Source organism: Streptococcus sanguinis (assembly GCF_050222175.1).
GTDB classification, from domain to species: Bacteria; Bacillota; Bacilli; order Lactobacillales; family Streptococcaceae; genus Streptococcus; species Streptococcus sanguinis_M.
The window spans coordinates 1,614,680-1,730,022 of record NZ_CP071420.1 but is presented as its reverse complement, the minus strand read 5'-3'; the positions used below and the strand labels follow the sequence as shown (position 1 = coordinate 1,730,022).

The following is a 115,343-nucleotide window of genomic DNA, read 5'->3' as shown; positions in this document are numbered from 1 at the left end:
ATTCGCTTAGAAATGCGTGGTCTTCTCTATACTGGACCACGGACTATTCTCCACAACCTCCGCAAGACAGTGGAGCGCGCGGGAGTTCAGCTTGAGAACGTAATTATCTCCCCATTGGCTATGACTAAGTCAATCTTGAACGAAGGGGAACGTGAGTTTGGTGCAACTGTTATTGATATGGGTGGCGGTCAAACTACAGTGGCTTCTGTTAAAGGTCAAGAGCTTCAATATACGAATATATACCAAGAAGGCGGTGACTACGTAACCAAGGACATCTCCAAGGTTTTGAAGACTTCACAAAAGTTGGCTGAAAGTCTCAAGTTTAACTATGGATCTGCTTATGTTCCAGAAGCTGGGACAGAGTCTTTCCAAGTAGAAGTGATTGGCGAGATTGAGCCGGTTGAAGTAACTGAAAAGTATCTGGCTGAAATTATTTCTGCTCGTATCCAACACATTTTTGAGCAAATCAAACGCGATTTGGATAGAAGGCATCTTCTCGAGTTGCCAGGCGGCATTGTGATTATTGGTGGAGCAGCTATTCTTCCAGGAGTGGTTGAGCTGGCTCAAGAAGTGTTTGGTGTGAATGTCAAGCTTTATGTGCCAAATCAAATCGGCATTCGCAATCCAGCCTTTGCACATGTTATCAGCCTGTCAGAGTATGCTGGAAACTTAACAGATGTGGATATGCTGGCTCAGGTTGCTGTTCATGGTGATGAGCAACTGCGCCATCGACCTGTATCCTTTGAGCGTCCTGCTCAGTCAGTACCACGTTTTGAACCTCAACCAGCTGATGAGATTCCTGAGGAGCCGGTCCAAGAAGTTCCAGTTGCCAGTGCTGATGTGCCAAACCAAGAACCAAAAACTGGTATTACAGATCGGATGCGCAACCTAATTGGCAAAATGTTTGATTAAGGAGAATACAGAGAATATGACATTTTCATTTGACGCTGCTGCTGCACAAGGCGCAGTAATTAAAGTTATTGGTGTCGGTGGAGGTGGCGGTAACGCCATCAACCGAATGATTGATGAAGGTGTTGCTGGTGTTGAATTCATCGCAGCAAATACAGATGTTCAAGCTCTTAGCAGTGCCAAAGCTGAAACAGTTATTCAGCTTGGTCCTAAGCTGACTCGCGGACTTGGTGCCGGAGGTCAGCCTGAAGTAGGTCGTAAGGCTGCTGAAGAAAGCGAAGAAGTCCTGACCGAAGCTCTGCAAGGAGCAGATATGGTCTTCATCACTGCTGGTATGGGTGGTGGATCTGGGACAGGTGCTGCTCCAGTGATTGCTCGTATTGCAAAAAATGTTGGTGCTCTGACTGTTGCTGTAGTTACACGTCCTTTCGGTTTCGAAGGAAGCAAGCGTGGAACCTTTGCAGTAGAAGGAATCAATGAACTTCGCGAGCATGTAGACACACTCTTGATTATCTCAAATAACAACTTGCTTGAAATTGTAGATAAGAAGACTCCGCTTCTTGAAGCACTCAGTGAAGCAGATAATGTTCTTCGCCAAGGTGTCCAAGGGATTACTGACTTGATTACCAGCCCAGGACTAATTAACCTTGACTTTGCCGACGTGAAAACAGTTATGGCAGACAAGGGTAATGCTTTGATGGGAATTGGTGTTGGTAGCGGTGAAGAACGTGTCATCGAAGCTGCTCGCAAAGCTATCTACTCACCTCTTTTGGAAACAACCATTGATGGCGCAGAGGACGTAATTGTCAACGTTACTGGTGGCCTAGATATGACTCTGATTGAAGCTGAAGAGGCTTCAGAAATTGTCAACCAAGCAGCAGGTCATGGTGTGAACATCTGGCTCGGTACTGCGATTGATGAGTCCATGAAGGATGAAATCCGCGTGACGGTTGTAGCTACTGGTGTCCGTCAGGACAAGGTTGAAAAGGTCAGCGGCATTCGTCAGACACCACAACCTACTAGTCCAAGCCGTCCGCAGCAAGTTGAGCCAAATCGCGAAGTTCGCTCAGGACAGTTTGAACGAAACTTTGATATGACCGAAACGGTTGATATTCCTGCTCCAAGCCGTCAAAGAACGGATGCGCCTAAAGGTTCAGCCTTTGGTGATTGGGATCTTCGCCGCGAAGCGATTGTTCGTCAGGCTGAACCAAGTTCGTCAGCCCGCGTGGAACGCTATGCAGAAACTAATGAAGATGATGATGAATTGGAAACACCTCCATTCTTCAGAAATCGTTAATCTAAATCATGAATTTGCAGAATAATAAAGAGTTGGTCTTTCAATCCGTCGCTCAAGCGGCGGAGCAAGCCCAGCGTTTGAAAGATTCAGTAAATATCATTGCAGTTACCAAATATGTTGACTGCGAAACAACTCAGGAGCTTGTTCGTACAGGTATTCAGCATATCGGAGAAAATCGGGTAGATAAATTTCTAGATAAATACCATGCTCTGAAAGATGAGAATCTGACATGGCACCTGATCGGCAGTTTGCAGAGGAGAAAAGTCAAGGATGTGATTAACTATGTTGATTACTTTCACGCTTTAGATTCTGTAAAATTGGCCAAGGAGATTGACAAACGGGCTGAACATGTGATTAAATGTTTCCTGCAGGTGAATATTTCTAAAGAAGAGAGCAAGCATGGCTTTTTGATTGAAGAACTTGAAGTTGTCCTGCCTGAACTTGAAAAATTAGAAAATGTTCAAATTGTGGGATTGATGACAATGGCTCCGTTTGAAGCTAGTGATGAGGAGCTGAACCAAATTTTTGAAAAGGCTCATCAACTACAAAAAGAATTAAAAAAGAAACAGTTAAATAATATGCCCTTTTCTGAATTAAGCATGGGAATGAGCCGTGATTATCCAGAAGCAATTGCCCATGGCTCGACTTATGTCAGAATTGGTACAGCATTTTTTAAATAGGAAAGAAATATGTCATTAAAAGATAGATTTGATAAATTTATAGATTATTTTACAGAAGATGGAGATGAGACTGAGCTTCAGGAGCAGACAGTCAGCAGACCTGCAGCGCCTGTTAAGCAGAAGCCTGAATTGGTTCAGCCTAAGCCAGTCAGAGAGAGCAAGCCAGCTCCTCGTCCGGCTGCTGCGGCCAAGCCACAGCCTAAACCTCAGCCCCAACAGAAATCTTCGACTGAGAATATTACCAGACTGCATGCACGTCAGCAGGAATTGGCTCAGCACCGTGCAAATGCGGATGAGAAAATTACGATTGATGTTCGTTATCCGAGGCGATATGAGGAAGCGACTGAAATTGTTGATCTGCTTTTGGCCAATGAAAGCATCCTGATTGACTTCCAGTATATGACTGAGGTACAGGCTCGACGTTGTTTAGACTACCTAGACGGTGCCCGTTATGTCTTGGCTGGAAGTTTGAAAAAAGTTGCAAGCACTATGTATTTGCTGACTCCGATTAATGTAGTGGTAAATGTGGAAGACATCCGCCTGCCAAACGATGTTGAAATCAGCGAATTCGACTTTGATATGAAGCGCAGTAGATAAGAGATATGTTATATTTTGTAATTCGTGCCATCTCTAATCTTTTCGATCTTTATAGCATTGCCTTGATTGTCTATGCACTTCTGTCTTGGTTTCCAGGAGCCTATCAAACCAAATTCGGAGAGTTTCTAACACGAATTGTAGAACCGTATTTAAAACTTTTCCGCCGTCTTCCCTTGCAGTTTGCAGGGCTGGACTTTACCGTTTGGGTTGCAATTCTGGCTTTAAACCTTTTAAATCGTGTGGTCTTTTATTTAATAAGCGTCTTACTAATGTTATTATGATGAAAGATTTATATCAACATTTTTCGCATGAGGATCGAGAGTTTATTGATAGGAGTCTGAAGCTGCTTCAGCGGGTTCAAGATACCTATGCGTTTGAAACAACGTCTTTTCTGAATCCCCATCAGGTCTCAATCCTGAAGAATATTGGCAAGCAATATGATGTGCAAGTCTTTGCTAGTACGGATTTTTTTCCAAGTGAACTAGCAAGAGTTCTTGTGGCGCCTTCTTATTACCAACTGAATATGGATGATTTTGAATTGAGCTTGCTGGAAATTTCCTATGCAAGCAAATTTTATAAAATCAGTCATTCGCAGATTATGGGGACCTTGCTCAATCAATTAGGGATTGAAAGACGAACATTTGGTGATATTCTTGTGGTTGGAGACCGCGCTCAGCTCTTTGTAGATAAGAGACTGGCCCAGTATTTTATAGATCATGTCTCTAAAATTGCAAAGATGCCTGTCAAACTAAAGGAAGTTTCCTTTGCAGAGCAGCTGAAAGAGCAAAAGCAGGCTGTCACCAGAGAAATTTTAGCATCTAGCCTTCGCTTGGACAAGTTGGTAGCCAGCACCTTTAAGTTGTCAAGGAGTCAGGCTGCTCAGCTGATTTCTGGCAAGCATGTGAAAGTAAACTATGCTGTTAATGACAATCCCAGCCTGCAGGTTGGGCTAGAAGACTTGATTAGCGTTAGACGATTTGGAAGATTTAAGGTTTTAAGAGAAAATGGCCTTTCCAAGAATGGAAAACATAAGTTAACTGTTGAATTATTAGCTAGTAAATGAGGAGGAACTATGACACTTACAGCATTAGAAATTAAAGATAAATCCTTTGGAACCAAGTTTAGAGGCTATGATGTTGAAGAGGTAGATGAATTCCTGGACATCGTTGTCCGTGATTATGAGGACTTGGTTCGTGAAAATCACGAAAAAGAAGCAAAAATTCGCAATCTGGAAGAACGTCTGACATATTTTGATGAGATGAAAGACTCTCTCAGCCAGTCTGTTTTGATTGCTCAGGATACGGCTGAGCGCGTTAAAGTTGCTGCCAATGAGCGATCTACAAATATTGTCCGTCAGGCAGAGCAGGATGCGCAGCATTTGTTGGATGGAGCTAAGTACAAGGCTGATGAAATTTTGCGTCAGGCAGCGGACAATGCTAAGAAAGTAGCCATTGAAACAGAAGAACTGAAAAACAAAACACGTGTCTTCCACCAACGCTTGAAATCAACCATTGAGAGCCAACTCAGCATTGTGGATTCGTCTGAATGGGAAGAAATCCTGCGTCCGACAGCTACTTACCTGCAAACCAGCGATGAAGCCTTCAAGGAAGTTGTATCTGAGGTTCTAGGAGAAGAGGCAGTTGTCCGCGAGGAAGAAGTGGATGTGACACGTCAATTTTCTCCAGAGGAAATGGCTGAGCTGCAAGAGCGCATTGAAGCTGCAAACCGTGAATTAGCTGCGACACAAGCTTTTTCTCCGCTCAGTGATGAAGACATAGAAGCTCACGCAGCTGAGGAAAACTCAGAAGCTTACCATCACGATGATGATACAAATGGGGAACAAAAAGTTCCAGTAAATATTTTATAATTTTTAAAGAAGCTAAGATTGTAAAAACACAGACCAAGCAAAATACTTTCAGCGAGCAGATGATGGTGAGAGATCTGCAGTCCATCTTGCTTGGGCTATCATTTTACAGAACTTTCGTCTGAAATCAGTAGGATGAGACGGCAGTCCACGTTACGGACAAAGAGGGGCAAGAGGAGCATCATGCTATTGTCTTGCCTAAACAAAGGTGGTACCGCGAATTTTCGTCCTTTTTGGAGAAGTTTGCGGTTTTTAATTTGTAATTTTAAAAATAAAGAGGAATAGAATGAAACTGAAAGAAACACTCAATCTTGGGAAAACTGCTTTTCCTATGCGGGCTGGCCTGCCAAATAAAGAACCAATCTGGCAGAAAGAATGGGATCAAGCTAAGCTTTATCAACGCCGTCAGGAACTGAATGAAGGCAAGCCGCACTTTATCTTGCATGATGGCCCTCCTTACGCTAACGGCAATATTCACGTCGGCCATGCTATGAATAAGATTTCCAAAGATATTATTGTTCGCTCAAAATCTATGGCTGGCTACTATGCGCCTTACATTCCAGGCTGGGATACGCATGGTCTCCCAATCGAGCAGGTATTGGCAAAGCAAGGCGTTAAGCGTAAAGAACTGGACTTGGTTGAGTACCTCAACATGTGTCGGGACTATGCCCTGAGCCAAGTCGAAAAGCAAAAAGAAGACTTCAAGCGTTTGGGTGTTTCTGGTGACTGGGATAATCCTTATGTGACTTTGACTCCTGACTATGAAGCGGCTCAAATCCGTGTCTTTGGTGAAATGGCTAAGAAAGGCTACATCTACCGTGGTGCTAAGCCAGTTTACTGGTCATGGTCATCTGAGTCAGCTTTGGCTGAAGCGGAAATTGAATACCATGATTTGGTTTCCACATCTCTCTACTATGCTAACCGCGTCAAAGATGGCAAAGAGGTCTTGGACACAGATACTTACATCGTCGTATGGACAACAACTCCATTTACCATTACAGCCTCTCGCGGTTTGACAGTTGGAGCAGATATTGATTACGTAGTCGTTCAACCAGCTGGTGAATCTCGTAAGTTTGTGGTTGCTTCAGAATTGTTGAATAGTCTGTCTGAGAAATTTGGATGGGCTGATGTTCAAGTTTTGGCTACCTACCGTGGTCAAGAATTAAACCACATCGTGACAGTTCACCCATGGGATACTGCTGTAGATGAACTTGTTATCCTGGGTGACCACGTTACGACTGACTCTGGTACCGGTATCGTTCATACAGCGCCTGGTTTTGGTGAGGACGACTACCATGTCGGTGTAGCCAATGGACTGGAAGTTGCTGTGACAGTCAATGAGCGCGGTATCATGATGGAAAATGCTGGTCCTGACTTTGAAGGCCAGTTCTATGATAAGGTTGTGCCGACGGTTATTGAAAAGCTTGGTGATTTGCTCCTTGCTCAGGAAGAAATTTCTCACTCTTATCCATTTGACTGGCGTACTAAGAAGCCAATCATCTGGCGGGCAGTACCTCAGTGGTTTGCATCTGTTTCTAAATTCCGTCAAGAAATTTTAGATGAAATTGACAAGATTAAATTCCATTCTGAATGGGGGAAAGTACGCCTCTACAATATGATTCGTGACCGTGGTGACTGGGTTATCTCTCGTCAGCGGGCTTGGGGAGTTCCACTTCCAATCTTCTATGCCGAAGACGGAACACCAATCATGACGGCTGAAACCATTGAACACGTAGCTCAGCTTTTTGAGGAGCACGGCTCTATCGTCTGGTGGAAGCGTGAAGCCAAAGACCTCTTACCAGAAGGATTTACTCATCCAGGTTCTCCAAACGGTGAATTTACCAAGGAAACAGACATCATGGACGTTTGGTTTGACTCAGGTTCATCATGGAATGGGGTAGTGGTCAACTGTCCTGAGTTAACTTACCCAGCTGATCTTTATCTAGAAGGTTCAGACCAATACCGTGGTTGGTTCAACTCCTCCCTCATCACTTCAGTTGCCAACCATGGCGTAGCTCCTTACAAACAAATCTTGTCACAAGGATTTGCCTTAGATGGTAAGGGCGAAAAGATGTCTAAATCCCTTGGAAATACAATTGCTCCAAGTGACGTGGAAAAACAATTTGGTGCGGAAATCTTGCGTCTCTGGGTAACCAGTGTTGACTCTAGCAACGACGTTCGCATCTCTATGGATATCTTGGGTCAAGTTTCTGAAACCTACCGTAAGATTCGGAATACACTTCGTTTCTTGATTGCTAATACCTCTGACTTTAATCCAGTTGAGGATGCTGTAGCTTACGAAGAGCTTCGCTCCGTTGATAAGTACATGACTATCCGCTTCAATCAATTAGTAGAGACTATTCGCAAGGCTTATGCGGATTTTGAGTTTCTGACTATTTATAAAGCGATTGTCAACTTTGTGACTGTTGACTTGTCCGCTTTCTATCTGGACTTTGCCAAAGATGTCGTCTATATCGAAGCAGCTAAGTCATTGGAACGTCGTCAGATGCAGACTGTTTTCTATGATGTTTTGGTCAAGATTACCAAGCTGTTGACGCCGATTCTGCCACACACAGCAGAAGAAATCTGGTCTTACCTAGAGCACGAAGAGGAAGAATTTGTTCAGTTATCTGAATTGCCAGAAGCTCAGACTTTCCCAAATCAAGAAGAAATCTTGGACACTTGGTCTGCCTTTATGGACTTCCGCAGTCAGGCTCAGAAAGCCTTGGAAGAAGCCCGCAATGAAAAGGTTATCGGAAAATCGCTGGAAGCGCACCTGACTGTCTATCCGAATGAAGTCATCAAGACCTTGCTGGAAGCAGTTAACAGCGATGTGGCCCAGCTCCTCATCGTTTCTCAATTAACGATTGCTGAAGGACCTGCTCCAGAAGGCGCTCTACTCTTTGAAGATGTAGCTTTTGTCGTAGAGCATGCGAAGGGGCAAGTCTGTGATCGCTGCCGTCGCATTGATACAACAGTTAAAGAGCGCAGCTATCAAGCCCTTGTCTGTGACCACTGTGCAAAAATTTTAGAAGAAAACTTTGCTCAGGCTGTCGCAGAAGGCTTTGAGGTCAAGTAAGTTTTAAAATAAAAAATGGCTTTGCCCTTTAGAGGTAAGCCATTTTTTAGATAGATCGATTTGAAAATTTGTTAATTTAAAACCAAATTAGCAAAAACACACAGTTGCATTTGCAACTATTTTCTGTTATACTACTTATAACTTAGGAGTGCTTATTTTAGCCAAAATGTTTTGGAGCTGAAAGAGCTCAGAGGAAGTCAGTTGCTGCAGAGCCTGACTGGCGTAGGTATTTTCAAAACCAATCAGTTGGTCGTAGAGTTTGAGAGCCTGACTGCTAGGATAGAGCTCTTTGAACTTCTTATTTTGAGCTTTGGTCTTTTTGATAATCAAGCCTCTATCTTCCAGCTTTCCTAGAGAACGGCTGAGAGTAGTCTTGTCAATCTGCACCAGTTCTGCCAGTTGTGACTGGCTGATACCTTCATTTTCGACGATACGAATGAGTAGTAGAAATAAATTATTGTCTAGGCAGTAGTTACTGGCTTTCTGATTCATTTTCATCATGGCTTGTCTGGAAATAAATCCCATTTGACGGAAAAGTTGACGATAATCCATAGGAACTCCTTGATAGTTGCATTTGCACTTATTATACATTAAAAAGTTAGAGGAAACAAGTATGTGGTCTAGGAAAAAATTAACAGAGCTGAACTCGATAGAATTTTATCAAATCTTAAAACTTCGCATTGACACCTTTGTGGTGGAGCAGGAGCGCATTTATCATGAGCTGGATGAGAAGGACCTAGAAGCAGTGCATGTTTACCATGCTAATAAACAAGGGGAAATTGATGCTTATGCCCGTGTCTTTGAAGAGGGAGAGCATTTGGTCTTTGGTCGAGTAGTCACAGCTCAGTCTGCACGAGGACAGGGCTTAGGAGGACAGCTTATCAGAGAAATCTTGCAATTATGTGCTGAGAAATGGCCAGGAAAGGAAATTGAAATAGAGGCTCAGGTTCAGGTGGCTGCTCTCTATGAAAAGTATGGCTTCAAATCAGTTGGCCAACCCTTTATTTTTGAATCGACACCTCACATTACCATGATCTATAAACAATAAAAAAACTAAGGCGATTGCCTTAGTTTTTACTGTTTCACAGGAATGGAAATTTCGATTAGATTATTAGCGTAAATCGTGCGGATAGCAGCTCTATCAATAGCATTTGCATCAATTTTTCTCTTCAAGAAAAATTCTCTGATTTTTTCGATTTCCTGTTCGCGTACAGCACGGTGCATGTTTGAAATCAAGATTTCATAGTGAAGAGGAGCTTGTGTAAAAACAACATCGCTGTTTCCAGCAGAATAAACTTCGACTAATATCGCATCGGTGCTTTCCAATTGGCTTTTGACAAGGTCAGCATGACTGTTTGTTGTATTAATAAGCTTCATACGATTTCCTCCTGCTTTATACCTGCTATTATTATAACATGTTTGCTATAAATTGTGAATGATTTCTTTAAGCTTTAAGCGCATTTTTCCAAGCTTGGATACCCCATTTATGGCTGCCGCGTTTTAGTGTTTCAATAGCTTCTTCGACTGGGAACCAGGCAAGCTGGTTGAAATCTTCCAGCGGTTTTTGGACTTCTTGGAAAGAGGTGACCTCATACAGGTAGGCCGGGTTGTAGAAATGGGTGTCGCGATGGCGGGAGTAAAAATATTCATCAGCTTGTCCAAGATAGCGTCCAAGCTGGGCCGTGAATCCAAGTTCTTCCATCAGCTCGCGTTCAAGCGCAGTCTGATGGTTTTCCCCCTCTTCAATCTCTCCACCGGGCAGAAACCAAGCCCCGTTAGGTGCCTGAACCAAAATAATCTTTTCTTTCTTTTCGTCTGGGATAACGGCATAGACTCCGTAGCGGGTCACATATTCTACATTTGCTTCCTTTTCACCAAAGGTTGGATTTGTCATTCTAATATCCTCAATCTCTAGTCAGTTTACTATCTATCATAATGGACTAAGGACCAGCTGTCAAGAATTTACTCGGTTTATTGGACAGAAAAAGAATGATAGTCCTTGAAAGAAATCCCCTTCAAATAATAAATTCCTTCCTCCGACCGTTTAGAAAACTCTTCTTTATAGGAATGGTAAAACATTTTTAGAAGAAATTGTTATAATAGGAGCGAGGTGGTTTTATGACAGAAAGCAGACTTTTTAAAATCTTATATCTTCTTTTAGAGCAGGGCCGCACAACAGCTCCCGAATTGGCCTCACTATTTGAAGTATCTATTCGGACCATCTATCGGGATGTGGACAAGCTGAGTTTGGCAGGAATCCCCATCTATTGCAGCCCAGGCAAGGGCGGGGGTATTTTTCTGATGAAGGATTTTGTCTTAGACAAGGCCTTATTTTCAGAGTCTGAGAGGGATGAGCTATTAGCTGCTCTTCAAGGCTTGCAGATTTTAACAGATGGCGAGCAAGTAGAGACCCTGTCTAAGTTGCAGTCTTTGTTTCAAGTTCAGGCAACATCCTGGCTAGAGGTGGATTTCACTGACTGGCGCAAAAAAGCAGATCAGAAAGAACTGTTTGATACCATTAAGCAAGCAATCTTGCAAAGAAGAGTCTTGTCATTTTCTTACTTGAATGGGCGTGGAGAAAGAGAACAGCGCAGGATAGAGGCGTTGAAGTTAGTATTTAAAAGTCAAGATTGGTATGTTGCTGGCTTTTGTCGTTTAAGACAAGCTCCCCGCTTTTTTAAACTCAACAGAATGAGAGACTGTCAGATGTTAGAGGAAAGATTTAAGCAGAGAGTCTTGGATGAGAAATTTAGTCCTGAGGAGCGGCTAGGAGATACTGTAAAAGTCCTCTTGAAATTTGACCGGAAGCATGCCTTTCGAGTGTACGAGGAGTTTTCAGAAGCAGAGATAGAGGAGAGTGATGCGAGCCTTTATGTAGAAACGCATTTGCCGAGTCACGATAGTCTTTATGCCTACTTGCTATCCTTTTTGGATGGAGTTGAAATCTTGGAGCCGCCTCGGTTACGGGAAGAATTCAAAGAAAAGTTAAAAGCTATTGCCGATATTTATAAAAGCTGACAGAGGTTGTCAGCTTTTCTTTGCTATACTGTTTGTAGTAAAGAAAGGAGGGCTCTCTCATGAAATATGAATGGAGAAAAGCCAATCGAGAAATATATCAAATCAAGTCTGAACCCTGTCTCATAGATGTTCCTGCCCAGTCTTTTATCATGATTGACGGCAAGGGCAATCCTAATGCTGCTGACTTTTCGGAACGAGTTGGTGCTCTGTACAGTTTAGCCTATGCTATCAAGATGAACTACAAAAAGACAGCGGCCGAGAAAGAATTTACTGATTTTACAGTCTATCCCTTGGAAGGACTTTGGCAGCAAGAGCGAGTAGGAGAACTCATTAAAGAAGAATTGATCTATACTATTATGATTGGGCAGCCAGACTTTATCACTGGAGAGATGGTGAAAAAGGCTCTGGAACAAGTCCGTGTCAAAAAGCCTAATCCTCTCTATGATGAGATTCGCTTTGAAGAAATGACGGAAGGAGCGTGTATCGCCATGCTGCACCTAGGACCTTTTGATGAAGAACCTCAATCCTTCGCTAAAATGGATGCCTTTTGCCAGAATCACCAGCTGACACGGATTTCACACACTCATAGGGAAATCTATCTCAATAATCTGAATCGGACAGACCCTAGCAAGCTGAAAACAATTCTGCGCTATAGGGTTCAGAAAAATCAATAAAGAAATAGAGCAGAAAACTAACTGTTTTCTGCTCTATTTTGTCGACATTTATTTTTCTTCTTGAGATGAATGAACGGACTCTGTGCTTTCAGTTTTCTTGGCTGACTTGATGAGAATCTTGCCATTGCTGGTCATAATAGCTTTGAGATCTTTTTCGCTTGGATTTTCTAGATAGAAGTCAGTAATAGCATCTTCGATATGGTCCTGAATGGTACGGCGTAGTGGGCGAGCCCCCATTTTTGGATTGTAGCCCAGGTCAACCAATTTTTCTTTGACCTTCTCTGTAACATCCAGATGAATGTCGTTGGTTGCCAAACGTTGATTGACATCGTCCAGCATCAGGTTGACGATTTGCAGCAGATCGTCCTTGCTGAGCGCCTGGAATTCGATAATGCCGTCAAAGCGGTTCATAAACTCAGGACTGAAGAAGTTCCCCAATTCACCCAAAACGGAGTTAGTGCGGCCTTCACGCGCTGCTCCAAAGCCAACGCTGGCTTCAGCTTTGCCAGTTCCGGCATTGGATGTCATGATGATAATGGTGTCCTTGAAGCTGACGGTCCGGCCTTGACCATCGGTCAGGCGGCCATCATCTAGAACCTGCAGGAACATGTGCATAACATCGGGATGGGCCTTTTCCACCTCATCCAGTAGAATGAGTGAGTAAGGATTGCGGCGAACGCGCTCAGTCAATTGACCAGCTTCATCATAGCCGACATAGCCCGGAGGTGCACCGACCAGCTTGGCCACGCTGTGTTTCTCCATGTATTCACTCATATCAAAGCGAATCATGCTGTCAGCCGAGCCAAAGAGCTCAATGGCTAGTTGCTTAGACAGCTCAGTCTTACCGACACCAGTTGGTCCGACAAAGAGGAAGCTGCCGATTGGGCGATTAGGACTTCCTAGTCCGACCCGGTTGCGACGGATGGCCTTGGCAATCTTATCCACAGCATCGTCTTGGCCGATGACATGGGCCTTTAGGTCACTAGAGAGATTAACTAGTTGAGACTGTTCTTTTTCTTTGAGGTCGCCAACTGGGATATTGGTCTTTTGCTCTACGATGTGCTCAATCGTTTTCTCGCTAATAATCGGAGTATCCTTATCCAGTACACTTGTCTGCTGGAGTTCCTTGTACTTGGCAATCTGGTCCCGGAAGTAAGCTGCTTTCTCGAAATCTTCGTCACGGGTTGCTTGAGCCTTGAGGTTTTCGGCCTCAATCAGACGTTGGTCAATGACCTTGGGGTCAACGAAGTTGAGGGTCAGATTCATCTTAGAACCGGCCTCATCCAAGAGGTCAATAGCCTTGTCTGGCAGGAAGCGGTCTTGGATGTAGCGGTTGGAGAGAAGCGCAGCAGCTTCAATAGCCGCATCTGTGTACTTGACGTGATGGTAGTCTTCGTATTTTTTCTGAATTCCTTTGAGGATGGTAATCGTTTCCTCTACCGTCGGCTCGTCTACCTTAACGGGCTGCATGCGGCGCTCCAGTGCAGCATCCTTCTCAATGATACGGTATTCATTGAGAGTGGTTGCTCCGACCATCTGGAGCTCACCGCGAGCCAGAGCTGGTTTGAGGATGTTCCCAGCGTCCATATTGCCATCGCCAGCAGAGCCTGCTCCGACAATTTCATGGATTTCATCAATAAAGAGAATGACATCCTGACGAGAACGAATCTCATCAATGAGCTTCTGCATTCTCTCCTCAAATTGGCCACGGATACCAGTTCCCTGTACTAAGCTGACAACGTCTAGGCGGATAACTTCCTTGCCTTGGAGTTTATGAGGCACATCGCCATCAACAATTTTCTGGGCCAGGCCTTCCACCACGGCTGTTTTTCCGACTCCGGGCTCCCCTATGAGAACAGGATTATTTTTGGTGCGGCGGTTGAGGATTTCAATGACACGGACGATTTCTTCATCACGGCCAATAACAGGATCAATCTCGCCTCGGCGAGCCAACTCAGTCACGTTGATACCAAACTCTTCCAGCAGGCCTTTTGGCTTTTGCGGACTTGGCTGAGGCTGACCACCCTTGCTTGGATTGGAGCCGTAGCCGCCACCGCCTCCATAGGCTCCGCCAGATTGGGTAGGAGGAGTAGCTGGTTCCTGAGACTGTTGAAAATTGCTGAGGCCGTTGAAGAAGTCATCGATAGGATCTGTTCCGTGATTGTTGGCATTAGTAATTCCGCCGAACAAGGAATGTTCAGGGTCTGTTTTCATGATTTGGTAGCAGTTTTGGCACAAATCCACCTGCTGTTTGTGGCCATTTACGTTGGTATAAAGGTGAATCGTAGATTCATTGATTTTACAATTTTGGCAAAGCATGCAGATACCTCTTTTCTTTTAGTGTGCAAGCTATTTAATAGAAATAATTAAAGGTCAAAAATAGTCAAAGTTTTATAGTTTCATTATATCAGTATTCTCGAACTTTGCAAGAATTTACTACAAAATCCTCCCTTAGACCGAGCAGAATGAAAACAAATTCTTGAAAAATTGCAAAAAATTGGCTTTTAGTGGTATTTCAGCAGCTATTTATGGTAAAATAAGAGGGAACTAAGTAAATAGGAGAAACAAAATGGAATCACATTTAGTTAGAATTATTAACCGCTTAGAAGCTATGGCTAAGGATGGCGGAAATTTGAAACGTAATTTTGAGCGTGAAGGAGTGGTTGTAGCAGAAGTAGCTTACAGTTATGACGAAGAAAACGGCTCTGTCTTCACCTTGCGTGACGTTGCAGCGCGTGAGACCTATACTTTCGACAGCATCGATTTGATTGCAATGGAAATTTATGAATTACTCTACTAAAAAGCACTTAGCTGCTTTTTATTTTTGCACTTTTTATCTTGTTTTGAAAATGATTTAGTAGGTCTGAAAATTTTACCACTAGCTGCCAATGAATCCTCGTCTTATAACTTTGTATAAGAAAAAGTTATAGGCTGGGCACAGATTTTTTTGGTATAATGAAAAAAATAATGAAAAAGAAATGAGAATGACATGGCCCAGATTATTGATGGTAGAGGTTTAGCAGAGAAGCTTCAGAAAAAATTAGCTGAAAAAACGGCTCGCCTCAAAGAAAAGACAGGTCAGGTACCGGGCTTGGTAGTGATTGTGGTGGGAAATAATCCAGCCAGTCAAATCTACGTACGTAATAAAGAGCGCTCAGCCTTGGCTGCTGGCTTTCGGAGTAAGGTAGAACGTCTGCCAGAAGAGACCAGCCAGGAAGAGCTCTTGAGCTTGATTGAAACTTATAATCAAAATCCTGACTGGCATGGCATTTTGGTCCAGCTGCCCTTGCCTGAGCATATTGATGATGAAGCTGTGCTGCTGGCCATTGATCCAGACAAGGATGTTGATGGCTTTCATCCGCTTAATATGGGCAAGCTATGGAGCGGCCATCCGGTTATGATTCCGGCTACTCCTGCAGGCATTATGGCAATGTTCCATGAATATGGCGTTGAACTGGAAGGCAAGCGAGCGGTCGTCATCGGGCGGAGTAATATTGTTGGTAAGCCCATGGCTCAGCTGCTTTTGGCTAAGAATGCGACGGTTACTCTAACACATTCGCGGACCCACAATCTAGCCAAGACTGCTAAGCGGGCAGATATTTTGGTGGTCGCTATCGGACGTGGACATTTTGTGACCAAGGACTTTGTCAAGGAGGGGGCCGTTGTCATTGATGTCGGTATGAACCGAGATGAAAATGGCAAGCTGATTGGCGACGTTAAGTTTGATGAAGTGTCTGAACTTGCCAGTCTGATTACCCCTGTACCTGGAGGTGTTGGGCCTATGACCATTACCATGCTGATGGAGCAGACTTACCAAGCCTTTAAACGGAGTCTTGAATCATGAAATTTGTTTTTGATTTGGATGGGACCTTGTCCTTTGATTATATGACGATTGATGAGGAGATTAAGCAGGTTCTGCTGACGGCTCCTCAGTTTGATCATGAAGTTCTGTTTGCTTCGGCGCGCTCCTATCGAGATTGTCTGGGATTATTGGGTCCGGAATTGAGCCAGCAGATAGTGATTGGCCTGAACGGCGGAGTAGCTTATCAGAAGGGACAGCTGATGTTTGAGCGCCAGCTGCATCAGTCGAGTTATCAAGCCATTCTAGATACTTGTTTGACCTATAATTTGCCTTTTTTCGTTGATAATACTTTTGACTACAGCGGTCAGATTTTAGAAAAAATCCCTTTTATTGCCAGTGTAGATCCTCTCAAGCGTGCAAGACAGCTGGAACTGACTGAACTCCAGCATCCTATTAAGCTTGTTATTTACATGGGGAATCATGAGCAGCTCTTAGACGATTTACAGGCTCGTTTTGCAAACTTGCCCAATCTGAGTCTAGACTATCATGAACATGAGAAATGTTTTTATATCAATCCGGCTGAAACCAATAAAGCTTCAACTGTAAAGGAACTCTGCGGTTCGGATTATGTGGCTTTTGGTAATGATCAAAATGATATCCAGCTCTTTAAGAATTCTCTCTATGCTGTGCAGGTTGGGGATTTCTCAGGCTTGAGAGATTATGCGGATGAGCAGGTTGCCTTTCAGGAAAATTTACCCAAGGCAGTCGCAGCAAGAATCTTACAAAAATTTGCAGATTTCCGAGAAAAATAACTTTTCTGCGATACGAGGCACCTGTTTAGGTGCCTTTTGGTGTATAATGAAGATAGGTTTGGTCATCTTGAGACAAGTGCAGGATGAAGTTGGTCTAGGAGAATATCATGTCAAAAAATGCTGAAAATATTTTAAAAAGAGTCATTAGGGAACGTCCCTTGGATAGTCATAAGGGCGATTACGGTCGTCTTTTACTGATTGGAGGGACCTATCCTTATGGGGGCGCCATTATCATGACAGCTTTGGCTGCGGTCAATAGCGGAGCAGGTCTGGTGACTGTTGCTACAAATAGAGAAAATATCGCCCCTCTGCACAGTCATTTGCCGGAGGCCATGGCCTTTGACCTAGAGGAGCAAGGCCGATTGACAGAGCAGATGGTTAAATCAGATCTAGTCTTGATTGGTCCAGGCCTAGCAGAGAATCAACTAGGTCTAGATATCCTACAAAAGGTAATCCAGACTGTGGCAGAACAGCAGATACTCATCATGGATGGCGGCGCCATCTCACTCTTTAGTAAAGCAGCTTTGCCATTTCCAAAAGCCCAAACAGTTTTTACCCCTCACCAGAAGGAGTGGGAAGGCTTATCGGGTTTAAGTTTGTCAGATCAGACAGCGGCAGCCAATCAGGCAGCGGTCAACCAGCTGCCTCTGGGCAGTATCGTCGTACAGAAAAAGCATAGAACGAAAATCTATCAAAGCGGGCAAGAGCAGGCCTTTGAGCTGACAGCAGGCGGACCTTATCAGGCAACTGGCGGAATGGGGGATACGCTGGCAGGTATGATTGCTGCTTTTGCAGGACAGTTCAAGTCAAGCAGTCTCTTTGAGCGAGTGGCGGCTGCAACCCTTCTTCACTCGCTTATCGCAGATGAACTGAGTCAGGAAGCCTATGTCGTCCTGCCAACGGCAATCAGCAGGGTCATTCCAAAGTGGATGAAGGAGATGAGTCGGTAGACTTTTTCTTGGGTTTTAAGTCAGCTGGGTTTCTTTTGTGTAAGCCCAGTTTTTTCTTGCTTTTCAGGGAATTTTTAGACTTTGTAATCGGTTTTTTATGCAGTTTTTTGTTATAATAAAAGTTACGGAAAAACTAGAAAAGAAAGGAAAAGGGCATGCCAGAGTATTTGTCGGTTTCGACCTTGACCAAGTATCTGAAGATGAAGTTTGAGCGGGATCCTTATTTGGAGCGGGTCTATCTGACTGGCCAGGTGTCCAATTTCCGCCGCCGTCCCAATCACCAGTATTTCTCATTGAAGGATGAGAAGGCCGTCATTCAGGTTACGATTTGGTCTGGTGTCTACCAGAAGCTGGGCTTTGAGCTGGAAGAAGGCATGAAAATCAATGTGATTGGCCGGGTGCAGCTCTATGAGCCGAGCGGTTCCTATTCTATTATCATTGAAAAGGCAGAACCGGATGGTATAGGAGCCTTGGCTATCCAGTTTGAACAGCTCAAGAAAAAACTGGGAGAAGAAGGGCTTTTTCAAGATAAATTCAAGCAAGCCTTGCCCCAATTTCCTAAGAAAATCGGTGTCGTAACCAGTCCCAGCGGAGCGGTCATCCGGGATATTATCACGACGGTCAGCCGTCGCTTTCCGGGAGTGGAGATTGTCCTTTATCCGACAAAAGTGCAGGGAGATGGTGCTGCAGCTCAGGTTGCTGACCACATCAGACTGGCCAATGAGCGGTCGGATTTGGATGTACTGATTATTGGTCGAGGTGGCGGTTCTATCGAAGATCTCTGGGCTTTCAACGAAGAGGAAACAGTTCGGGCTATTTTTGAGTCTCGGATTCCTATTATTTCTAGTGTCGGCCATGAGACTGATACGACCTTGGCGGACTTTGTAGCAGATCGCAGGGCTGCCACTCCAACGGCTGCGGCTGAACTAGCCACACCAGTCACCAAGCTAGACCTGCTGGGACATTTGCAGCAGCAGGAAAACCGCATGTCACGAGCGATTTCCAATCGTCTGAGCTATTATCGAGAGCGCTTGAATAAACTGACCCAGTCGGTTATCTTCCGACAGCCAGAGCGTCTTTACGATGGCCATCTGCAGAAATTAGACCAGCTCAACCTGCGACTGAAGCAAAAAATTCGCGAATATTATAGTGAAGAGCAACAGCGGGTCAAAATCTTGCAGCATCGTTTGGAAGCATTGAATCCGCTCAGTCGCGTTCAGCGTTTTCAAGAGCAGACTGACCAGCTGGAGCGTTTGCTGCGCAGCAATATGGCGGTCATTTATGATAACAAGGTGGCTCAAGTCAGGAGATTGTCTGAGGCCTTACTTATGCTGGATACCAGTCGAATCGTGGCGCGTGGCTATGCTATTGTCCAAAAGAATCAAAAGGTTGTCGAGTCAAGTGCAGGCATTGAAGAAAAAGATGAGCTGACCCTGCTTATGCGGGATGGGCAACTGGAAGTAGAGGTAAAACATGTCCAAAGAAAAGAAATTTGAAGAAAACTTAGCAGACTTGGAAGTCATTGTCCAAAAGCTGGAAAATGGTGATGTAGCGCTGGAAGAGGCGATTGCGGAATTTCAAAAGGGAATGAAGCTTTCAAAGGAACTCCAGGCTAGTCTGGACAAGGCAGAAAAGACCTTAGTTAAGGTCATGCAGGCAGACGGCACAGAAACGGAAATGGAATGACAAGAAACGAGAAACTCGAAAAGATTGGTCTGACGATTGAGGATTTTTATAAGTCTCAGCAAGTTTCGCCGGATTTGACTGAAGTTATTTTGTACTCGGTGAAGGCTGGCGGCAAGCGAATTCGTCCCTTACTGCTATTGGGGTTGATTCAAGCTTTTGGCCTAGAGCTGACTGAGGCCCACTATCAGGTTGCGGCGGCTCTTGAGATGATTCACACTGGCAGCCTTATCCATGATGATTTGCCGGCTATGGATGATGACGACTATCGCCGAGGCCGCTTGACTAGCCATAAGAAGTTTGGAGAGGATATGGCTATTTTGGCAGGTGATTCTCTCTTTTTGGACCCCTATGGACTATTGGCAAGGGCCGAGCTGCCTAGTCAGGTCAAGGTGGACTTGATTTCTGAGTTGTCTCTGGCAGCAGGGAGCTTTGGTATGGTTGCTGGTCAAGTTCTGGACATGCAAGGCGAAGGCCAAGTAATTAGGCTGGAAGACTTAAAAACCATTCATGCCAATAAGACTGGAAAACTTCTGACGTATCCTTTTGTCGCAGCTGGTTTGATTGCTGAGGTCGAGCAGTCCGTTCAAGACAAGCTTCGTAGGATTGGAGAGCTCTTAGGGTTGGCTTTTCAAGTGCGGGATGATATTTTGGATGTGACAGCCAGCTTTGAAGAGCTGGGTAAAACCCCGCAGAAAGATTTAGCTGCGGACAAGTCGACTTATCCAGCCTTTCTGGGACTGGATGGAGCTAAGAACTTTTTCAATCAGACCCTTGATGAAGCTGTGGATATTCTGAAAGACTTGGAAGAAAAGACAGAGTTTTCAAGCGAAGAAATTCAAAAGATAATAGAAAGTTTGAGATTGAATGGCTAAGGAAAGAGTAGATGTGCTGGCCTACAGACAAGGGCTCTTTGAGACCAGAGAGCAGGCTAAGCGTGGTGTAATGGCTGGACTGGTTATTGCTGCAGCCAATGGCCAGCGCTTTGACAAGCCTGGTGAAAAGATTGACGCAGTCACAGAGCTGCGCTTAAAAGGCGAGAAACTCAGATATGTCAGCCGAGGCGGCCTCAAGCTAGAAAAGGCTTTGCAAGTGTTTGATATTTCGGTCACTGACCGAGTGACCTTGGATATCGGAGCTTCGACTGGCGGTTTTACAGATGTCATGCTGCAGCACGGAGCTAAGCTGGTCTATGCAGTAGATGTCGGTACTAATCAGCTGGCTTGGAAGCTCAGACAGGATGAGCGGGTTGTCAGCATGGAGCAGTTCAATTTTCGCTATGCCCAAAGGACTGACTTTGAACAGGAGCCTAGCTTTGCCTGTATTGACGTCAGCTTTATATCGCTGAGTTTGATTTTGCCAGCTCTGCATGAGATTTTGGCTCAGGATGGGCAAGTTGTTGCCTTAATCAAGCCCCAGTTTGAAGCAGGCCGCGAGCAGATTGGTAAAAAAGGGATTGTCAAGGATAAAAAGGTCCATCTGGCAGTTCTGGATAAGGTCACAGCATTTATGATAGAAGCTGGCTTTTCTGTCAGGGGACTGGATTTTTCGCCTATTCAGGGCGGTCAGGGCAATGTAGAATTTCTGGCCTATTTAGAAAAGAGCACAGAGCCGCAACCTCTTGATTCAGCTATGATGACAGCTGTCGTAGAGGCAGCACACAAGGAATTTAAGGATGAATAAGAAGGATAGATTAGAAAAGATTAGACGGTTTGTCAGTGACTATGACATTGGCACACAGGAGGAAATTGTAGAACATCTCAGGGAGTCTGGGATTACAGCGACGCAGGCTACGGTCTCTAGGGATATCAAAGAGCTGGGCATTGTCAAGATACCGCTCAAGGATAACACCTATATCTACGAGCTGCCTAAGACCATGACCAGCAGTCTGGGCTTGGCCGAAAATAACATCCTGTCCTGTCAGGTTTTGGGAAATATGATCAATCTCGGCCTGGTACCGGGGAGCACAGCACTGGTCAAGCGTCATCTTAGAAATGAATTTGCTGAGGATATTTTCAGTATCTTGGCAGACAACGACAGCATTTTGATGGTTATGATGACAGAGGAAGCAGCTGCAAGGATTGCAACCATCATTCACCATTGGTAGGAAAGCCTATGTTATTAGAAATTTCGATTAAAAATTTTGCCATTATTGAGGAGATTTCCCTTAATTTTGAGCAAGGTATGACGGTTTTGACCGGGGAAACCGGAGCCGGCAAGTCTATTATTATTGATGCGATGAACATGATGCTGGGCAGCCGTGCTACAACGGATGTTATTCGTCATGGGGCACCCAAAGCTGAGATAGAGGGACTTTTTTCGCTGGAAAATAGCAGAGCTTTGCGAGAGATTTTTGAGGAGCAGGGCTGGGAGCTGACCGATGAGCTAATTATCCGTCGGGAAATTCTGCAAAATGGCCGCAGTGTCAGCCGTATCAATGGTCAGATGGTTAATCTGTCTGTTCTAAAGGCTGTTGGCCAGCACTTGGTGGATATCCATGGTCAGCATGATCAGGAAGAACTGATGAGACCTCAGCTTCATATTGCTATGTTAGACGAGTTTGGAACAGCAGACTTTTTAAATCTCAAAGGCCGCTATCAGGAAACCTTTGACCGCTATCGAAGTCTGCGCAAGCAAGTCCTGACTTTGCAGAAAAATCAGCAGGAGCATAAGTCCAGGATTGAGATGCTGGAGTTTCAGATGGCGGAGATTGAAAGTGCCGCCCTCAAAAGCGGTGAAGATACTGCCCTGCACCAGGAGCGAGACCGTTTGCTCAACCACAAGCTTATTGCCGATACGCTGATGAACGCCTATACTATGCTGGATAATGAAGATTTTTCCAGTCTGACTAATGTCCGCTCAGCTATGAATGACCTTGAGTCTATCGAGGATTACGATCCAGCCTACAAGGAGCTTTCCGGCAGCTTGTCAGAGACTTATTATGTCTTAGAAGATGTCAGCAAGCGCCTAGAGGATATTTTAGATGGACTGGACTTTGACGGAGATCGGCTGCTGCAGGTGGAGAGTCGCTTAGACTTGATTAACAGCATCACGCGTAAATACGGCGGCCAAGCAGATGATGTGCTGGATTACTTTGCTCAGATTTCCAAAGAATACAGCCTTTTAACTGGAAGTAACTTGTCCTCAGAGGATATGGATCGAGAGCTGAAGGTCTTGGAGAGAGAGCTGGTAGAGCTGGCCCAGGAGCTGAGTCAGGCTCGTCACGGGCTAGCAACCCAGCTGGAAGCAGAAATCAAGCAAGAGCTGCAAGACCTCTATATGGAAAAGGCGCGCTTTAAAGTGCAGTTCAGTAAGGGCAAGTTCAACCGTGAAGGCAATGAACAAGTAGAGTTTTACATCTCAGCAAATCCGGGCGAGGATTTCAAACCTTTGGTGAAGGTTGCGTCTGGCGGGGAGCTCTCCCGTCTCATGTTGGCTATCAAGTCTGCCTTTTCTCGTAAGGAAGGCAAGACCAGCATTGTCTTTGACGAAGTGGATACGGGCGTTTCTGGCCGAGTGGCCCAAGCTATTGCTCAGAAGATTCACAAGATTGGCTCCAACGGCCAAGTCTTGGCTATTTCCCATTTGCCGCAGGTTATTGCGATTGCCGATTATCAGTTCTTTATTGAGAAGATTTCGGATGAGAATTCAACCGTCTCAACGGTTCGCTTGCTGACGGCTGACGAGCGTGTTCAGGAAGTTGCTAAGATGCTGGCTGGCGAAGATGTGACGGAGGCTGCTTTGACTCAAGCCAGAGAATTATTAAAGAAATAAACAATCGAGACTGAGACACTAGTGTTTCGGTCTCCTTTAGGAGGTGACGAGTATGACAGAACATTTTGCAATCGGTGATGTCCATGGCAAGGCTGGTATGCTGGATGAGCTGATCCAGCATTGGGACGGTCGCAGCCAACTAGTCTTTCTAGGGGACTTGATAGATCGTGGCGAGGACAGCCGAGCGGTTTTGGAGCGGGTCAAGGATTTAGTGGATCAGAAAGGAGCTATCTGTCTTTCTGGCAATCATGAGTATATGTTTCTGACCTGGCTGGATAATCCTGAAAAGTCTTATGACCACTACCGACGCAATGGCGGAGATACGACGATTAATTCGCTTTTAGGCCGACCTCTTAATGCTCCTGTAGATGGAGTAGCAGACGCGGAACGTGTCAAGACGGAGACGGCCAATTTAGTAGATTTTATTCGCCAGATGCCTTTCCTATTGGAGACGGAACAGTACATTTTTGTTCATGCTGGTCTAGATTTGGAGCTGAAAGACTGGCGAGAAACCAGTGATTATCAAAAGGTTTGGATTCGTGCTCCTTTTCACGAAGGCAGCAATCAGACTGGCAAAACGATTGTCTTTGGCCATACACCGACATTTTACCTCTTGCATAAGGCACCGGGAACTGATCAGCTATGGATGACTGACGATGGTAAGATTGGCATGGATGGCGGAGCTGTTTATGGCGGAGTCCTCCACGGAGTTTTCTTTGGTCATAATGGCATCATAGAGCGGTATGCCATAAAAAATGATGGTTTGGTAGCCGAAGACTGAAAAAGATTGGGAAAATCCAATCTTTTTTTGTTGAGATTCTCTCTGAAAATCAGCTTTTTTCCCAAATTTCCTCCCATAAAGCTAAAAAAGCAGCATGTAAACACTTTTTCATCTAATTTTAAAGAAGCGCAAAAAGATTAAAAAACTAAAACAAGCAGATTAAATTTAGGAAACGCTTGGCCTGAGCTGTGATTTTAGCGAATATTCCCCCACAAAACCATAAAAATTTGGTATAATGTAGTGTAATAACAAGTTAAATTTTAGATACAGAGTAGGAAATCTATGACAAAAATAAAAATCGTAACTGACTCATCCGTAACCATTGAACCGGAGGTTGCTAAGGAATTAGACATTACAATTGTGCCTCTCTCTGTTATGGTGGACGGGGTGGTCTATTCGGATGCAGACCTAGAGGAAGGTGAGTTTCTTCGTCTTATGCAGTCTAGTCGCAATCTTCCTAAAACCAGCCAGCCGCCTGTCGGAGTCTTTGCTGATGTTTATGAGCGTTTGGCAGAGGATGGAGCACAGATTATTTCCATTCACATGTCTCATGCCTTGTCAGGAACTGTTGAAGCGGCCCGTCAGGGAGCGACTCTGGCTAATGCTGATGTAACGGTTGTTGATAGTTCTTTCACTGATCAGGCTATGAAGTTTCAGGTCACTGAAGCAGCTAAACTGGCCAAAGAAGGAGCTAGCCTAGAGGAGATTCTGACTAAAATTGAGGAAGTGAAAGAAAAGACAGAACTCTACATCGGTCTTTCTACCTTAGAAAATCTGGTTAAAGGAGGCCGCATAGGTCGAGTTTCCGGTCTGATTAGCTCCTTGCTTAATATCCGGGTTATCATGCAAATGAAGGACCATCAGCTAGAGCCCATTGTCAAGGGGAGGGGTGCTAAGACCTTTAAGAAATGGCTGGATGATTTGATAGTAAGTCTGCAAAACAAGCAAATGGCTGAGATTGGAATTTCCTATGCAGGCAGTCCAGAATTGGCGCTAGAAATGAAGGAAAGTTTACAGCCGTATGTCAAGAAACCTATTTCAGTGCTGGAAACGGGGTCTATTATTCAGACACATACAGGGGAAAATGCTTGGGCTGTGCTGATTCGTTACGAATAAAACCATAATAATTTAGAAAATAGCGGTTTAGTACTTGACCTGAATGCTTTTTTTAGATATGATAATATTTGTTAGGGTTATTAACCCAGAAAAAATTTGGAGGATTTGTTAAATGGCTAACAAACAAGATTTGATCGCAAAAGTAGCAGAAGCTACAGAATTGACTAAAAAAGATTCAGCAGCAGCAGTTGACGCTGTATTCGCAGCTGTAACTGAGTACCTTTCAAAAGGTGAAAAAGTTCAACTTATCGGTTTTGGTAACTTTGAAGTTCGTGAGCGTGCAGCACGTAAAGGCCGCAACCCACAAACTGGTAAAGAAATCAAAATCGCAGCTTCTAAAGTACCAGCTTTCAAAGCAGGTAAAGCTCTTAAAGACGCTGTAAAATAATTTTGGTTAATAAAGCCTGATACACTTGCCTCTGGCGAGTATGTCAGGTTTTTCTTTTTGCTCTCATTTCTTGAGCTCAATAAAAGATTTAGGTGATTCGAGAAAGTTGATTTATGAACTTTCTTGGAGTTTTTACTTTGCATTAAAGTGAAGGAATTTGTCTCTAAACAAAAGAAAATGATAAGAGACAAACTTTTTTAAAGACTTAAAATAAAAAGTTTAAAATTTTAGCAAAAGTGCTTTTAAATCATAGGTGTTTATGATAAAATGAAGAGAGCATTTCTTTTTGTGTAATGATTGCGAGATCATTGAAAAAGTTTAGGAGGTAAGAAATGAAATGGAAACCACTTCAGGGCTCATTGCGTCCTGTTAATCCTTATGGCAGCAAATTTCGCTTGCTGATGGGATTATTTGTTGTGCTTTTTTCAATCTTTCTGCTCCCCATTCAGACCTTGTCTGCCTTGGAGGAGCTGAAGGATGGCACGGATTTGTCCAAGTTGAATATTCATAAGTTTGACTTGAATGTTAACAATGTCAGTGTTCTTTCTAAGTCAGAGGCGATTGAACAGGTTCATTTGACTAATCCAAACTATGAGTATCTGGGAGCAGTTTATCCTGGAGAAATGGAAAATTTCACCATCAAAGTAGACAAGTCTCAAAAAGCAGATCAGGTCTTTAATAAGCCGCTTTCTCTTAAGTTCTCTAATGTTGGAACGGCTTATGGAAAACAAGTAGATGCCTATCTGACTTTTAATAAGGTAACACTCCACTATCTGAACTCATCTACAGCAGAAGCTCAGATGAATGATGCTCAAAAAAATGCAGTTGAATTTTTCTCTATTTCAGAGTTGTGGGAGAGAAGCGCTTTTGAGATTGGGAATATCCCATATGTGGATGCGGCCCATAATAACATTATGAACAAAGCTTTCTGGGTGGAGGCTGATGTTACAGCAGAGCTACGCTATGCGGATGGTTCGGATACAGATTTGAAGTTGGTTATGAAACCGACTGACATTGATGTAGTTGACGGCTTTGGTCTAAAAGAGTCTTTCTATATTAATGATTATAAAAATGCTGTTGATAAGCGCTTGATGAACAATGCCAATGCTTTGAATCAAACAGATCAGAGCGGTCGGACAATTTGGGAAGCAACGACTTCAACTAGCGGTGCTGCTAATGAAAACAACATCTCTGGTTTGGCCGTTCGTTCTGCAGATAACACGTTGAATTTCGGTTATTTATCAACAGAAGCTTGCTCGGCAGTCTTTGGTCTTTATATTGAAAAAGTTGATCCCAAGCCAGTCTTAGAAGTGGATCCAGTTAAGATTCCAGCTAAGGAAGGTCAAGAGGTGACTTATAAGGGAACCTTCAAGATTCCAGTTCCTGGTAAGGATATTTTGGCTACCCCGACTACTATTGAGATGACTGAAACCTTTGACGAGCGTCTGGATTACAAGGAGCTCAAGGTTGAGGCTGGCGGTAATGCCTGGCAGGAAGGTCGTGATTACACGATTGAAAAGAAAGGCCAGACCGTTACGGTCAAGATGACACCGGAGTATGTTAAAGCAAATTCTTCTCAGGATATAGTCATTACCTACAAGACTGCAACCAATCAAAAAGTAGCAGAAAAGGGTGCTGCAACGATTGAAAATACAGTGACTTTGAAAGTAGATAATCTTTCAGAACCATCTAATCAAGTTACTACTGACTTGCTCTATGAAAAGAAACATGAATTTGTCAGTGGCACTGCTGGTAAGGAACTCCCGCAGGAAATCAAAGACCTAACACCAGAAACAGAAAAGAATCTGGAGAATGGTACTAAGACCACTCCAACCCAGCCGATGAAGACAGAAGTGAAAACCGCTGATGGCACTTGGACCTTTAAGTCATACGATAAGAACGAAGAGACCATTAATGGAGCAGATGCGCATTTTGTTGGTACCTGGGACTTTACTCCAGCTCCAACCTATAAGGCAACTCACGAGTTCGTTAGTGGAACAGCAGGTAAGGAACTTCCACAAGAAGTGAAAGCTTTGCTTCCAAGCGACAAGCCTGATTTGGCAGATGGTACTAAGACCACTCCAACACAGCCAACTAAGACGGAAGTGCAGACCGCCGACGGTACTTGGACCTTCAAGTCATACGATAAGAACGAAGAGACCATCAATGGGTCAGATGTGAAGTTCGTCGGCACTTGGGACTTTACTCCAGCGCCAACTTATAAGGCTACTCATGAGTTCGTCAGTGGTACAGCAGGTAAAGAACTGCCACAAGCAGTGAAATCCATGCTTCCAGCCGACAAGCCTGATTTGGCAGATGGCACTAAGACAACTCCAACCCAGCCATCGAAGACAGAAGTGAAGACAACCGAAGGCACCTGGACCTTTAAGTCATACGATAAGACGGAAGAGATTATTAACGGAGCAGATGTGAAGTTCGTCGGCACTTGGGACTTTACTCCAGCGCCAACTTATAAGGCTACTCATGAGTTCGTTAGTGGTACAGCAGGTAAGGAATTGCCACAAGAAGTGAAATCCTTGCTTCCATCCGACAAGCCTGATTTAGCAGATGGCACTAAGGCCACTCCAACCCAGCCGATGAAGACAGAAGTGAAAACAACCGAAGGTACATGGACCTTTAAGTCTTACGATAAGGCAGAAGAGACTATCAATGGAGCGGACGCTCGCTTTGTTGGAACATGGGACTTTACTCCAGCGCCAACTTATAAGGCTACTCACGAGTTCGTTAGTGGAACAGCAGGTAAAGAATTGCCGCAAGCAGTGAAAGATATACTTCCATCCGACAAGCCTAACTTGGCAGATGGCACTAAGGCCACTCCAACCCAGCCGGTGAAGACAGAAGTTGAAACATCTGATGGCGCTTGGAGCTTCCAGTCATATAACAAGAACGAAACAACCATTAATGGTGCAGATGTTCACTTTGTCGGTACTTGGACTTTCGCAGCTGACTCAACTACGCTTACTGGCAGTGTGATCTGGATTGACAATGATAACGCTGCAGGTCGCCGACCACAGAGTGTCCTTGTTCACTTACTTGCAGATGGACAGGATACAGGCATCAGCGTAACTGTTGATGAGGCGATGGGCTGGAAATACAGCTTTGAAAATCTGCCACGCTTCAAGGATGGAAAAGAAATCATCTATAGTGTCCGCGAGGACGAAGTTGAAGGCTACAGCAATCAAGCTGAAGGTATGAATGTAACCAACCGCTTGCTTGTAGATGCTAAAGTTAAAGAGATTGGCAAGAAACGAATTCTGCCTAAGACCGGCCAAGATACATCTATCTGGATGCTGATTCTTGGATTCTTGACTTTTGGAGGAGCAGTTGGCTTGACCAAACGTCAGCGTGACTAAGATTAAGCTTCAGTAAAAAGCTTTGAAAATCTAGAATATATGAAAAGTCTGTTATCTCAACTTTTGTTGGGAATAGCAGGCTTTTTATTTTTCAAGGAAAGATAAGCATTATAAGCAGTCAAATGCTTGAATTTTTCATAAAATTAAAAATAAGCTTGTATTTTTCTAGTAAGTATGGTAAACTATTTTAGTAAAAAATTATACAAAGGAGACTGTTGATGAAGACAAAAACATTAGCACTCGTAAATGGACTTGTTGGGCTTATTGGTGGTATTATTCTACTTTTGTGGCCTTTCTTCATTTGGGTTATTTATTTTATGCTAGGTGTATTTGACATCCTGAAAATTGCAATCCTAGCTTTGGGAATTGCTGGTATTGTCTACTATAAGGATGACAATCGTGTGGGACCAGCAGGCTCTATCTTGATGATTGTAGGTGGAATTTTTACCTTTAATGACTTCTTGGGCTGGATTGGTGCTATTCTTTCTATCATAGGCGGTTCTCTTTATTTAGCAAGCTTGAAGAGATTCCAAGCATAGAGCGAGGATTGAAAAAAATACTAGTTTAAAGCTTGCATTGCCTTAAATGGATAAGCAATCATGCAGAAGCAGGATGGTGAACTTTGGTTAGTTCTGTCCTGCTTTTTTCTTTTTAGCTTATTTACAATCATTCTTAATAGCCAAATAAGCCTAGTCATGGTATAATGGTAACGACTTAGATGAGAGGCTATAACGGAGCAAATAATGAAACAAGAACATCAGCATGACTTTGACCAAGTAATTGGCCATTTGCGCGCCAAGGGCGTGCGTATTACAGAAACACGGAAGGCGGTAATTGACTATATTATCCAAAGTCATGACCATCCTAGCGCTGAAATGATATATCAGGACTTGAAGCCCAATTTTCCTAATATGAGTCTGGCAACAGTCTATAATAATCTCAAGGTTCTGATTGATGAGGGCTTTGTCGCTGAGCTCAAGGTTCGCAATGATACGACGACCTACTTTGACTTTATGGGCCATCAGCACCTCAATGTCATCTGTGAAAAATGTGGCCGTATCGCTGATATGGAGCTGGAACTTCCTGATGTGAAGCATGAGGCTGAAGTGCAGACTGGCTACCACATCACCCAAAGCCAGACGACTGTCTATGGCCTATGCCCCCAATGCCAGCAAGAGGCGGTGTGACTGCGAGAATGATTAGGAGTTTTTGGAGTCTCAAAGACGAACAAAGTTGTGACTTGCTTCGCAAATTCAATCTGCAACTTCAAAGCAGTACTTTGAGCTATCGGCTACTGCGCCAATATTCTATTACTAATAAAAGGTAAGGCTAGAACTTATGTCTCTTAGCCTTTTTCTATGTGTTTTAGCAAGGCATGTTCGCAGGATATCATCTGAGCTTAGAGACGTTGGTACCTAGTCAAGTACAGCACTTAGCAAGATCAGATATTTTAAGCACAACCCCTTATATACTTATGCTATTATTTTACAGTCAAATTCTCTTTTGATATAATGGAAGCAGAATAAATCCTTGTACAAAGAGATTCGAAGAGTTCTGAAGGATTTACAATATAGGTAAATTCGTCATAAGTCTGTAGTATCGAAATCTTTAAGGGGTATTACTTTGTGGGTAGGGTAGATTTTTAGGAGGTCTTATGTTCTGGTGGAGAAAGAAATGGCTGGATGAGTTGTCAGACAGTGATGAATCGCCTCTTTTGGAATGCCGTCATCTTCTCTTTGAGGATGAGGCGGGTTATCCTATTTGTCCTTCCTGCGGTGGACTCATAAAAGAGAATTTTCCTAAGAAAGGCGCGGACAAAGCACGTCTGCACCTGATACGGGAGAAGATGCAGCGAGTATGGAGTGTAAGATTTGGAAGGGAATTTTCAGCAGCTTTGTTTGTGATACCAGCTATTTTTCTTCCAGAATTTTTAAGCCGTTGGATTTTAACCACTGGAGATTACGGCTTTTCTAGCTTTTTCATTGCTAGCCGTCATACGCCTACAATGATTAGCTTTACTTATGAAGGCTATATTCCTTTATTTATCTTTTTTATGGGCAAAGAACGCTTTAAACGTTTCTCTACTTTTTCTTTAGGATTTGAGCGTTTTCATAAAATCCTTTATTCTTGGCCTGTTCGGCTTGTTACTTTTATCGCTGTTATTTGCTTCATTAATATTATTATGCCAAAGATTTATGGGGTTGAAGGAGATGTCTTTATAGGTAAACATAGCCAGCTAACTCCCGCCCAGCATGCTAAAGGTGTAGAACTTTTCATCTTTGTCAATATGCTCTCCATATGGATTGTATCTGGCTTGCTGCTTATTTATCAGTTGATAGACAGGCAGCGGACTTGGTGGATCAAGGAAGCTAATGAGGCTTATCTGTCTGGCGGGTGTTGATATGAAGAGAAATTTTGATTTTTAGGAGGTCTTATGTTCTGGAGAAAGAAATGGTTGGATGAATTGCCAGACGGCGAAGAATCTCCTTTTTTTGAATGCCGACATCTTCTCTTTGAGGATGAGGCTGGCTATCCCATTTGTCCTTCTTGCGGCAAGCTAATAAAGAAAAATCTTCCTCAAAACAGTGTGGATCGCTCACGTCTTTTTCTGATTTATCAAAAAGTGAAGCGACTCTGGATTATGAAATGGAAACTTATTATAATCACTCTAATTGCATTTATATCTTATAGTTTTCCAATAGATTTTAGTAATTGGCTTTTGAGGAATGGAGACTATGGTTTTAGAGACTTTTTTCCTATTACACCTCATACACCGCTAGTATCTGACTTTACCTACATTGCTTATCTTCCTCTTTTTATCTTCTTTTTTATTGGAGAGCGTTCTAGGCGTTTCACTAGCTTTTCTTTGGGCTTCGTTCGTTTTCATAAAATCATCTATTCCTTACCTGTGCAGCTAGCTTTTTTCTTGGCAGTATTTGCTGGGATTAATCAAGTAATGCCAGGTGTCTACAAGGTGATTGGAGATAATTACATATCAAAGTATGATTACCTAACTCCGGCCCAGCATGCTAAAGGTGTAGAACTTTTCATCTTTGTCAATATGCTCTCCATCTGGATTGTATCTGTCTTACTGCTTATTTATCAGTTGATAGACAGGAGACGGACTTGGTGGCTCAAGGAAGCTAATGAGGCTTATCTGTCTGGCGGGTGTTGATATGAAGAGAAATTTTGATTTTTAGGAGGTCTTATGTTTTGGAGAAGAGATTGGGAGGAAGAGATATCAGGAAGCAGAGAATCGCCTTTTTTGGAATGCCGTCATCTTCTTTTTGAAGGGGAATCGGACTATCCTATTTGTCCTTCCTGTGGCAAGCTAATAAAGGAAAATCTTCCTCAAAACAGTGTGGATCGCTCACGTCTTTTTCTGATTTATCAAAAAGTGAAGCGAGTATGGAGTGTCAAAATTGGGATTACTTCAACACTGCTCATTATCATTCTATCTTATTGGTTGCCACAGGTTATAGGTGGCTGGTTTCTATGGACAGGCGACTATGGATTTAGTAGATTTATTCCTTCTAGTTCTCATAATCCCACCTTATTTAGTGTGACACTTTTTGGCTACATTCCCTTATTTATCCTTTTTGTAGCAAGAGAGCGTGTTAAGCGATTTTTTACCTTCTCATTGAGGATTGAGCATTTTCATAAAATTCTTTATTCTTGGCCAGTTCAGCTTACTCTCTTTATCTTTGTTATCATCTTATTAAGTGCTTATATGCCTAAGTTTTACGAAATGGAAGGAGAATCTTTGATTGTCAAGCAAATTCAGCTAACTCCCGCCCAGCAGATTAAGGGAGTAGAGCTCTTTGTCTTTGTCAATATGCTTTGTAACTGGATAGTAGCAGGCTTGTTGGCCATTCATCAACTGATAGACAGGAGACGGACTTGGTGGTTCAAGGAAGCTAATGAGGCTTATCTGTCTGGTGGGTGCTAAGGTAAAGGTTTCTGCTCGGAAATACAAAAGCGCTTTCTTGCTGAAAAAGGTCTGATTTGACGAAATAGGCTAGCTTTTTAGGCGAAAATTTTGTAAAATAGAATAGATAAACGGGGACTGCCTCGGAAAATAAAAGGAGAATCCATCTAATGGTAAAATTAGTTTTTGCTCGCCACGGTGAGTCTGAATGGAACAAAGCGAACCTTTTCACTGGTTGGGCTGATGTTGACTTGTCTGAAAAAGGTACACAGCAAGCAATCGACGCTGGTAAACTGATTAAAGAAGCTGGTATCGAGTTTGACCAAGCTTACACTTCAGTATTGAAGCGTGCGATTAAGACAACTAACCTTGCTTTGGAAGCAGCTGATCAGCTTTGGGTACCAGTTGAAAAATCATGGCGTTTGAACGAGCGTCACTATGGTGGCCTGACTGGTAAAAACAAGGCAGAAGCAGCTGAGCAATTTGGTGATGAGCAAGTGCATATCTGGCGTCGTTCATACGATGTATTGCCTCCAGCAATGCCACGTGATGATGAGTACTCAGCACACACTGACCGTCGTTATGCTTCACTTGACGACTCAGTTATTCCAGATGCTGAAAACTTGAAAGTGACTTTGGAACGTGCTCTTCCATTCTGGGAAGACAAGATTGCTCCAGCTTTGAAAGATGGCAAAAATGTCTTTGTAGGTGCACACGGTAACTCAATCCGTGCCCTTGTGAAGCACATCAAACAATTGTCTGACGATGAAATCATGGATGTGGAAATTCCAAACTTCCCACCATTGGTATTCGAATTTGACGAAAAATTGAACGTAGTAAAAGAATACTACCTTGGAAAATAAGCTTAAAAGAATCTGAGAATAATCTCAGATTCTTTGCTTTTCCGGAGAGGAAGGACAAGGATTACTAGAAGCCTAGCTAGCAAGTCTTTTAGGTTCTGAGGTTTAGCGGATTTCTTCTTAGCTCGTCCATATTTTCAGATTTTCTATCAGTTTTGAAACATTCATCGAGCTGGATTTATGGTAAAATAAAGGTCAGAACTTTTACTAGAATGAGAGAGAAAATGGCAAGGAAGAAGAGAAAATTTGACAGTCATTCCATCACCAGAAGGCTTTATCTGCTGTTTGGAATCGTGATGTTTTTGTTTTTAGCCTTGATTGCTCGTCTGGGCTATATGCAGGTGGTCAATCAGGACTTTTACACGGATAAGTTAGCTAAGGCCAGCAAGACCAAGATTACCACTAGCTCAGTACGTGGGCAGATTTATGATGCTACTGGCAAGCCCTTGGTGGAAAATACGACCAAGCAGGTGGTGACCTATACGCGAGATAACCGGCTGACGGCTGGAGAGATTCGAGCGACAGCTCAAAAGCTCCTGACCTATGTCAGTATCAGCGATACAGAGGTGACAGACCGCCAAGAGGTGGATTATTATTTGGCGGACAGCGCAGTCTATCAGGAAGTGGTGGAAAAGCTACCCAAGGACAAGAAATTTGATACAGATGGCAACCGCCTGCCTGAGTCCAAAATCTATAAGGCGGCAGCTGAGAGCATTGACCCTAAGCAGCTGGGCTATACGGATGAGGAAAAGAAGGCCATCGTTCTCTTTAGTCAGATGAATGCGATTTCCAACTTTGCGACGGGGACCATCCAGACAGATGCGCTAACAACAGAGCAGGTAGCTGTACTGGCTTCCAGCAGCAAAGAGCTGCCAGGTATCAGTGTCTCAACGGGCTGGGACCGCAAGGTCTTGGATACCTCGCTGGCTTCTATCGTGGGTAATATCTCGACAGAAAAGACTGGACTTCCGGCTGAGGAAGTGGATGATTATCTGAAAAAAGGCTACTCTCTCAATGACCGGGTGGGGACCTCCTATCTGGAAAAGCAGTATGAGTCAGTTCTGCAAGGCAAGCGAGCTGAGAAGGAGATTCATCTAGATAAAAATGGTAATATGGAGAGTGTGGAAAATATCTCTGACGGTAGTAAGGGTGACAATCTCAAGCTGACGGTGGACTTAAGCTTCCAGCAGGGAGTGGAGGACATTCTAAAAAATGCCTTTAATGCGGAGTTGGCGAGTGGCAATGCGACCTACTCTGAGGGTGTCTATGCTGTAGCTATGGATCCAAATACCGGCGCCGTCTTGGCCATGGCAGGCGTCCGGCACGACCTGGAAACGGGAGAAAATTCGGTCGATGCTTTGGGAACCATGACTAATGTCTTCGTTCCGGGATCTGTGGTCAAGGCTGCAACTCTGACCTCAGGCTGGGAGAATAACGCCATTAGCGGAAACCAAGTCCTGACAGACCAGCCGATTAGCTTTGGCGGTACGGACAGTATCACTTCTTGGTTCACCCAGTATGGTTCACGTGCCATCACAGCCCAAGAGGCCTTGGAATACTCTTCCAATACCTATATGGTGCAGGTAGCGCTGAAGATGATGGGGACGCCTTACTCAGCTGATATGAAGCTAGATTTTGATGAGCTGGATCCGTCCATGAAAAAGTTGAGGTCGACTTTTGCAGAATATGGTCTAGGCACTTCGACAGGGATTGACCTGCCAAATGAGTCCACAGGCTATCTTCCAGACAAGTTTACGTTTGCCAACTATCTGACCAATTCGTTCGGCCAGTTTGACAACTATACAACGCTTCAGCTGGCCCAGTATGCCTCAACAGTAGCTAATAATGGCAAGCGTGTGGCTCCGCATATCGTTGAAGGCATTTACGGCAACAGCGACCAAGGAGGACTGGGTGATTTGGTGCAGAAAATTGACACCAAAGAGCTGAACCAGGTCAATATCTCTGACGAGGATATGAGCATTATCAAGCAAGGCTTCTATCAAGTGGTTCATGGCAGCAGCGGCTTTACGACTGGTCGGACCATTTCTCAGGGAGAGAGTGTGCCAATCAGTGCCAAGACTGGTACGGCTGAGACCTTTGTGGACAAGGGTAAGAAAGAAGCCATCAATACCAATGTTGTGTCTTATGCACCGAGTGAGAAGCCGCAGATTGCGGTGGCGGTGGTGTTCCCTCACAATACGAACCTATCTTCTACTGTCAGCCACAGTATCACTCGCGATATTATCAATCTTTACAACCAACAACACCCTATGAATTAGTGCTCAATGAAAATCATCAGCAAACGGAGAAAGCTTAAGTTGTCAGTGCTCAAGTAGAGCAATCTGGTTTGAGGAGATTTTTTGAGAATAGAGAAAGGATTTTATGCTTTACCCAACCCCTATTGCCAAGCTGATTGACAGTTTCTCTAAGCTGCCCGGCATTGGCATCAAAACAGCCACTCGACTGGCTTTTTACACTATTGGCATGAGCGATGACGATGTCAATGAATTTGCCAAGAATCTGCTGGCTGCTAAGCGTGAGCTGAGCTACTGCTCTGTCTGCGGCAACCTGACGGACGAAGACCCTTGTGCAATCTGCCAAGACCAGTCGCGCGATCAATCAACTATTTTGATCGTTGAGGACAGCCGAGATGTGTCAGCCATGGAAAATATCCAGGAATACCACGGACTCTATCATGTCCTGCACGGTTTGATTTCACCTATGAATGGCATTGGACCGGACGACATCAATCTCAAGAGTCTGATTACTCGTTTGATGGATAGTGAAGTGACGGAGGTTATCGTCGCAACCAATGCGACTGCGGATGGCGAAGCGACCTCCATGTACATCTCCCGGGTCTTGAAGCCCGCTGGGATTAAGGTGACTCGCCTAGCGCGTGGTTTGGCGGTTGGCTCCGACATTGAGTATGCGGACGAGGTCACATTGATTCGCGCTATCGAAAATCGGACGGAATTATAAACATAAAGGATTTTTCTGGCTCTAGCTGGCTGGAAGAGTCCTTTTTTCTGTTCAAAAATGCTGGGAATTGTGATATACTAAAACGGACTGATACAGAAGCTCCTGCTTAGAAGAATCGACTAGCTAGGTAGATGCAAAACCAAGCTTTTTAGGTTGTTTTATTTCGAGCTGGCAGCTTTTGTAAATCGTACTATTTTTAGAAAATGATAGGAAAAATCATGGCAAAACAAAGATTGATTTTATTGTATGGCGGACGCAGTGCAGAGCGGGAAGTTTCGGTTTTATCAGCTGAGAGCGTCATGCGGGCTGTCAATTATGATAGATTCTCGGTGAAGACTTACTTCATCACCAAGGATGGAGATTTTATCCAAACTCAGGAATTTGAAGCAAATCCGGCGGCTGATGAGAAGTTGATGACTAATGCCACAGTGGACATGTCTCGGAAGATTAAGCCCAGCGATATTTACGAAGATGGAGCAGTGGTCTTTCCAGTCTTGCATGGTCCTATGGGCGAAGATGGCTCTATCCAAGGCTTCCTAGAAGTGCTCAAAATGCCTTATGTCGGCTGTAATATTTTATCTTCTAGCCTAGCTATGGATAAAATCACGACCAAGCGAGTGCTGGAATCAGCAGGCATCGCCCAAGTGCCTTATGTGGCGCTGGTCGATGGTGAGGATCTAGAGCAAAAAATCCAGGAAATCGAGGAGAAATTGACCTATCCCGTCTTCACCAAACCTTCCAATATGGGCTCCAGTGTAGGCATTTCTAAATCGGAGAACCAAGCAGAACTGCGTGCTTCTCTGGACCTGGCTTTCAAATACGACAGCCGGGTACTGGTCGAGCAAGGAGTGACGGCTCGCGAGATTGAGGTTGGGCTTCTGGGCAATGTTGATGTCAAGAGTACCCTGCCTGGAGAAGTGGTCAAGGATGTAGCATTCTATGACTACGAAGCCAAATACATTGATAATAAAATTACTATGGATATTCCGGCCAAGATTCCAGACGAAGTGGTGAGTCTGATGCGTCAAAATGCAGAAGTAGCTTTCCGAGCTCTGGGCGGTCTAGGACTGTCCCGCTGTGATTTCTTCTATGTAGAAGATGGTCAGGTCTTCCTTAATGAGCTCAATACCATGCCAGGTTTTACCCAGTGGTCTATGTATCCATTGCTCTGGGAAAATATGGGGCTGGCCTATCCTGACTTGATTGAGAAACTAGTTGGCCTAGCTGAAGAGGCATTTGCTAAGAGAGAGGCGCATCTTCTCTAAAATATGATATAATAGAGGGGCTGAAAATTTTCGGTCCTTTCTTTTTGCGAGCAAACCGAAAAACGAGGAAGAAGTATGAAATTATATTTATATGAAATCGCAGAAGTCCTATCTGCGAAAAATGATGTGACTCAGTTTGAAAACGTCCCTCTTAGAAATGCTGAGTTTGACAGCCGCTTGATTGAGCCGGGTGGCCTTTTTGTGCCGCTTAAGGGAGCGCGTGATGGCCATGACTTTATTGCGACAGCCTTTACTCAGGGAGCTGCTGCCACCCTATCTGAGCGTCCAGTGGCAGAGGGAGCTTATATCTTGGTCGATGATGTCCTGACGGCCTTCCAGCGCTTGGCCAAATATTATCTGGAAAAGATGCAGGTGGATGTGCTGGCGGTGACAGGTTCCAACGGTAAAACGACGACCAAGGATATGTTGGCCCAGCTACTAGCAACCAGCTACAAGACCTATAAGACACAAGGCAATTACAATAACGAAATCGGTCTGCCTTACACGGTTCTGCACATGCCTGAGGATACAGAGAAACTTGTCTTAGAAATGGGGCAGGATCACTTGGGCGATATCCATCTCCTGTCGGAACTTGCCAAACCTAAGACGGGCATTGTAACTCTGGTAGGAGAAGCCCATCTGGAATTTTTCGGCAGCCGAGCTGAGATTGCTCAAGGCAAGATGCAGATTGCAGACGGTTTGAGAAAAGATGGTCTCTTGATTGTTCCGGCAGATAAGATTGTCAATGAATTTCTGCCAGCAGACTGCAAACTGGTTCGCTTTGGTCCTGATGCGGATATCTTCCTGACGCGTCTGGAAGAGCGCAAGAACAGCTTGAGCTTTGAATGCAACTTTTTAGAGCAGAGGATTGACCTGCCTGTGACCGGTAAGTATAATGCAACCAACGCCATGATTGCAGCCTATGCAGCTCTGCAGGAGGGTGTATCTGAGGCGGCAATTGCTCAAGCCTTTTCTGAGCTGAAGCTGACCCGTAATCGAACGGAGTGGAAGAAAGCTGGTAATGGCGCAGATATCCTATCGGATGTCTACAATGCCAATCCAACAGCCATGCGCTTGATTCTGGAGACTTTCTCGACCATTCCGGCCAATCCAGGCGGACGAAAATTGGCGGTACTGGCGGATATGAAAGAGCTGGGAGCTGACTCTAAGTCCATGCATGGCTCGATGATTACCAGTCTCAATCCAGAAATTGTGACCGACCTTTTCCTCTATGGACAGGACATGGAAGCCCTCTATGACTATGCCAAGGAAATCTACCCGCCAGGCAAGGTGCATTACTTTATCAAAAATGACGAGAAAGACCAGTTTGAACAGCTGACCAAAGCTGTCAGAGAGAAGCTGACTCCTACCGACCAAATTCTTCTCAAAGGCAGCAATTCTATGAATCTGGCTAAGCTGGTAGAGGACTTGGAAGATGGAAACTAAAGAAATTGCAAAAACCATTCAACGTCTCCTTTCTATTACAGAGACAGGTCTAGCATTTAGTCGTGATGAATTTGATCGAGAACGTTACTTAGAACTCCGTCAGCTTTTGGGACACCTCCTGGCTGATTGGTCAGATTTGGATGGGAAAGAATTGGCAGAGCTGTTGCGCCCAACGGATTTTTATGCTACTCCTTTGATTGATGTCCGAGCTGTACTGGTTCGAGACGGAAAAGTCTGTTTAGTCAAGGGTAAAAATGAGAAAACTTGGGCTTTACCAGGCGGCTTTTGTGAAGTCGGCCTATCTCCTAAGGAAAATATCATCAAGGAAGTCCAAGAAGAAACGGGATTTAATGTTTCAGTTTCGCGTCTGCTTGCAATTTTTGATACTAATAAATTTCAATTTCAGAGTAAGCAATATGCTAAACTGGTCTTCGAGTGTCAGATAGAGGATGGAGATTTTCAGCCTAATACAGAAATAGAAGAGTTAGCTTTCTTTGCTATCCAATCTTTACCAGAATTATCTTCTAAGCGGACTACAAAAGAACAGTTGGAAATCCTTTGGGAGATTTATCAAGGAGACAGAGAACAGTATTTGGATTAGTGAAGTAAGTTTCTGGGATACTCTTTGTCTGAAAAAGCTAGAAATTATTGCAACAACAGGTAAAATCAACCTCGTTCAAACCTTATATTAGAATGGGAACCTAGGAGATGGGAATAAGAGATATGTTTACAACCTATAAAACCGAACCGCCTCAACTGGGACTTTGGTATTTTGTTCTTTTGGGGCTGGTCTTTGCGATTATCTGGCTTTCCTATCTCTACTACAATCGGAAAGCTTACCAGCAGCTATTTGTCGGGATGCAAGCTTGCCAGCTGATAGGCCTCTATTCTTGGTATATGCTGACTGCTGCCCCACTGTCTGAGAGTCTGCCCTTTTATCATTGCAGAATGGCTATGTTTGCCTTGATGTTTCTGCCTAATCGCTCAGTGTATAAATTTTACTTTGCACTTTTGGGGACTTTTGGCTCGATTGTAGCCTTTATCTATCCGATTTTTGATCCTTACCCTTTCCCCCATATCACTATTTTGTCCTTTATCATTGGCCATCTAGCGCTCTTGGGAAATTGTTTGATTTATCTTTTCAGATATTATCATACTTTCTCTATGAGCTGGCAGCGAGTGGTGTGGACGACCTTTATGATGAATGCTTTTTTGCTTGTTATCAATATGTTGACAAAGGGTTCTTATGGATTTCTTACAGATCCGCCGCTTGTTGGCAATCACGGACTCCTGCTCAATTATCTGCTTGTCTCAATTGTCTTAAGTGCAGCAGTTTGCTTGGTTTCTGAAATTTTTAAGCGCGTGGAGCAGACCAAGACAGTTTCCCTAACTTAATTATCTCATGGAGGATTTATGAAAGATTTTTTAACTACGACAAAAACGGTGGCACCGCCTATCTCGATTTTATGGTATGCTGTGATGATTGCTCTGGTCTTGCTGTCTATTTGGAGCTCGCTCAAATACCATGATAATCCGCGTTTTGTTAAAGCTTTTAAGTGGATTCAGATTGCTCAGCTGCTGATGCTTTATAGCTGGTATTTTGGTTTTCGAATTCCCTTTTCCAATAGTCTGCCCTTCTATCATTGCCGCCTGGCTATGTTTGCGGTGGTCTTTCTGCCAGACAAATGGCGCAGCAAGCAGTATTTTGCTCTTTTAGGAGCTAGCGGAGCGGTCTTTGCCTTGGGCTATCCAGTCTTTGACCCCTATGATTTCCCGCACATTACCAGCTTTTCTTTCCTGATTGGCCACTATGCACTCTTGGTTAATTCCTTGATTTATCTGATGAATCACTACGACAAGAGCCTGCTCAAGAAATACATGATTGTAGCCTACACCTTTGGACTCAACCTTTTCCTAGTCGGCGTTAATCAAGTGACGGGAGGTAATTACGGTCTGCTAAAAAGTCCGCCTTTCATCCCTGATGCCCCCCTATGGATAAAGTACCTTCTTGTGTCGGTCATCCTTTCTCTGGCCCTGGTTCTCTTCGATATATTGTTTAAGAAACGGTGGAAAAAGCAGTTAAGTCTAGTCCAAAATTAATTCATTTCAAATGTACAACTCCTGTCAAGTTAATTTGGCAGGAGTTTTTTTAAATTAGGAAGCCTTATCACGCCCTGCTTTGCTTCTAGTAACAAACGGACTATTTGTCTATCAACTCTTTAAGCTGGTTGAGCTAGACGCTTCTGTGACAGCTGAAGAGAAAGAAGAACTGGAAACCAGAAAAAACGCCTGCTCTATTTACTGGGTTTAACCTTAATCTTTACAATTTTCCTCTTTAACAGTGTCATTGTTAGATTTTAAGGGAAATTTCATTGACATAGGAGAATAGAATCGCTCGAAAGGGCGATTTTTATCTTCTTTAGATAATTGAAAAAAAGCGCTAAATCCGCTATAATAGGTAGGTTGAAAGGATTGAAAAACTCCGATGTAAAATAAAAAAACAAATACTAAGATTTACTATTATCCTAAATGAAAGAAAGAGAAGAAGATGACTTTACAAGAAGAAATTAAGAAACGCCGGACCTTTGCCATTATCTCCCACCCGGACGCGGGGAAGACGACCATTACGGAGCAGTTGCTCTACTTCGGGGGCGAGATTCGTGAAGCTGGGACGGTCAAGGGGAAAAAGACGGGTAATTTTGCCAAGTCTGACTGGATGGATATCGAGAAACAGCGGGGGATTTCAGTGACTTCCTCTGTCATGCAGTTTGACTACGATGGCAAGCGGGTCAATATCCTGGATACGCCGGGGCATGAGGACTTCTCAGAAGATACTTATCGGACCTTGATGGCGGTGGATGCTGCGGTCATGGTTATTGACTCGGCTAAGGGTATTGAGGCCCAGACCAAGAAGCTCTTTGAGGTTGTTAAGCATCGTGGTATTCCAGTCTTCACTTTTATGAATAAGCTGGATCGTGATGGTCGCGAGCCCTTGGATTTGTTAGAAGAACTAGAAGATATTTTGGGCATTGCCAGCTACCCGATGAATTGGCCGATTGGCATGGGCAAGAGCTTTGAAGGTCTTTATGACCTCTACAATGAGCGCCTGGAACTTTATAAGGGCGAGGAGCGCTTTGCAACTCTGGCGGAAGGTGACCAACTGTTTGCTTCCAATCCTTTCTATGAGCAAGTTAAGGAAGACATTGAGCTCTTGAGCGAAGCTGGAAATGAATTCTCGGAAGAAGCGATTTTGGAGGGAAAACTGACACCTGTTTTCTTCGGATCAGCCCTGACCAACTTTGGCGTCCAGACTTTCCTGGAAACCTTCCTTAAGTTTGCTCCGGAACCGCATGGTCATAAGAAGACAGACGGTGATGTAGTCGAGCCACTCAGTCCAGACTTTTCAGGTTTTGTCTTTAAAATTCAGGCCAATATGGACCCGCGCCACCGCGACCGTATTGCCTTTGTCCGTATCGTTTCTGGCGAGTTTGAGCGCGGTATGAGTGTCAATCTGCCTCGTACTGGCAAGTCTGCCAAGCTATCTAATGTTACCCAGTTTATGGCTGAGAGTCGGGAAAACGTGACCAATGCTGTGGCCGGTGATATTATCGGGGTTTATGATACGGGGACTTATCAGGTCGGTGACACTCTGACTGTGGGCAAGAATAAGTTTGAATTTGAGCCTCTGCCAACCTTTACTCCAGAGATCTTTATGAAGGTTTCAGCCAAGAATGTCATGAAGCAAAAATCCTTCCATAAGGGGATTGAACAGCTGGTGCAAGAGGGAGCCATCCAGCTTTATACCAACTACCAGACGGGCGAGTACATGCTGGGTGCTGTCGGTCAGCTCCAGTTTGAAGTCTTCAAGCACCGCATGGAAAACGAATACAATGCTGAAGTGGTCATGAATCCTATGGGCAAAAAGACTGTCCGCTGGATTTCACCAGATGACCTAGATGAGCGTATGTCTTCTAGCCGTAACATCCTGGCCAAAGACCGCTTTGATCAGCCAGTCTTCCTCTTTGAAAACGACTTTGCCTTACGCTGGTTCGCGGACAAATATCCAGATGTTAAACTGGAAGAGAAGATGTGATTGTTTGTTAAAGACAATTAGTTTATTTAATGTTATAAGTTAATAAAAAAGGAATATATTTCTATAAGAATAAGAATGAATAGATGAAAACTAATATACAATATATAGATTTATTTGCGGGTGCAGGTGGTCTTTCTGAAGGGTTTAAAAGAACTGGTAAATACAACTCTATAGCTCATGTTGAAATGAATAAGCATGCTTGTGATACTTTAAAGACAAGACTAGCCTATTATTATTTAAGAGAGAATAATAGTATAGAAAGTTATTATAAGTATCTTAAGAAAGAGATTTCTAGAGATGAGTTATGGACTCTAATTCCGGATGCTATTTTGGAAAGCGTTATAAATGCAGAACTTAGCGATGATAATATTCTTGAATTTTTTGCACAAATAGATGACCTTGTAGGTTTATCTGAGACAAAAAGGGTGGATTTAGTAATTGGAGGGCCTCCATGTCAAGCATATTCTATTATGGGCCGCTCTGTAAGTCTCACTGGTATGAAAGATGATCCTAGGAATTATTTGTATAAACTATATGTGAAGTTTATTACTCGTTACTCTCCCAAGATGTTTATTTTTGAAAACGTCCCAGGTATCTTAACTGCTGGATCGGGGAAAATTTTAGAAGATATTATAGAATCGTTTTCAAAATCTGGTTATAAGGTGAAATATCAAGTTTTAAATGCTGAAGATTTTGGTGTTCTACAGAATCGTAAGAGAGTCATCTTAATTGGATGGAAAAAAGAATTTAATTTTTCATACCCTGTTTTTAAAAAAAAATATTTTCCGAATTCCAGTGTAAAATTTATTTTAGATGATTTGGCTAAGCTAGATATTAATACTGAAGATAATAGGTATATATCGAAATCGAACGACTATCTGGTTAAGAGTTTCATAAGAGATAGTGATGCTCCATTGACGTGGCATGTTTCAAGATATACAAATAAAAGAGATAGAAAAATTTATGCTAAGGCAATTGAATTATGGGATAAAAGTAAAGTAAGATTGAGATATGACTCATTACCTAAAAATCTTGTAACACACAAAAATCAAAAATCATTTTTAGATAGGTTTAAAGTTTTAGCTTCAAATTTACCATCCTCTCATACTATGATTGCACATATTGCTAAGGACGGGCACTATTTTATACATCCTGATATTAAGCAATGTCGTTCCATAAGTGTCAGAGAGGCCGCTAGAATTCAATCTTTCCCCGATGATTATTTTTTTGAAGGGCCTAGAACAGCAGCATTTACCCAAATTGGCAATGCAGTACCTCCTCTAATGGCTTATTATATTGCAAAAAAATTAGAGGAATATTTTATTAACGAGGACTGAGAGATGACAGAAATTAAATTTAGACCGAAAGCTCAAATTTTAATTCAATTGGGAGATCAACTAATTAAAAATGAGGGTATCGCATTATTGGAGTTAATAAAAAATTCATACGATGCTGATGCCAAAGAATGTGAGGTGAATTTATCTTATTTAGACTCAGAAATGCTTGGGGAAATCGTTATTGAAGATAACGGAGTAGGAATGTCTTTTGAAACGATTAGAGATGTCTGGATGCAACCGGGAAATACTCATAAAAAGAATCAAGTTGATGAAGAAAAGAAGACTAAGTTGGGGCGCTTACCGATTGGAGAAAAAGGAATTGGCCGATTCGGAATTCATAAACTAGGTAAAGAAATTGAAATTATTACTAGATCGAAGGGAAATCCCGAAGTATATTTTAAAATTGATTGGAGTAAGTTTGATTCAAATCAGTTTTTAGATGAAATACCAATTACTATTGAGGAACGGGAACCTCATAAGTTTATAAATAGTACTGGAACAAGGATTCAAATTAGAAATATAGAGCAGTGGGATAAACGTAAATTTCGTGAAACATATAGACAAATCATTTCTTTGAATTCTCCGTTTGAGTCCCAAGAATCGTTTAAAGTTAATATAAAAAGTACACACGAAGATTGGCTTGATGGCATTTTAAATTTCAATCAGATTAAACAATTTGCTTTGTACCGTTCGACAGCTAATTTTAAAGATGGTAATATTAAAGATTTTAAGTATGAGTTTTCACCATATGATAATATGTCAGTTGAATCTCGTAGGATAGAAAAAGATGTTATCCCGCTTGAACTTTTTAGTGATAGCAAACGTAAAGACCCAGCTAAATTCTTTCAAGGGAAACCTAAAAAATTCATGGAACAGCAAGGGATAAATGACTTTTCTATTGAGCTGTATGTTTTTGATAAATCATCAGATGTTACTCGCTTTATTGTAAAAGATAAAAAATCTTTTAAAGATTACTTGACCGAAAATGGGGGAATAAGAATTTTCCGTGATAATATGCGAGTTTTAGATTATGGTGAAAAGGGGAACGATTGGCTCAATCTTGACTCAAAACGTGTAAATAATCCAGCTAGTTCGTTGAGTAACAATATAATTTTAGGAGCTATATCTCTAAAACGCAAAAATAGTAGAGGATTGGTTGAAAAAGCAAATCGAGAAGGTTTCATTGACAACCAGAGCTATGAATTGTTTGTAAATATAATTGAGAAGTATTTATTTGAATTTACTAGGGAAAGAAATATCGATAAGGATAGATTACGCCAATCCTTAAAAGAAGATAATAAAGATCTGGTTGATATTATTGATGAGGTAGCAAATGATATTGAATCTTTAGATGTTGAAACAAAAATAAAGAAACAGATTTCTCATAAATTAAATCGAGTGAAGTCAGAGTATAAATTTATTAAAGAAACGTATGTAAAAACTTCATCAGCCACAAGTAACTATGCAATTGTTATTCATGAGATGGAAAAAATTGTAAAGGAGCTTTCTACAGTTTCATGGAATTCTAAAGAAATTGAAAGAATCAATCGACTAACTCTTAGATTGCGAGATCTAATTGATGGATATACTTCTATATTACGAAATAGAAGAAAATCTAACTATTCTGTTATAGAGATTATTAATAATGCTTTATTTAATGTTGAGTTTAGGTTGGAAGCCCATGAAGTTTCGCTTGATAGTTTTTATAAAGATAAGAATTACAAGGTATTGTGTGACAAAGGTTTGATTGTGTCTGCTATCATGAATATCATTGATAATTCAATATACTGGATACATAAATCAGGGAAAAAACAAAAAAAAATCTTAATCGATACGGTACTAACTGATAAGGATCGTGTTGAGCTAATAATAGCAGATAACGGAACAGGATTTCAGGGGAATCCAGAGGATATGATTCGTCCTTTTGTCGGAGAAAAACAAGGTGGACTTGGTCTAGGGTTAAATATTGTTAACGAAATTATGAATTCACAAAAAGGACAGCTACTTTTTCCAAAAAATAAAGATTTAGATTTACCGAAAGAATATCAATCAGGAGCGACTATAATACTAAGTTTACCACTGTCGGAGGGATAAGATAGGATATGATTAATTTGCCTAATAATGGATCTATTGTAATTTTAGATGATCAATATACGGAAGCAGAACCATTAATTAAACTTTTATCAAAAAATAATAAGTCTTTTCGATACTATGACGGAAAGTATGAAAATTTACCGTTAAAAAGCATTGAGAAAGAAGCGACAAGACTAGTTTTTTTAGATTACAATTTAACTGAGGGGACCACAGGTAGCGCTAGTCAAGTTTCTACAATAGCTGCAAATTTAACAAGAATTATAGACGAAGATAACGGCCCGTATTTTATTTTACTTTGGAGTAAGAATAAGAATGATGCTCAAGAGTTCAATAATGATATGGAAAAAATATACGTAACATATCCTCATTTAAAACCTTTAGAGATCAAATGTCTAAATAAAGCAGATTACTTTGAAACAGAAGTTGATGGTTATAAATTCAACAGCGATAGAGTGGAAGAGTTTCAAAGAGAACTAGAAGAAATGGTAAGTGGCATAGAGCTACTAGAATTCTATTCAAGCTGGGAAAATAAAATATTGTTAACAAGTCAGAAATTAATAAAGAAAACTTCTGATGTTGGTCAAGGGATGAGTGCAAAACAGTTAGTACACTTATTATCTCATATTAATTTGGAACAGTTTTCAAGAAATGTGGGAAATGAACAGTTAATAGTTGCTGCATACCAAAGTTTAAATACTGTTTTTTCATCGTATTTAAATCATAAAATAGAAGATATCAAGCTAAGTGAGGATCGTTTTAGTGAAATTTCCTCAGAAGACAATTATGAAGTTAATTCTGCACGAGTAAATAGTTGGCTGAATATTAATACAATAGATAATCCTAGTCGTATAGGGCAAGTGTTTTCAATGCCTAGCTCTTCTTTCCTTGATGATAATATCATTAAAAATAATGAACTAAGAGGGCAATTCATAGAAATTGCAAATCAAAATAAAACAGAGAATGATTACTTCAAAACGGTAGGTCTTGAAATCAGTCCAGAGTGTGATGTAGCCCAAAATAAAAGAAATTTTTATAGAGTGATTCCAGGAATGGTTATTTCAGAGTCTTTAATGAAAAATGTTTTTACAACTCTTACGAATGAACTAACCCAAGGAGAAAAAAATAAAGCTTTGGTTTATTCAATAAAAGCAAATGGTGAATTAAACTTTAAATGCTTACCACAGTCAATATTTTTGTCTCCAAAATTTGAATTTAAAGCTAATGGAGAGTGCTTTGATGTGTTTTTGATTTTGGATTTGTCACAATTTAGGACAATTCCAATTCAAGATGAAAGCAGGGATTATTTTGAGGATAAAGAAATGCTTTTTTCAGTAAATAGTGATTTATTGCAATCGATAAAAAATAGTTTGGCAGCTAATATACAAAGAAAAGGATTTCAATCGCTTTAAAAACTATCATATTTATTGATAAAAATCTTAGCTTCAAAGAAGTTAGAGGAAGAGAAAGTAGTTTTCGTTAAATAAAAAAATAATAGAAAGGAGCTCCATGTTTCTGGAAAGAAAACTAAAAGATCAGTCTGTCTGGATCAACATTGACTCAGATAGTTTCAAAAAGAATGCCAGGATTTATCAGGATTATGAAATTGATAAAGAGACCATCGAGTATGCGCTGGATAAGAACGAGCGGGCTCACATGGACTACAATCGTGAGAATGGAACTGTTGTCTTTATCTACAATGTCCTTGATCTAGCGACAGATAAGGAACATTATGAGACGATTCCTATGACCTTTGTGGTGCAACAGAGACGGCTCATTACGATCAGCAACCAGGATAATGCCTATGTTGTCGATATGATGAAGTCTTATACTGAGCGTCATGAGCCAGTATCGGTCTATAAGTTTCTCTTTGCTAGTCTAGAGTTGATCTCCAATTCTTACTATCCGGTTGTTGAGCGGATGGACAAGCGCAAGGATGAGATTAATGCTCTCCTGCGTCAGACCACTACCAAAAAGCATCTTTTTGCCCTGTCAGACTTGGAAACTTCTATGGTCTATCTAGTTGCTGCAGCTAAGCAGAATCGCATGCTCCTAGAGCATATCAAAAGTCATGGCATTTATCGCCGTTTTGATGAATTAGAAACCGAGCAGTTTGAGGATGCTATGATTGAGGCTCGTCAGCTCGTCTCCATGACCGATCTGATTGCTCAAGTTCTCAGCCAGCTCTCTGGCTCCTACAATAACATCCTGAACAACAATCTGAATGACAATTTGACGGTATTGACCATTATTTCTGTTCTTCTAGCAGTACTCGCAGTTATCACGGGTTTCTTTGGTATGAATGTTCCTCTGCCCTTGTCAAATGATAAAAATGCCTGGATTTATATTGTTGTCATTAGTCTAATCATCTGGGGACTTCTGACCAAGCTTCTTAAATGGTTAGCCAACAAGAAGTAAACATTTGAAATTATTTTCCCTATGACAAGCATCGAGAATGGTGCTTGTTTTTTCTTGCTTTGGAAAGAAAATGATTGGTACAGTTGGTCTATATTTAAAAAACTGTTGTTTTATGTAATAAAATATAACATAAAAATTATAATTATTATTGCATAAAATTTCATAATAAAGTATAATATAAAACAATTTAAAATAAGTGAGGGGTAGAAATATGGCAGAATACCTAAACGATTTAAATTACAAAGGTAAATTATACCAATATACAGACCTTGAAAAAGCCTCAGATGCACTAGGAGGGAATATAGAAGGGCTTCCTTATTCTATACGAATATTATTAGAAAGTGTTCTCCGTAAGGAAGATGGTATTGACGTAACAAAAGATAACATTATCTCTTTGATACATTATCAAGCTAAATCACCAAGCGGAGAAGTGCCTTTTAAGCCTAGTCGAGTCATTCTCCAGGATTTTACAGGTGTTCCTGTCGTGGTGGATTTGGCTAGTATGCGCGATGCGATTGTCGGACAGGGAGGTCAGGCTGATCAGATTAATCCAGAGATTCCGGTTGATCTAGTCATTGACCACAGTGTTCAGGTGGACTTTTATGGCTGTGACACAGCTCTAGAGGCCAATATGAATCAAGAGTTTGTCCGTAACAATGAGCGCTACGAATTTCTCAAGTGGGCAGAAAAATCGTTTGATAATTACCGAGCGGTTCCCCCTGCTACTGGGATTATCCATCAGGTTAATATCGAATTTCTCAGTGATGTCATCATTGAAAAGGATGGCCAACTCTATCCAGACAGTATGTTTGGGACGGACAGTCATACGACAATGATTAATGGGATCGGTGTTCTGGGCTGGGGAGTCGGTGGGATTGAGGCTGAGGCTGCCATGCTAGGTGAAGCTTCCTATTTCCCAGTTCCTGAGGTGATTGGTGTTCGCCTCTTGGGCAAGCTACCTAAGATTGCGACAGCGACGGATTTGGCTTTAAAGGTCACGCAAATCTTGCGGCAGGAAAATGTTGTTGGCAAATTTGTCGAGTTCTTTGGGCCTGGTTTGTCTAATCTAAGTCTGGCTGACCGGGCAACAGTGGCTAATATGGCGCCGGAATACGGGGCTACCTGTGGTTATTTTCCGATAGATGAGGAAACGCTCAATTACATGCGTCTGACCAATCGGTCAGAAGATCATATCGAGCTGACCCGTCTCTATGCTCAAAAAAATCACCTCTTCTATGATGAAAAGGTTGAGCCGAACTATACCAAGGTAGTTGAAATTGATTTGTCCAGCATTGTGCCGAGTATCTCAGGACCCAAGCGACCCCAGGATTTGATTGAATTAACAACTGCTAAAGAGGAGTTTCAAGCTAGTTTAGTCAGAGAAGCAGGGGTCCGAGGCTTTGGTCTAGATGAGAGCGAGCTGGAAAAGTCAGCAGTGGTTCAATTTTCTGATCATGAGGAGACGATTAAGACAGGCCATGTGGCCATCGCTGCCATTACTAGCTGTACCAATACATCTAATCCCTATGTCTTGATGGCGGCAGGACTTTTAGCCAAGAACGCAGTAGAAAAAGGCTTACGCGTTTCAAAGACTGTCAAGACTTCATTAGCTCCGGGCAGCAAGGTGGTCACAGGCTATCTCAAGAAGAGTGGTCTTCAGTCCTATCTGGATCAGCTTGGTTTCAATCTTGTCGGCTATGGCTGCACCACTTGTATTGGAAATTCAGGAGATCTCCGACCAGAAGTGGCTCAGGCAATTACGGATACTGACTTGCTGGCTAGTGCTGTTCTTTCAGGCAATCGCAATTTTGAAGGTCGGATCAACCCACTGGTCAAGGCTAATTTCCTAGCTAGTCCGCCCTTGGTAGTTGCCTATGCTCTGGCTGGAAATACCAATATCGATCTGACTAGTGAGCCGTTGGGTTATGATCAAAAAGGGCAGCCAGTCTATTTGATGGATTTGATGCCGGAGCACGACTTGGTTGCTGACTATGTTCAAAAATATGTGACGCGCCAGCTTTTTGAAAAAGAATATGCCCATGTGTTTGATGACAATGAAAAATGGAATCAGATTCCGACAGCCTCTTCTCAGAATTATCAGTGGAATCAGGCTTCGACCTATATTCAAAATCCACCTTACTTTGATGGCTTAGCTGATGATTTAGCCATTCAGCCACTGAAAAATCTTGCGGTGCTGGCAAAATTTGGGGATACGGTGACGACAGACCATATCTCCCCAGCAGGAAATATTGCCAGAAACAGCCCTGCAGCTTCCTATTTGATGGAGCACGGAGTGGATTACCAAGAGTTTAATTCCTATGGCAGCCGTCGGGGCAATCATGAGGTCATGATGAGGGGGACTTTTGCCAATATTCGGATAAAAAATGAATTGGCGGATGGAAAGATTGGTGGTTACACAGATTATAAAGGGGAGTTGCTGTCTATTTATGAGGCGGCCATGCGCTACAAGGAAGAGCAAATTGATACCATTGTCCTAGCTGGCAAAGACTACGGTATGGGTTCCAGTCGTGATTGGGCAGCTAAGGGGGCCAATCTTTTGGGTGTCAAGGTGGTGCTGGCAGAGAGTTTTGAGCGCATTCATCGGTCCAATCTGGTCATGATGGGGATTCTTCCTCTGCAGTATCTAGAGGGTGAAAATGCGGATAGTCTGGGCTTAACAGGTAAGGAGACTTTCGACATCAACCTGCCACAGAACCCTCAAGTTGGCCAGCTAGTTGACGTGGTAGCGCGTAAAGGCGCTGAAGAAATAGCTTTTCAAGCTCGGCTGCGTTTTGATGCAGAAGCGGATATCCGTTACTATGAAAATGGGGGGATTTTACCCATGGTCGTTAGAAAGAAATTAGAGGAGGTGTGAGCATGAGTCAGACGGACGGTTTGAAAGATACCATTGCCTGTGATACCAGAATTAGCCAGATTGTGGATGATTCTTTGTCTTATGCGGGTTACAATATTTCTGAATTGGTAGAGCACCATGCAAGTTTTGAAGAGGTGATTTACCTGCTGTGGCATTTGCATTTACCGACTCAAATTGAGCTCAAGCATTTTGAAGAAGATCTGCGAGCTAATTATGCCATTAGCGATGCGGTGGAGCAGTGCATCCTTATCCAGTCCCGCAAGCACCTTCATCCCATGAGTGTCTTGCGCTCAACGGTCAGTCTTTTGGGTGTTTATAATGTCCATGCTGAGGAAGCATCTCTAGAAGCTACCTATGAGCAGAGCATCCAGCTTATGGCAAAGATGCCGACTATTATTGCGGCTTTTGCCAGACTGAGGTCGGGTCAGACTCCGATAGAGCCGCGGGAGGATTTAGGTTTTGCGGCCAATTTCCTCTATATGCTAAAGGGAGAAGAGGCTAGTGAGCTTGAAGTCAAAGCCTTTAACTGCGCCTTGGTGCTCCATGCCGATCATGAACTCAATGCTTCAACCTTTGCGGCTCGAGTCTGCGCTTCAACCTTGACCGATATTTATTCCTGCGTGACAGCAGCTGTTGGAGCACTCAAGGGCTCCCTTCATGGTGGCGCTAACGAATGTGTCTTTGATATGCTGAAAGAAATCAGAGAGGAAGGGGATTGCCAGGCCTACCTAGACCGTAAGCTGGCCTCTCACGAGAAGATTATGGGTTTTGGCCATCGAGTTTACAAGACTCAAGATCCGCGTGAAAAATACCTGCGTCAAATGGCCAAGGACTTGACACAGGGAACCAAGGACGAGGTCTGGTATCAGCTTTCAGAGGAAATTGAAGCCTATATGAAGCATACCAAGCATCTGATACCGAATGTCGATTTTTATTCGGCTACGGTTTACCATGTGTTGGGCATTGACAGCAGTATCTACACCTTGATTTTTGCTATGAGTCGGGTGGCTGGCTGGATTGCTCATATTCAGGAACAGCGCAAGAACAATAAGCTGATTCGGCCACGTTCTAACTATATTGGTGCTCAAGGTTTGGAGTATCTTCCCATTGGAAGGAGATAAAATGGCAGATAAGATTTTGTTTGAGAAAGGGCGGTTGCAGGTGCCAGATGCTCCTATTATTCCTTACATCCAAGGAGACGGGATTGGAGTGGATATCTGGAAAAATGCCCAGCTGGTCTTTGATAAGGCAGTGGAAAATACTTATGGCGGCCAGAGAAAGGTTGTTTGGAAGGAAGTTTTGGCTGGGAAAAAAGCAGCAGACCAGACAGGTGACTGGCTACCGGATGAAACGCTGGCAACGATTAAGGATTGTCTGGTGGCTATTAAGGGTCCCTTAGAAACTCCAGTCGGAGAAGGAATCCGTTCGCTGAATGTGGCCCTGAGACAGGAATTGGATCTCTATGCCTGCCTGCGGCCGGTTCGTTATTTCAAGGGAGTTCCCAGTCCGCTCAAGCACCCCGAGAAGACAGATATCACGATTTTTCGGGAAAATACAGAAGACATCTATGCAGGGATTGAGTGGGAGAGTGGAACGGATGCAGTCAAAAAAGTTATCGCTTTCCTGCAGGAGGATATGCAGGTTGACAAGATTTGCTTCCCAGAAAGCTCTGCTATTGGGATCAAGCCAATCTCTAAGCAGGGCAGTGAGAGGCTGATACGGGCGGCTGTTGACTATGCCCTAGCCAAAGGACTGAGCCGGGTAACTCTGGTTCACAAGGGCAATATCCAGAAATTTACAGAGGGTGGTTTTCGGAAATGGGGCTATGAACTAGCTCAAAGAGAGTATGCGGACGAGCTGGCTTCTGGAAAACTAATCATTCAGGATGTCATTGCTGATAATTTTCTGCAGCAGATTCTGCTCTATCCAGAGAAATTTGATGTTGTCGCCTTGACCAATCTAAATGGTGACTATGCCAGCGATGCTTTGGCTGCTCAGGTGGGCGGGATTGGTATCGCTCCAGGGGCCAATATCAATTACGAGACTGGTCATGCTATTTTTGAAGCTACTCACGGAACGGCACCAGATATAGCGGGTCAAAACAGGGCTAATCCTTCTTCTCTTCTCTTATCAGGGGCTATGCTCTTTGATTACATTGGTTGGCCGGAGGTCTCTCATCTCCTGACTAAGGCCATTGAGAAGGCTCTCTTTGAGCAAAAAGTGACAGGGGATTTTGCCAGTCAGCTGGAAGGAGTAGCAGCCTTGACCACTAGTCAATTTGCTGAGGAGCTGCTAGCTAATATAGAAAAGTATCCACAATGAAAAAATGATGAAGAATCTGCCTATCTAGACAGCCTCTTCATCACTTTTTTGTCTTTTTCGATATTCCAGTCCCCAGCCAATTATCCAGCAGAAGACTAGTAGGTAATTTTCAATCCAGCCCAGTAGATTGGCTTGATTCGCCTTTTCCAGATAGCCTAGCAGATGGTTGGTGCCAAAGCCCAGCCCACCCAGAATCAGTGCTAGCAGGGTCATCCGTAGATAAAACCAATCATACTTTATGTTGGCGGCAATGACTAAAGGCAGAATAGCCAGATTCCAGAAACCAATTTCCCGCTGCCAGTAGGGAGCTAGACCATAGATGGACTCATTGCCCAAGAGCTGGGGCTGGAAAATCTGGATCATAGCTGCGCTCAGCATAGCTAAGATTAGTAAAATGAAAATCACTCGTAAAAATTTATTCATACCTGTCTCCTTTCTTCTTTGTAGATTATAATGTTTTTGAAAATGATTTTCAAGTTTTCATTTTTTACAAAAGAAATCTCTAATAAAATATTTTACAGTCAAGTTCTATCTTTTTAGGTGCTTTTGTGGTATACTAGGTTAGTTGCAGAAATACAGTTTTTCTATTCAGTGGGAACTAGCGACCGAGTCGGCGCTTTTTTAGTGCCTGGACTTGAGAGACCATATTTATGAAGAGAAGAGCGAATACTCTCAGAAAATCGAGATTTAGCAAGAGAAAAGCACTTGGTATGTTTCGATAGTTGAGTATCAAAAGCCTTATAAGGTGGCTTCGCACCACCTTTAGAAAGAAGAAGAACATTGAAATTTAATGAATTACATTTATCTGCTGAATTACTAGCAGAGATTGAAAAAGCTGGCTTTGTAGAAGCAAGCCCTATTCAAGAGCAGACGATTCCGCTTGCTATGGCCGGTAAGGATGTCATTGGTCAGGCCCAGACAGGGACAGGAAAGACAGCAGCCTTTGGCTTTCCAACTCTAGAGAAGATTGATACAGATAATCCTGCTGTCCAAGCATTGATTATCGCTCCAACCCGTGAATTGGCCGTGCAGAGTCAGGAAGAGCTTTTCCGTTTTGGCCGCAGCAAGGGGGTCAAGGTGCGTTCTGTCTACGGTGGCTCCAGTATCGAAAAGCAAATCAAGGCCCTCAAATCTGGTGCTCATATCGTCGTAGGAACACCTGGTCGTCTCTTGGATTTAATCAAACGCAAGGCGCTTAAGCTGAATCAGATTGAAACTTTGATTTTGGACGAAGCGGATGAAATGCTTAACATGGGCTTTTTGGAAGACATTGAGTCTATCATTTCACGTGTGCCAGAAGAACGTCAGACTTTGCTCTTTTCAGCGACCATGCCGGATGCTATCAAGCGTATCGGTGTCAAGTTTATGAAAGAGCCTGAGCATGTCAAGATTGCTGCTAAAGAGCTGACAACGGAGCTGGTGGATCAGTATTATATCCGTGTCAAAGAAAATGAAAAATTTGATACCATGACTCGCCTGATGGACGTGGAGCAGCCAGAGCTGTCTATCGTCTTTGGCCGGACCAAGCGCCGGGTGGATGAGCTGACTCGCGGTCTGAAAATCCGCGGTTTCCGAGCAGAGGGGATCCATGGTGATTTGGACCAAGGCAAGCGCCTCCGCGTCCTGCGTGACTTTAAAAATGGCAATCTGGATGTCTTGGTGGCGACAGATGTGGCCGCGCGTGGATTGGACATTTCTGGTGTGACCCATGTCTACAACTACGACATTCCGCAGGATCCAGAAAGCTATGTTCACCGGATTGGTCGGACTGGTCGTGCTGGTAAGTCAGGTCAGTCTATCACTTTCGTAGCGCCAAATGAAATGGGCTATCTGCAGATCATCGAAAATCTGACCAAGAAGCGTATGAAAGGCCTTAAGCCAGCGACTGCAGAGGAAGCTTTCCAAGCTAAGAAAAAAGTTGCCCTTAAGAAGATTGAACGCGATTTTGCGGATGAAAGCATCCGTTCTAACTTTGAGAAATTTGGCAAGGATGCTCGTAAGCTGGCAGCAGAATTCAGCCCAGAAGAGCTGGCTATGTATATCCTCAGCTTGACGGTGCAAGATCCAGATGCCCTTCCTGAAGTAGAAATTGCCCGTGAAAAACCACTGCCATTTAAACCGTCTGGCGGTGGCTTTGGCGGAAAAGGCAAGGGCAGTCGTGGCGGAAATAGCAACCGTCGCAGCAATGACAATCGCCGTGACCGAGGTGGCCGCCGCGATCAATTTAAGAAAGGTCGCAAAGACGAGCGTTTTGACAAAGAAAATCGCTACCGCAAGGACCATAAGAAGCCACGCAATACTTCTAGCGAGAAGAAAACCGGCTTTGTTATCCGTAACAAGGGTGATAAATAAAAAGTTAGAACTATGATACATCAAATATGTATCATAGTTTTTTCTTTTGATGAGATGTTAATGCTATTATACTCGTCTTTTGTAAAAAAATTTGATTGGAACATTTAAGTATTTTATGATAAAAGGCGCCACAATCTTGTGGCGTTTTTTGTGAGAAATCTTATAAGCAAAAAGTACATAAAGTGTAATTTAGTTACTTGGTTATCAAATCAAACAAAATAGTACACGATTTATTAATTATTGTAAACAAATAATTTATAAAAAATATATAATAAGCTATTGACTATATTATATCATAATGATATAATGAATTTACAAACAAAAAGAAACAAGGTGAGGTAATAATGGAGCTTTCTCAATTGTTTGATAAAGAGTTAGTTTTTTGTCTAACTGCAAAAAGTCAAGAAGAGTTATTTTATCAGGTAGCTGATTTACTGGAAGAGAGAAAAATTGTCAAGCCTTCTTATAAAGAGGCTCTGATAAAAAGAGAGCAATCTTTTCCAACTGGATTGGATATGGAGTTTTTAGGCAAAGACTTGCCAAATGTAGCCATTCCCCATACAGACATTGAGCACAACTTAACAGAGAATGTGGTTGTGGTTAAGTTGGAACAGCCTGTGACTTTCCACAATATGATTGCACCTGCACAGACAGTTTCAGTCTCTCTTTTATTCTTTATTATTAACCATTCTAGCTCAAGTCAAACTAACATTTTGGCACAGCTTATGGACTTCTTCACTAGCCAAGGTAATTTAGCTGAGCTAGCTAAATGTAGCACTGAAGAAGAGTTGTTTCACTATATTTCAACAGTCATCAAATAAATAAAATGGAGGTTTTTACCATGATTAAAATTTTAGCTGCCTGTGGAGCTGGTGTGAATTCCAGCCACCAAATCAAAAGTGCCCTTGAGGAAGAGTTGTCAAACCGCGGTTATGATGTTCATTGTGATGCAGTAATGGTCAAGGATGTCAATGAAGATTTAATTCAAGGATACGATATCTTTACACCGATTGCAGCAACAGATTTGGGCTTCACACCAGAAATTCCTGTTATTGAAGCAGGACCGATTCTCTTCCGTATCCCAGCTATGAGTGCTCCGGTGTATGACAATATTGAAGCGGCCATTAAAGAGCATGGTCTAAGTTAGGTTATAAAAGGTTAAACCAGGAGGTTTTGTTATGAATGCTATTATTGATATAGCGAATAAGTTCTTTGATCCCATTATAAAAATGGGCGGCCCGATAGTCATGCTGATTATCTTGACTGTCTTGGCTCTGTTATTTGGTGTGAAATTTTCTAAAGCTTTGGAGGGTGGTATTAAGCTAGCCATTGCTTTGACGGGTATCGGGGCCATCATCGGTATGCTGAATGGAGCTTTCTCAGCTTCACTTGCAAAATTCGTTGAAAATACAGGCATTCAGCTTAACATCACAGATGTTGGCTGGGCTCCTTTAGCAACGATTACTTGGGGTTCTCCATGGACCTTGTACTTCTTGCTTATCATGCTGATTGTCAATGTCGTTATGCTGGTTATGAAAAAGACAGATACACTGGATGTTGACATCTTTGATATTTGGCACTTGTCCATCACCGGACTACTAATTAAGTGGTATGCGGATAACAATCATGTGAGTCCAGCTGTATCACTACTGATTGCGACTGCAGCAGTTGTCCTAGTCGGTGTTTTGAAAATCATCAACTCAGACTTGATGAAGCCAACATTTGATGATCTTTTGAATGCACCAAGTTCATCTCCGATGACGTCTACTCACATGAACTATATGATGAATCCTGTCATCATGGTTTTGGATAAGATTTTTGATAAATTTTTCCCTTGGTTAGATAAGTATGACTTTGATGCTGCGGCTCTGAATAAAAAGATTGGTTTCTGGGGCTCTAAGTTCTTTATCGGTTTCCTTCTCGGGGTGGTCATTGGTTTTATGGGAACTCCACACCCTGTAGCAGGTGCAGAAGATGCAAATACTTGGCAATTAGTCATTAAAGGTTGGTTGACTCTAGGTTTGACTGCCGGTGTCTGCTTGGAATTGTTCTCATTGATTGGTTCATGGTTCATTGCAGCTGTAGAACCACTTTCACAAGGTATTACAAACGTTGCTACAAAACGTCTACAAGGCCGTAAATTTAATATCGGTTTGGACTGGCCTTTTATTGCAGGTCGTGCTGAAATCTGGGCTTGTGCTAACGTACTTGCACCAATCATGCTGATTGAAGCAGTTCTTCTTTCTAAAGTAGGGAATGGTATTCTACCATTGGCTGGTATCATTGCAATGGGCGTAACTCCAGCGCTCTTGGTAGTTACACGTGGCAAACTCTTACGTATGATTGTGTTTGGAAGTCTTTTGCTCCCGCTCTTCCTGTTGTCAGGAACTCTGATTGCACCATTCGCAACAGAACTTGCTAAAGGTGTTGGTGCCTTCCCTGAAGGAGTCAGCAAATCGCAATTAATCACTCACTCTACGCTAGAAGGACCGATTGAGAAGCTGCTAGGCTGGACTATCGGTAATACTACAACTGGTGATATTAAAGCAATCATCGGTGCAGTTATCTTCTTGGGAGCTTATGTAGGAATCTTTGCTTGGTATAGAAAACAAATGATCAAACGTAACGAAGCCTACGCTGCAAAGGAAAAATAAAAGCTTGTGGCTAGAATAAGATATAAAGTAAGCCATAAAAACAAATAGTCAAGCGAAGAAAACTAGGCTGATATAGATAAAGTCTAGTTTTCTTGTTGTAGAACAGATTAAATAGTACTAATTAACTAATTTATAGATTTAAATTCAACATATAAGCTATTTAAAATAAAAAAATTCACAAATCTTTGTTTATATGCTGGAACTGTTGTATAATAAGGTGAAGGTGAGTCTGTAAGAAATTCAGGAGCAAAAGGAGAATGTAAAATGAAAGAAAGTAGACATAGAATCATTCTGCAAGAACTGGATCAAACAGGTGTGGTTGCTGTCAAAAATCTCAAAGAAATGCTAGGCGTCACGGATATGACCATCCGTCGGGATTTGATTGATTTGGAGAAGCAGGGCATGCTGACCCGAGTTCATGGCGGAGCCCATAAGAAGGTCAAAAATGCTCTCAACGAGATTTCTCACTCAGAAAAGCAAATGCTGAATGTTGAGGAGAAGAAGCAGATTGCCCGTAAATGTGCGGATTTGATTGTTGACGGGGATACGGTCTTTATTGGGTCAGGCACCACAACGGATTTTATAGGAGACTATTTGGATGGCAAAAATATCAGCATCGTCACCAATTCGCTACCAATTTTTGAAAAGTTAAAAGAAAGAGCCAATTTAGATTTAATTCTGATTGGCGGACGCTATCGGGCTAAGACTCAAACCTTTGTCGGTCAGTTTGCCAATAATCTTTTGAAAGAAATCAAGGTTTCTAAGGCTTTTATTGGGGCGAATGGTATTGACGGTCATAATGTTACGACCAGCAATGAAGAGGAAGGCAACGGCGACGCGATTATCCTTAACAATGCCATCAGCAAATACATTGTAGCCGATAACAGCAAGTTTGACAGCTATTCTTTCTATTCTTTTTACCGGCTGGACAACCTCAGTGCAGTTGTGACGGACGACAATATCGCTCCGAAAGTCAAGGAAAAATACAGCACCTATATTGAAATTTTGTGATGTCTGACCGATGAGAGAAACCTAGCTCAAATGAATAATTTATAGATGCTGTGACTGGGATTTTGTCTAGAAATTCTAGTCGCAGCTTTTTTATATCTTGGTCGATTTTTGTAAACAACAGTCTTGACTTTGCTGCGGAATTCCTTATATAATAAAATATATTATTAAATTTTAGGAGGTCTTATGACAATCAATATAGTGATTTTTGCGGCTGTGTCGCTTTTTCGTTTGGTGTTTTTGAGGAAATCCTCTCAGAATGAGCAGGATATTCTGGCCAAGGGTGGCATGGAGTACGGGGTGAAAAACTCAACTATCATGAAGTACCTACACATGCTTTTTTACGCGGTCTGCTTTCTGGAGTTGATCCTGAAAAAGCCAGCTTTTGACTTTGTGAGTCTATTGGGCGCTGTCTTGTTGCTCTTTTCTATGTTTATGCTCTACCTTGTTGCTAAGCTCTTGGGACCAGTTTGGACCATCAAGCTAATGCTGGTTAAGGATCATAAGTTTGTTGACCACTGGCTCTTTCGCAATGTCAAACATCCTAATTATTTCCTGAATGTTGTACCAGAATTGGTGGGCTTGGCCCTGCTCAGTCATGCCTACTTTGCTCTTTTCATCCTCTTCCCGATTTACTGTATCACCCTTTACGTTCGTATCAAGGAAGAAGAGCAGTTACTCAAGGAAGTTATCATTCCAAATGGCATTGCTGGTGAATAAAGTTAATAAAATGCATATCGACTGCAAAAGAAAGTCTAGGACCTTTATGTCCTAGACTTTTCTTGCATTAATTTTCGTATTTCATCAGCCATTTGCTGGGGTTGGTCCGATTCGAAAAGTAAAGTATTTTCTTCAGGCTGGTGGGCAGTTTGGCTGAAAGCCAAAACTGGCTTCCCCTTGCTGATAGCTCTTTGAACAATCTGGTCGACTTCTCCCCAGTGATTGATATCCAAGTAAATATCCGCCCTATCGAGCAAGTCTTCAATAAAGTCATCCTGGTGAATATTGGTGTAGAGGTTGATATTGGGATAGTCATTAAAGCTGGCTAAGTAAGGAGAAATATTGGTCTTAGCAGCTATGTGAAATTCTAATTCTGGCAGATTTTCTGCTAAATAGGCCAGTTGTTCCAAAGTATCAGAAGCCGTCAGCGTAAAGGCATGGAAATTGCCCTGTGGACGCTCCTTGATGATAAGCTCTTCCTTGCTCATAGCGATAGAGTTGCTGGGAATATCTTGGAAAATCAAGCTGTTGGCTCCAATGATGACATTATCACCAATGGTCACACCTTTGAGAATCACAGTATTGGCCCCAATCCAGCAGTTAGCTCCAATCTTGACTGGCGCAACACTATAATCAATCTTCTCGATATGGTAATTAGAATACTGATGATTGTGGTCAAAAATACGGACGCCATCACCAAACATGGTGTCCTTGCCGATTTCGATAGAGTGCTGACAGCGGACAGTGCAGTGATCGTTAAAGAAAACCCGGGTTCCTAGCTTGAGTTGTGCGCCGCTGGCTACATTGAGGCTGGTAAAAGATTGGAAGATGACATCTTGACCGATATCAAGATGACTATCTGGGGAAATTTCGATATGATGAAAGTCGCCTTTAAACTGGATTTCAGGCATGTTGAGTCCTTTCTTTGATGTAAGCCAGTTTGGCTTGTCTAGTTTTCTTTTTAAAAAGTGCTTCAGCCGACATGGCAGCCGGCTTGCTAGGGTGTTCTTCTTGGTAAAGTAAGGTAACTGGCAGCCGAGCGCGGGTGTACTTGGCGCCTTTGCCAGCTTGATGTTTTTTGAGTCGGGCTTGGACATTCGTTGTGTAGCCAGTATAGAGGGAGCCGTCCCCGCATTCAAGCACGTACATATATGCTTTATTTTCCATAGTAAATCTCGTGAATCTCCGGAGTGTAGCTGCCGTCCTGATTGTGAATAAAGAGAGGAGGCAGGATTTTTAGACCGTCGCGGGAACCATCTTTAATAGCTTCGATAAGTAGCATATTGGCCTCTTTACCCAACTTTGGATAGACAAACTGGATGCGCTTGGGAGCCAGGTTGTGGGCTTGCATGGTATCTAAAATATCTAAAAAGCGTTCTGGTCGATGAACCATAGCCAACCGACCATTAGATTTGAGGACTCGCTGGGCAATTTTGCAAATCTCTCCCAGATTGGTTGAGATTTCGTGGCGGGCTAAAAGGTAGTGCTGGCTTTCATTGAGATTGGATTTCTTGTCAACCTTGAAATATGGCGGATTGCAGAGAATCATATCAACCTTGCTGCCAGTGATATAGCGTCCTAGGTTTTTCAAATCGTCCTGAATGACCTGCATTTGCTGAGTCAAATCATTGAGCTCAATGGAGCGCTCGGCCATATCAGCCAGACGTTCCTGGATCTCGACTGCTAGAATCTTGGCCTTGGTCCGAGTGCTGGCAAAAAGTCCGACAGCGCCGTTTCCAGCACAGAGATCGACAATCAACCCCCGCTGAGGCAACTTAGGAAAGCGGGAAAGAAGTACGCTATCTACCGAATAGCTAAAGACCTCACTATTTTGAATAATCTTGACATCTGTCGAAAAGAGCTGGTTGACGCGTTCTCCGTCTTTTAGTTTTGCTTCGTTCATAAGTCAATTATAGCATGATTTAGCAAGGATTCCAAAGGGATATGGGAAGTTTTTGCACAATCAAAAAAACATGCGAGGATTCTCGCATGTTTCCATGAGCTTAAATGCTGATTCTATTTTAGCTAGTCCTTAATCAAATCTGTATTTCTGCTTAATGGTGCAGGCAACAAAGACAAGTCCGAAAATGACCATGAGAATCAGATAGACTGGCAAAGTTGCGGCTGTCAGCGTTGCAATTTCCAAAAGGTGCTGCAGGACAAAGGCTGATAGATAGAAGCCAAAGACAGAAAAGATAATGAGCAGGCTGCGCCAGAGGTTGAGTGGCAGACAGGCCCTAATGACGGACAGGAAGCTGATGCTGCCTAGCAAGTAGTAGGTCAGGGTGGACATTTCTATGTCACTCCAGCCATGGCTGCTGCCCCAGATGCGGACAAATAGCACGCTGAAGACAATCATGAGGGAGCTTGGCAGAGCCAGCTGCAGGGAGCGTTTGAGGAAGTGCTTTTCAACCGGCTTAATATTGCGCTCAAAGGTGAGGACAAAGGGTGGGAAACCTTCGACAAACTGGTCAATCAAGGTGATTTGAATCGGAATGAATGGGAAAATCAAGAGGTATTCAGATTTTCCTAGCAGGATACTGGCGATACAGATGATAGCCAGGATAAAGGAGTATATGGTCTTGATGAAGAAAATCGGAGCAATCCGGCCAATGTTGTTAACAACTCGGCGGCCTTCAAAAAGAATCTCAGGGACATCGTTAAAGTCAGAGTTAAGAAGGACCAGGTTGGCAATTTGCCGAGTTGCGGGGTCGCCCTCCGCCATGACGATGGAGCAGTCTGCTTCACGCAAGGCCAAAATATCATTAACACCATCTCCCGTCATGGCTGTTGTCCGACCAGCGGCCTTAAGAGTCTGGATGAGCAGCTTCTTCTGATGGGGAGAAACACGACCAAAGATGGCTGTTTCTTCTGCCTGCTCAACCAGTTCTTGATCGCTGATTTTAGAACAGTCGATGTAGCTGTCGTAGTTGGCAAATCCAGCCTGGCTCGCGATATGCGAAACAGTCACAGGATTGTCACCAGAGATGATTTTCAGATCAACATCCTGAGAGCGTAGGTAGTCCAGTGTCTCGGCTGCTCCCTCACGAATAGGGTCAGTGATTTCCAGAACAGCCAGAGCGGTCATATCTTCAGGCAGTTGGATACTGTGTTTGTCTAGCACTTGGTCGCTGTGAGCTAGCACCAAAACCCGCGATCCGCGTTTTTGAGCCTCTCCAACCGCTGCAGGATTGCAGTCCAGCAGCATTTCGGGAGCCCCCAGAAAGATAGTTCCGACACTGGATAAATGCATAGCGCCCCATTTTCGGTCACTAGAAAATGGGATGACATTGTCGCTAGTATAGGCATGGTCCAGATGGCCGTAGCCCTTGCGAATAGCCTGGGCTGTTGGGTTATTATCCTCGCTGGTTTGGATGTAGGCTGCTAAGATTTGATCGACAGTCTCATCAGAAAACTTATCTGAAAGGCTATGTAAGGCTTCAACAGTCATCTTACCTTGGGTAATTGTCCCAGTCTTGTCCAGGCAGAGAGTATCCACCCGAGCCAGAGTTTCAACTGAATACATTTCCTGAACAAGCACCTTGCGAATGCCGAGCTTGATGACAGCTGTCAGAAGTGACGTGACTGTCAGCAGGGCAATTCCCTTAGGCAGCATACCCAAAAGAGCTGTCGAGCTAGTAATGACAGAGTTTTTGACAGGCAATCCCTTTATCATAAGGGCTTCAAAGAAGAGAGCCATTCCGAAAGGAATGATAATTTTTCCAGTAAAGCGGGAGATTTTTCCAAGATTGTAAAGAATGCGCGAGTTGATAGGCTTGAGGGTTTTAGCCTCAGTCATGAGCTTGTTGGCATAGTTGTCTGCGCCGACATGATGGACCTTAGCATAGATCTGCCCACTGGCCAGAAAGCTACCAGACAGCAGCTCAGCGCCTTCTTCCTTGAGCACTAGGTCACTCTCCCCTGTTAACATGGCTTCATTGGCCTCGGCAACACCCTCTACTACACGGGCATCACTGGGAATTTGCTCGCCGGCTGACAGCTTGATCAGATCGCCCAGTACAATTTCTTCTGGCTGAAATTTAACTTCCTGGCCGTCGCGGATGACTGTGACCAGCTCTCGGCTGACCAGATTGAGCTTGTCAATCATACGTTTGGCTCGCAGCTCTGTAATAATACCAGTAATGGCGTTAAAGCTGATTACTGCGAAGAAGACCAGATTGCTCCAGGCTTGGACAGAGACTAAGGCTACAGCAATAACAAAGTTAAGGGCATTAAAAAGGGTGAAAACATTCCGCTTAACGATTTGCCAGTTACTAGTACTGGTGTCACTTGTAAAATCGTTGGTCAAGCCCTGCGAAATCTTTTCATCTACTTGGGTTTGGTTTAAACCGATTAATTCTTTCTTGTTCATGAGATTAATGATACCATTTTTTTATGGAAATGGCTATCAGAATCAGCTGTTACAGCCAAAGTTTGGAAAAATATTGCAGACTATAATGGGATAGGGTATAATGAGGAAGGATGTAATAAATTTCAAGTATAATTTTGGTTTGAAATAAGGAGAGTTTATGTTTTATACCTATTTGCGAGGTTTAGTGATTTTTATCCTGTGGACCTTGAACGGCAATGCGCATTACCACAATAAAGAAAAGATTCCTTCAAAAGATGAAAATTATATCTTGGTTGCCCCTCACCGAACATGGTGGGATCCAGTTTACATGGCTTTTGCGACCAAGCCCAAGCAGTTCATTTTCATGGCCAAGAAACAGCTCTTTGAAAATCGGGTGTTCGGCTGGTGGATTCGCATGTGTGGTGCCTTTCCTATTGACCGGGAAAATCCCGGTCCGTCAGCTATCAAGTACCCTGTCAATATGCTGAAAAAGAGCAATCGCTCACTGATTATGTTCCCAAGCGGTAGCCGCCATTCTACGGATGTCAAGGGAGGAGTGGCAGTGATTGCTAAGATGGCTAAGGTCCGTATCATGCCAGTGGTCTACGCTGGTCCCATGAGCCTCAAAGGCTTGGCAGCTGGGGAGCGCGTGGACATGAATTTTGGTAATCCAATTGATATTTCAGACATTAAGAAGATGAATGATGAGGGAGTTGAGGAAGTGGCTCGCCGTGTTCATGCTGAGTTTGACCGTCTGGATGCTGAAGTAGCACCTTACCAGACACAAAAGAAAGGCAATATTTTCTTGCGGATTTTACGTGCCTTTGTCTTTATTCCTGCTATTTTGATTGGAATTTTGACCATCATTTTCAGCTTTTTTGCTAGCTTTGTCTGGGATCCAGATAAGCATAGAAAATAAGATACTAATCAGCTTGCTGAGCAATCTTGCTTGGGAGCTGATTTTTGTATGCAAGTGAGTTATAATGTTGGTATATTTTATAAGGAGGATGCTATGTCTCTTGCTTTTTTATCTTTTGTAACCTTATCACTGTTTATGCTGCACGAGTTTGATGAGATTATCCTGGTTCGGCCTTGGATTTCTCAGAATCAAGACCATCAAGGCTATCAAAAGGAGATGTTCATTGCCAGAAGAGGAAGTTATCTTTCTGCTGAAAGTATAGCTCTGATGATTGCAGAGGAGTTTCTACTGGCTTTTATCCTTTTGTTACTTGCCATTCTATTTCGCATTCCTGAGCTAGCTTTGGCTATTGGTTTCTGTCATACTCTTCATCTGCTGGGCCATATCATGCAAGTGTTTCGCTTTCATCGCTGGGTACCGGGCGGCTTCACAGCTTTGACGACTTTTCCTATACTCATCTTAATCTTCATCCTTTATCTATGTCAGCAGTCAGTTTCTTGGCTGCTGCTTCTGATTCTAAGCGCGCTAGTGATGGCTTTTCTTTTGGCAAATTTAGCTTTTTTACATAGCAGAGCTCAAAAGATAGAAGCTTGGATATACAGGATAAGCAAAGCAGACTGATATTGCAGCTTCTATTTTTGTCAATGTCCTTTCTATCTACTACTTCTGGCAAAATAAAGATTTTAAAATATGACAAGCTGAAAATATTCTCGGCTTGTTTTATTTTTTTTTGCAATCTTTTACGAATAAAAAGACAAAGGAGAAAAATATGCTTGAAGAAATCATTGAAAAGCTAAAAGAATACAAGCTCTTTGTCGGTCTGGCAGTAGTTGGCGCTGTACTAGGTGGTTTTTTCCTCATCAAAGGAAATCACCAGCCACAAAATCAGGTAGCCGCCTTGAGCCAAGAAATAACTTCCTCATCCAGCTCAGCTGATGAAGAGAGTGAAAAAGTTCTTTCTAAGGCCAAAGCGGATGAAGAGGAGAGTGAGCAAGTCACTGTGGATATTAAAGGCGCAGTTAAGAATCCTGGTGTCTATGAGCTGAGAGCGGGAGCGAGAGTCCATGAAGCCATCCAAAAAGCTGGCGGATTGACAGCAGACGCCGAGGCTAAGTCCATTAATCAGGCACAAAAATTAACAGATGAAGCAGTAATCTATGTGGCAAAGATTGGTGAAGAAGGAGCCGATGTCACACAGACCGGCCAGTATCAAGCAGGAGCTTCTGATTCTGCTGGTGCCAGTGGTGGAAAGTCGGACAAGGTCAATCTAAATACGGCGACAGAGACTGAACTGCAGACTATTTCAGGCATCGGGCAGAAGCGGGCTTCAGACATCATTGCCTACCGCGAAAGCAATGGCCGCTTCAAGTCAGTAGATGATCTGAAAAAGGTGTCAGGTATTGGAGATAAGACCTTAGAAAAGCTGAAAGAATATGTCACAGTGGATTAAAAAGCTACCCCTCCCCCCTATCTATCTAGCTTTCATCCTTGTATGGGCCTATTTTGCAGTCTACTCTGGCAGTTCCTTGGCTTATTTTGGGTTGGGGGTCCTTCTACTTCGTCTCTTTTTCAGCTATCCTCTCAAGAAAAGTCTAGCTGCCTTGGCATTCCTGTCCCTTTTTGCCCTCTTTTTCTTGCTTCGTCGGGAAATAGCAGAGCAGGCCTTTAGGAAGGAACCTCCTTCAGCTAGCTCGGTTCAGGTCTTGCCGGATACGATTAAAGTCAATGGAGATTCCCTATCCTTTCGAGGGCGAACGGATGGTCGACTTTATCAGGTCTTCTACAAGATCAAATCAGCCAGTGAAAAGGAAGATTTTCAGCAGTTGACAGATTTGGTCGTCCTTGATATGGAAGGAGAGTTTGAACAGGCCCAGCAACAACGAAATTTTTCGGGCTTTGACTATCAGGCTTATTTAAAGAGTCAGGGGATTTATCGTACCTTAAAAATCAATAAGATTCAGTCACTAAGACCAATTTCTAGCCTGAATCCACTGGATTGGCTGTCTGTCTGGCGCAGAAAAGCGCTGGTCTATATTCGAAGTAATTTTCCTAGTCCAATGAGCCATTACATGACAGGACTCTTGTTTGGTGACTTAGATACGGAGTTTGCGGAAATGAGTGACCTGTATTCTAGCTTGGGTATCATCCATTTGTTTGCCTTGTCTGGTATGCAGGTAGGTTTCTTTTTGGATGGTTTTCGCAGAATTCTTCTAAGGTTGGGGATGAAGAGGGAGACAGTAAATGCTTTGCAGCTGCCTTTTTCATTTATCTATGCTGGACTGACAGGCTTTTCTGTTTCTGTCGTCAGAAGCTTAGTTCAGAAGTTGTTGGCCCAGCAAGGACTGACCAGATTAGATAACTTTGCTCTGACACTGATGGTTCTCTTTATCATCATGCCCAATTTTCTTCTGACAGCAGGCGGTGTCTTGTCCTGCGCCTATGCCTTTTTGATTTCTATGATGGATTTTGAAAAGTTGCCGCCGATTCGGAAACTTTTAACGGAAAGTCTGACTATTTCATTGGGGATTTTGCCTATACTAATCTATTATTTTTCTGAATTTCAGCCCTGGTCCGTGATTTTAACTTTTCTATTTTCACTACTCTTTGACCTGCTGATGCTACCAGGCTTAACCCTCATTTTTATTTTGTCGCCACTTTTAAAAATCACTCAAGTCAATTTTTTCTTTGACTTACTCGAAGATGCGATTCGTTGGGTAGCTGACTTTGCTCCGCGTCCTTTGATTTTTGGGAAGCCCAACCTCTGGTTACTGTTTGCTCTGCTTTTGGTTTTGGCTTTAATCTATGACTTTCGGAGAAAGAAAAGCTGGCTTTTATCTTTTAGTTTGCTTGCTCTTCTCTTATTTTTCCTAACAAAGCATCCGCTGCAAAATGAGATTACAGTAGTGGATATTGGTCAGGGAGATAGCATTTTTCTCAGGGACTGGCGAGGCAGGACGGTTTTGATTGATGTAGGAGGACGAGTCGAGATAGGAAAGAAAGAGGCTTGGCAGGAGCGACAGACTTCATCCAATGCAGAAAAGACCTTGATTCCCTATCTCAAAAGTCGTGGCGTTGCTAGTCTGGATGTATTGGTCCTGACTCATACTGATACCGACCACATGGGAGATATGCTGGAGGTAGCTAAGCATTTTTCTATCAAGGAAATCTATGTTTCCAAAGGAAGTCTCACTCAGCCTGATTTTGTTCAAAAGCTGGAGCAGATAGAAACTTCTGTCCATGTCGTCGAAGTGGGTGATGAGATTCCGGTATTTGACTCAGCTTTGCAGGTTCTCTATCCTAGTGGGACAGGCGACGGTGGAAATGATGATTCGATTGTGCTCTACGGGAAATTCTTTCAGACAAAATTTTTGTTTACAGGTGATTTGGAAAAGCAAGGAGAGACTGAACTGCTGCAGCGATTTCCTCAGCTGAAAGCAGATGTCTTAAAAGCAGGTCACCATGGCTCCAAAGGCTCTTCCAGTCCGGAATTTTTAGAGCAAATTCAGCCGAAACTGGCCTTGATATCAGCCGGCCAGAATAATCGTTATCGACATCCGCATCAGGAAACTTTGCAAAGATTTGAGAAGTTTAATACAGCTATCTATCGAACTGACCAGCAGGGGGCCATTCGTTTGATTGGTTGGAATTCCTGGAAGATTGAAACGGTTCGCTGATAGCCTTGCTAAAGATGCCAACTGATACTTTTTCTCATGTCCATTTAGCTTCAGTCAGGAAGTCATATTGATTTATTTATGCATTTGTGATAAGATAATGGGTATAAAAAATTATAGAGGAGAATTTTATGTTTGCTGCATATAAAAAATTCTGGACACACTATGCTGATTTTTCAAGCCGGTCTAGCCGGTCAGACTATTGGTGGGTAGTTTTATGCCATGTTATTGTTACTGCACCGCTATTTATCATTTTTTGGGCATCTGCTTTTGGAAGTATTCTTTCAGCAGCAGTTCAAGACTCAACTTATGGATATGAATCAGATCCATCAGCAATCTTGGCTGGGGCAGGATTTGCTGTAATCTTTATTTTCATCTTAATTCTATATGCTCTGGCAACTTTTGTACCTAATTTAGCTATCATTGTCCGTCGTTTACGTGATGCTGGTTATCATTGGGCATTTCTTTTCTTGTATGTTGGTCCTTTTTTACTATCATTTATTCCAGTTCTAAATATTATTGCAGGAATAGTATCTCTTCCATGTAGTATTGCTTTGATTGTTTTGCTTTGTCAAGGATCTAAGCCTGAAATGGTTGGAAATTCATATGGTCAGCAAAACTTCCAAGGTCAACAGTTTGGACAACAACCACAGCAAGGTAGTTTCCAAGGACAACAGTTTGGTCAATCACAACAACCAGTTCAAAATCAACAGTTTGGTCAACAGCCACAGCAAGGTGGTTTCCAAAGCCAACAGTTTGGTCAACCGCAACAAGGTGGTTTCCAAGGCCAACAGTTTGGTCAGTCACAGCAACCAGTTCAAAATCAACCATTTGGTCAACAACCGCAACAAGGTGGTTTCCAAGGTCAGCAATTTGGTCAACAACCACAGCAACCTGTCCAAAACCAACAATTTGGTCAACAACCACAACAACCAGTTCAAAATCAACAGTTTGGCCAACAACCACAACAAGGTGGTTTCCAAGGACAACAGTTTGGTCAACAACCTGTTCAAAATCAACCATTTGGCCAACAGCCACAGCAAGGTGGCTTCCAAGATCAGCAGTTTGGTCAACAGCCACAACAACCTGTTTCTGAGCAAAGTCAAGCGGTGGAGCAAACAGAACCAGTTCAAAATCCATTTACTGCTGAAACACCTGAGCAGTCAACACCTCAAGATTTTGGAATTCAGGCACCTGTTGAGGATAATCCTTTTGTTTCACCAATTCAAGAGGAGCAGGCTTCTACACCAGTTGAAAACAGTGTGGATGATGCAACTGAAAACCAAGAATAAACAAAGAAAGAGTTGGAATTTTTCCAGCTCTTTTTGTTCTATCGCTCGTAGAAAAGTTTTAACAGAACGAGGCATTGATTGCTTTTCATAACAAAGAAAAATGAAGCAAATAACAGTTTCTATTTATATAGCAGATCTATTCAAAAATTAGATTTCGTTTGCAAAGAAAAAAGCAGACTTTCCGACTCTTTTTTGTTACAATCAATACATGAATAAAATTGACAAGAAATATAAAGCAGGGGAGACTTTCGGTGTTAGCTATTGAGGAAATTAAAAAAATCACGCCAAGCAATCTTCCTGCTTTGACCATTTTGGCTGGGGATGACTTGGGACAGTTTGAGTTGTTGAAGGAGCAGTTTCTCCGCCAGATTCAGTTTCAACCGGGCGATTTGAACACTGCTATTTTTGATATGAAAGAAGCAAACTACCAGGATGTGGAATTAGACTTGGTCAGTCTGCCTTTTTTTGCAGATGAAAAAATCGTGATTTTGGATCATTTTGCTGATTTGACAACAGCTAAGAAGCGCTATCTGACTGATGAAGAACTCAAATCTTTCGAAAATTATCTGGAAAATCCAGCAGATACAACTCGCCTGGTTATCTTTGCGGAAGGCAAATTGGATAGCAAGCGCCGTCTGGTCAAACTGCTGAAACGGGACGGGAAAATTTTTGAGGCTGCAGAACTCAAGGAAGCAGATCTACGGGCTTATTTCAGCAAGGAAGCGCAGGCAGAAGGATTACAATTTGCTCCGACAGCTTTCGATCAGTTGTTGCTGAAATCAGGTTTTCAGTTCAGTGAAGTCAGTAAAAATTTAGCCTTTCTGAAAGGTTATAAAGAGTCCGGTCAGATTGGTTTAGAAGACATTGCCGAGGCCATTCCCAAGACCCTTCAGGATAATATTTTTGATCTGACCCAGCTGATTTTACAGCAGAAGATTGATGAGGCCAGAAGCTTGGTACGAGATTTGACACTTCAAGGCGAGGATGAAATCAAGCTTATTGCTATTATGCTGGGGCAGTTTCGTATCTTTACGCAAGTCAAGATTTTAGCGGAAAATGGCAGAGCTGAGAGTCAGATTGTATCTGATTTGTCCGACTATCTAGGCCGCAAGGTCAATCCTTATCAAGTCAAGTTTGCCTTAAAGGATGCTCGCTCACTGAGTTTAGCCTTTCTTAAAAAGACTATGGCCTGTTTGATTGAAACGGATTTTCAGATTAAGTCGGGGCTGTATGATAAAGATTACCTGTTTGATTTGGCTCTGCTCAAGATTGCGACGGGTGAGCTACAAGCAAAATAGTTGAAAAATTCTAATGATTGCGTTATCATTTTTATAATCATATAGAAAAAGAGGTCTATCAAATGGCAATTATCTTACCTGATCTTCCTTACGCTTACGATGCTTTGGAGCCTTACATTGATGAAGAAACAATGCACTTGCATCATGACAAGCACCACAATACCTATGTAACGAATGTTAATGCTGCGCTTGAAAAGCATCCTGAAATCGGTGAAGACTTGGAAAAATTATTGGCTGATGTGGAGTCTATCCCAGCTGATATCCGTCAGGCAGTCATCAACAACGGTGGTGGTCATCTTAACCACGCTCTTTTCTGGGAATTGATGACACCAGCAGAAACATCACCATCTGCAGAATTGGCAGCAGATATTGAAGCTACTTTTGGATCATTTGAAGACTTTAAAGCGGCTTTCACTGCAGCGGCTACAACTCGTTTTGGTTCTGGCTGGGCTTGGTTGGTTGTCAATAAAGAAGGCAAGTTGGAAGTGACCTCAACAGCAAATCAGGATACTCCTATTTCAGAAGGTAAAACTCCAATCTTGGGACTGGATGTTTGGGAACATGCTTACTATGTGAAATACCGCAATCTTCGTCCGAACTACATTCAAGCTTTCTTCTCAGTTATTAACTGGAAAAAGGTTGACGAACTTTACGCTGCTGCTAAATAAACAGGCAGTTTCAATAGATAAAAAGGCGAATCGATTAATGATTTGCCTTTTTTGATGCTTAAAATGCCTTTTTTCTGGATTTCACTTGTTATTTTCCTCATAATTTTTTATAATACAAATGCTAGGAGAAATGTTTTGAGTAAAAAAATTGTAACGATTATCGTAGCTGTCCTTTCTTGTCTTTGTCTGCTGGGCTTCATCTTCCTTTTTATAACCCAACGAAATAAGGCTATTGAAAAGAAAGCACAAGAGGCTGCCCAACTTGCAAAGTCTGGCGAGCAAGAACAGGAAGAAGAGAAAGTCAAGTCTGATTCCAAACCAGTTGAAGAAAAGCCGAAGCCTGTTGAGAAAAGTCCAGAGGAGAAGCAGAAGGTCATGGAGGCGGACGGCCCGACTATGGATGCTTTGGGGCTGCGATTTGACTATGCAAATTTGGATTTGACTCAGGTCATTCAGGCTTATATGACTGAAATGGGGATTGAACCCTCCCAAGTTGCATTTTCATATAAGGATTTGACGACTGGCAAGACCTTTGCAATGAATGATACCCAGCCTATGACTGCGGGATCGACCTACAAGCTCCCTCTCAATATGCTGGTAGTAGATGAGGTTGCTGCCGGCAAACTTTCTATGGACGAGCGGTTTGATATTACCAATACAAACTATGAATATAGGGGCGAGCATGATAACTATGTTGGTGCTTTCAACGGTGCTATGAGAATATCAGACATGCAGGAATATTCCTTGGTTTATTCTGAAAATACTCCAGCCTACGCTTTAGCAGAGCGTCTAGGCGGCATGGAAAAGGCCTATGATATGTTTAGTCGCTACGGTCAGTCCAAGGCTGATATTAAGACGATCAGCCGTGAGAATAATAAGACCACGACGGACTACTATATTCAGGTCCTTGAGTATTTGTCTAAAAATCAGGAAAAGTACAAGGATATCCTTTATTATATAGGCGAATCCTTCCCAGGTGAATACTATAAGCGCTATCTGCGTGACATTACCATCTATCAAAAGCCTGGATATGTTCGTGAGGCGCTCAATGTGGATGCATTAGTTATGGAAGAGAAGCCCTATATTATAGCTCTCTATACGGCTTATTTAGGTGGTAGCACCGAGGCCAGTGATGAGATCAGTGGTGTCGGAATTGAGCAAGTTGGTCAGTTAGCCTACGTCATCAATGAATGGCATCGGGTTAATATGAACTAAGAGCAATCTAGTCTAGACAGGCTAGATTTTTTGATAGCTATTTAGAAAAAATTCGAAATAGATTTGACAGAAAGAAAGGAAAGATGTATAATCTATTTAGAAAAAAACCAAAACAGTTTAGGAGAAAAAACGATGATTTCCATTCATATCTTGATTGCTATGCTGCTGATTTTAGGGACAGTCCTTGTTCCTTTGGTTTATTTTAAAAAGACCAAGCACATTTCTCTGCTAGTTTTCCTTTTAGGGGGAGTTGGCTTTTATCTGTCTAGTCAGGTTCTGGAAAATATCTTGCACCGTATCGTCTTACAACCTCAGGCTGATGGAACTATCGCTTTGCAGACGGAAAATCCTTGGCTATACGTTCTTTATGCTATTGCTGCGGCAGCTATTTTTGAAGAAACAGCCCGCTGGGTCATCTTTTACTGGTTGCAAAAGAAGCGCCCACTGACCTTTAGGGATGGTATAGCCTATGGCTTGGGGCATGGTGGTATTGAGGCTCTGTTTGTTGGTATTGTCAGTCTCTTAAACTTTTGGGTTATAGCTCAAGTAGTGATTCAGGGGAATGCTCAGACGCTGGCTCAAATTCCTCAAGCAATTATTGACAATGTCCGTTCCATGAACGCTGGCAGCATCTATCTTTTGGCTTTTGAACGGATCTTGGCTATTCTCATTCAAATCCTTCTGACCTTCTGGGTTTGGAAAGCGGTCAAGGAGAAGGCTCCAGTGTATTTTTTAGCCGCTCTGGGACTTCACGCCCTGATTGACTTAGCGCCTGCTCTGGCTCAGGTAGGCTTTCTTCCGCCACTGGCTGTTGAAGCTCTGCTCTTGGTAGAGGTAGTGGCGCTAGTCTTTCTGACCAAGAAAATCTTGAAAGTTTACCTGAAGGAAAGGTTCAATCATGGGGATCAGTCAAACGCTTAAAGCCCTAGCTGATCCAGTTCGGAGGGGGATTCTGGAAATGCTCAAGCATGGTCCGAAGTCAGCAGGGGAAATTGCTCAAGCTTTTGAGCTGACTCCTGCGACGGTATCCTACCACCTCTCTCAGCTAAAGAAAGCCGGTCTGCTCATAGAAGAAAAGCAGAAGAACTTTATATATTACAGCTTAGATGTCACTGTTTTTGAAGAAATTCTTGTCTGGTTTCAATCTCTTGGAGGAGGAAACGAAAATGAAAAAAAATAGTTTTCAAGAATTAGGCTGGGCACTTGGCGTCATGCTCTTGCCAGTTTTATATGCCATCTGGGTCTATCAAAAATTACCAGAAAACCTAGCTATTCACTTTGACTTATCTGGAAAAGGCGATTCCTTCTTACCTAAGTTTCTAATAGTATCTGCTTTTCCAATTGTCATGATGCTGCTAGAAGTTATGATTTATTGGTCTACTGTTGCTAAAGATATCTTAAATCCCACATTTAAACACCTTATTCGCTGGGTCTTCCCCTTTAGCTTTGTCTTACTCTATATGGCGACTATCTATGGGGGCTTAGACGAGGACTTTGATATCCGTAAAATAGCAGCGATGGTGGTTGCTTTGGTTTTCATAATTGTAGGCAATTACTTGCCCAAAAAAGTACAAGCTGACAGAGAGCCCATGAATAGAAATTGGGCATACCTCTTTGTTTTGTTAGGATTTCTTACTTTTATAGTCAGCATTTTCTATTTGTAAGCGGATTTATGCTATAATGGTATCAAGTATCAAATAAAAGGGTTATCATGATTACCAAGGAGCATTATCAATATATCCGGCAGCACCCTGCCTTTGTCAATCTGCCAGTGGAGCTTTTCGATAAATTAGCAGTGGAGATTCAGTATCGCAAGATTCCAAAAGGGCAAATTATCTTTTTTGCAGGAGACCGACGAGAGCGCCTTTTTCTCTTGTCTCAAGGCTATGTTCGGATTGAGCAGTATGATTCGACAGACACATTTTCTTATATGGATTATGTCAAGAAAGACAGTGTTTTCCCCTATGGAGGTATGTTTTTTGATGAGCGCTATCATTACACAGCCAGCGCTGTCACCAATGTCGAATATTTCTCCATTCCTATTGATTTGTTCGAAGAATATTCTAAGAAGAGTGTGGATCAGCTTTTGTTTATTACCAAGCGGCTGTCGCAAATTCTGGAATTTCAGGAACTTCGTTTGCGCAATGTCGTAGCAGCCAGTGCCAGCGAGCGTGTGGTTCAGTCCTTGTCTCTGCTCTGCATGGATTTGTGCAAAGTGGAAGATAGCCTGCCCTTTCCTATCAGTATGAAAGAGTTGGCAAAACTAGGAGCCACGACTCGGGAAACGGTCAATCAAGTTCTGAAAAAGCTCTTGGATGAAGGTCGGATTGAATACCAACATAAAAAATTAACTTTTAAAGAGAAAGAGTATTTTATGAAATACCTTGCTGGAAGCTAATCGGTTCTGATTGGCTTCTTTTTTGTCAAATAAATTCAAAATATTCTAATATTAACCGTGTACTGATTTTGTTTTAAAAAATAAATATTCACAAAAATAATATAATGAGTAAAATATTCAAAGAAAACGCTTTAAAGAAGAATATTATAAAAATAAAAATAGAAAAAAGCAAAAGATTTGGCATTTGTAATGTGGTTTTTTTCTTGAAAGCGGTAGCATTAAATGCTAGAATAGTACATGTAAACGGGCTTAGAAAAACCTAAACCGCAAAGAAAAAGGAGGATAGTAGATGTCTACACATCCAATTCGTGTTTTCTCAGAAATTGGAAAACTGAAAAAAGTTATGTTGCACCGTCCTGGCAAGGAGTTGGAAAACTTGCAGCCGGACTACTTAGAACGTCTTCTTTTTGACGATATTCCTTTCTTAGAAGATGCACAAAAAGAACATGATAACTTTGCTCAAGCGCTTCGTAATGAAGGAGTTGAGGTGCTCTATCTTGAGCAGCTGGCTGCTGAGTCACTGACTTCTCCAGAAATCCGTGAGCAATTCATCGAAGAATATCTGGAAGAAGCCAATATTCGTGGCCGTGAAACCAAGAAGGCTATTCGCGAACTGCTTCGTGGTATCAAAGATAACCGAGAGTTGGTTGAAAAAACGATGGCAGGGGTTCAAAAAGTTGAATTGCCAGAAATTCCTGAAGAAGCAAAAGGATTGACGGACTTGGTAGAATCTGATTATCCATTCGCTATTGATCCAATGCCAAACCTTTACTTCACACGTGACCCATTTGCTACAATTGGTAATGCTGTATCGCTCAACCACATGTATGCAGATACTCGTAATCGTGAAACTCTCTACGGTAAATACATCTTCAAATATCACCCAGTATACGGTGGAAATGTTGAACTTGTATATAACCGTGAAGAAGATACACGTATCGAAGGTGGGGATGAACTGGTTCTTTCAAAAGATGTGCTGGCGGTTGGTATTTCACAACGTACAGACGCAGCTTCTATCGAAAAACTCTTGGTCAATATCTTCAAGAAAAATGTAGGCTTCAAGAAAGTTTTGGCTTTTGAATTTGCCAACAACCGTAAGTTCATGCACTTAGACACTGTCTTCACTATGGTTGACTATGACAAGTTCACGATTCACCCAGAAATCGAAGGAGATCTTCGCGTTTACTCTGTGACTTATGTTGATGACAAACTTAAGATTGTTGAAGAAAAAGGTGATTTAGCAGAAATCTTAGCTGAAAACCTTGGTGTGGAAAAAGTTCATCTGATTCGCTGTGGCGGTGGCAATATCGTAGCTGCTGCGCGTGAGCAATGGAATGACGGTTCTAACACCTTGACCATCGCACCTGGTGTGGTAGTGGTGTATGATCGTAATACCGTTACTAACAAGATTTTGGAAGAATACGGCTTGCGTTTGATCAAGATCCGCGGAAGTGAATTGGTTCGCGGTCGTGGTGGACCACGCTGTATGTCTATGCCATTTGAACGTGAAGAAATTTAAGCATACAAGTGCTAACAATACATAAAGAAAAGAAAGAGGAAATAATAGAATGACACATTCAGTATTCCAAGGACGTAGCTTCTTAGCAGAAAAAGACTTTAGCCGTGCTGAGTTAGAATACCTTATCGGTCTTTCAGCTCACTTGAAAGATTTGAAAAAACGCAATATTCAACACCACTATCTTGCTGGCAAGAATATCGCTCTCTTGTTTGAAAAAACATCTACTCGTACTCGTGCAGCTTTTACAACAGCAGCCATTGACCTAGGGGCACATCCAGAATACCTTGGTGCTAACGATATCCAGCTTGGTAAGAAAGAATCTACAGAAGATACTGCGAAAGTTTTGGGCCGTATGTTTGACGGGATTGAATTCCGCGGCTTCAGCCAACGTATGGTAGAAGAATTGGCAGAATTCTCAGGTGTTCCAGTCTGGAATGGTCTGACTGACGAATGGCACCCAACTCAAATGTTGGCTGACTACTTGACTGTTCAAGAAAACTTTGGCCGTCTGGAAGGCTTGACATTGGTATACTGTGGTGATGGACGTAACAACGTTGCCAACAGCTTGCTGGTGACAGGAGCTATCCTTGGCGTAAACGTTCACATCTTCTCACCAAAAGAACTCTTCCCAGAAAAAGAAATCGTTGAATTGGCAGAAGGCTTTGCGAAAGAAAGCGGCGCACATATCCTCATCACTGAAGATGCTGACGAAGCAGTTAAAGGTGCGGACGTACTTTACACAGACGTTTGGGTATCTATGGGTGAAGAAGACAAGTTTGCAGAACGCGTTGCCCTCCTCAAACCTTACCAAGTAAACATGGATTTGGTGAAGAAGGCTGATAATGAAAACTTGATTTTCTTGCACTGCTTACCAGCATTCCACGATACAAATACTGTTTACGGTAAAGATGTCGCTGAAAAATTCGGCGTAGAAGAAATGGAAGTAACAGACGAAGTCTTCCGCAGCAAATATGCTCGTCATTTTGACCAGGCAGAAAACCGTATGCACACAATCAAAGCGGTTATGGCTGCAACTCTTGGAAACCTCTACATTCCAAAAGTATAATCTTACATAAGAAACCGTCTACCAACAGCTATGAGGGCTGCGACTAATAGCTTTAGTCCGGCCCTCTTTTATATGATAAGAAAAGCTCATTTTCTTATTGAAAATTAAAAAATCTACTAAAATAAATTGGAAGCGCATTTATTATAGCGCAATTAAGGAGAATTTAATGGGAAATCGTAAAATCGTTGTAGCCTTGGGGGGAAATGCTATCCTTTCATCTGACCCATCAGCGAAAGCACAGCAGGAAGCCTTGGTGGAAACTGCTAAACACTTGGTAAAATTGATTAAAAACGGAGATGACCTTATCATTACCCATGGAAATGGTCCACAGGTAGGGAACTTGCTGCTGCAACAGTTGGCAGCAGACTCTGAAAAGAATCCTGCCTTCCCACTAGACTCTCTTGTGGCTATGACAGAAGGCAGTATCGGCTTCTGGCTGCAAAATGCCTTGCAAAATGCTCTCTTGGATGAAGGTATTGAAAAGAATGTCGCTTCTGTTGTGACGCAAGTAGTGGTGGATAAGAACGATCCAGCCTTTGTCAACCTCAGCAAGCCAATCGGTCCGTTCTACTCAGAAGAAGAAGCAAAAGCGGAAGCTGAAAAGAGCGGAGCGACTTTCAAAGAGGATGCCGGCCGTGGTTGGCGTAAGGTCGTTGCTTCACCAAAACCAGTGGATATCAAGGAAATTGAAACGATCCGTACGCTTTTGAATCAAGGTCAAGTAGTGGTAGCTGCGGGTGGCGGTGGGATTCCTGTCATCAAGGAAGACAATGGCCATCTTACTGGTGTTGAAGCTGTTATTGATAAGGACTTTGCTTCTCAACGCTTAGCGGAGTTGGTTGATGCTGACCTCTTCATCGTCTTGACTGGTGTGGACTATGTCTTTGTTAACTACAACAAACCAGATCAAGCAAAACTGGAACATGTGAATGTTGCTCAATTGGAAGAATACATCAAGCAAGAACAATTTGCACCAGGCAGCATGCTTCCAAAAGTAGAAGCAGCTATTGCCTTTGTCAATGGCCGTCCAGAAGGTAAAGCAGTTATCACATCTCTGGAAAATCTTGGTGCTCTGATTGAATCTGAGAGCGGTACGATTATTGAAAAAGGCTAGGCATAGAACTTAACCGAAAAGCGATAGCAAGTAATCTCTATTGCTGCTGCAAGTCTTTTCCTGAAAACCTATGATTATTTTCAAAAATACTGGCTTTTTCAATGTTAATATGGTAAAATAGAAACAAAGTAAGCGTTTTCTTGTTTGCTCATACAGGGAAATGTAGGTTCGTAACCTCGTTAAAAAATTTTTAGGAGGGAATACAAATGAGTGAAAAAACAAAAAAAGGGTTTAAGATGCCTTCATCTTACACCGTATTGTTGATAATCATTGCCATTATGGCAGTGCTGACTTGGATTATCCCAGCAGGGGCTTTTATAGATGGTGTGTATCAAAAACAAGCGCAAAATCCGCAAGGGATTTGGGATGTTCTGATGGCACCGATTCGTGCTATGCTGGGTACGCATCCAGAAGAAGGATCCTTAATCAAGGAAACTACTGCTGCGATAGATGTTGCCTTCTTCATCCTCATGGTTGGTGGTTTCCTTGGTGTTGTCAATGAAACTGGCGCTTTGGATGTGGGAATTGCCTCTATCGTTAAGAAGTACAAGGGTCGCGAAAAGATGCTGATTGTTGTCTTGATGCCTCTCTTTGCCCTCGGTGGTACTACCTATGGTATGGGTGAGGAAACCATGGCCTTCTATCCGCTTTTGGTGCCGGTGATGATGGCGGTTGGTTTTGACAGTCTGACCGGGGTGGCTATTATCCTGCTGGGTTCGCAAATCGGATGTTTGGCTTCCACACTAAATCCATTTGCAACAGGTATCGCTTCAGCGACTGCTGGTGTTAGTACCGGTGAAGGGATTGCTCTCCGTCTCATCTTCTTGTTTGTCATGACAGCTCTCAGTACTTGGTTTGTTTATCGCTATGCAGATAAAATTCAAAAGGATCCGACCAAGTCACTGGTTTACAGCACTCGCGAAGAAGATTTGAAACACTTCAATGTTGAAACTTCTTCATCTGTTGAGTCAACACTGAGCAAAAAGCAAAGAATTGTCTTAGTATTGTTCATTTTGACATTTGTCCTTATGGTATTAAGTTTCATTCCTTGGACAGGTCTCGGTATTACTATCTTTAAGGACATCAATGCCTGGCTGACTGGTCTTCCAGTTCTTGGTAAGATTGTTGGTTCATCTACTTCTGCACTGGGTACTTGGTACTTCCCAGAAGGAGCTATGCTCTTTGCCTTCATGGGAATCTTGATTGGCGCTGTTTACGGTCTCAAGGAAGACAAGATTATCTCTGCCTTTATGAACGGTGCAGCTGACCTGCTTAGCGTAGCCCTAATCGTAGCAATCGCTCGTGGTATTCAAGTTATCATGAATGACGGTATGATTACAGACACTATTCTCAACTGGGGTAAACAAGGACTCAGTGGTTTGTCATCACAAGTATTTATCGTCTTGACCTACATTTTCTACCTGCCAATGTCCTTCCTTATCCCATCATCATCTGGTCTGGCCAGTGCGACTATGGGAATCATGGCTCCTTTGGGAGAATTTGTCAATGTCAAGGCAAGCTTAATCATCACAGCTTACCAGTCTGCTTCAGGTGTGCTGAACCTGGTTGCTCCAACTTCTGGTATCGTTATGGGGGCTTTGGCACTCGGACGTATCAATATCGGAACTTGGTGGAAATTTATCGGTAAGCTGATTGTAGCTATCATTGCGATCAGTATTGGTCTCTTACTCCTAGGAACTTTCTTACCGTTCCTATAAGCTAGAAGCTGAGGTGATTCCATGAAAAATTTTATAACGGAAGAAGTTAAAGAAGATTTTCTTGAATCTTTGAAAACAATCGTTTCCTATCCTTCAGTACTGAAGGAAGGTCAAAATGGAACACCTTTTGGACAAGCTATCCAGGATGTCCTAGAAAAAACTTTAGAAATCTGTCGGGGACTCGGTTTTACAACCTACCTCGACCCTAAAGGTTATTACGGATATGCAGAAATCGGTCATGGAGCTCAGCTCCTGGCCGTTCTCTGTCATTTGGATGTTGTTCCATCAGGTGATGAGTCGGACTGGCAGACGCCGCCCTTTAAAGCCACTGTCAAGGATGGCTGGATTTTCGGCCGTGGGGTGCAGGACGACAAGGGACCTTCTATGGCCGCTCTTTATGCTGTAAAAGCATTGCTGGATAGCGGAGTGGAATTTAAAAAGCGGGTTCGCTTTATCTTTGGTACAGATGAGGAGACGCTTTGGCGCTGTATGGGTAGGTATAACCAGCTAGAAGAGCAGGCTGCACTTGGCTTTGCACCTGACTCTTCCTTCCCTTTGACCTATGCTGAGAAGGGGCTTCTGCAGCTTAAGCTGGAAGGGCCAGGCTCTGATACTTTAGAGCTCGAAGCTGGTCAAGCTTTTAATGTCGTTCCTGACAAGGCTTCCTATTCGGGTGACTTACTGGAGTCAGTTGTTGCTGGCTTGGAAGGTTTAGGATATGAATTTGAGCGAACGGCAGAAGAAGTAACGGTTATCGGCTTGCCTAAGCACGCCAAGGATGCTGCCCAAGGAGTCAATGCCATTATTCGCCTAGCCAAGGTCTTGCAGCCCTTGGATTCGCATCCGGCTCTTGCATTTCTGGCTCAGGCGGTTGGTGAAGATGCGACAGGCAGCCATCTCTTTGGGCCTGTGTCTGACGAACCGACGGGCTTTCTTTCCTTTAATGTTGCTGGTCTGACTTTAAGCTCTGACCGCTCTGAGATTCGGATTGACATGCGGATTCCGGTCTTGGCAGACAAGGGAAAGCTTGTTGAAAAGCTGGCAGAAATAGCCAGTCAATACGAGCTGACCTATCAGGAGTTTGATTACTTGGCTCCGCTCTACGTACCTTTGGACAGCGAGTTGGTCAGCACCCTGATGGCAATTTATCAGGAGAAAACAGGAGACAACAGTCCAGCCATGTCGTCGGGCGGAGCGACCTTTGCTCGTACTATGCCTAACTGTGTTGCCTTCGGCGCCCTCTTTCCGGGAGCTGATCAGACAGAGCATCAGGTCAATGAACGATTGCGCTTAGATGATCTATATCGGGCCATGGATATTTACGCGGAAGCCGTTTATCGTTTGGCTACAACACCTTAAATGCTGACTTTTTGAAACTATCTTCGGTAATGCATTGCTCTAGTCAAGTATGTCTTTCTGATTTGCTAATGTGTTTCATTGAGGAAAAATCGTAAATAGAAAAAGCTGAGGCAATGTTGTCTCAGCTTTTATTTACTAAAGAAGAATGGTGGGGTGAATTCTTTGAGCTTCTCAAAGCAGTCAAGGGCCCCTTGATCATCCTCGCAGATAATCAGACAGACATCATCGCCGCAGACAGTAGCTACAATCTGTGGTAGCTCTAGAGCGTCTAAGATTGCACCGAAAGACTGGGCCAACCCAGGCAGGGTTTTCATAACGACTTGGTTTTGAACTGGCCGCAGCATGACCAAAGCATCCTCCATATAGAAACGAAGGCGTTTTTCCCAACGGGATGGTGCTATGCTATTGATGATATAGTAGGAAGTATCGTTCTCACTGACCTTGACCAGATTGAGTGCTTTCATATCTCGTGAAAGAGTGGACTGGGTTACAATGACGCCGTTTGCTTCCAAATGCTCCTGGAGTTCTTGCTGGGTATGGATTTTTTTCTCCATGATTAAGGAGCGGATGAGACGGTGTCTGCTTTCAATTTTATTCATAAATTTTCACCTATAGTTATTTGATAAACATAGCATCACCAAAGCTGAAGAAGCGATAGCGCTCAGCAATAGCGTGCTCATAAGCTTTAAGTGTTAAGGAACGTCCGGCAAAGGCAGAGACTAACATGACCAAAGTTGACTTGGGCAGGTGGAAGTTGGTTGAAAAAGCATCAACGACCTTCCAATCGTATCCCGGCTTGATAAAAATATTGGTCCAGCCAGAGTCAGCCTGAATCTGCCCCTGGAATTTACTGCCAATCGTCTCCAAGGTGCGGATAGATGTCGTGCCGACTGCAATGACACGTCCGCCATTAGCCTTAACCTGACGAAGTGTCTGGGCAGCTTCCTCGGACAGACTGTAAAACTCGGAGTGCATCTCGTGATCATCTAAACTGTCTACAGAAACCGGTCGGAAAGTTCCCAGTCCGACATGAAGGGTGAGATAGACTAGCTTGACTCCCTTAGCAGCGATCTGCTCCAGCAACTCTTCTGTGAAGTGAAGTCCAGCAGTTGGCGCAGCAGCAGAGCCATTTTCTTTAGCATAGACAGTCTGGTAGCGTTCGCGGTCTGCCAGTTTTTCGTGGATATAAGGTGGCAGCGGCATTTCTCCCAAACTTTCCAAGACTTCTAGGAAAATCCCTTCATAGCTAAAGCGTACAATTCGACCACCATGGTCAAGCTCCTCTACCACAGTAGCAGTTAAGCGGCCATCGCCAAAGGAAATTTGAGAACCTACTCTGAGGCGCTTGGCTGGCTTGGCTAGCACTTCCCAATCATCGCCCTGGGTATTTTTGAGTAGCAGCAGCTCGACATGGCCCCCTGTCTCAGGCTTGATACCATAAAGGCGGGCAGGAAGGACACGTGTATTATTCATCACTAGGGCATCGCCGGGCTGGAGCTGATCAATAATCTGGTCAAAATGCTGGTCGGAGAAGGCACCCGTTTCTTTATCGACCACTAGCAAGCGGGAAGCATCCCTTTTCTCCAAAGGTGTCTGAGCAATCAGCTCTTCGGGCAAGTCAAAATCAAAATCAGCGGTATTCATCGTATCTCCTTATATTGTTTTCATCAGCCAGAGTAGGTAGGCAGCGAGTAGGAAGGGACTGGCTGTCAGCAAGCCTCCTAAAATCAAACTTACAATCTGCCAGCCTGGTTGTTTTTTCATGAGGAAACTCAAGCTGCAGAGTAAGACTCCGACTAAAAATAAAATCAATAAAACAATCAGTAAAAACATGTCTCTATTATAACACGATTTGCTGCAAAAGGAAGCGAGCATGACTGAAAAGTATGTCTATTTTGCATACTTTTTCTTGACAAAAATTGGTCTATACCATATAATTAAATTAAGAAAAGAAGTGGAGGTAGAAAATGAAAATTATTCAAGTGGAAAACCAAGTAGAAGGTGGTAAAGTGGCTCTCGAGCTGCTCAAGGAAAAGCTGGCTCAGGGGGCAAAAACTTTAGGCTTAGCTACAGGCAGCAGTCCAGAAGGATTTTACAAGCAGATCGTTGAGAGTGACCTTGATTTTTCAGAGATGTTCAGTGTCAATCTGGATGAATATGTTGGTTTGCAGGAGGACGATCCTCAGTCTTATCGCTATTTCATGAATCAACACCTCTTTAATCAAAAACCTTTTAAAGCAAGTTTCCTGCCTAATGGCGCAGCGAAAGATTTAGAAGCGGAAGTGGCTAGGTACAATCATCTTCTAGCAGAGCATCCGGCTGATTTGCAGATTTTGGGAATCGGTACGAATGGTCATATCGGATTTAATGAGCCGGGGACTAGTTTTGACAGCCAGACTCACTTAGTGGATTTGACACCGTCCACCATTCAGTCCAATGCTCGATTCTTCGACAAGATGGAAGATGTTCCGACTCAGGCCATTTCCATGGGGATTGGCAATATCCTCAATGCTAAATCCATCATTCTCTTTGCTTATGGTTCAGCTAAGGCCAAAGCCATAGCAGGGACTGTTGAGGGTGAGGTGACAGAGGAGCTGCCAGGCAGTGCTCTCCAGAAGCATCCAGATGTTGTGATTATCGCTGATAAGGAAGCACTTAGCTTGTTAAATCACTAAGATTTTGACGTTGTTGCTAGAAAACTGGCTTTGCCAGATAAAAGTCTCTTAATTTCCTATCTATTTTTTAGGTAGGATTTTTAGATTTATGGTTGACTTTGCGTAAAATATGATATACTAGATAGGTATAATTGTTCTTTGGAGGATCTTGTGAAGAAAAAGCTTTTGTTATTGGGAATTGTGTTCCTGACCTCTTTAGCGCCACTAGCTGCTAGGGCTGATGAATTGGTGGATATGGCTAAAAAGATGTATCCGCATGATAATGTTCAGGCGATTAATCGTCCCAAGTCTTCTCTCGTTATTGATGGCAGTACAGGTGACGTTGTCTGGGAGGATAATGTCGATGAGGTGCGTGATCCCGCTAGTATGAGTAAGCTCATGACGCTTTACTTGGTCTTTGAAGCGATTAAGGAAGGAAAAATCAGCGAAAAGACGGTCATTACAGCTACACCTCAGGATCAAGCTACCGCTAATATTTATGAAATTTCTAATAATAAAATTGTCGCTGGTGTGGACTATACCGTATCTGAGCTGATTACCATGACAATCGTGCCTTCATCCAATGCGACAACAGTCATGCTGGCCAATTATCTATCGGACAATGATCCAGATGCTTTCTTGGATCGGATGAATGCCAAGGCTCAAGAGCTGGGTATGACGAATACCAAGTGGTTCAATGCCAGCGGTGCAGCAGCGATTTCTTTCAAGGGATATTACAATCCTCAGAATTACGATAATACTCTCAGCAATCAAACAACAGCCCGTGATTTGGCGATTCTGGCTTACAATTTTGTCAATCACCATCCTGAGATTCTAAACTATACTAATAAAGCCAAGGTTACAGTTAAAGCTGGAACTCCTTACGAGGAGACCTTTGAAACCTATAATTACTCCCTGCCGGGTGCTAAATACGCACTCAAGGGCGTAGATGGTATGAAGACGGGCTCTAGTCCTAACGGTGCTTTCAACTATATCGCGACCATTAAGCGTGGAGATCAGCGCATGATTGCTGTGATTATGGGAGTCGGTGACTGGTCTGACCAAGACGGTGAGTATTACCGCCATCCTTTTGGTAATGCTTTGATTGAGAAGGCTTATGCGGACTATGAGTACAAAAAACTCTTATCCAAGGGTGAGCAGGAGATTGATGGACAGAAGTATAAGCTGCCTGAAGATTTCTACGCTACTGTTAAAAAGGGAACCAAGCCTAAAGTCAAGGTTGAAAACAATGTTCTCAAGGCTGAAAATGGCTTGAAGACCTTGTCTAGCAAGATCTCTGATGAAATGAAAGTCGAGAAAGTTGAGAATCCAGTTGCTCAGGCCATTGAAAATGTGACTGGAAGCAAATCAGAAAGCAAGCCTTGGTATGGCGTGTTCTTCAGCGATAAGATGTTGATTCTGCTGCCTGTTGGTATCCTGCTAATAATTCTGTACTTTGAATACCGCAGTCGTCAAAAACGCAGGGCTGCAAAACAGGAACGTCGTAGAAATACAGATGTTGAATAAAGGGAATGTCCTCTGTCACATACGAACGGAATGACTTTCCAAGCTAAAACTCAGTTCTTTTGCTGAGTTTTCTTTCTGTTTTAAGGAGATTTTCATGCGAAAAAAGTTTCACAACAGCTATTTAGCTCATTTTTTACTCTTTAATTTTTTCTTTCTAGCCTATTCTCTTTTTTCGACTCTGATATCAGTCTATATGCAGGACTTAGGCTATTCAAATGCCCAAGTATCGATGGTAGTGTCAGCTTCTTTCTTTGCCTCCATGTTGGCTCAGCCAATTTTTGGAGTTCTCAGCGATGCTTTGGGAATTAAAAAGATCTTCCTTTTTAGCTTTCTAGTTATGATGGTTGGGGCTGTATTTTTCATGAAAGCGACTCAGCTTTGGCAGTTACTGGTCTGGTATAGCCTAGTTCTCATGTTGGTTAACGGGGTCAATCCAGTCATGGATGTTCTTGCAGCTCAAAGTCCTTATACTTATGGTAAGATTCGGATTTGGGGAACCATTGGCTATGCACTAGGCTCTCAGCTGGCAGGATTGATTTATCAAAGAGTCGCACCACAGGCTATTTTCCCAGTCTTTATTGGCATGATGCTTATCAGCAGCATAGGACTTTTGGGAATCCAGCCCAAGCACGACCGAGCAGCCCTAGAAAGCAGGAATACCCGCAAGCAGACAGGTCTGGGGAAGCTCTTGACCAACAAAACCTATCTCTTTTACCTGCTTTTGGTCGCCCTTTACTCTGGGGTGGGGAATACTGGTCATACCTATATCCCTGCCATGTTACAGCATAGTGGCTTAGAGGTGGATATGGCTTCGACTGTCGTTGCCTTATCAGTTCTGGTTGAAGCGCCTTTTATCTTTTATTCCTATCTTTTTATGGACAAGATTTCGATGAAGAAGCTTCTTTATATCTGTCTGGGAATCATCTTTCTCCAGTACAGTGTCTATGCCTTGGACCTGGGTTTGATTTCGAAAATCGGGATGACTCTCCTTTCCAAGCATGTGACGGGCATGGTTTTGATTATGGTGACCCTGAAAATCGTGGCCAGCTTGGTCGATGAAAAATATCTGGTAACTGCCATTGCTTTGATCCAAACAGCCCGTAGTCTGGGCACTATTCTCATTCAAAATCTGGCCGGCCATTTTCTGGACAGTTGGGGTTACGAAGGAATGAACCTATTTCTAGCAGCAGTTATCTGTCTAGTCTGTCTGCTGGCCCTCTTTCTAAAATTGCCAGAACGAAAAGGAAATCAATTATTTGGATAATTAAAAACGAGTCGGAGAGATGTTCTCTTGACTCGTTTTTTTGTCTAGATAGTTTCTCTTTCTTTTGCGAATATTTTAGTAAATGAGAGAAATTTTAGAGGGAGCTAGGATATGTTTGTGGCGAGAAATCATAAGGGGCTTTTGTGTAATGCTCTGGAGGAGAAGATTGAAAAGGGGGCTGATTTTGTTTGCCCAGCTTGTTCGGGGGCAGTCCGTTTTAAAAAAGGTAAAGTTATGCAGCCGCATTTTGCGCATGTCTCGCTAGAAGAGTGTAGCTTTTATAGGGAAAATGAGAGCGCTGAGCACCTGAACCTTAAGGCAGAGCTTTTTCGCTGGGCTGTCCAGACAGAAGAAGTTGAGGTGGAGGCTTTTTTGCCTGCACTGCAGCAGATTGCTGATCTGCTAGTTGATGGGAAACTGGCACTTGAAGTCCAGTGCAGTCCCCTAAGTATAGAACGACTGCAGGAACGGACGCTTTCCTACCGCCAGCATGGCTATCAGGTTCGCTGGCTCTTGGGTCGAAAACTTTGGCTCAAGGATTCCCTAACCCGCTTGCAGAAGGATTTTCTCTATTTTAGTAAAAATATGGGCTTTCATCTATGGGAGCTGGATCAAGAAAAGCAAGTTCTGCGTCTCAAATACCTGATTCACGAAGATCTGCATGGAAAAGTCCAACACAAGACTAAGAACTTTCCCTTTGGTCACGGTCAGCTTTTGGATATTTTGCGTTTTCCCTTTCAAAAGCAGGAGATGAACAGCTTTCTGGCCCAGCAAGATCCGCACATCTGCAATTATATCCGCCGTCAGCTTTATTACCAGCAGCCTAGATGGATGCGGTTGCAGGCCCAGCTCTACCAGAATGGCGATAATCTCTTGACTAAGACTGCAGAGGATTTCTATCCACAGGTTCGGCCGATACAGGCTGCCTTCTTCTGTCAGATAACTAATGACCTGACTGGCTATTACCAGCAGTTTGAGACCTATTATGCCAATCTCCAGCAAAAAAATTTGCAAATTGTTTATCCACCGGCTTTTTATGAGATGATAAGAGAAAATGCTAAGTATCGTTAGTTTCCCATTGATGAAGCCATAAACTTTTAGCTATCCTTTCAGTTTTAGAATATTTTAGAATCCTGTATAATATAATAAAGTAATAAGTTAGATAGTTAAAAATTCTAAATCGTGCTAATCCAGTAGGCTTTAGCAAAGAGGAGAAGCGAAAGGAGCCACCATGAAGAAAATTTTTGTAATCTTTTTGAGTATCATCATGCTCAGTTCAGCTATGTTTTTAGGAGGTTGCAGTATGCCAAGCAGTCGGTCAGAAAAAGAAGAAATGATTCAGATTGCAGAAAGTAAAAAGATGAAGAGTGTTATTGAGGAAGGGCTGAAAAAGATTGACCCTCAAGCATTAACACCTGAAGGGAAAATTAAAAGTTATGAAATTAATAAGAAGTCACTAACTCAGAACCCAATGGGAGGATTAATGTTTGATTTAATCATTAATGGTGACGAAGAAGTAACACTAGGTTATGTCATTACAGAGGACGAAAATGGGAAATTTCACAGGGATGGGACTGTGTGGTCACCGAAGCTTACAGAACTAATGGATGAAGAAAATGTAAATGGCAATGAAGAATAAGGTTTTTCTAGATAACTTCCTAGCAATGATTGCGTTATTATGTTCTTTGGAAAAATAGTATAATAATTAATATAATAAATTAATCTAAATTCGCCTTCTCGTTTTTGTTAAGGCATCGGTTTTATCAAAAATGAGAAGCGAAAGGAGTCATCATGAAGAAATATTTTTTCATCTTTCTGACTATCATCACGATTAGCTCAGCTATGCTTCTGGGAAGCTGCAGCATTCTAAACAGTCGGTCAGAAAAAGAAGAAATGATTCAGATTGCGGAGAGTAAAAAGATGAAGAAAGCCTTGGAAAATTTTCTCAAAGGTTTAGATTCTAAAGCTTTGACACCAGAAGGAAAGATTAAATCCTATGAAATTCAAAAGGATAAGTTAGATTATAATCCCATGGGTGGACTAAATGTTTACATAATTATTAATGGGAATGAAGTTTTGAATATTGATATGACTGTTCAGGAAGAAGATACTGGAGAATATGAAGTTGTATCATATGGTATTCCACAAGAATTGAGTGAGTTATTAGAAGAGGATTAACATGGCTAATAATGCAGAGTACAATGATAAGCAGAATGTTGCAGCAGCTTTGGTAGAGTATCGTGAATTAGAATTTGGGAGAAATTATTCAATAGCAGGTAAGAATGGATACATTGGTAATCTTTCTCAGGTATACGACAATGTAAATGGCCATGAAGAACAAATTTTTATCTTTATGAATCTTTAAAAATAATTCCGCTTTCATATTCTTTGGAAAAATAGTATAACAATTAATATAAGTCGTTAATCTAAATGTGGCTTGTCATTTTCGTTAAGACATTAGCTTTACCAAAGATGAGAAGCGAAAGGAGCTGTCATGAAGAAATTTTTTGTCATTTTTCTGAGTATCATCACGATTAGTTCATCTATGCTTCTAGGAAGCTGCAGCTTGCTAAATAATCGGTCAGAAAAAGAAGAAATGATTCAGATTGCGGAGGGGAAGAAAGCGCAGAGAGCAATAGAAGAATTACTAAGACAGGAAGATCCTAAAGCATTGACAGAGGAGGGGATTATAAAAGAATATTCAATTAACAAAAATGAATTAGACTATAATCCAATGGGGGGATTAATCATTGAACTTATAATCAATGATGACCCAGAATTAACTATTAAAACAACATTGATGGAAGAGTCTGATGGGAAGCTAGAACATACAGGATATGTAATCTCTGGTGAGCTTGCAAAGAAGTTGAGGGGAGAATGACATGACATATGATAAAGCATTTTATATTTATGAATCTTTGATGATTCCGCTTTCATATTCTTTGGGAAAATAGTATAATAATCAATATAAAACATTAATCTAAATCTAGTTTCCCATTTTTGTTAAGGCTCCAGTTTTAGCAAAGATAAGAAACGAAAGGAGCTGCCATGAAAAAAATTTTTGTCATTTTTCTGAGTATCTTCACGCTCAGTTCAGCTATGTTTTTAGGAGGTTGTAGTATGGTAAACAGTCGTTCAGAACAAGAAGAAATGATTCAGATTGCGGAGAGTCAGAAATCTAAAAAGTTAATTGAGGAAATGTTAAGGAAGAAAGATCCTGAAGCACTGACAGAAAAGGGGATAATAAAAAAATATACAATAAATGAAAAAAATCTTAAATATAATCCCATGGGTGGCTTAATAGTTGAGCTTATAATAAACGATGACCCGGAATTAACAATTACCACAACATTGATGGAAGAGTCTGATGGGAAGCTAGAACATACAGGGTACGTAATTTCTGGTGAGCTTGCAAAGAAGTTGAGGGGAGAATGACATGACGTATGATAAATCATTTAGTGATAAACAGAAGGTTAAAATTGCTTTGCAAGAATATGAGATAAAAAATGTTAATCAAGAGGTTGAACTAAGTGACGAAACATATATCGGCACCGTCTCTCAAATTTACGACAATGTAAATGGCCATGAAGAGCAGGTCTATGTGCTAACTAATAAAGAAAGTGGCTTAACAGAAGCTGAAATCAAAGACTCTAATGGGAGTTTGCGTGGTGCTGTTCCCTACTCAGCTTCGGATGCTGAGCGTGCTCAGGTGCAGGATGTGACAGTCATGATGCAGGGCTCTCAGACCAAGACGCACACTCCTAAGTTGCTCCACGATACAGTTACGGATTGGCTGCCAACAGACTTTGTGACAGCGTCTCACCGTCTGGGACCTGTAGGTGCAGTAGAATATGCTACCCCTTTTGTTTATCGTCATTCAAAAAATATTATTACTCAAAAAAGCCGAGAAGAACTAGATAAGGCAGATCGAGACGTAAGTAATAAGATAGGAAATGTAGTCGGAATCTTTAATAAAGATGCTGGTCAAGCTGTGAAGCAGAGCCTTAATTCTCTCAATAAAAATCCCTTTAATGAGCTGAGGAAGAATGTTATATCAAATCTTGCAGGTGTTTCTGGCGGAACTTTCACGACAGGAATTGCTGCACCGAATATTTTGGTAGCTGCTAGTTATCTCAAAAAGACACAAGAGTTTCCTCCGGCTCAGTTTAAGGATGCGGCTAAGCATCTTAAGGAAACCATTCGTAAGTACCCTAATGCCAAGATTGATCTTTACGGACACTCTTTGGGTTCTATGGATATCCAGTATGCTCTATCCACCCTGACAGAGGAGGAGATGCGCCATATTGGCACAGTCCATATCTACAATGGCCCTAATATCTATCCTCTCTTGCCCAAGGAACAGCAGGCACGACTGGATAGCGCTAAGTATAAGATCTTTAATCATATCGACCATAAGGATATCGTCAGCTTAGGCTACAGCTTATCTGGCAGTGAAAATGCTGCTGGTATTGTACATCATATTGCGACTGTCGAAAAGGAAATAGGTGCTCAGCATATGATGGAGGGCTATATCTACGATAAAAATAAAAATTTTGTGCTTATGGATGGGACAGGAAAGACGACTATCAAGGATACCATCAAAGCAAATATGATTCCTTACCAGAATATGAAGAAGTATCTGTCTAAGGGTGGATTTAGCACTAATGAAAAGATTTATCTGGATAGTGTTCAAGCCCAGGCAACTGTTCAAAATTTAGTAAATGTGATCAAACTAGGCTATGACACTTTGCAGCAGGCTAGAGATCGGGTTGTTAGCGAAGCGGAAAAGCTAGCAGAGCAGTTGGAAAAGGTGCCAGAGGGCTTCAGTCTTAGTCCAGATGAGGTGGCTGCAGCCTATCAGGCTGGAGGTGCAGATTATCAATCATTGGTCGCATCTTTGCAAGAACACTTTTATATTCGATTGTCTAAATTTCAGATGCTTCGAATTACCTTTAGCGTTTTGCAAGGTCAGATTGAAGCTGGTATTGAGTTGTTGCTGGCTAAGGATCAAACATTAGCAGGAGATTTTGAGCAATGGAACCAAATCAATCAATGAAGCAGGATATAGCTAAAAAAGAAAAAGAGATGGAGGAACTATACTCAGAACTTCAGCGGGAACGTTTGAAGATTGATAAAGAACGAGATGTCATCCTATCTAAGAAAAAAGCTTTTTCCGACATGCTACAAGAAGAGTATGAAATGGCGACTGCTATTTTGCGGAAACAAGAAAGGGACACTAGTATCGAATGGCAGGCTTTAAATCAGTATATAGAAACCTATGATATATTGGCAGAAGAGGCTAGCAGCGAGGAATTGAAAAATCTTGATTTAAAAGATGAGAAAGTTTTGGAAACATTCTCTAAGCAGAGACGCCGTTTAGAATGGGAAATTGAAGATAGCTATTGTCGTCTTCGTGATTCTAAATAAATCCGCTGTTTAGAGTAGAGGAAAGGAAAAAGTCTATGTTTATATCAGAAATAGCTTCAACACCAGTAAAAAGTTACTTTTCACCATCTAAAACAGCTGATTTGGCAGAAATTAGGAAAGCAATAGAAAAGCAAATTATAACGAATGTTTTAGCTCCTCTTTTGTTAGCTCAAAAAAGCAGCCTTCAAAGCAATTATGATACTCTTTTTACCGATGTCGCAAAGACTGTTCAGGAGAGTGTGAAAGTAGCTGCAGATCAGATAGATAGCTCGATGAAAGGGCAATTTTCTAAAAAAGTTGTAAGCGTTATAGACAACAGCGGTACGAAATTTGAAGAAATTTAGCAATGAACTCTTTGGAATCTAATTTTTCTTTGGTCAGGAATTAGGTTCAAAGAGTTTTTTTATTAATTAAGTCTGTCTGCCTAGCTACTATGTGATTTTGGTACTTGAGTTTTATAAAAAGTAGAATTTTGTGATAGAATAGGGGAGTCGGAGGATTTTTTTATGGCAAAACAAAGAAATGAAATTGAAGAAAAATATACTTGGGATTTGAGTACCATTTTCCCAACAGATGAAACCTTTGAAGCGGAGTTGGCGCAGGTTTCAGAAGAAGTGAAGAAAGCAGCTAGTCTGGCTGGGCATTTGCTTGATTCAGCGGACAGTCTCTTAACAACGACTGAAGTGCAGTTGGACTTGATGCGCCGTATTGAAAAGCTTTATTCTTATGCTCATATGAAGAATGACCAGGATACACGTGTAGCTAAGTACCAAGAGTATCAGGCTAAAGGTATGACTCTTTACAGCGACTTTGGTCAAAGCTTTGCTTTCTATGAGCCAGAATTTATGGCGATTACAGAAGAGCAGTACCAAGCTTTCTTGGCTGAGCAGCCAGCCTTGCAGCAGTATCAGCATTATTTTGACAAGCTTTTGAAAAAGAAAGCCCACATCCTAACACAGCGTGAAGAGGAGCTATTGGCTGGTGCTGGTGAAATTTTTGGTGCAGCGGGCGAAACCTTTGCTATCTTGGATAATGCAGATATCGTCTTTCCGATGGTGCATGACGAAGATGGAAATGAAGTTCAGCTCAGTCACGGTAACTATATCACCTTGGTTGAGTCTAAGAACCGAGAGGTCCGTAAGGAAGCTTACGAGGCTCTCTACAGCGTATACGAGCAGTATCAGCATACCTATGCCAAGACTCTGCAGACCAATGTCAAGGTCCACAACTACAATGCGAAAGTCCGCAAGTTTTCATCTGCCCGTGAAGCGGCCTTGTCAGCGGACTTTATTCCAGAAAGTGTATACGACAGCTTAGTTTCAGCTGTCAATAAGCATTTGCCTCTTTTGCAGCGTTATATCGCTTTGCGAGCGAAGATTTTAGGCATTTCTGATTTGAAGATGTATGATATGTACACACCTTTGTCAGAGACAGACTACAAGTTCACTTACGAGGAAGCCTTGGCTAAGTCTGAGGAAGTTCTGGCTATTCTGGGTGAGGATTATTTGAGCCGAGTCAAGACAGCCTTTTCAGAGCGCTGGATTGATGTTCATGAAAATCAAGGCAAGCGCTCAGGAGCATACTCAGGCGGTTCTTATGATACCAATGCCTTTATGTTGCTCAACTGGCAGGACACGCTGGACAATCTCTTTACCTTGGTGCATGAGACAGGCCACAGTATGCATTCCAGCTATACTCGTGAGACCCAGCCTTATGTCTATGGGGACTACTCTATCTTTCTAGCTGAGATTGCTTCAACGACTAATGAAAACATCCTGACAGAGAAGCTCTTGGAAGAAGTAGAAGACGACGCTACTCGCTTTGCTATTCTCAATCACTTTTTGGATGGATTTAGAGGTACGGTCTTCCGTCAAACCCAGTTTGCTGAGTTTGAGCATGCAATCCACAAGGCTGACCAAGAAGGTCAAGTTTTGACTAGCGAGTTTCTCAATGAGCTCTATGCTGACTTGAACGAAAAATACTATGGTCTGAAGAAAGAAGATAATCCGCAGATTCAGTACGAATGGGCACGGATTCCTCATTTCTACTATGATTACTATGTTTTTCAATATTCGACAGGATTTTCAGCGGCTTCTGCCTTGGCTGAAAAGATTGTCCATGGCAGTCAGGAAGACAAGGACAAGTATCTGGATTATCTCAAAGCTGGGAACTCTGACTACCCACTCAATGTCATCAAAAAAGCAGGGGTAGATATGGAAAAAGAAGACTACCTAAACGCTGCTTTTGTTGTCTTTGAGCGTCGCTTGGATGAATTTGAAGCCTTGGTAGAAAAGTTGGGATTAGCATAAGATGGTCGAGACTTATAACCAAAACTCTAATCCCAATATGCGTCGGCCAGTGGTCAAAGAAGAAATTGTAGACTTTATGAGACAGCGTCTCCAGCCGGTCGCTGGTGGACTCAAGGAGCTGGAGGATTTTGCTAAAGCCGAAAATGTACCTGTGATTCCCCATGAGACAGTGGCTTACTTCCGCCTGCTACTCGAAAGTCTCCAGCCAGAGAAGATTTTAGAAATCGGGACGGCTATTGGATTTTCGGCTCTTTTGATGGCGGAGCATGCTCCTCAGGCTCAGATTACGACTATTGACCGCAATCCAGAGATGATTGAGCTGGCCAAGGATAATTTTGCCAAGTATGACAGCCACCAGCAGATCACCCTGCTGGAAGGCGATGCGGTGGATTTGCTTGAGACACTGGAGGATTCCTACGATCTTGTCTTTATGGACTCTGCCAAGTCTAAGTATGTGGTCTTTTTGCCCCAAGTCCTCAAGCGCCTCAATCCTGGTGGTCTGGTCCTCATTGATGATGTCTTTCAAGGTGGCGATATTGCCAAGCCTTTTGAGGACATTAAGCGTGGCCAACGAGCTATTTACCGAGGTCTGCATAGTCTTTTTGACGCAACTTTGGACAGTCCAGATTTGACTGCGAGTCTGCTTCCCTTGGGAGATGGGCTGCTTATGATTAGAAAAAATTGACATCTCTGATTTTTTCCTAATTTCCAAAAATTTTTAGTAAAATTTAAGATATCAATTCAAATTTGTGCTACAATAGAAAACGTGAACTTTTAAGAATAAGGAGTCAATATAAAATGAAGAAAAAAATATTTGCAGGAGCTGTGACACTCTTTTCAGTCGCTGTATTAGCAGCATGTTCTAACTCAGAAGGCAAGGACATCGTGACCATGAAAGGAAACACGATTACTGTCAATGAATTTTACGATCAAGTGAAAAACAATGGTGCAGCTCAGCAGGTCTTGCTGCAGATGGCTATCAAAGACATCTTTGAAGAAAAATACGGCAAAGACGTCAAAGACAAGGATGTTAAGGATGCTTTCGAAAAGTCTAAAACTGCTTACGGTACAGCTTTTGCCCAAGTCTTGGCTCAAAACGGCTTGACCGAAGATGCCTACAAGGAGCAAATCCGCACCAATATGCTGGTAGAGCATGCTGTTAAGAAGGCTGCTGAAAAAGAGCTGACTGACGAAAACTACAAGGCGGCCTTTGAAAACTACACGCCAGAAGTAACAGCTCAAATCATTAAGGTTGACAGCGAAGACAAAGGTAAGGAAGTTCTCGAAAAAGCTAAAGCAGAAGGAGCAGACTTCAGCCAAATCGCTAAGGAAAACTCTACCGATGCTGCCACTAAGGAAAAAGGCGGAGAAATCAAGTTTGACTCTGGCTCTACTGATGTTCCAGATGCCGTCAAAAAAGCTGCCTTTGCTTTGGAAGAAAATGGCGTTTCAGACCTTGTGACTGTGCCAGATTCACAGTACTCAGCAAGCTACTATATTGTTAAGCTAGTCAAGAAGTCAGAGAAATCTTCTAACTGGAAAGACTACAAGGACAAGCTGAAAAAGATTATCATTGCGCAAAAAGAAAAAGATACTAGCTTTATCCAAAGCGTTGTGGCGAAAGAGCTGAAAGATGCTAACATCAAGGTTAAGGATAGTGCTTTCCAATCTATCTTTGCTCAGTATATCGAAACGACAGGTTCTTCAACTTCTTCATCAAGTGCTGCCAGCAGCTCAAAGACTTCTGAGTCTAGCTCAGCAGCTGAAAGCAGTTCAGCAGAAGCTTCATCATCAGCCGCAGAATAAGGTTGACGAAAAGAGAATAAGCAAGTATAATAAGACTGGTGAGAATTGATTTTTCAAGTTCTTAGTTCAGAGAATTGGCGGTGCTGCGAGCCATCTGAGACGGAGAATCATGCTACTCATCTTGAAAAATAGAATACGAAATGAGAATGACAAGTTCATTGAATGAAGGTGGTACCGCGGTTTTTCGCCCTTCGGACAAGGAACTTGTCTTTTATGTTGACTCTGGAGGTAACGTAATGAAAACCTATCTTGTCAAACAGAAATTTCGCTTAGGCGGCGAACGCTTTGATATCAAGGACGATCGAGGAAATGTGGATTACCAAGTGGAAGGCTCTTTCTTTCAGATTCCTAAGACCTTTACTATCTATGATAGTCAAGGACAAATCGTCAGTCAGATTACCAAGACCCTTTTAACCCTCTTGCCCCAGTTTGAAATCAAACTCAGCAGCGGGCATAGCTTTTATATCCGTAAGAAATTCTCTTTTTTGCGTGATAAATATAAATTTGATAATTTGGGTCTTCGAGTTGAAGGGAATATCTGGGATTTAAACTTTCGTCTGCTGGATGACAGCAATCAAGTCGTTGCAGAGATTACCAAGGAGCTTTTCCATCTAACCTCTACTTATCAGGTGAGTGTCTATGATGAGACTTATTCAGATTTGGTGATTTCCCTCTGTGTCGCTATTGATTATGTCGAAATGCTGGAAAATTCGTCGTCATAATGCAATTATTTTTAGAAAAACATTAAGGAGAAAAAGAAATGAAACAAATGTCAAGTGCTCAGGTTCGTCAAATGTGGCTGGATTTTTGGGCAACTAAAGGTCATGCAGTAGAACCATCTGTCAGCTTGGTGCCGGTCAACGATCCAACCTTGCTCTGGATTAACTCTGGTGTAGCAACCCTCAAGAAATACTTCGATGGAACCATCATTCCGGAAAATCCTCGGATTACCAATGCTCAAAAGGCCATTCGGACCAACGATATTGAAAATGTCGGAAAGACTGCCCGCCACCATACTATGTTTGAAATGCTGGGCAATTTCTCTATCGGCGATTATTTCCGTGATGAAGCGATTGAGTGGGCTTACGAGCTTTTGACTAGCCCTGAGTGGTTTGATTTCCCCAAAGACAAGCTCTACATGACCTACTACCCAGACGATAAGGACTCTTACAACCGCTGGATTGCTATGGGCGTTGAGCCTAGTCATTTGATTCCGATTGAGGACAACTTCTGGGAAATCGGTGCGGGACCTTCTGGGCCGGATACAGAGATTTTCTTTGACCGAGGTGAGGCTTTTGATCCAGAAAATATTGGGGTCCGTCTCTTAGAAGAAGATATTGAAAACGATCGCTATATCGAAATCTGGAATATCGTCTTGTCACAATTCAATGCTGACCCTGCTGTACCACGTAGCGAGTACAAGGAATTGCCACACAAGAACATTGATACGGGCGCAGGTTTGGAGCGTTTGGTCGCTGTTATCCAAGGAGCTAAGACCAACTTTGAGACCGACCTCTTTATGCCAATCATTCGCGAAGTAGAAAAACTGTCTGGCAAGGTCTATGACCAAGATGGCGACAATATGAGTTTCAAGGTTATCGCAGACCATATCCGTTCGCTTTCCTTTGCCATTGGTGATGGGGCTCTTCCTGGAAATGAAGGTCGAGGCTATGTTCTTCGTCGTCTGCTCCGTCGTGCTTCAATGCATGGTCAAAAATTGGGTATCAATGAGCCTTTCCTTTACAAACTGGTTCCAACTGTGGGCAAGATTATGGAAAGCTACTATCCAGAAGTTCTTGAAAAGCAAGAATTTATCGAAAAGATTATCAAGAGTGAGGAAGAATCATTTGCTCGTACTCTGCACTCTGGTCAACATTTTGCAGAAACAATCGTGGCAGATTTGAAAGCTAAGGGACAAACTGTTATTGCTGGTCAAGATGCCTTTAAACTCTACGATACTTACGGTTTCCCGCTGGAGTTGACTGAAGAAATTGCTGAAGAAGCAGGCATGACTGTGGACCGTGCTGGCTTTGAAGCAGCTATGAAAGAGCAGCAGGATCGGGCGCGTGCGTCTGTCGTCAAGGGCGGCTCAATGGGCATGCAAAATGAAACCCTGCAGGCCATCACTGTAGAGAGTGTCTTTAACTACGAAAAAGAAGAGCTAACTGCTGAACTCCTTGCTATCGTGGCGGATGATGCATCAGTAGAGTCTGTTGAGACAGGAACAGCTGCTCTCATCTTTGCAGAAACACCATTCTATGCAGAAATGGGTGGTCAGGTAGCTGACCACGGTCAAATCTTTGATGGAGCAGGCAATCTGGTAGCGCAAGTTAAGGATGTGCAAAAAGCGCCAAATGGTCAGCCACTGCATACTGTAGAAGTTTTGGCTCCTCTGGCTCTGGGTCAAAGCTATAAACTGGAAATTGACTACAGCCGCCGCCATCGCGTGATGAAAAACCACACGGCAACCCACCTCCTGCATGCTGCCCTGCATAATGTTCTTGGTAACCATGCAACACAGGCAGGCTCTTTGAACGAAGTAGAATTCCTGCGCTTTGACTTTACGCATTTCCAAGCGGTGACAGCAGAAGAGCTGCGCGCTATCGAGCAAGAAGTCAATGAGAAAATCTGGGAAGCCCTTGCTATCGAGACAGTAGAGACAGATATTGACACGGCTAAGGAAATGGGTGCCATGGCGCTCTTTGGCGAAAAATATGGTAAAGAAGTTCGCGTCGTAACCATCGGTGACTACTCTGTCGAGCTTTGCGGAGGAACCCACGTAGGCAATACTTCTGAAATCGGCATTTTCAAGATTGTCAAAGAAGAGGGTATCGGATCTGGAACTCGCCGTATCTTGGCAGTCACCAGCAAGGAAGCTTTTGAAGCCTACCGTGAGGAAGAAGAGGCACTCAAGGCTATCGCAGCGACCCTCAAAGCACCGCAAATCAAGGAAGTACCTCACAAGGTAGAAGCGCTGCAAGAGCAGCTGCGTCAACTGCAAAAAGAGAATGCAGAGCTCAAGGAAAAGGCAGCAGCAGCGGCCTCTGGTGAAGTCTTCAAGAATGTTCAAGAAGCAAATGGACATAGCTTTATTGCTAGTCAGGTCTCTGTTTCTGATGCAGGTGCCCTGCGTACCTTTGCGGACACTTGGAAGCAGAAGGACTATTCAGATGTTCTTATACTGGTCGCAGCAATTGGTGACAAGGTCAATGTTCTTGCAGCCAGCAAGACCAAGGACATCCATGCTGGTAATCTGATTAAGGAATTGGCACCGATTGTAGATGGTCGAGGCGGCGGTAAGCCAGACATGGCTATGGCAGGCGGAAGCAAGCAATCAGCTATTCCAGACCTGCTAGCAGCAGTTGCTGAGAAGTTGTAATATTAGATAACAGATAGATGAAAAGGTCTGCTCTTTGGGCGGATCTTTTTTTGTACTCTCAGCTCTCTTACTTTTCTATATGTGAAGGTAATAAGCCGCTTTTCGGCAAGAAATTATGAATTGTTTTAGAATAAATAATGATATTTTCAAAAATATTGCATAAAAATACAGAAAATACTTGACAAAGGGAAAATATACGAGTAAAATAAAACGCATATTTATACGGAGGTGTTTTAAAAATATGCGAATTTCGATTGTAGGAATAACTGGTTATTCAGGAATGGAACTCCTCCGTATTTTGTTGCAACATCCGCAGGCAGAAGTCGTTTCCCTTCATGCCAGTCAAGATATGGAGGCTCCTGTGTCAGAGCTTTATCCTCATTTGAAGGGGATTTGCGACCTGAAAATAGAAGCTTTTGACAGTCAGGAAATAATGCGACGAGCAGATATTGTTTTCTTTGCAACGTCAAGTGGAGTGGCTAAAGATTTGTCAAAAGACTTTGTAGAAGCAGGATTTCCAGTCATTGACCTATCTGGTGATCATCGTTTGCCAGAGAATATTTATAAAAAATGGTATCAGAAAGAGCCGGCTGAAGACTATGTTCAAAAAGCGTTTATTTATGGGCTGTCAGAGTTTACAGATATCAGAGGGAAGCGATTTATTGCTAATCCCGGCTGCTATGCAACGGCTACAGAATTGGCTCTGATTCCCTTGCTGCAGGCTCAGGCTATTGAGCTGGACTCTATTATTGTCGATGCCAAGAGTGGCTTGACTGGGGCAGGGAAAAATCCAGCTGCATCCAGTCATTTTGTTCATGTGCACGACAACTATGTGACTTACAAGCTGAATCAGCATCAGCATATTCCTGAGATTGTGCAACAGTTGCAGCGTTTTGATAAGGGATTGCAGCAGATTCAGTTTTCAACTTCCCTCATTCCTGTCAATCGTGGCATCGTAGCGACGGTTTATTGCAAGTTAAAAGAACCTTTGACTCGAGAAGAGCTGGCTGCTATTTACCAAGAATACTATCAGGATAAGCCTTTTGTCCGTATTCAAGCAGCTCTGCCGAATCTGCACCAGGTTGTCGGTACTAATTATACAGATATTGGTTTTGACTATAATCCTGTGACAAATATTTTAACTGTCGTGGCTGTGCTAGATAACCTGATTAAGGGGGCTGCTGGTCAGGCAGTTCAAAATATGAATCTGATGCTGGGTTTTCCTGAAACAGATGGCCTGCTCAGTCAACCGTCCTATGTCTAGATGAGAAAGGGTTAGATATGAAGATTATTGATGGAACGATTGCCAGTCCGCTAGGCTTTTCGGCTGACGGTTTACACGCTGGTTTTAAGAAAAAGAAGTTGGATTTTGGCTGGATTGTCTCAGAAGTGCCGGCCAGTGTGGCAGGAGTCTATACGACCAATAAGGTCATTGCTGCTCCGCTTCTAGTGACCAAAGCATCAATTCAAAAGAGCCAGAAATTGCAGGCAATAGTGGTTAATTCTGGTGTTGCCAATTCCTGTACAGGCCAGCAGGGACTGGACGCTGCCTATGAGATGCAGCGATTGACTGCCCAAAAGCTGAAGATTGAGCCTGACTTAGTAGGTCTGGCTTCTACAGGAGTCATCGGCGAGCAGCTTCCAATGAATGCTCTGAAAAATGGTCTGTCACAGATTCTAGTGAGTGGTAAGGCAGAAGATTTTGCTGAAGCTATCTTAACAACGGATACTTGTACCAAGACCTGTGTAGTCACAGAAGAGTTTGGATCAGATCTGGTGACTATGGCGGGGGTAGCCAAGGGCTCAGGCATGATTCATCCGAATATGGCGACTATGCTGGCCTTTATCACTTGTGACGCTAATATTTCTAGTGATACCCTACAAGCGGCTCTCAGTCAGCATGTGGAGACGACTTTCAACCAAATCACGGTGGATGGAGATACATCGACCAATGACATGGTATTAGTCATGGCAAATGGCTGCCGGCAAAATGAAGAAATTCAACCAGATACGGAAGAATTTGAAAAGTTTTCCAAGATGCTCCGCTATCTTATGGCTGACTTGGCTAAAAAAATTGCCAAGGATGGCGAAGGAGCAACCAAGCTGATTGAAGTCAATGTGCGGCATGCCAAGGATGAACAGAGTGGCCGTATGATTGCTAAGAGTGTCGTTGGATCTAGCTTGGTCAAAACGGCTATTTTTGGTCAAGATCCCAATTGGGGCCGAATCTTAGCAGCTATCGGCTATGCGGGAGCAGATGTCTCGGTGGATTATATTGATATTTGGATTGAAGGGATTCCAGTTATGCAGGCTTCTAGCCCTGTGGCTTTTGACCCCGAGGAAACAAGTGATGCCATGGCTGGAGAGCTGCTAACCTTGACCATTGACCTACACGATGGGGACGCTGAAGCTCAGGCCTGGGGCTGCGATCTATCCTATGATTATGTGAAAATCAATGCCCTCTATAGAACCTAAGGAGAAATGCAATGAAAGATGTGATTGTTATAAAAATTGGCGGTGTTGCTGCGCAAAAGCTGTCTGATAAGTTTATCAAGCAGATGCAAGATTGGATAGCAGCTGGTAAGAAAATCGTGGTCGTTCATGGGGGCGGTCTGGTCATTAACCAACTCATGAAAGAACGCCAGCTGCCTACTCGCAAGGTTAAGGGGTTGCGGGTGACAGCTAAGTCTGACTTGCCTATCATTGAGCAGGCCTTGCTAGGTCAAGTCGGCCGGACGCTGACACAAGAACTGAACGACTCAGATATTGAAAGCCTTCAGCTGGTTTCGCATTTGGGAAAGACAGTTTCGGCAGATTTTATTGATAAAGAGCTCTATGGCTATGTCGGTCAGGTGAAGGCGATTCAAACTGCCTATCTAGAGCAGCTGCTGGCTGCGGACATGGTCCCGGTGCTGGCTTCGCTAGGGGAAAATGCAGCTGGTGAGCTCTTGAATATCAATGCAGACTATCTAGCTGCGGCAGTTGCCAGTTGCTTGCAGGCAGAGAAGCTGATCCTGATGACAGATATAGAAGGGGTTCTAGAGGACAAAAAAGTTCTGCCCCAGATTCTGACCAGTCAGGTGTCCAAGAAGATTCAGACAGGTGTCATCAAGGGCGGCATGATTCCTAAGATTGAGAGTGCTGTCCAGACTGTGCTTTCCGGTGTCGGGCAGGTTCTGATTGGTGACAATCTTTTGACGGGCACCTTGATAGCAGAGGGATAACGATGACTTATTTATTTGAAAACTACAAGCGGGCGCCTATTGAGTTTGTTAAAGCAGAGGGCTCCTATCTGATTGACAGTGAGGGAAAGGCTTATTTGGACTTTTCATCGGGGATTGGCGTAACCAATCTTGGCTTTCACTCGCAGGTCCAGCAGGCTTTGATCCAGCAAGCAGGGCGCATCTGGCACAGTCCCAATCTCTATCTTAGCTCTCTGCAAGAGCAGGTGGCTCAGGAACTGGCAGGTTCTTATGATTATTTAGCTTTTTTCTGCAATAGCGGAGCAGAAGCCAATGAAGCAGCTATTAAGCTAGCCCGCAAAGCTACTGGCAAGCAAGGCATTATAACTTTTCAGCAATCCTTTCACGGTCGGACCTTTGGTGCTATGGCCGCAACAGGACAGGATAAGATCAAGAAAGGATTTGGTGATGGTGTGCCCCATTTCAGCTATGCGGTTTACAATGATCTAGCTAGCGTAGAAAAGTTGGTCAATCAGGATACGGCAGCTGTCATGCTGGAATTGGTCCAAGGAGAATCGGGGGTTCGTCCAGCAGAAGTAACCTTTGTCAAAAACTTGGCTGATTTTTGCCGACGAGAGGAGATTTTGCTGATTGTTGATGAGGTCCAGACAGGTATGGGGCGCACGGGTCAGCTTTATTCCTTTGAGCATTATGGGATTATACCGGATATTGTTACACTGGCTAAGGGGCTGGCCAATGGCTTGCCCGCTGGCGCTCTATTAGGAAAATCTAGCTTGGCTCCGGCTTTTGGACCTGGCAGTCATGGTTCTACCTTTGGTGGCAATAAATTAGCCATGGCAGCTGCCTTGGAGACTTTGCATATCATGAAAGAGGCAGGCTTTCTGGAAGAAGTCAGATCTAAGAGTGATATCTTATTGGAGCAGCTGCAGCTTGCTTTTCAGAATCATCCAAAGATTTCTGCTGTTCGCGGTCTGGGCATGATGATTGGGATTGAAACAAGTGTCAGTCTGTCAAAGGTTGTTGAAGCCGCTCGTCAGAAGGGCTTGATTATCCTGACAGCCGGAGAGAATGTTATCCGTCTCCTGCCGCCTTTGACTATCAGCAGGGAGGAAATTCAGCAGGGGATTGCTGTTTTAAAAGAAGTGTTTTATGAAGTTGATGAATAAAGGAAAAGAATTCAGTTTGAGCTGGATTCTTTTTTGTCTATGATAATGGTGTTTTTGACAATGATTATTATTTTTTTGACAAAGATACTTGTCAAAAAGAAAAGAATCTGTTACAATGATTTTATCCAAGGGAGAATAATAAATAAGGAGTTTATGATGCAGCTTAGAAATCGACTCAAGGAGTTGAGGGCGCGTGACGGTCTCAACCAGACAGAACTGGCTAAGCTGGCCGGTGTTTCCAGGCAGACAATCAGCCTTATAGAGAGAGGCGAATATACCCCATCGATTGTGATTGCCCTTAAGATCGCCCATATTTTCAATGAAAACGTTGAGAATGTCTTTCGGCTGGTGGAGGAAGCAGAATGAAGAACCAATTAAGATTCATTTCAACAGGAGCTAAAACAGTCCTTCAGCCTCAGCATTCTTGTATCATCTATTGTAAAAAAATAAAGGAGAAGAAGTCGTGAAAGAGCAAAAACGTATATCTAAACAGAAAAGAGTTTTATATAATGTCCTTATATTGCTAGCTGGAGCTTTTATAGGTGGTCTGTCTATTTTGTTTTCTGAAACTGGTCTGCTAAAAAACATAAGTTGGTCGACTATTTTTACTGTTCAACTGCTGCGCCAGTTAGGTCGGGCCAGCCTTATCATCCTCTATCCCTTGGTCTTTTTCTTGATTTATCGGACTCGTAAATACAATGAAGCCTATGAAAAAGAAGCAGATGAGGATAAGAATTATGAATGGTACCGGCTAACCTTTAAAAATCTGGAATATGCGACTATTGTCTTTAATATCAGCAGTGCTATCGTTCTTTTTACGATTTTAGTTGGAGTTGTTTTTATTGGAAATATTACTAATCATAAGAGCCCTCTTCAGTGGAGTTTTATAGATTATGCGATTGCCTTTCTTTATATTATTTTGCAAGTTGTCTTTTTAAAGACAGTTCAGAAGGTGCGGCACTATAAGCTATCAGCCTTTCCGACTACTGAGGAAATAAAAGAATTTGCCCTCTCTTATGATGAGTCAGAGCTGCAAGCCAATTATGAACAGTGCTATCTCATTCTCTTCAATGTAAATCAGAGACTTCTGCCAGCCCTCTATGTTATTTTAGGGATACTGGGAGTCTTCACACCCCTCAATGTCGTTTCCGGTTTTGTCATCCTAGTGGTAATCCATATCTATATCAATCTTATGTATTATCCAATGGTAAGAAAATATTTCAAATAAGCTTATTTCCCAATGAAAGGCGGAAATTATGAAACTACTGAAAGAACTTGATTTTATCCATAATAAAAAGGTCAATCTGGCTCTGAATATAACGGCTGTATTGCTGATCTTCCCTTTTCTAGCCCTCTTTACCTGGATTGCCATTCTAATGTATGGCAGGGGCAGCGAAGTTTTTCATTTCTTTGACTTATTCTACCTCCTTGTTCTAATGGTCATCCATGAGCTGATCCACGGCTTTTTCTTTAAGGTCTTGGGGGATGAAAATACTAAGGTCAAGTTTGGTTTTAAGAGCGGCATGGCCTATGCGACTAGCCCAGGCAGTCGTTACAGTCGGAAAAGGATGCTCGTCATTATCCTGGCACCATTCTTTCTGATTAGCCTAGCCCTGACCTTGATCTATGGCTTGCATATTCTAACTGCGGCTTCTTATATCGTCCTTGCTAGCTTCCATGCAGCCGGCTGTGCAGGAGATTTTTTCCTCGCTGTCGCTATTCTTCAGCAGCAGGGTGATATAGCTGTTGAGGATACGGAAGTCGGTATTAATATTTATCAAAAGGAGAGTACAAAATGAACAACTTCAAATCAATTGCTTTAGGACTTGTAAAATGGATAGGCTTAATTGCTCTTAGCCTCCTTATAAATGTTGCTCCGATGCTATTCTTAAGGCTCGGGAAGAATTTACCTATTTATGCAGAAATCTTATTGGTAGCCTTGTATCTGATTTTAGTTTTCTTAATTTTTCGTAGCTTGTGGCGGCGATATCAGAAGCATGTGCCTGAAGAAAAGAAGAAATTCAAACTGTCTGGCAAGGATATCGGTTTTGCTTTTCTATTCTTTTTCCTTGCCAGAGTGGCTGCTATTGTCGGTGTTTATCTCAATCTCATCCTGAGCGGCAATTCCCAGACCAGTAATGACAGCGCCATACAAGGGCTAGGGGGAATGATGTCTTCGCAGCATATCTTCTTTGCCTTGCTCTTTGTTGCAACGATTGCTTTTATCGCTCCTATCATGGAAGAACTAATTTTCCGCGGTTTTGGGACTGCCTTCTTTTTCAAAAATAATCAAAAAGCTTTGCCTGCCATTGTGACTTCTGTGGTCTTCACCCTGCCTCATATCACCCAATTGACTGAGTTCCCAATTTATTTTGCACTTGGACTGGTTCTTTATTTATCCTATGCTCGTCGGGGGAATATAAAAGATTCCATGTTGGTTCATATCCTGAACAATCTTCCTATGGCTATAATACTGCTGCTAGCTATGTTTAAGTAAATCAATCTATAAGGAATCACTATGAAATTAAAAACTTTCTTTACTAATTTTGGCCTTTATATACTTGTTCTCTTGGCCTATTTCTATATATTTTCGGCTGTAGTTATCTTCACTATAGGTTCTCTGACAGGAGGAACTTCTCAACTATTGATTTTGCCGATTTTTGTCATACTTGCAAGTCTCTATTCTTTTGCCATGTGGAAATGGTACCAGAAAGATTTGAAACTGGAAATCAAAAATACCAAGCTAACCAGTTCTATCTGGCTTCCCAGTGTCCTCTTGCTTGCTTTTATCATTTTCCAGCAGCTCGTTCCTATTGAATCTTCTGCCAATCAGAACACTGCTGTAGAGTTGATTCAGCAGCAGCCAGCCTTTGCCTTCCTATACATGGTAATCTTTGCTCCTATTCTTGAGGAGTTGCTGACACGAGGATTTTTGGCTAAGTTTCTCTTTCCCGACCAAAATAGCTTAGCGAAAATCCTGCTCTATTTAACTGTATCTGCCAGCTTCTTCTCTCTTCTGCACATGCCGGGTAATCTAGTACAGTTTCTGGTTTACTTCATCTTGGGAGCTATCTTTGGCCTAGGCTATCTAGCTAAGAAGGACCTGCGCTACTCAATTGGCCTACATTTGGCCAATAACCTAATTGCCTTTGTTCTCATTGTCTTCTTTTAATAGAAAAACGAAATATAAGACAGCACTTCTAAAGTTAGGCAGGAAAATCTAACGGCAGAAGTGTTTTTCTGTGGAATGGACTTTAAATACCAAACTGCTTTTCTGGTTTCTCGAAAGTCAGCAGTTTCAAATTCTTGTGAAAGTGTTTTCTAGATGGTATAATGAGCTATAAAATGAAAAGAGGTTTCCTTATGTCTAAAGTCCTATTAATTGTCAACCCTAGCTCGGGAGGCGAAAAAGCCAAGTCCTATGAAGACTTGGCAAGAGAAAAGCTGGCAGAATGTTTTGATGAGGTAGTGGTCAAGCATACTGAAAAAGGCGGAGACGCAGCAGCTTTTGCTAAGCAAGCCGCAGAAGACCATTATGATAGCGTCTTTGTCATGGGTGGCGATGGAACTGTCAATGAAGGAATCAGCGGTCTGGCTGAACTAGACTATCGTCCGACCTTTGGTTTCTTTCCACTTGGTACGGTCAATGACTTGGCGCGTGCTCTCGGCATTCCCCTGGACGCTGAAGAAGCCATCCAAAATCTGGATATCAACAAAGTCAAGCCGCTTGATATCGGCAAGATTAATGACCAGTACTTTATGAATGTGGTTGCCATTGGAACCATTCCAGAGTCGATTAACAATGTAGATTCTGAAGACAAGACCAAATGGGGCAAGTTTGCCTACTTTATCTCTGGCTTCAAGCAGTTGATGGATACTAGTTTTTACGAATTTCACTTGAAGATTGATGGAGAAGAGCGTACGATAAAGAGCAGCACACTCTTGATTGGCTCTACCAACTCAATCGGAGGTTTCGAGAGCATTCTCCCTGAAGCCACTGTCAATGACGGCTTGCTTCACCTCTTGTATCTTAAGGATAAAAATCTCTTGGACACCTTGGTTTCTGTGCCGGATTTGATTTCAGGTAATGGTGAAGAAAGTGATAATATCGAGTATCTGACCTTCAAGGAAATCACAGTTGAGTTGGCTGATGATAAGGCAGAGCTCAGCGTCAACGTTGACGGAGATGAGGGCGACCAATTGCCAGTAACGATTCGTGTCTTGCCATCTCACTTGAATGTGTATTGCTAGTTTTTTTGTGTTTAGACTCAAAAAAGAATATGGTAGAAGGACTCCAAACTTTTAAGTTTGGGGTCCTTTAATATTTGTAATATGCTAATTTTTAGATTTACATACTTTTCTCAAGTGATGGCGGACGTCAGCGACCTCCTGCAGAGTTCCATGACTAGCTATCGAGCCTAAGGTCTCAATAGCTCCGCTCTACCTAACTGTTGCAACAGTTAGGTAGATTTCATCACTGAGAAAAGGAAGTAATCTTTTTAGAATTTTATTAGTAAAATCTTTCCAGTTATGCTATAATAAATCTAGAATAACATGATAACATAAGCAAAGGTTTCCTAATTTATTTGGGAGGGGAATTGACGATGCAAGGAAAAGAATTTGGACAGCATTTGAAACAGCTTCGATTAAATAGGGGCTGGACCAAGGAGCAATTGTGTGGTGATGAGTCAAAGCTTTCTATACGGCAGTTAACGCGTTTGGAGTCCGGCATTTCCCAGCCGACTCTCTCTACTTTAGAATATCTGGCTTCCTGTCTAGAGGTTGATTTGGCAACCTTGATAGGAAGTAAAAAAGAAGATGCCGCTCTACCTGCTGATTACCAGCGCTTGAAGTATAAGCTGATTCGCACGACCACTTATGGCAACTCTGAAGTCTTGTCCGAATTGGAGCATATCATAGATGAGATTTTTGAAGTTTATTACGATGATTTGCCAGAAGCTGAGCAGAATGTAATGGATATCTTGCAATCAAAGATTTATACTTATACTTCTGAGAAATTCCAGAAGTATGGAATGACTCTCTTTTCCCAGCATTTGGATGATTTGCAAAGTAAAAAGCATTATGACGTGAATGACTTACTCTACATCCAGCTCTATCAGATCTATGTGGGAGATGAAGAGGAGATTCGGTCAGCTAAGTTTGATAAGGAATTATATACAAGAATCGCTCGGCGATTACTGCAGTCAGTTGACTATATTCCAAATGAATATCTCTTTCTCATGCGAGATGCTCTACTAACAATCCCAGGTATTGAGTGCGAGCGAAAAGAGTTCATTTATACAAAAGATACACTCAACAAACTTAATATAATCATGGAATTGACAGAGGACTATCAAAAGAAACCGCTGATAAGAATGTTAGAGGGAGAATATGAGCTTTTCGTACACAAGGACGAGAAAAAGGCTCAACAATACTACGAAGAGGGACTGACGCTGGCGAAATTGTTAGGTCATACTTTTCTATCTAAAAAAATGTCTGAGGAGTGGAATAAAGAACTTCAGATCTATCATCAAGGCTAACAGGACATCTATGTCCTGTTTTGGCAAAATCTTTCGTGTTATAATTAGGCAAACCTAAAGGAGGTCCTTTTATGAAAAATGCAAAATTAATGTTTCTTGCGACTGCGCTCGTTTCTTCTATTATCTTGCTTGGTGCTTGCAGTAAACAGCAGGAGAAGCAAACATCTCAAAATAGCAGCTCTAGCCAAACAGTTCAAACTTCTAAATCAGATTCTAAGTCTGAAGCGAAAGCTGTTCAATCAGCTAGCCAAGATGAAACTAATGTAGCGTCAGTATCTTCTGAAGCTCAGCCTAAAAATGAAACAAAGTCTGACACGAAAGCCCCAGCTACTCCAGCAACGAGTATTGACGTCAATGCTTTGGCAGCAGGAGATTTTTCGACTGTAGCCGGTACTTGGCAAAATGATTTGGGGGATGTGATAGTATTGAATAATCAAGGGGTTGTTTCTCATACTCTGAATGGAAAAGAATCCAGTGATTATACTTTACTAAAAGGTCAAGTAAGCGATGGTAGTTATGTATCTACTCTTGCTTATACTGCTGGTAGTAGCAGCGCAACCTTTTTAGTGATTCCTGAAGGAGCTGTTTTGCCTGATATTGGAAACGAAAATCCTAAAGCACAGATTCGAGTTGGACAAGATGCTATCACTGCTTCCCAGCATCCGTATTATCGAGTAGCTGATTAACTAATTTTATTTGATTATTATATGTTTGAAACTTAGAGGAGGTTCCCTTTATGAAAAATGCAAAATTAATGTTTCTTGCGACTGCACTCACTTCTTCCATTATCTTGCTTGGTGCTTGCAGTAAACAGCAGGACAAGCAAACATCTCAAAGTAATAGCTCTAGCCAAACAGTTCAAACTTCTAAATCAGATTCTAAGTCTGAAGCGAAAGCTGTTCCATCAGCTAGCCCAGATGAAACTGATGCAGCGTCAGTATCTTCTGAAGCTCAGCCTAAAAATGAAACAAAGTCTGACACGAAAGACCCAGCCACTCCAGCAGCGGGTATCGATGTCAATGCTTTGGCAGCAGGAGATTTTTCGACTGTAGCCGGTACTTGGCAAAATGATTTGGGGGATGCGATAGTATTGAATAATCAAGGGGTCGTTTCTCATACTCTGAATGGAAAAGAATCCAGCGATTATACTTTACTAAAAGGTCAAGTAAGCGATGGTAGTTATGTATCTACTCTTGCTTATACTGCTGGTAGCAGTAGCGCAACCTTTTTAGTAATTCCAGAAGGAGCTGTTTTGCCTGATACTGGAAACGAGAATCCTAAAGCACAGATTCGAGTTGGACAAGATGCTATCACTGCTTCCCAGCATCCGTATTATCGCGTATCTAATTAGTGACTGTATAGGTGGGGTTAGGGATGATGTTCCCAGCTCCACCTATATTTGGATAAAAAAACATGAAGGGAGTAAAAAATGGCCACCTTAATGATGAAAAAAATAGCTGAGGACTTAAATAAGATTAGAGTATTGGATGAAAATGGAGCTTTGGTGGCTTACTATGCCCTTCTGCCGGCTGACTTTTCTGGTGGTGACAGCAAGCTTTATCTTGAAAATCCAACGAGTCAAAGGCGGATGTATAGAATTTATCAAAATATGAAACCCTTTTTATTTCCTATTGTCCCAGCTCATGATTGTACCGTGATTTATCTAACATCTGAGGCTGGAGTTGAGATTACAGTCGCAGAACATCTGGAAGAATATATCTACGATAATCAATAGATTAATAGTCAGTCAAAATCCCTCTTTCCGTATTTTGGAAAGAGGGATTCTTTGTCTTATAAACCGTAATTATAGTCGTCATCCTGCATGGCTTCGACTTCACCCAGCAGGTAGCCGTTACCTACTTGGGAGAAGAAGTCATGGTTGGAAGTACCGGTTGAGATACCGTTCATGACGATAGGATTGACATCGTCCGCTGAGTCTGGGAAGAGGGGATCCTGTCCCAGATTCATCAGAGCCTTGTTGGCATTGTAGCGCAGGAAGGTCTTGACCTCTTCGGTCCAGCCGACTGTGTCATACAGGCTTTCAGTGTAGCCTTCTTCATTTTCATAGAGGGTGTAGAGCAGGTCGTACATCCATTCTTTGAGTTTTTCTTGCTCGTCTTCTGGCAATTCGTTAAAACCTAGCTGGAACTTGTAGCCGATATAGGTTCCATGGACAGACTCGTCACGGATAATCAGCTTGATAATCTCAGCAACGTTAGCCAGTTTGTTATTACCCAGATAGTAGAGCGGAGTGAAGAAACCAGAGTAGAAGAGGAAGGTTTCCAAGAAAACGCTGGCTATTTTCTTTTCCAGAGCGGTACCGTTCAGGTAAATTTCGTTGATAATCTCAGCTTTCTTTTGCAGGTATGGATTGGTATTGGTCCAGGCAAAGATTTCATCGATTTCTGACTTGGTGTTGAGCGTAGAAAAGATAGAAGAGTAGGACTTGGCGTGAACGGACTCCATAAATTGGATGTTGTTGAAGACAGCTTCTTCGTGGGCTGTACGGACATCCTTGCGCAGGGCATCCACACCAGACTCAGACTGGAGGGTATCTAGCAGAGTCAGACCACCGAAGACCTTGCCGACCAGGTCTTTTTCCTTGTGGGACAGCTTTCTCCAGTCATCCAGGTCATTGGATAGGGGAATCCGAGTATCCAGCCAGAATTGCTCGGTCAGTTTTTCCCAGGTGGACTTATCGATCACGTCTTCGATAGCGTTCCAGTTAATGGCTTTGTAGTAAGTTTGCATGTTGTAAAAATCCTTTTGAATTATTCTGTCTCAGTTACTATCTAAAAGTTGTTTTATAGAATTGTTATATTCCTCATCAATGTCATCAGTACTTTGATTGTTTTCTTTTCTATTTTGCACTTCGTTTAAGTAATCATCTGTTTTTTGTTGAATTATTTGATTGATTTCTTCGTTTGATGAGGTTTTATTCTTGCTAGTTTGGAGTTTAGAAAGGAAAAGTTTATATAATTTTTGAAAACTGAGAGTGGTTACTGTACCTAGAAAACTTCCAATACTAATAAGTATTACTGCTAGAGAAACGGCTGCTTTTTTTGGTCCTCCCCATAACTTCGTAAGTTGAGCCATTTTAGCATAATCCCACTTGACTTCTTTTGATATTTTAATAGACTCTAAAATTAAATTTTTCATGTTAATAACCTCAGCGATACTTTGACTTCGTTAGATCACACAGCTTTCACAATGGTTGGCACCTACTTCGCCCCCATCATCAGTGAAAGTACGGACGTAGTAGATGGACTTGATACCCTTGTTGAAGGCATAGTTACGCAGGATAGAAAGGTCGCGGGTTGTTTGCTTGCTTTCT

At 42.6% G+C, this 115,343-nt stretch carries 115 protein-coding genes and 1 pseudogene (2 of these 116 running past the window's edge); 101 read left to right on the top strand and 15 right to left on the bottom strand.

The features are described 5' to 3' along the window. From ftsA to ileS, 8 genes are all read left to right on the top strand, one after another. On the top strand, positions 1 to 912 hold the 3' portion of the coding sequence (gene ftsA, locus J1C91_RS08445; protein ID WP_002896169.1) for a cell division protein FtsA. Its footprint begins 447 nt before the window's first position; only the last 912 of its 1,359 coding nucleotides appear in the window; its start codon lies off the left edge, out of view; its stop codon occupies positions 910 to 912. Positions 913 to 928: 16 nt separating this feature from the next. Then, complete coding sequence (ftsZ, locus tag J1C91_RS08440; RefSeq protein ID WP_011836648.1) at positions 929 to 2,206, top strand: cell division protein FtsZ; 1,278 nt, start codon at positions 929 to 931, stop codon at positions 2,204 to 2,206. Positions 2,207 to 2,214: 8 nt separating this feature from the next. Next, a complete protein-coding gene (locus tag J1C91_RS08435; RefSeq protein ID WP_002910321.1) occupies positions 2,215 to 2,886 on the top strand; it encodes a YggS family pyridoxal phosphate-dependent enzyme in 672 nt (223 codons plus the stop codon). A 9-nt stretch (positions 2,887 to 2,895) separates the two neighbouring features. Continuing rightward, the gene (locus J1C91_RS08430) at positions 2,896 to 3,483 is read left to right on the top strand and encodes a cell division protein SepF (RefSeq protein ID WP_002910320.1); all 588 of its coding nucleotides are present in this window, start codon (positions 2,896 to 2,898) and stop codon (positions 3,481 to 3,483) included. A gap of 5 nt (positions 3,484 to 3,488) precedes the next feature. After that, entirely contained in the window at positions 3,489 to 3,764 is a 276-nt protein-coding gene (locus tag J1C91_RS08425; protein ID WP_002896162.1) for a YggT family protein, read from the top strand. Continuing rightward, on the top strand, positions 3,761 to 4,546 hold the full coding sequence (locus J1C91_RS08420) for an RNA-binding protein (RefSeq protein WP_002910319.1): 786 nt from the start codon (positions 3,761 to 3,763) through the stop codon (positions 4,544 to 4,546). Before J1C91_RS08425 ends, J1C91_RS08420 begins: the two co-directional genes overlap by 4 nt. Before the next feature lie 9 nt (positions 4,547 to 4,555). Next, a complete protein-coding gene (locus J1C91_RS08415; RefSeq protein ID WP_002910318.1) occupies positions 4,556 to 5,350 on the top strand; it encodes a DivIVA domain-containing protein in 795 nt (264 codons plus the stop codon). Positions 5,351 to 5,633: 283 nt separating this feature from the next. Next, a complete protein-coding gene (gene ileS / locus J1C91_RS08410) occupies positions 5,634 to 8,426 on the top strand; it encodes an isoleucine--tRNA ligase (protein ID WP_002910317.1) in 2,793 nt (930 codons plus the stop codon). 135 nt (positions 8,427 to 8,561) lie between these two features. Here the strand turns inward: ileS and J1C91_RS08405 are convergent, their stop codons facing one another. Continuing rightward, positions 8,562 to 9,017: a MarR family winged helix-turn-helix transcriptional regulator gene (locus J1C91_RS08405; RefSeq protein ID WP_002910316.1), complete on the bottom strand. Its 456-nt coding sequence runs from the start codon at positions 9,015 to 9,017 to the stop codon at positions 8,562 to 8,564. Between the two features lie 22 nt (positions 9,018 to 9,039). Here J1C91_RS08405 and J1C91_RS08400 point away from each other — a divergent pair, with 22 nt between their 5' ends. Further along, positions 9,040 to 9,474, top strand: a complete 435-nt coding sequence (locus tag J1C91_RS08400) for a GNAT family N-acetyltransferase (RefSeq protein WP_002910315.1) — start codon at positions 9,040 to 9,042, stop codon at positions 9,472 to 9,474. A gap of 26 nt (positions 9,475 to 9,500) precedes the next feature. On the opposite strand, the gene J1C91_RS08395 is transcribed toward J1C91_RS08400, so the two are convergent. Together J1C91_RS08395 and J1C91_RS08390 are read right to left on the bottom strand one after the other, a co-directional pair. Next, complete coding sequence (locus J1C91_RS08395) at positions 9,501 to 9,803, bottom strand: DUF1827 family protein (RefSeq protein WP_002896152.1); 303 nt, start codon at positions 9,801 to 9,803, stop codon at positions 9,501 to 9,503. A 67-nt stretch (positions 9,804 to 9,870) separates the two neighbouring features. Next, entirely contained in the window at positions 9,871 to 10,320 is a 450-nt protein-coding gene (locus J1C91_RS08390) for an NUDIX hydrolase (protein WP_002910314.1), read from the bottom strand. A 224-nt stretch (positions 10,321 to 10,544) separates the two neighbouring features. On the opposite strand from J1C91_RS08390, the gene J1C91_RS08385 reads away from it, so the two are divergent. Further along, positions 10,545 to 11,444, top strand: coding sequence for a helix-turn-helix transcriptional regulator (locus tag J1C91_RS08385; RefSeq protein ID WP_002910313.1), 900 nt, complete (start codon positions 10,545 to 10,547; stop codon positions 11,442 to 11,444). A gap of 59 nt (positions 11,445 to 11,503) precedes the next feature. Then, positions 11,504 to 12,118 carry a GyrI-like domain-containing protein gene (locus tag J1C91_RS08380; protein ID WP_002910309.1) on the top strand — a complete coding sequence of 205 codons (615 nt, stop codon included), beginning with the start codon at positions 11,504 to 11,506 and terminating at the stop codon, positions 12,116 to 12,118. A 48-nt stretch (positions 12,119 to 12,166) separates the two neighbouring features. Here the strand turns inward: J1C91_RS08380 and J1C91_RS08375 are convergent, their stop codons facing one another. After that, complete coding sequence (locus J1C91_RS08375) at positions 12,167 to 14,437, bottom strand: ATP-dependent Clp protease ATP-binding subunit (RefSeq protein WP_125439175.1); 2,271 nt, start codon at positions 14,435 to 14,437, stop codon at positions 12,167 to 12,169. Positions 14,438 to 14,687: 250 nt separating this feature from the next. Here J1C91_RS08375 and J1C91_RS08370 point away from each other — a divergent pair, with 250 nt between their 5' ends. The 36 genes and pseudogenes from J1C91_RS08370 to icd all read left to right on the top strand — a co-directional run bounded on the left by J1C91_RS08370 (position 14,688) and on the right by icd (position 54,412). Continuing rightward, on the top strand, positions 14,688 to 14,918 hold the full coding sequence (locus J1C91_RS08370; RefSeq protein ID WP_002896146.1) for a DUF1797 family protein: 231 nt from the start codon (positions 14,688 to 14,690) through the stop codon (positions 14,916 to 14,918). Between the two features lie 189 nt (positions 14,919 to 15,107). Next, positions 15,108 to 15,962 (top strand): bifunctional methylenetetrahydrofolate dehydrogenase/methenyltetrahydrofolate cyclohydrolase, encoded by an 855-nt coding sequence (locus J1C91_RS08365; protein WP_002921925.1) that lies wholly within the window; start codon positions 15,108 to 15,110, stop codon positions 15,960 to 15,962. Beyond that, positions 15,959 to 16,732, top strand: a complete 774-nt coding sequence (locus J1C91_RS08360; protein WP_002910306.1) for an HAD hydrolase family protein — start codon at positions 15,959 to 15,961, stop codon at positions 16,730 to 16,732. The genes J1C91_RS08365 and J1C91_RS08360 overlap by 4 nt, the downstream gene beginning before the upstream one ends. A gap of 107 nt (positions 16,733 to 16,839) precedes the next feature. Next, positions 16,840 to 17,682: an NAD(P)H-hydrate dehydratase gene (locus J1C91_RS08355; protein ID WP_002910305.1), complete on the top strand. Its 843-nt coding sequence runs from the start codon at positions 16,840 to 16,842 to the stop codon at positions 17,680 to 17,682. Then, a pseudogene (locus J1C91_RS08350) lies at positions 17,658 to 17,893 on the top strand (initiator RepB protein). Before J1C91_RS08355 ends, J1C91_RS08350 begins: the two are co-directional and overlap by 25 nt. Further along, entirely contained in the window at positions 17,838 to 19,178 is a 1,341-nt protein-coding gene (xseA, locus tag J1C91_RS08345; protein ID WP_002910304.1) for an exodeoxyribonuclease VII large subunit, read from the top strand. The pseudogene J1C91_RS08350 and the gene xseA overlap by 56 nt, the downstream one beginning before the upstream one ends. Further along, complete coding sequence (locus tag J1C91_RS08340; RefSeq protein ID WP_002896137.1) at positions 19,156 to 19,368, top strand: exodeoxyribonuclease VII small subunit; 213 nt, start codon at positions 19,156 to 19,158, stop codon at positions 19,366 to 19,368. Before xseA ends, J1C91_RS08340 begins: the two co-directional genes overlap by 23 nt. Beyond that, positions 19,365 to 20,240 (top strand): polyprenyl synthetase family protein, encoded by an 876-nt coding sequence (locus tag J1C91_RS08335; protein ID WP_002910303.1) that lies wholly within the window; start codon positions 19,365 to 19,367, stop codon positions 20,238 to 20,240. The genes J1C91_RS08340 and J1C91_RS08335 overlap by 4 nt, the downstream gene beginning before the upstream one ends. Further along, positions 20,233 to 21,048, top strand: a complete 816-nt coding sequence (locus J1C91_RS08330; RefSeq protein ID WP_002910302.1) for a TlyA family RNA methyltransferase — start codon at positions 20,233 to 20,235, stop codon at positions 21,046 to 21,048. Before J1C91_RS08335 ends, J1C91_RS08330 begins: the two co-directional genes overlap by 8 nt. Continuing rightward, positions 21,041 to 21,472 (top strand): arginine repressor, encoded by a 432-nt coding sequence (locus J1C91_RS08325; protein ID WP_002910300.1) that lies wholly within the window; start codon positions 21,041 to 21,043, stop codon positions 21,470 to 21,472. Before J1C91_RS08330 ends, J1C91_RS08325 begins: the two co-directional genes overlap by 8 nt. A gap of 8 nt (positions 21,473 to 21,480) precedes the next feature. Continuing rightward, the gene (recN, locus tag J1C91_RS08320; RefSeq protein ID WP_125439177.1) at positions 21,481 to 23,139 is read left to right on the top strand and encodes a DNA repair protein RecN; all 1,659 of its coding nucleotides are present in this window, start codon (positions 21,481 to 21,483) and stop codon (positions 23,137 to 23,139) included. Positions 23,140 to 23,191: 52 nt separating this feature from the next. Next, positions 23,192 to 23,920, top strand: coding sequence for a metallophosphoesterase (locus J1C91_RS08315; RefSeq protein ID WP_125439179.1), 729 nt, complete (start codon positions 23,192 to 23,194; stop codon positions 23,918 to 23,920). A gap of 282 nt (positions 23,921 to 24,202) precedes the next feature. Continuing rightward, positions 24,203 to 25,036 (top strand): DegV family protein, encoded by an 834-nt coding sequence (locus J1C91_RS08310; protein ID WP_125439181.1) that lies wholly within the window; start codon positions 24,203 to 24,205, stop codon positions 25,034 to 25,036. 112 nt (positions 25,037 to 25,148) lie between these two features. Next, entirely contained in the window at positions 25,149 to 25,424 is a 276-nt protein-coding gene (locus J1C91_RS08305; RefSeq protein WP_002896125.1) for an HU family DNA-binding protein, read from the top strand. 332 nt (positions 25,425 to 25,756) lie between these two features. Further along, on the top strand, positions 25,757 to 28,798 hold the full coding sequence (locus tag J1C91_RS08300; RefSeq protein WP_125439183.1) for an LPXTG-anchored SHIRT domain periscope protein: 3,042 nt from the start codon (positions 25,757 to 25,759) through the stop codon (positions 28,796 to 28,798). A 218-nt stretch (positions 28,799 to 29,016) separates the two neighbouring features. Next, positions 29,017 to 29,337 (top strand): hypothetical protein, encoded by a 321-nt coding sequence (locus J1C91_RS08295; protein ID WP_002896121.1) that lies wholly within the window; start codon positions 29,017 to 29,019, stop codon positions 29,335 to 29,337. A 204-nt stretch (positions 29,338 to 29,541) separates the two neighbouring features. After that, complete coding sequence (locus J1C91_RS08290; RefSeq protein WP_002896119.1) at positions 29,542 to 29,985, top strand: Fur family transcriptional regulator; 444 nt, start codon at positions 29,542 to 29,544, stop codon at positions 29,983 to 29,985. A 467-nt stretch (positions 29,986 to 30,452) separates the two neighbouring features. Beyond that, complete coding sequence (locus J1C91_RS08285) at positions 30,453 to 31,199, top strand: hypothetical protein (RefSeq protein ID WP_002910295.1); 747 nt, start codon at positions 30,453 to 30,455, stop codon at positions 31,197 to 31,199. 33 nt (positions 31,200 to 31,232) lie between these two features. Then, positions 31,233 to 31,973, top strand: a complete 741-nt coding sequence (locus tag J1C91_RS08280) for a hypothetical protein (protein WP_002910294.1) — start codon at positions 31,233 to 31,235, stop codon at positions 31,971 to 31,973. A gap of 33 nt (positions 31,974 to 32,006) precedes the next feature. Beyond that, positions 32,007 to 32,747, top strand: a complete 741-nt coding sequence (locus J1C91_RS08275) for a hypothetical protein (RefSeq protein ID WP_002910293.1) — start codon at positions 32,007 to 32,009, stop codon at positions 32,745 to 32,747. Positions 32,748 to 32,896: 149 nt separating this feature from the next. Then, entirely contained in the window at positions 32,897 to 33,589 is a 693-nt protein-coding gene (locus J1C91_RS08270) for a phosphoglycerate mutase (protein WP_002896114.1), read from the top strand. A 209-nt stretch (positions 33,590 to 33,798) separates the two neighbouring features. Further along, positions 33,799 to 35,865 carry a penicillin-binding protein PBP2B gene (gene pbp2b, locus J1C91_RS08265; RefSeq protein WP_002910291.1) on the top strand — a complete coding sequence of 689 codons (2,067 nt, stop codon included), beginning with the start codon at positions 33,799 to 33,801 and terminating at the stop codon, positions 35,863 to 35,865. 103 nt (positions 35,866 to 35,968) lie between these two features. Continuing rightward, positions 35,969 to 36,565 (top strand): recombination mediator RecR, encoded by a 597-nt coding sequence (gene recR, locus J1C91_RS08260; protein ID WP_002910290.1) that lies wholly within the window; start codon positions 35,969 to 35,971, stop codon positions 36,563 to 36,565. A gap of 218 nt (positions 36,566 to 36,783) precedes the next feature. Further along, the gene (locus J1C91_RS08255; RefSeq protein WP_032912498.1) at positions 36,784 to 37,830 is read left to right on the top strand and encodes a D-alanine--D-alanine ligase; all 1,047 of its coding nucleotides are present in this window, start codon (positions 36,784 to 36,786) and stop codon (positions 37,828 to 37,830) included. A gap of 75 nt (positions 37,831 to 37,905) precedes the next feature. After that, positions 37,906 to 39,276, top strand: coding sequence for a UDP-N-acetylmuramoyl-tripeptide--D-alanyl-D-alanine ligase (locus tag J1C91_RS08250; protein WP_002910288.1), 1,371 nt, complete (start codon positions 37,906 to 37,908; stop codon positions 39,274 to 39,276). After that, positions 39,266 to 39,877, top strand: a complete 612-nt coding sequence (locus J1C91_RS08245) for an NUDIX hydrolase N-terminal domain-containing protein (RefSeq protein WP_002910287.1) — start codon at positions 39,266 to 39,268, stop codon at positions 39,875 to 39,877. Before J1C91_RS08250 ends, J1C91_RS08245 begins: the two co-directional genes overlap by 11 nt. A 107-nt stretch (positions 39,878 to 39,984) precedes the next feature. Next, the gene (locus J1C91_RS08240; RefSeq protein WP_002910286.1) at positions 39,985 to 40,671 is read left to right on the top strand and encodes a TIGR02206 family membrane protein; all 687 of its coding nucleotides are present in this window, start codon (positions 39,985 to 39,987) and stop codon (positions 40,669 to 40,671) included. An 18-nt stretch (positions 40,672 to 40,689) separates the two neighbouring features. Beyond that, complete coding sequence (locus J1C91_RS08235) at positions 40,690 to 41,376, top strand: TIGR02206 family membrane protein (protein ID WP_125439184.1); 687 nt, start codon at positions 40,690 to 40,692, stop codon at positions 41,374 to 41,376. A 448-nt stretch (positions 41,377 to 41,824) separates the two neighbouring features. After that, on the top strand, positions 41,825 to 43,369 hold the full coding sequence (locus J1C91_RS08230) for a peptide chain release factor 3 (protein WP_125439186.1): 1,545 nt from the start codon (positions 41,825 to 41,827) through the stop codon (positions 43,367 to 43,369). An 83-nt stretch (positions 43,370 to 43,452) separates the two neighbouring features. Beyond that, entirely contained in the window at positions 43,453 to 44,706 is a 1,254-nt protein-coding gene (locus tag J1C91_RS08225; RefSeq protein WP_221761879.1) for a DNA cytosine methyltransferase, read from the top strand. Positions 44,707 to 44,709: 3 nt separating this feature from the next. Next, positions 44,710 to 46,800 (top strand): ATP-binding protein, encoded by a 2,091-nt coding sequence (locus J1C91_RS08220; RefSeq protein ID WP_427151633.1) that lies wholly within the window; start codon positions 44,710 to 44,712, stop codon positions 46,798 to 46,800. Between the two features lie 8 nt (positions 46,801 to 46,808). Continuing rightward, positions 46,809 to 48,209, top strand: a complete 1,401-nt coding sequence (locus J1C91_RS08215; protein WP_125439126.1) for a hypothetical protein — start codon at positions 46,809 to 46,811, stop codon at positions 48,207 to 48,209. A gap of 97 nt (positions 48,210 to 48,306) precedes the next feature. Continuing rightward, positions 48,307 to 49,215, top strand: coding sequence for a magnesium transporter CorA family protein (locus J1C91_RS08210; RefSeq protein ID WP_002896103.1), 909 nt, complete (start codon positions 48,307 to 48,309; stop codon positions 49,213 to 49,215). Between the two features lie 211 nt (positions 49,216 to 49,426). After that, on the top strand, positions 49,427 to 52,090 hold the full coding sequence (acnA, locus tag J1C91_RS08205; RefSeq protein ID WP_002910279.1) for an aconitate hydratase AcnA: 2,664 nt from the start codon (positions 49,427 to 49,429) through the stop codon (positions 52,088 to 52,090). A gap of 2 nt (positions 52,091 to 52,092) precedes the next feature. Further along, complete coding sequence (locus J1C91_RS08200) at positions 52,093 to 53,211, top strand: citrate synthase (protein WP_002917522.1); 1,119 nt, start codon at positions 52,093 to 52,095, stop codon at positions 53,209 to 53,211. Next, the gene (icd, locus tag J1C91_RS08195; RefSeq protein ID WP_048771552.1) at positions 53,198 to 54,412 is read left to right on the top strand and encodes an NADP-dependent isocitrate dehydrogenase; all 1,215 of its coding nucleotides are present in this window, start codon (positions 53,198 to 53,200) and stop codon (positions 54,410 to 54,412) included. Before J1C91_RS08200 ends, icd begins: the two co-directional genes overlap by 14 nt. A 24-nt stretch (positions 54,413 to 54,436) precedes the next feature. On the opposite strand, the gene J1C91_RS08190 is transcribed toward icd, so the two are convergent. After that, positions 54,437 to 54,835, bottom strand: a complete 399-nt coding sequence (locus J1C91_RS08190) for a hypothetical protein (RefSeq protein WP_048771556.1) — start codon at positions 54,833 to 54,835, stop codon at positions 54,437 to 54,439. A 357-nt stretch (positions 54,836 to 55,192) separates the two neighbouring features. On the opposite strand from J1C91_RS08190, the gene J1C91_RS08185 reads away from it, so the two are divergent. From J1C91_RS08185 to J1C91_RS08160, 6 genes are all read left to right on the top strand, one after another. Then, positions 55,193 to 56,764 (top strand): DEAD/DEAH box helicase, encoded by a 1,572-nt coding sequence (locus J1C91_RS08185; RefSeq protein WP_002912002.1) that lies wholly within the window; start codon positions 55,193 to 55,195, stop codon positions 56,762 to 56,764. A 344-nt stretch (positions 56,765 to 57,108) separates the two neighbouring features. After that, complete coding sequence (locus tag J1C91_RS08180; protein WP_002921872.1) at positions 57,109 to 57,585, top strand: PTS sugar transporter subunit IIA; 477 nt, start codon at positions 57,109 to 57,111, stop codon at positions 57,583 to 57,585. 20 nt (positions 57,586 to 57,605) lie between these two features. Next, positions 57,606 to 57,911, top strand: coding sequence for a PTS sugar transporter subunit IIB (locus J1C91_RS08175; RefSeq protein WP_009659841.1), 306 nt, complete (start codon positions 57,606 to 57,608; stop codon positions 57,909 to 57,911). Between the two features lie 31 nt (positions 57,912 to 57,942). Beyond that, on the top strand, positions 57,943 to 59,418 hold the full coding sequence (locus J1C91_RS08170) for a PTS galactitol transporter subunit IIC (protein WP_002910271.1): 1,476 nt from the start codon (positions 57,943 to 57,945) through the stop codon (positions 59,416 to 59,418). Between the two features lie 264 nt (positions 59,419 to 59,682). After that, entirely contained in the window at positions 59,683 to 60,429 is a 747-nt protein-coding gene (locus tag J1C91_RS08165; protein WP_002900848.1) for a DeoR/GlpR family DNA-binding transcription regulator, read from the top strand. 183 nt (positions 60,430 to 60,612) lie between these two features. Beyond that, on the top strand, positions 60,613 to 61,146 hold the full coding sequence (locus J1C91_RS08160) for an isoprenylcysteine carboxyl methyltransferase family protein (RefSeq protein WP_002910270.1): 534 nt from the start codon (positions 60,613 to 60,615) through the stop codon (positions 61,144 to 61,146). Between the two features lie 44 nt (positions 61,147 to 61,190). Here the strand turns inward: J1C91_RS08160 and J1C91_RS08155 are convergent, their stop codons facing one another. From J1C91_RS08155 to J1C91_RS08140, 4 genes are all read right to left on the bottom strand, one after another. Further along, positions 61,191 to 62,057, bottom strand: coding sequence for a DapH/DapD/GlmU-related protein (locus J1C91_RS08155; protein WP_002910269.1), 867 nt, complete (start codon positions 62,055 to 62,057; stop codon positions 61,191 to 61,193). Further along, the gene (locus J1C91_RS08150; protein ID WP_002910268.1) at positions 62,050 to 62,313 is read right to left on the bottom strand and encodes a GIY-YIG nuclease family protein; all 264 of its coding nucleotides are present in this window, start codon (positions 62,311 to 62,313) and stop codon (positions 62,050 to 62,052) included. The genes J1C91_RS08155 and J1C91_RS08150 overlap by 8 nt, the downstream gene beginning before the upstream one ends. Continuing rightward, complete coding sequence (locus J1C91_RS08145; protein WP_125439124.1) at positions 62,303 to 63,049, bottom strand: tRNA1(Val) (adenine(37)-N6)-methyltransferase; 747 nt, start codon at positions 63,047 to 63,049, stop codon at positions 62,303 to 62,305. Before J1C91_RS08145 ends, J1C91_RS08150 begins: the two co-directional genes overlap by 11 nt. A gap of 129 nt (positions 63,050 to 63,178) precedes the next feature. Then, a complete protein-coding gene (locus J1C91_RS08140) occupies positions 63,179 to 65,518 on the bottom strand; it encodes a cation-translocating P-type ATPase (protein WP_125439122.1) in 2,340 nt (779 codons plus the stop codon). A gap of 157 nt (positions 65,519 to 65,675) precedes the next feature. On the opposite strand from J1C91_RS08140, the gene J1C91_RS08135 reads away from it, so the two are divergent. From J1C91_RS08135 to J1C91_RS08055, 17 genes are all read left to right on the top strand, one after another. Beyond that, complete coding sequence (locus tag J1C91_RS08135) at positions 65,676 to 66,416, top strand: lysophospholipid acyltransferase family protein (RefSeq protein WP_002900842.1); 741 nt, start codon at positions 65,676 to 65,678, stop codon at positions 66,414 to 66,416. Between the two features lie 48 nt (positions 66,417 to 66,464). After that, a complete protein-coding gene (locus tag J1C91_RS08130) occupies positions 66,465 to 67,037 on the top strand; it encodes an HXXEE domain-containing protein (RefSeq protein ID WP_002910264.1) in 573 nt (190 codons plus the stop codon). 148 nt (positions 67,038 to 67,185) lie between these two features. Next, complete coding sequence (locus tag J1C91_RS08125; RefSeq protein WP_032912496.1) at positions 67,186 to 67,866, top strand: helix-hairpin-helix domain-containing protein; 681 nt, start codon at positions 67,186 to 67,188, stop codon at positions 67,864 to 67,866. After that, entirely contained in the window at positions 67,850 to 70,090 is a 2,241-nt protein-coding gene (locus J1C91_RS08120) for a DNA internalization-related competence protein ComEC/Rec2 (RefSeq protein ID WP_002910262.1), read from the top strand. Before J1C91_RS08125 ends, J1C91_RS08120 begins: the two co-directional genes overlap by 17 nt. 128 nt (positions 70,091 to 70,218) lie before the next feature. Beyond that, the gene (locus J1C91_RS08115) at positions 70,219 to 71,379 is read left to right on the top strand and encodes a DUF805 domain-containing protein (RefSeq protein WP_125439120.1); all 1,161 of its coding nucleotides are present in this window, start codon (positions 70,219 to 70,221) and stop codon (positions 71,377 to 71,379) included. A gap of 251 nt (positions 71,380 to 71,630) precedes the next feature. Beyond that, complete coding sequence (gene holA, locus J1C91_RS08110) at positions 71,631 to 72,677, top strand: DNA polymerase III subunit delta (protein ID WP_125439118.1); 1,047 nt, start codon at positions 71,631 to 71,633, stop codon at positions 72,675 to 72,677. A gap of 62 nt (positions 72,678 to 72,739) precedes the next feature. Further along, the gene (gene sodA / locus J1C91_RS08105) at positions 72,740 to 73,345 is read left to right on the top strand and encodes a superoxide dismutase SodA (protein ID WP_002896081.1); all 606 of its coding nucleotides are present in this window, start codon (positions 72,740 to 72,742) and stop codon (positions 73,343 to 73,345) included. Between the two features lie 135 nt (positions 73,346 to 73,480). Continuing rightward, complete coding sequence (locus J1C91_RS08100) at positions 73,481 to 74,560, top strand: serine hydrolase (RefSeq protein ID WP_312023180.1); 1,080 nt, start codon at positions 73,481 to 73,483, stop codon at positions 74,558 to 74,560. Between the two features lie 132 nt (positions 74,561 to 74,692). Next, positions 74,693 to 75,481 carry a YhfC family glutamic-type intramembrane protease gene (locus J1C91_RS08095; RefSeq protein WP_125439116.1) on the top strand — a complete coding sequence of 263 codons (789 nt, stop codon included), beginning with the start codon at positions 74,693 to 74,695 and terminating at the stop codon, positions 75,479 to 75,481. Then, positions 75,459 to 75,740 carry an autorepressor SdpR family transcription factor gene (locus J1C91_RS08090; RefSeq protein ID WP_002896078.1) on the top strand — a complete coding sequence of 94 codons (282 nt, stop codon included), beginning with the start codon at positions 75,459 to 75,461 and terminating at the stop codon, positions 75,738 to 75,740. Before J1C91_RS08095 ends, J1C91_RS08090 begins: the two co-directional genes overlap by 23 nt. After that, positions 75,727 to 76,224 (top strand): DUF1648 domain-containing protein, encoded by a 498-nt coding sequence (locus J1C91_RS08085; protein ID WP_125439114.1) that lies wholly within the window; start codon positions 75,727 to 75,729, stop codon positions 76,222 to 76,224. Before J1C91_RS08090 ends, J1C91_RS08085 begins: the two co-directional genes overlap by 14 nt. Before the next feature lie 47 nt (positions 76,225 to 76,271). Beyond that, positions 76,272 to 76,958, top strand: coding sequence for a Crp/Fnr family transcriptional regulator (locus J1C91_RS08080; protein WP_125439112.1), 687 nt, complete (start codon positions 76,272 to 76,274; stop codon positions 76,956 to 76,958). Positions 76,959 to 77,247: 289 nt separating this feature from the next. Continuing rightward, the gene (gene arcA / locus J1C91_RS08075; protein ID WP_002912023.1) at positions 77,248 to 78,477 is read left to right on the top strand and encodes an arginine deiminase; all 1,230 of its coding nucleotides are present in this window, start codon (positions 77,248 to 77,250) and stop codon (positions 78,475 to 78,477) included. Between the two features lie 49 nt (positions 78,478 to 78,526). After that, entirely contained in the window at positions 78,527 to 79,543 is a 1,017-nt protein-coding gene (gene argF / locus J1C91_RS08070; RefSeq protein ID WP_002897953.1) for an ornithine carbamoyltransferase, read from the top strand. Between the two features lie 166 nt (positions 79,544 to 79,709). Continuing rightward, positions 79,710 to 80,657, top strand: coding sequence for a carbamate kinase (gene arcC, locus J1C91_RS08065; protein ID WP_125439109.1), 948 nt, complete (start codon positions 79,710 to 79,712; stop codon positions 80,655 to 80,657). A 206-nt stretch (positions 80,658 to 80,863) separates the two neighbouring features. Next, complete coding sequence (locus tag J1C91_RS08060; protein ID WP_125439107.1) at positions 80,864 to 82,375, top strand: YfcC family protein; 1,512 nt, start codon at positions 80,864 to 80,866, stop codon at positions 82,373 to 82,375. 21 nt (positions 82,376 to 82,396) lie between these two features. Continuing rightward, entirely contained in the window at positions 82,397 to 83,734 is a 1,338-nt protein-coding gene (locus tag J1C91_RS08055) for a dipeptidase (RefSeq protein ID WP_009659896.1), read from the top strand. 128 nt (positions 83,735 to 83,862) lie between these two features. Here the strand turns inward: J1C91_RS08055 and J1C91_RS08050 are convergent, their stop codons facing one another. From J1C91_RS08050 to J1C91_RS08040, 3 genes are read right to left on the bottom strand one after another with little or no spacing between them, the layout of a single operon-like run. Then, positions 83,863 to 84,333, bottom strand: coding sequence for an arginine repressor (locus J1C91_RS08050; protein ID WP_002896068.1), 471 nt, complete (start codon positions 84,331 to 84,333; stop codon positions 83,863 to 83,865). Between the two features lie 16 nt (positions 84,334 to 84,349). After that, a complete protein-coding gene (gene queA / locus J1C91_RS08045; RefSeq protein WP_125439105.1) occupies positions 84,350 to 85,378 on the bottom strand; it encodes a tRNA preQ1(34) S-adenosylmethionine ribosyltransferase-isomerase QueA in 1,029 nt (342 codons plus the stop codon). 9 nt (positions 85,379 to 85,387) lie between these two features. Beyond that, entirely contained in the window at positions 85,388 to 85,567 is a 180-nt protein-coding gene (locus tag J1C91_RS08040; protein WP_002897949.1) for a hypothetical protein, read from the bottom strand. A gap of 134 nt (positions 85,568 to 85,701) precedes the next feature. Here J1C91_RS08040 and J1C91_RS08035 point away from each other — a divergent pair, with 134 nt between their 5' ends. The 31 genes from J1C91_RS08035 to J1C91_RS07885 all read left to right on the top strand — a co-directional run bounded on the left by J1C91_RS08035 (position 85,702) and on the right by J1C91_RS07885 (position 113,744). Next, a complete protein-coding gene (locus tag J1C91_RS08035; protein ID WP_125439103.1) occupies positions 85,702 to 86,409 on the top strand; it encodes a glucosamine-6-phosphate deaminase in 708 nt (235 codons plus the stop codon). Positions 86,410 to 86,559: 150 nt separating this feature from the next. Continuing rightward, positions 86,560 to 87,915, top strand: a complete 1,356-nt coding sequence (locus tag J1C91_RS08030) for a DUF1958 domain-containing protein (protein ID WP_125439101.1) — start codon at positions 86,560 to 86,562, stop codon at positions 87,913 to 87,915. Between the two features lie 94 nt (positions 87,916 to 88,009). Beyond that, positions 88,010 to 89,179, top strand: a complete 1,170-nt coding sequence (locus J1C91_RS08025) for an MFS transporter (protein ID WP_002910241.1) — start codon at positions 88,010 to 88,012, stop codon at positions 89,177 to 89,179. A gap of 111 nt (positions 89,180 to 89,290) precedes the next feature. After that, positions 89,291 to 90,250 (top strand): competence protein CoiA, encoded by a 960-nt coding sequence (locus J1C91_RS08020; protein WP_002910240.1) that lies wholly within the window; start codon positions 89,291 to 89,293, stop codon positions 90,248 to 90,250. A 160-nt stretch (positions 90,251 to 90,410) separates the two neighbouring features. After that, the gene (locus J1C91_RS08015) at positions 90,411 to 90,818 is read left to right on the top strand and encodes a DUF1310 family protein (protein WP_009659932.1); all 408 of its coding nucleotides are present in this window, start codon (positions 90,411 to 90,413) and stop codon (positions 90,816 to 90,818) included. A 152-nt stretch (positions 90,819 to 90,970) separates the two neighbouring features. Next, positions 90,971 to 91,357, top strand: a complete 387-nt coding sequence (locus J1C91_RS08010; protein ID WP_009659872.1) for a DUF1310 family protein — start codon at positions 90,971 to 90,973, stop codon at positions 91,355 to 91,357. A gap of 1 nt (position 91,358) precedes the next feature. Then, positions 91,359 to 91,544, top strand: coding sequence for a hypothetical protein (locus tag J1C91_RS08005; RefSeq protein ID WP_009659840.1), 186 nt, complete (start codon positions 91,359 to 91,361; stop codon positions 91,542 to 91,544). A 129-nt stretch (positions 91,545 to 91,673) separates the two neighbouring features. Continuing rightward, entirely contained in the window at positions 91,674 to 92,060 is a 387-nt protein-coding gene (locus J1C91_RS08000) for a DUF1310 family protein (RefSeq protein ID WP_009659943.1), read from the top strand. 167 nt (positions 92,061 to 92,227) lie between these two features. Next, positions 92,228 to 92,614: a DUF1310 family protein gene (locus tag J1C91_RS07995; protein ID WP_032905520.1), complete on the top strand. Its 387-nt coding sequence runs from the start codon at positions 92,228 to 92,230 to the stop codon at positions 92,612 to 92,614. A gap of 1 nt (position 92,615) precedes the next feature. Then, a complete protein-coding gene (locus tag J1C91_RS07990) occupies positions 92,616 to 94,235 on the top strand; it encodes a hypothetical protein (protein ID WP_125439099.1) in 1,620 nt (539 codons plus the stop codon). Next, positions 94,232 to 94,606 (top strand): hypothetical protein, encoded by a 375-nt coding sequence (locus J1C91_RS07985; RefSeq protein ID WP_002910234.1) that lies wholly within the window; start codon positions 94,232 to 94,234, stop codon positions 94,604 to 94,606. The genes J1C91_RS07990 and J1C91_RS07985 overlap by 4 nt, the downstream gene beginning before the upstream one ends. A gap of 35 nt (positions 94,607 to 94,641) precedes the next feature. Further along, positions 94,642 to 94,950 carry a hypothetical protein gene (locus J1C91_RS07980; RefSeq protein WP_002910233.1) on the top strand — a complete coding sequence of 103 codons (309 nt, stop codon included), beginning with the start codon at positions 94,642 to 94,644 and terminating at the stop codon, positions 94,948 to 94,950. Positions 94,951 to 95,112: 162 nt separating this feature from the next. After that, positions 95,113 to 96,915, top strand: a complete 1,803-nt coding sequence (pepF, locus tag J1C91_RS07975) for an oligoendopeptidase F (protein WP_002910232.1) — start codon at positions 95,113 to 95,115, stop codon at positions 96,913 to 96,915. Position 96,916: 1 nt separating this feature from the next. Further along, a complete protein-coding gene (locus J1C91_RS07970) occupies positions 96,917 to 97,600 on the top strand; it encodes an O-methyltransferase (protein WP_002910230.1) in 684 nt (227 codons plus the stop codon). 113 nt (positions 97,601 to 97,713) lie between these two features. Continuing rightward, positions 97,714 to 98,721 carry a peptidylprolyl isomerase PrsA gene (prsA, locus tag J1C91_RS07965; protein ID WP_002910229.1) on the top strand — a complete coding sequence of 336 codons (1,008 nt, stop codon included), beginning with the start codon at positions 97,714 to 97,716 and terminating at the stop codon, positions 98,719 to 98,721. Positions 98,722 to 98,861: 140 nt separating this feature from the next. After that, a complete protein-coding gene (locus tag J1C91_RS07960) occupies positions 98,862 to 99,443 on the top strand; it encodes an LURP-one-related/scramblase family protein (protein ID WP_002910226.1) in 582 nt (193 codons plus the stop codon). 38 nt (positions 99,444 to 99,481) lie between these two features. Continuing rightward, positions 99,482 to 102,100 (top strand): alanine--tRNA ligase, encoded by a 2,619-nt coding sequence (gene alaS / locus J1C91_RS07955; protein ID WP_002910223.1) that lies wholly within the window; start codon positions 99,482 to 99,484, stop codon positions 102,098 to 102,100. Between the two features lie 241 nt (positions 102,101 to 102,341). Next, the gene (gene argC, locus J1C91_RS07950; protein ID WP_125439096.1) at positions 102,342 to 103,364 is read left to right on the top strand and encodes an N-acetyl-gamma-glutamyl-phosphate reductase; all 1,023 of its coding nucleotides are present in this window, start codon (positions 102,342 to 102,344) and stop codon (positions 103,362 to 103,364) included. A gap of 17 nt (positions 103,365 to 103,381) precedes the next feature. After that, entirely contained in the window at positions 103,382 to 104,575 is a 1,194-nt protein-coding gene (argJ, locus tag J1C91_RS07945) for a bifunctional glutamate N-acetyltransferase/amino-acid acetyltransferase ArgJ (protein ID WP_002910218.1), read from the top strand. 11 nt (positions 104,576 to 104,586) lie between these two features. After that, the gene (gene argB, locus J1C91_RS07940) at positions 104,587 to 105,324 is read left to right on the top strand and encodes an acetylglutamate kinase (protein ID WP_002910217.1); all 738 of its coding nucleotides are present in this window, start codon (positions 104,587 to 104,589) and stop codon (positions 105,322 to 105,324) included. Positions 105,325 to 105,326: 2 nt separating this feature from the next. Beyond that, complete coding sequence (locus tag J1C91_RS07935) at positions 105,327 to 106,469, top strand: acetylornithine transaminase (RefSeq protein ID WP_002910216.1); 1,143 nt, start codon at positions 105,327 to 105,329, stop codon at positions 106,467 to 106,469. A 156-nt stretch (positions 106,470 to 106,625) separates the two neighbouring features. Beyond that, positions 106,626 to 106,835 carry a helix-turn-helix transcriptional regulator gene (locus J1C91_RS07930; protein WP_009659847.1) on the top strand — a complete coding sequence of 70 codons (210 nt, stop codon included), beginning with the start codon at positions 106,626 to 106,628 and terminating at the stop codon, positions 106,833 to 106,835. Positions 106,836 to 106,932: 97 nt separating this feature from the next. Continuing rightward, a complete protein-coding gene (locus J1C91_RS07925; protein ID WP_125439094.1) occupies positions 106,933 to 107,697 on the top strand; it encodes a DUF3169 family protein in 765 nt (254 codons plus the stop codon). A 28-nt stretch (positions 107,698 to 107,725) separates the two neighbouring features. Next, on the top strand, positions 107,726 to 108,268 hold the full coding sequence (locus J1C91_RS07920) for a DUF3267 domain-containing protein (protein ID WP_125439092.1): 543 nt from the start codon (positions 107,726 to 107,728) through the stop codon (positions 108,266 to 108,268). Further along, entirely contained in the window at positions 108,265 to 108,966 is a 702-nt protein-coding gene (locus J1C91_RS07915; RefSeq protein ID WP_049547482.1) for a CPBP family intramembrane glutamic endopeptidase, read from the top strand. The genes J1C91_RS07920 and J1C91_RS07915 overlap by 4 nt, the downstream gene beginning before the upstream one ends. A 21-nt stretch (positions 108,967 to 108,987) precedes the next feature. Then, the gene (locus tag J1C91_RS07910) at positions 108,988 to 109,641 is read left to right on the top strand and encodes a CPBP family intramembrane glutamic endopeptidase (protein ID WP_002910211.1); all 654 of its coding nucleotides are present in this window, start codon (positions 108,988 to 108,990) and stop codon (positions 109,639 to 109,641) included. Between the two features lie 161 nt (positions 109,642 to 109,802). Further along, positions 109,803 to 110,720 carry a diacylglycerol/lipid kinase family protein gene (locus tag J1C91_RS07905; RefSeq protein WP_185761339.1) on the top strand — a complete coding sequence of 306 codons (918 nt, stop codon included), beginning with the start codon at positions 109,803 to 109,805 and terminating at the stop codon, positions 110,718 to 110,720. Positions 110,721 to 111,073: 353 nt separating this feature from the next. Further along, positions 111,074 to 112,009, top strand: a complete 936-nt coding sequence (locus J1C91_RS07900) for a helix-turn-helix domain-containing protein (RefSeq protein WP_125439090.1) — start codon at positions 111,074 to 111,076, stop codon at positions 112,007 to 112,009. 71 nt (positions 112,010 to 112,080) lie between these two features. Beyond that, positions 112,081 to 112,695, top strand: coding sequence for a DUF6287 domain-containing protein (locus tag J1C91_RS07895; protein ID WP_002910205.1), 615 nt, complete (start codon positions 112,081 to 112,083; stop codon positions 112,693 to 112,695). 50 nt (positions 112,696 to 112,745) lie between these two features. Further along, the gene (locus J1C91_RS07890) at positions 112,746 to 113,360 is read left to right on the top strand and encodes a DUF6287 domain-containing protein (protein ID WP_002900765.1); all 615 of its coding nucleotides are present in this window, start codon (positions 112,746 to 112,748) and stop codon (positions 113,358 to 113,360) included. Positions 113,361 to 113,438: 78 nt separating this feature from the next. After that, positions 113,439 to 113,744, top strand: a complete 306-nt coding sequence (locus tag J1C91_RS07885) for a hypothetical protein (RefSeq protein WP_002912062.1) — start codon at positions 113,439 to 113,441, stop codon at positions 113,742 to 113,744. Positions 113,745 to 113,800: 56 nt separating this feature from the next. Here J1C91_RS07885 and nrdF read toward each other — a convergent pair whose 3' ends face one another. The 3 genes in view from nrdF to nrdE are tightly spaced (at most 30 nt apart) and all read right to left on the bottom strand, a layout consistent with a single transcriptional unit that may run on beyond the window. After that, positions 113,801 to 114,760 (bottom strand): class 1b ribonucleoside-diphosphate reductase subunit beta, encoded by a 960-nt coding sequence (gene nrdF / locus J1C91_RS07880; protein WP_002900761.1) that lies wholly within the window; start codon positions 114,758 to 114,760, stop codon positions 113,801 to 113,803. Between the two features lie 30 nt (positions 114,761 to 114,790). Further along, positions 114,791 to 115,168: a hypothetical protein gene (locus J1C91_RS07875; RefSeq protein ID WP_125439088.1), complete on the bottom strand. Its 378-nt coding sequence runs from the start codon at positions 115,166 to 115,168 to the stop codon at positions 114,791 to 114,793. A 30-nt stretch (positions 115,169 to 115,198) separates the two neighbouring features. Next, positions 115,199 to 115,343 carry the final stretch of a class 1b ribonucleoside-diphosphate reductase subunit alpha gene (nrdE, locus tag J1C91_RS07870; protein WP_125439086.1) on the bottom strand. Its footprint extends 2,015 nt past the window's final position, so the window shows 145 of its 2,160 coding nt (coding positions 2,016–2,160); its start codon lies off the right edge, out of view; the stop codon is at positions 115,199 to 115,201.

Excerpts from the sequence above, each read along its gene's own strand:
- J1C91_RS08015 (WP_009659932.1), top strand. The coding sequence starts at position 90,411 with ATGAAGAAAATTTTTGTAATCTTTTTGAGTATCATCATGCTCAGTTCA.
- J1C91_RS07995 (WP_032905520.1), top strand. The coding sequence starts at position 92,228 with ATGAAAAAAATTTTTGTCATTTTTCTGAGTATCTTCACGCTCAGTTCA.
- J1C91_RS08310 (WP_125439181.1), top strand. The coding sequence starts at position 24,203 with ATGACAAAAATAAAAATCGTAACTGACTCATCCGTAACCATTGAACCG.
- J1C91_RS07890 (WP_002900765.1), top strand. The coding sequence starts at position 112,746 with ATGAAAAATGCAAAATTAATGTTTCTTGCGACTGCACTCACTTCTTCC.
- J1C91_RS08150 (WP_002910268.1), bottom strand. The coding sequence starts at position 62,313 with ATGGAAAATAAAGCATATATGTACGTGCTTGAATGCGGGGACGGCTCC.
- J1C91_RS08240 (WP_002910286.1), top strand. The coding sequence starts at position 39,985 with ATGGGAATAAGAGATATGTTTACAACCTATAAAACCGAACCGCCTCAA.
- J1C91_RS07875 (WP_125439088.1), bottom strand. The coding sequence starts at position 115,168 with ATGAAAAATTTAATTTTAGAGTCTATTAAAATATCAAAAGAAGTCAAG.
- J1C91_RS08210 (WP_002896103.1), top strand. The coding sequence starts at position 48,307 with ATGTTTCTGGAAAGAAAACTAAAAGATCAGTCTGTCTGGATCAACATT.
- J1C91_RS07990 (WP_125439099.1), top strand. The coding sequence starts at position 92,616 with ATGACGTATGATAAATCATTTAGTGATAAACAGAAGGTTAAAATTGCT.
- J1C91_RS08230 (WP_125439186.1), top strand. The coding sequence starts at position 41,825 with ATGACTTTACAAGAAGAAATTAAGAAACGCCGGACCTTTGCCATTATC.
- J1C91_RS08380 (WP_002910309.1), top strand. The coding sequence starts at position 11,504 with ATGAAATATGAATGGAGAAAAGCCAATCGAGAAATATATCAAATCAAG.
- J1C91_RS08190 (WP_048771556.1), bottom strand. The coding sequence starts at position 54,835 with ATGAATAAATTTTTACGAGTGATTTTCATTTTACTAATCTTAGCTATG.
- J1C91_RS08020 (WP_002910240.1), top strand. The coding sequence starts at position 89,291 with ATGTTTGTGGCGAGAAATCATAAGGGGCTTTTGTGTAATGCTCTGGAG.
- J1C91_RS08435 (WP_002910321.1), top strand. The coding sequence starts at position 2,215 with ATGAATTTGCAGAATAATAAAGAGTTGGTCTTTCAATCCGTCGCTCAA.
- J1C91_RS08115 (WP_125439120.1), top strand. The coding sequence starts at position 70,219 with ATGTTTGCTGCATATAAAAAATTCTGGACACACTATGCTGATTTTTCA.
- J1C91_RS07935 (WP_002910216.1), top strand. The coding sequence starts at position 105,327 with ATGACTTATTTATTTGAAAACTACAAGCGGGCGCCTATTGAGTTTGTT.
- J1C91_RS08235 (WP_125439184.1), top strand. The coding sequence starts at position 40,690 with ATGAAAGATTTTTTAACTACGACAAAAACGGTGGCACCGCCTATCTCG.
- ftsZ (WP_011836648.1), top strand. The coding sequence starts at position 929 with ATGACATTTTCATTTGACGCTGCTGCTGCACAAGGCGCAGTAATTAAA.
- J1C91_RS07910 (WP_002910211.1), top strand. The coding sequence starts at position 108,988 with ATGAAATTAAAAACTTTCTTTACTAATTTTGGCCTTTATATACTTGTT.
- J1C91_RS08295 (WP_002896121.1), top strand. The coding sequence starts at position 29,017 with ATGAAGACAAAAACATTAGCACTCGTAAATGGACTTGTTGGGCTTATT.
- J1C91_RS08355 (WP_002910305.1), top strand. The coding sequence starts at position 16,840 with ATGTCAAAAAATGCTGAAAATATTTTAAAAAGAGTCATTAGGGAACGT.
- recR (WP_002910290.1), top strand. The coding sequence starts at position 35,969 with ATGCTTTACCCAACCCCTATTGCCAAGCTGATTGACAGTTTCTCTAAG.
- J1C91_RS08405 (WP_002910316.1), bottom strand. The coding sequence starts at position 9,017 with ATGTATAATAAGTGCAAATGCAACTATCAAGGAGTTCCTATGGATTAT.
- J1C91_RS07905 (WP_185761339.1), top strand. The coding sequence starts at position 109,803 with ATGAGCTATAAAATGAAAAGAGGTTTCCTTATGTCTAAAGTCCTATTA.
- J1C91_RS07960 (WP_002910226.1), top strand. The coding sequence starts at position 98,862 with ATGAGAATGACAAGTTCATTGAATGAAGGTGGTACCGCGGTTTTTCGC.
- pbp2b (WP_002910291.1), top strand. The coding sequence starts at position 33,799 with ATGAGAGAGAAAATGGCAAGGAAGAAGAGAAAATTTGACAGTCATTCC.
- queA (WP_125439105.1), bottom strand. The coding sequence starts at position 85,378 with ATGAATACCGCTGATTTTGATTTTGACTTGCCCGAAGAGCTGATTGCT.
- J1C91_RS08430 (WP_002910320.1), top strand. The coding sequence starts at position 2,896 with ATGTCATTAAAAGATAGATTTGATAAATTTATAGATTATTTTACAGAA.
- J1C91_RS08170 (WP_002910271.1), top strand. The coding sequence starts at position 57,943 with ATGAATGCTATTATTGATATAGCGAATAAGTTCTTTGATCCCATTATA.
- argC (WP_125439096.1), top strand. The coding sequence starts at position 102,342 with ATGCGAATTTCGATTGTAGGAATAACTGGTTATTCAGGAATGGAACTC.
- J1C91_RS08275 (WP_002910293.1), top strand. The coding sequence starts at position 32,007 with ATGTTTTGGAGAAGAGATTGGGAGGAAGAGATATCAGGAAGCAGAGAA.
- J1C91_RS08340 (WP_002896137.1), top strand. The coding sequence starts at position 19,156 with ATGTCCAAAGAAAAGAAATTTGAAGAAAACTTAGCAGACTTGGAAGTC.
- J1C91_RS08165 (WP_002900848.1), top strand. The coding sequence starts at position 59,683 with ATGAAAGAAAGTAGACATAGAATCATTCTGCAAGAACTGGATCAAACA.
- J1C91_RS08375 (WP_125439175.1), bottom strand. The coding sequence starts at position 14,437 with ATGCTTTGCCAAAATTGTAAAATCAATGAATCTACGATTCACCTTTAT.
- J1C91_RS07930 (WP_009659847.1), top strand. The coding sequence starts at position 106,626 with ATGCAGCTTAGAAATCGACTCAAGGAGTTGAGGGCGCGTGACGGTCTC.
- J1C91_RS08025 (WP_002910241.1), top strand. The coding sequence starts at position 88,010 with ATGCGAAAAAAGTTTCACAACAGCTATTTAGCTCATTTTTTACTCTTT.
- J1C91_RS08335 (WP_002910303.1), top strand. The coding sequence starts at position 19,365 with ATGACAAGAAACGAGAAACTCGAAAAGATTGGTCTGACGATTGAGGAT.
- J1C91_RS08005 (WP_009659840.1), top strand. The coding sequence starts at position 91,359 with ATGGCTAATAATGCAGAGTACAATGATAAGCAGAATGTTGCAGCAGCT.
- J1C91_RS08270 (WP_002896114.1), top strand. The coding sequence starts at position 32,897 with ATGGTAAAATTAGTTTTTGCTCGCCACGGTGAGTCTGAATGGAACAAA.
- arcC (WP_125439109.1), top strand. The coding sequence starts at position 79,710 with ATGGGAAATCGTAAAATCGTTGTAGCCTTGGGGGGAAATGCTATCCTT.
- J1C91_RS08010 (WP_009659872.1), top strand. The coding sequence starts at position 90,971 with ATGAAGAAATATTTTTTCATCTTTCTGACTATCATCACGATTAGCTCA.
- J1C91_RS08315 (WP_125439179.1), top strand. The coding sequence starts at position 23,192 with ATGACAGAACATTTTGCAATCGGTGATGTCCATGGCAAGGCTGGTATG.
- J1C91_RS08390 (WP_002910314.1), bottom strand. The coding sequence starts at position 10,320 with ATGACAAATCCAACCTTTGGTGAAAAGGAAGCAAATGTAGAATATGTG.
- J1C91_RS08085 (WP_125439114.1), top strand. The coding sequence starts at position 75,727 with ATGAAAAAAAATAGTTTTCAAGAATTAGGCTGGGCACTTGGCGTCATG.
- J1C91_RS08220 (WP_427151633.1), top strand. The coding sequence starts at position 44,710 with ATGACAGAAATTAAATTTAGACCGAAAGCTCAAATTTTAATTCAATTG.
- prsA (WP_002910229.1), top strand. The coding sequence starts at position 97,714 with ATGAAGAAAAAAATATTTGCAGGAGCTGTGACACTCTTTTCAGTCGCT.
- J1C91_RS08130 (WP_002910264.1), top strand. The coding sequence starts at position 66,465 with ATGCAAGTGAGTTATAATGTTGGTATATTTTATAAGGAGGATGCTATG.
- J1C91_RS08175 (WP_009659841.1), top strand. The coding sequence starts at position 57,606 with ATGATTAAAATTTTAGCTGCCTGTGGAGCTGGTGTGAATTCCAGCCAC.
- J1C91_RS07915 (WP_049547482.1), top strand. The coding sequence starts at position 108,265 with ATGAACAACTTCAAATCAATTGCTTTAGGACTTGTAAAATGGATAGGC.
- nrdF (WP_002900761.1), bottom strand. The coding sequence starts at position 114,760 with ATGCAAACTTACTACAAAGCCATTAACTGGAACGCTATCGAAGACGTG.
- J1C91_RS08305 (WP_002896125.1), top strand. The coding sequence starts at position 25,149 with ATGGCTAACAAACAAGATTTGATCGCAAAAGTAGCAGAAGCTACAGAA.
- J1C91_RS08300 (WP_125439183.1), top strand. The coding sequence starts at position 25,757 with ATGAAATGGAAACCACTTCAGGGCTCATTGCGTCCTGTTAATCCTTAT.
- J1C91_RS08325 (WP_002910300.1), top strand. The coding sequence starts at position 21,041 with ATGAATAAGAAGGATAGATTAGAAAAGATTAGACGGTTTGTCAGTGAC.
- J1C91_RS08080 (WP_125439112.1), top strand. The coding sequence starts at position 76,272 with ATGATTACCAAGGAGCATTATCAATATATCCGGCAGCACCCTGCCTTT.
- J1C91_RS08040 (WP_002897949.1), bottom strand. The coding sequence starts at position 85,567 with ATGTTTTTACTGATTGTTTTATTGATTTTATTTTTAGTCGGAGTCTTA.
- J1C91_RS08285 (WP_002910295.1), top strand. The coding sequence starts at position 30,453 with ATGTTCTGGTGGAGAAAGAAATGGCTGGATGAGTTGTCAGACAGTGAT.
- J1C91_RS08120 (WP_002910262.1), top strand. The coding sequence starts at position 67,850 with ATGTCACAGTGGATTAAAAAGCTACCCCTCCCCCCTATCTATCTAGCT.
- J1C91_RS08395 (WP_002896152.1), bottom strand. The coding sequence starts at position 9,803 with ATGAAGCTTATTAATACAACAAACAGTCATGCTGACCTTGTCAAAAGC.
- J1C91_RS08180 (WP_002921872.1), top strand. The coding sequence starts at position 57,109 with ATGGAGCTTTCTCAATTGTTTGATAAAGAGTTAGTTTTTTGTCTAACT.
- J1C91_RS08420 (WP_002910319.1), top strand. The coding sequence starts at position 3,761 with ATGATGAAAGATTTATATCAACATTTTTCGCATGAGGATCGAGAGTTT.
- J1C91_RS08000 (WP_009659943.1), top strand. The coding sequence starts at position 91,674 with ATGAAGAAATTTTTTGTCATTTTTCTGAGTATCATCACGATTAGTTCA.
- J1C91_RS08060 (WP_125439107.1), top strand. The coding sequence starts at position 80,864 with ATGAGTGAAAAAACAAAAAAAGGGTTTAAGATGCCTTCATCTTACACC.
- J1C91_RS08160 (WP_002910270.1), top strand. The coding sequence starts at position 60,613 with ATGACAATCAATATAGTGATTTTTGCGGCTGTGTCGCTTTTTCGTTTG.
- J1C91_RS08330 (WP_002910302.1), top strand. The coding sequence starts at position 20,233 with ATGGCTAAGGAAAGAGTAGATGTGCTGGCCTACAGACAAGGGCTCTTT.
- J1C91_RS08225 (WP_221761879.1), top strand. The coding sequence starts at position 43,453 with ATGAAAACTAATATACAATATATAGATTTATTTGCGGGTGCAGGTGGT.
- J1C91_RS08280 (WP_002910294.1), top strand. The coding sequence starts at position 31,233 with ATGTTCTGGAGAAAGAAATGGTTGGATGAATTGCCAGACGGCGAAGAA.
- xseA (WP_002910304.1), top strand. The coding sequence starts at position 17,838 with ATGCCAGAGTATTTGTCGGTTTCGACCTTGACCAAGTATCTGAAGATG.
- J1C91_RS07920 (WP_125439092.1), top strand. The coding sequence starts at position 107,726 with ATGAAACTACTGAAAGAACTTGATTTTATCCATAATAAAAAGGTCAAT.
- J1C91_RS08055 (WP_009659896.1), top strand. The coding sequence starts at position 82,397 with ATGAAAAATTTTATAACGGAAGAAGTTAAAGAAGATTTTCTTGAATCT.
- sodA (WP_002896081.1), top strand. The coding sequence starts at position 72,740 with ATGGCAATTATCTTACCTGATCTTCCTTACGCTTACGATGCTTTGGAG.
- J1C91_RS08200 (WP_002917522.1), top strand. The coding sequence starts at position 52,093 with ATGAGTCAGACGGACGGTTTGAAAGATACCATTGCCTGTGATACCAGA.
- J1C91_RS08250 (WP_002910288.1), top strand. The coding sequence starts at position 37,906 with ATGAAATTATATTTATATGAAATCGCAGAAGTCCTATCTGCGAAAAAT.
- J1C91_RS08095 (WP_125439116.1), top strand. The coding sequence starts at position 74,693 with ATGATTTCCATTCATATCTTGATTGCTATGCTGCTGATTTTAGGGACA.
- J1C91_RS08425 (WP_002896162.1), top strand. The coding sequence starts at position 3,489 with ATGTTATATTTTGTAATTCGTGCCATCTCTAATCTTTTCGATCTTTAT.
- J1C91_RS08125 (WP_032912496.1), top strand. The coding sequence starts at position 67,186 with ATGCTTGAAGAAATCATTGAAAAGCTAAAAGAATACAAGCTCTTTGTC.
- J1C91_RS08035 (WP_125439103.1), top strand. The coding sequence starts at position 85,702 with ATGAAAATTATTCAAGTGGAAAACCAAGTAGAAGGTGGTAAAGTGGCT.
- J1C91_RS07980 (WP_002910233.1), top strand. The coding sequence starts at position 94,642 with ATGTTTATATCAGAAATAGCTTCAACACCAGTAAAAAGTTACTTTTCA.
- J1C91_RS08140 (WP_125439122.1), bottom strand. The coding sequence starts at position 65,518 with ATGAACAAGAAAGAATTAATCGGTTTAAACCAAACCCAAGTAGATGAA.
- J1C91_RS07900 (WP_125439090.1), top strand. The coding sequence starts at position 111,074 with ATGCAAGGAAAAGAATTTGGACAGCATTTGAAACAGCTTCGATTAAAT.
- J1C91_RS08290 (WP_002896119.1), top strand. The coding sequence starts at position 29,542 with ATGAAACAAGAACATCAGCATGACTTTGACCAAGTAATTGGCCATTTG.
- J1C91_RS08365 (WP_002921925.1), top strand. The coding sequence starts at position 15,108 with ATGGCCCAGATTATTGATGGTAGAGGTTTAGCAGAGAAGCTTCAGAAA.
- alaS (WP_002910223.1), top strand. The coding sequence starts at position 99,482 with ATGAAACAAATGTCAAGTGCTCAGGTTCGTCAAATGTGGCTGGATTTT.
- argJ (WP_002910218.1), top strand. The coding sequence starts at position 103,382 with ATGAAGATTATTGATGGAACGATTGCCAGTCCGCTAGGCTTTTCGGCT.
- J1C91_RS07895 (WP_002910205.1), top strand. The coding sequence starts at position 112,081 with ATGAAAAATGCAAAATTAATGTTTCTTGCGACTGCGCTCGTTTCTTCT.
- J1C91_RS08245 (WP_002910287.1), top strand. The coding sequence starts at position 39,266 with ATGGAAACTAAAGAAATTGCAAAAACCATTCAACGTCTCCTTTCTATT.
- recN (WP_125439177.1), top strand. The coding sequence starts at position 21,481 with ATGTTATTAGAAATTTCGATTAAAAATTTTGCCATTATTGAGGAGATT.
- argB (WP_002910217.1), top strand. The coding sequence starts at position 104,587 with ATGAAAGATGTGATTGTTATAAAAATTGGCGGTGTTGCTGCGCAAAAG.
- J1C91_RS08155 (WP_002910269.1), bottom strand. The coding sequence starts at position 62,057 with ATGCCTGAAATCCAGTTTAAAGGCGACTTTCATCATATCGAAATTTCC.
- J1C91_RS08360 (WP_002910306.1), top strand. The coding sequence starts at position 15,959 with ATGAAATTTGTTTTTGATTTGGATGGGACCTTGTCCTTTGATTATATG.
- J1C91_RS08145 (WP_125439124.1), bottom strand. The coding sequence starts at position 63,049 with ATGAACGAAGCAAAACTAAAAGACGGAGAACGCGTCAACCAGCTCTTT.
- J1C91_RS08400 (WP_002910315.1), top strand. The coding sequence starts at position 9,040 with ATGTGGTCTAGGAAAAAATTAACAGAGCTGAACTCGATAGAATTTTAT.
- J1C91_RS08050 (WP_002896068.1), bottom strand. The coding sequence starts at position 84,333 with ATGAATAAAATTGAAAGCAGACACCGTCTCATCCGCTCCTTAATCATG.
- J1C91_RS08370 (WP_002896146.1), top strand. The coding sequence starts at position 14,688 with ATGGAATCACATTTAGTTAGAATTATTAACCGCTTAGAAGCTATGGCT.
- J1C91_RS08255 (WP_032912498.1), top strand. The coding sequence starts at position 36,784 with ATGGCAAAACAAAGATTGATTTTATTGTATGGCGGACGCAGTGCAGAG.
- ileS (WP_002910317.1), top strand. The coding sequence starts at position 5,634 with ATGAAACTGAAAGAAACACTCAATCTTGGGAAAACTGCTTTTCCTATG.
- arcA (WP_002912023.1), top strand. The coding sequence starts at position 77,248 with ATGTCTACACATCCAATTCGTGTTTTCTCAGAAATTGGAAAACTGAAA.
- J1C91_RS07970 (WP_002910230.1), top strand. The coding sequence starts at position 96,917 with ATGGTCGAGACTTATAACCAAAACTCTAATCCCAATATGCGTCGGCCA.
- J1C91_RS08415 (WP_002910318.1), top strand. The coding sequence starts at position 4,556 with ATGACACTTACAGCATTAGAAATTAAAGATAAATCCTTTGGAACCAAG.
- J1C91_RS07985 (WP_002910234.1), top strand. The coding sequence starts at position 94,232 with ATGAAGCAGGATATAGCTAAAAAAGAAAAAGAGATGGAGGAACTATAC.
- J1C91_RS08385 (WP_002910313.1), top strand. The coding sequence starts at position 10,545 with ATGACAGAAAGCAGACTTTTTAAAATCTTATATCTTCTTTTAGAGCAG.
- J1C91_RS07885 (WP_002912062.1), top strand. The coding sequence starts at position 113,439 with ATGGCCACCTTAATGATGAAAAAAATAGCTGAGGACTTAAATAAGATT.
- acnA (WP_002910279.1), top strand. The coding sequence starts at position 49,427 with ATGGCAGAATACCTAAACGATTTAAATTACAAAGGTAAATTATACCAA.
- pepF (WP_002910232.1), top strand. The coding sequence starts at position 95,113 with ATGGCAAAACAAAGAAATGAAATTGAAGAAAAATATACTTGGGATTTG.
- J1C91_RS08215 (WP_125439126.1), top strand. The coding sequence starts at position 46,809 with ATGATTAATTTGCCTAATAATGGATCTATTGTAATTTTAGATGATCAA.
- argF (WP_002897953.1), top strand. The coding sequence starts at position 78,527 with ATGACACATTCAGTATTCCAAGGACGTAGCTTCTTAGCAGAAAAAGAC.
- J1C91_RS08090 (WP_002896078.1), top strand. The coding sequence starts at position 75,459 with ATGGGGATCAGTCAAACGCTTAAAGCCCTAGCTGATCCAGTTCGGAGG.
- J1C91_RS08135 (WP_002900842.1), top strand. The coding sequence starts at position 65,676 with ATGTTTTATACCTATTTGCGAGGTTTAGTGATTTTTATCCTGTGGACC.